Genomic DNA, 115,343 nt, shown 5'->3' with positions numbered 1-115,343 from the left:
ATAACCTGCCTCTAATAATGCCTCGGCTTCCTTTATTAGCCGGGGGTTTGTAGCGATATGACCAGGGGTAATTAGGCAAATTCTTATATTCCCGTTTTCCCGATTATACATGATGGCTTTTTAAAAAAGAGGTAGTTCGCTCTAAATTATAGTGAATTGACAAAATGCGCAAGTTTTTCGCCATATTGGTCCCATGTAAATAATGCAGATCTGACGATGGCATTCTCGGCCATTGCATTTAGCAAAGGTTTATCAAGGTAAAGGTTTTCAATTTTGCTGGCCATTGCCTGCGCATTTTTTATCGGAACGATAAAACCTTCCTTTCCATCTTCTATAATAGCATCAGCACCTGCATTAGGAGTACTGATAATGGGAAGGCCACAGGCCATTGCTTCTAATTGTACCAAAGCTAGGCCTTCGTCTAAACTGGGCAATACAAACACAGAGGCTTTATTATAATAGTTTATTAACTCTTGATGAGGAATGTAATCATAATGCGTAAATAAATGTTTGTACTGATTATAATAAGGCAAAAATTGATCTTCGACTTTACCCACTAAAATACACTTAATTTTATACTGTTTTTCTAATAGTTGCAGTGCCTCAAACAAATAAAACTGACCTTTTCTCACCCCGACAGTTCCCACACAGATTACAATAAATTCATCTTTATTTAGGTACTGTGGTGTAAATAAGCCCTTATTCACTCCATATGGAATGAGGATACATTTTGATTCGTCGATCCCATTTTTAACAAAAGATCGGATTACATGTGCAGAGGGACAGAGCAGATAATCAGCTATTTCTGCTTCAGCAAGCTGTCTTTTAACGATGAAATCGGGGGTAGGGTTCTTAAAGCTTAAACCCAGGTTTCTGTATTCTTCCTCTAACAGTTTGTTTTGATACTTATTACAGGAACCACATTCTTCTACCAGGGCTATTCCACCATTTTTTTTTATGGTTTTAATAGACTCAAGTGCAGACCAGGCCCACGCTAAAATGATGCTGCTTTTTTTAAGATTTTTTGCCGCAAGCTTATCGAACAAGAGCGGCATATGGTTATCTAGCCATTTAACTAGGAAATTGGAACCAGAAAAAATCCTTGATAGGAAATATGCAGGGACAAAAATAGGTGCTAAAAATTTAATCCTGCTTTTTTGAATAGCAACCCTGTTAAGATATTTTTTACTTGGGTGGGATGTAATAACCCTTTCTAATAAATGATGTTTCTGTAGCTGAAAGGCAGTATAATCAGAATGAAATTTAGTGCCGCAGGTAACAGTAACTTTTTTATTTACTTGCTTATTCATTTTGGTTGATCCGATCTGTATATAGGTTAATATATTGCTGGATAATTACTTCTGATGAAAACCTTTGCTCTGCATCTTTTCTCACATCCTTTCTACTAATCTCATGTATTTTTTTTACGTAATCGATCATTTGGTCACAATTGGTACACTGATAACCATTTTTTCCGTTTATGATGATTTCGGGCACTGACCCACGGTTGAAACCAATTACAGGTGTCCCACAAGCCATTGCTTCTGCCATCACTATCCCAAAAGGCTCATTCCATTCTATGGGCATTAGGAATGCAGATGCCTTGCCTAGTAAATCATTTTTTTGAGTGTCATTTACAGGGCCTATATAGGTAATCTGCTCACTTAATTCAGGTTTAATCTGTGTATCGAAATAACCTTGATACTTTGACGGGATATTTCCAGCAATTATCAGTTTTTTACCTGTTCTTTTAGCTACTTCAATTGCAATATGAGTACCTTTTATAGGTTCAATTCTTCCTAAAAAAACTAATGGAGCATCTGTTGGCGCAGCCTCTTTAAAATTATAAATACTTAGATCTACGCCATTAAAAATAGGGTAGGCGGGGGCATGTGGTGTAATTTGATTGCTAATGTAAGCACTGCAACCGGTAAATGCTAGGGTATTTTTTTTAGCTATTTTTGCTGCTTTTTTAATTTGAGAAATGCTAGGCTCTCTCTGGTAGCTCATTAATTTAGGGATTTTTAATGGTAACTGAGGTAATAGGTACAAAAGCCTACCAAAGCTATGCACAATATCATAATTTCCGTTATATAACTCTTTGTTAATGAGAAAGGCATTTTTAACGATATCCGTTTTACGATGGCTAGTTTTGCCACGATAAGGAAACAATTTAGCTTTTGTTTTAGAATCTGAATGTGCAAATAAACTAACCTCATGCCCTAAGTTAACGTACCCTTCAATTAACATATCGATAATACGTTCTATTCCACCATAAAGTAGAGGAGGAACAGGTAATTCGGGATCGGCTATTAATGCTATTTTTAAAGGTTTCATTAAGTTAAATTTCTATACTATCTATTTTTCCTTATTTACCCATTTAAAAGAAACGTTTCAACATAGGCAATCTTCGGAGTACGCCTTGGAAAATTCTATTTTCTTTTACTAATCTCTCATAATCATACGGGCCATGAATAGTCCATTGCCTATCATGGTCAGTTTGCCATAACGCTTTAATTGTAGGGACTTCATTGTATGTTTTAGCATCAGGATGGACCTTTGCAATAGATAAGTATGCATTCAAATATTTTTTCGTACACCTCTTGCAATCCGCATACAAAGTTCGAAATCTAAAGTGCAATTCAGTTCTTCCCACAATGGTTGGTGTATTTCTTTCCGCCAAAAAACTGAAGGTTGGGGAAGACCAGGCAAGGGTAGGAAGCGGTCAACAATTATAGACGTCATAAATGATGAGAATTCACTGCTTTTAAATTTAAACTATTGCCATAAACAAATTGAGCATTGGATTTAATAAATGTCATGGCAATCTTTTTAAGAGAGCCATTCGTAAAGGTATCATCGCTATTTAGCCAGCAATAAATCTCGCCACTAGCTAGGCTAAATCCGTTATTTATTGCATGACTCTGGCCACCATCTTTTTTTGATTCCCAGTAGCTTAACCATTTATTATATTTGTTAATGATCTTTTGAGTTGTCGCTGCTGAATCCATCCATCACAATATATTCTAAATTAGGATAGTTTTGCAACAGCACACTTCTAAGTGTTTCTTCAAGATAAATACTCTGATTATATGACGGACTTACTACGGTTATCTTTGGCCATGATACTCTTGCGTCATAAGCTTTTGGATTTACTTCAACATCCCATGGCCATCCAGTGAGATTGGTTGTATTTGGAAGGTCGATTAACAAACCATTTTTCGAAGTAGATATTGGTGTTAGGGTATATGTTGTTCCTTGCTGAAGAAATAGCATCCGATATTCATGATAGGATGGAAGAGGTGGTTGTTTCATAACTTATTTTGAGAGGTTAGCCTATATTCTTTAAACGTTTGGTAAGTTTCCAACCCACAATAGAAGCGAGTATTCTACTTTTCCCACCTGCTGGGAATCTTAAATTTGAACCTCCCAATGCTTGAATTAATTGCTCAGTCTGTTTAATTAATTTAGGCTCGTAAGGATAAGTTTCATAAATAAAGTTTTGTAGTAAGTTAGCGTAACAAATATTAAGTTCTTTAGATATTTTAAGTTTAGATTGAGCTGATGTGATAGATCGAACTAGAGAATTATATAAGGATTGATAAGCAAGACTTCCTTTCGTTGAGGAAAGACCACTAATACCCGACCGATAATAAAATACACTTCTTGGATTATAACGAATTATGCTGCAGTTGGAAAAAATGCGAGTATAAAATGTAAAATCGTCATTTAAATTTAAGTCTTCATCCCATAAACCTGATTGGTCGATCAAATGCCTTGGCATTAATACTCTTCCTGGACAGGTCATATGTGAATTATTTATCCAATAATGCAAAATCCATTGTTCAAAACTTAAATCTGTTTTAACCTGTGAATCATCTATGGTAATCGTAGATAGATTATTGTGATAAAATCTACCCCAAGTACACACTACTACTTCTTGATCTGTTTTTAAAGTTTGGAGTTGTGTTTCTATAAAATTTTCTGGAATCCAATCATCAGCGTCGAAAAAACCAACAAAATTTCCTTTACTTAATTCGCATGCTTGATTTCTTGCTGCTGCTGCGCCTTTACTTTTTGCAGTTTCGAAACGAATGCGTTGGTCTTTTTCTGCAAATTCTTGAATAATTTTTACACTCTCATCTTTTGAATGATCATCAACAACAATAATTTCTAAATTTTTATGACTTTGATTAATTAAACAGCTCAAAGTCTCAGCTAAATAAGGCTGAGCATTATGACAAGGAATACAGATTGAAACTAACATAAGTTTGGGAGAGAATTATAAGAAGGCCTTCCAGTCATTTTCAAAATAATGCCTCTTCGATAGATCCACATAATGATGTAATTTACTCCTATTGAAAGTACTTCCCCGTTCATGGGGATTTACTATATATTCCTCTTTGTTTAAAATGGTTTTTTTTTGATTTGCGACTACCATTACAGAAAGAGCTTGCTCCAGAAAATATGAGGCCCCTTGTTTTTCTTCTAATGATTTCGCCCAGTTTTCGATATTATTCCAATTAATACTATTAGAATTTACACCAAATGTGCCAACATTCATTAAGTTTGGAATTGTAAAACCGCATAAGGTTTCCATTAATGCTTTGTCGTAGCCATAAGACTCCTCACTATCTAACATATAAATGCATCCATTAGGGTTTTTTAACCAATCAATTAATTCAGTTGGTTCATTCCAAAAAAGCATATCAGAATCCAACACCAATTTAAAAGGGTTATCATCAATGGTATGAATGTCTGTCAACTTTTTGATATGTGGATATATCTTTCGTTTTTGATGTAAAAACGGATACGCACTTGTAGGTAATTTAAGTTCTAGATTATTCTCTATTTCATTTTTCAAGATCAATTTCACATTTGGCATTTGTTGTTTTACCTGATTAATTAAATCTTGATCAAAGCTTCCATCATCAATTAAAATGAACCGGAAGGTTTCTTTGCAAGATTTAGTCAACGATAAAGCACAGAAAAGGGTTTGATACAAATACTTCTTGCCGGTTAAAAAGTAAATAGGAAAGCCGTTATGATTTGAAATAATTGGCGGTAAATTCTCGCTGGCTTTTTGCATTTGTTTTTTCGAAGCCAACATTCGCCAATAACTTAAATACCCCCCAAAACGCTGAATAGTTTTCCAATTTGACTTTGGATATCGATAAAGGTGATTAACTAGCTTTTGAAACATGGGGTGATATTAATGAAGTAGGTGTAGGCTTAAGGCTATGGATTAATTTTCTTCCAATTTTTTGAAATGGTTTTTCTATTGTTAAATAGAAGAAGTATGCAATTAGTAATGTAGTAATTGCAAAAAGAATAAAATTATAGATAAAATTAGCGTAAGAATTAGTGAATATATTATTGAGATGTAAATCTCTTAACAAAAATATAACCCCGTATTGGCATAAATACGCACTGTAGCTTACTTTACCAATGAATAGGAATAATTTATTTTCCACCCAAGTCTCACGCTCTAGTTTTGCTAATATGGCAATTGATAGGGCAAATACAGCGGCAACAATAATATGATTACTAAAGAGAGGATTTTTTGTAAATAGTGCAAATAATACTATTGCAATAAGGATATACAAACTTTTATAAACATGTTTTAAATCTTTCGAACCGTTTTGCAAATAAAAATATAGGACAAAACCTATTGCAAAAATGGGTAGTTGGTTAGGAAACCAAAAGTAAATAAATGAACCATCAGCAGCTATGTCTGAAAGCATGGGTAGTTTTAGTAGATAAAAGCAGAAAGCCTTAAACAAAAATGAGAAGGACAGAAATAAAATCGACTTATTTAACGTATTGATGTACTTGAACAAGAAAGGCACCATTAGGTAGAAAAACATTTCAATACCAATAGACCAACCTCCCGGCACAATGCTGTTGATACTTTTTGGCGCAAAACCATGTAAGAAAACAAAATTTAAGACTGTTCCACTACCCCAGTAGCCGCTATAGAATGAATAGAAAAGAATAGCAAAATAATATGCCGGTGCAATTCTGAAGAACCTACGTAAAAAGAAATCAGTTTTTGTCTTTTTTTCAAGGCTAAGCGTGTAAAATAGTGTAAAGGCACTGATAATGAAAAATAGTTGTACACCAAATACGCCCGAGGAAATGAAATGGGTTAACATAGCGGGAAAGCCAGAGGTATTAATTAGATCTGTGGAATGAACCATCATGACCAGTAACACTGCAACGCCTCTCAATGCATCTAAATAGCGTAATCGATTTAAATTATTAGACATCAATTACAGTTCGGATAATCCTTTAAATCTTCCACATGCGCCTCTCCATTTGATATAATTTTTGGCATCTCTCCAAGCTTGATAAGTGAAAAATGCTTTGGCTTGCCTTAGTAAGACAGTATTGCTTTTAATTTTTTGCCATGGATTTATATCATGGTTAGTTAACATCTTCACCCAAGATCTATTGCTTTCATAAGCCATTTTGGCTAAATATTTTTTTGTAGTTCTAAATGGAGGGATTATATGTTCAAACTTTAAATCGGGAAAATAGCCAATCTTGTATCCCTTGGCATATATAAACATATTGATATCATTGTCTTCACCTGATGCTAAACTAGTTCCCTTTCTACCCAAAGATTTACTAATCAAACTATTTTCGAAGAAGGAAATGTATTCTTCCATACATTTTTTCCTGGGGGCAATTAGTATTGGAGAAATTGTAGGGTATTCTGTAGGTCTTTCTTGGTTAAGTTGTTGAACAATTTCTATTTCCCCCAAATCGCGAATAGCTAGTAAACTATTAAATTGAGAAATCCATTTTGGTGGTTCTTCAAGATAAATAGGGGTTGATCTACCTCCAATTATTCCCAAAGTAGGGTCAGAACTGTATATTTTTTGTACTAGCTCTAGATAATTATCGCATAAGAGAGTGTCGTCATCTACACTAATTATATAGTCGTACTGAGCTTCAATAGTGCCTCGATTTCTGGCGTTAATTAGACCTGGTTTAGCCTCTGAGATAATCCGAGCTTGAGGATGCCAATTGATAGTTAACCAATCTGAGATCGGAAAGGAGCTATTATTGTCAATAATTAACAGTTCCCAATATTCTAATTCAAGAGTTTGATTTTGTAATGAATTAATTACCCTTTCAAATATTGCCTTATTTGGATTATATGCACATATGACTACAGAAATTTTTTCCATTAGTGAGCTGCTATCGTTTTGTCATAAAAACCCTCAATAATTTTACCCAATGTGTCTCCATTATAATTTTCTAAAATATGTTTGTGGCCATTTACTGCTATTTCTTCACGTAGCTTGTAATCCCGTTTCAACTTAATAATGGCTTGGGTAATTTCTGTAGGCGAATTTTGGTGGATTAAGACTCCTGTTTTATCATTCTCTATAATATCTGCCATCCCCCCGTTGCTAGTGCCTATTACTGGGATTCCAGCAGACATTGCTTCAAGACATACCGTAGGGAAATTTTCCCAAAGACTTGGTAAAATACAGATGTCGGTTTCCTTAAAAACCTTATCCATATCCTGATATGGCACAAAGCCCTTAAATTTTATATGGTTTAGCTGTTTTTTAAGTTTTAAATTTATATACTCATCCATCTTTAAACCTTTAATGGGAGATCCCAAAGGAGCACCTACAAACATAAACTGTATTTCCTGCTCTTCCTTTAAAATCATAGGTATAGCCTTTATCAGGTCTAATATGCCCTTTCTTCTTTCTAATTTGCCTATAAAGGTAACGGTAAGGGGGGCATCATTTTTTTTAATCCCAGGGGTTAGTTCAATTGATGGTATAAATAAATTTGGTATTACTGATATGGCTCTATTTCCCCAGGTTCCATTAACAATTTTTTTCAAACTATTTGAAGGGCTACAAACTGAATTTGCTAATATAAATAATTGATATTCAGGATCATTTTCTTTGTTGTAAATCCAATAGGGCCTTACAAGTTTTCCCCTTATTAACCCACCAATAATGAATCTAAGTTTTTTTAGAAACGTTCCATTATAATTATTCAACAGTGAAACCAAAAAGCTAGGTGTATGCAGCTTAACAGCTAGCGGTAGACTGGGAAATTTTTTCTTTATTAGCAAAGCATCCGCGCCATATTCCGGACTTTCTATAACTTCAAATAATTTTGCTTCGTGTCTATCAATAAACTTAGCTAAAACATTTTCCCTAAACTCCGAACTATTACCAGATTTAATTAAATGCAAGATGTAACCGTCTATGTTTAAGGTTTGATTTTCATCAATATGACCACTAAACACTTCTATTTCATGCCCTCTACTTGCCATTAGCCTTGAAATCTGTCCAATGTAGGTGCCAATTCCACCTCCAGCAATACCTAAAGGATGTTCGTAAGAAATGTAGGCTATTCTCATGAGTTAATTTGACTGATGAAATAGTTGGCCACACTTTCAGGATGAAGGTATTTATCGTAAACCTTCTGATTATGTTTTTTTATGTTCTCCCACTCGAGTGGATCAAGATCGTTTAACAGATCTTTAACAAGAAGCCAGTTTTCATCTTCTGTTTCATGAATTATAAATTCATTGATGTCAAAGTAAGCTTCTGTTAATAATCTATCTGTTACCACGGGAATTCCGACGAATAGGGCTAAGGTTAAAATATTCCTCCATCCCCAATGAAAACCGCACGCAAAAACACCAAGCTTTGAAGAGGCTAGCATTCGCTCATAGTTTAATATTTCCCCAATTTTCATGGGAAAGTCTTTATAGTCTAAACTTAGTGAAATACTATTATCACACACAGATGGCTCTGCAAGTTTTAATATAGAATGTATGTTAAATCCTTCTTTCGAAAGTTCCTTCAATTGATGGTGTAGTTTAATCCGATGTGCTGGCCATCCCCAAGAGGTATCACTTAGTGTAATATCAAAGCTTAGTTTTCCATTTCTCAGGCCCACTAGATCACTATATCTTGATAGAAAACATTCATGAACTGTTTGATATTGATTAGATAGTCCAAATATTTTTCTAAAGCGATGTTGAATATTTAACCCCAGGCGTTTTCTCCTTCCAATTGGAATGTTTTTCCATAGATTGGGTCCAATGGGAATAAATTTTCTTACTTTATGAAATTGATCTCCAAAGTGTAGAATTTTTTTTGAAAGTAGATCAGTATACCAAGCCACATCTGCTGCGGTTTGCCAGTTGTAGAATTTAGGTAGCGATTTCTGCTCAAATACATCGCTATTATACCCTGCGCAAAAATAAACATCCGCATAGATGATGAGCTCTGAAAATAGCGCAAAAGAATCTTCGTTGTCTATAATGCATTTTACTTTTCGATTTCCATCATCAACTACAAGAAACGATAAATGGCGATGGCTCGGCTTGGATAGAATTTCCTGAGAAAAACCATATACGGTCATCTGTTTTAAATCCCATTCTGAGTAGCGAATTTCCTTTTTTTTTGCAAGCTCCATTAGGCCGAAACGGAGCCAATCATTTCGCTCTTCAGGTGCGTCTCTAAACCAGTGAACTTTAATCATTAATTAACTTTCACTATTTAGGAATTTATAGAAACTAGTTGTATCCCCGGTTTTGATAAAATCTTCGCTTATGTTTAGTGCCTCATCAATTACATGATGCATGTCCATATATCTATATGTTCCTAGGCGACCTATAAAGGTTATATTATTCTCGTTTTCAGCCAAATGTCTATAACTTCTTAAAAGCTCTTTATCGGTAGCTAAACGTTTGGGATAGTATGGAATATCGCTATCTTCTGTTTCTTTACTATATTCTTTGAAATAGATACTTTTCTCATGTTTCTCCCATGGTGTAAAATGTTTATGTTCATGGATACGAGTATAAGGGACCGATTCGGAGCAATAATTTATTACGGGATTACCCTGATAGTCTTCTCCATCAAATACTTCTTTTTCAAAATAGATACTTCTATAGGCCAGTTTACCTAATGAAAAATTGAAATAACCATCTAGTGGCCCAGCATAAAAAATGTGGTCGAAGTTATTGTTCTGTTCTTTTGTATATTTTGTGTTTAAAATTACTTTAATATTCTCGTGTTTCAAGAGGTTATACACAACCTCAGTATAACCATTTCGGGGAATTCCTTGGAATTTAGAATTGTAATAATTATCATCATAGTTGAACCTTATTGGCAATCTGCTTAGAATGCTCGCCGGTAGTTCTTTTGGGTCACATCCCCACTGTTTTATGGTGTAACCTTTAAAGAAATTTTCATAAAGCTCTTTCCCAATTAACTTTAATGCTTGTTCTTCAAAATTTTTAGCTTCAATTATAGTGTGGCCGCCTTTTGACGCAATAAAGTCAGCAGCTTCTCTGGGATTAAAGCTCTTGTTAAAAAACTGATTAATTGTTAACAGATTTATTGGCATTGAGAAAACACCATTTTCAGTCACTGCTTTGACTCTGTTAATATTGGGAATGAATTCGCCATATTTTTGGATATAATTCCATACTTTTTCGTTGCTGGTATTAAAAATATGTGGGCCATATACATGCTCCATAATATTAGTTTCAGCATCTCTTTCTGTGTAACAATTACCAGCGATGTGGCCTCTTTCTTCAATTACGGTTATTTGATACTGATTTGTATCAGCAAGCTCTCTAGCTATAACAGCACCCGAAAAACCAGCACCTACAATTAAGATTTTTTTATGCATAGAACTGGGATTTTTTAAGGATGCTTGAATGTGGTATCCAAACCAAAAATGGATTTAAGATAATTCTTGACAATATAAAATGTAAGTCTTTGAAATGGTCTTCTTAATAAGATTTTTCTTGATAACTTTCTAGCCAACTTAGGCATATAGTTGTGATTATACAAAAGTATGATGAACTCATTAAGGTCGTTATTTTCAACCTGATGAATTTGTTTAGCACGATCAATAATTACCGGTAATGATTTTTGCCATTTGTCTGCTATATATATCTGAGCGTCTATCCATTCTTTTTTGTAGGTGCCAAATGATGAATGCTGAATAAGGAGATCGTAAATAACAACGACTTTCCCATTTTTTTGTTGGGCAAGGCTAAAATCTATATCGTATCCATGAAATTTATTTGGATTAGCTTCATCAAACTTATTTTTACTCCAATTACCTTTTGTACACGCCAAAAACATACCGTCAACAGTTGCTACAGGAGAAAATTCTTCATCACGAGGGTTGTAGTAATAGTTTACCATATTACCATCGAATGCTTGAATTTGATGAACACGATTTAGGTTTTCTACTTTAGAATAAACCCCACTAGGGAATTTCGATTTAATCAAACAGCCAAACATTCCAATTAGAGAAATATCGTCATGCTGCAGATAGTTTAATAGAATTTGCCCCCAATTATTAGTATGAAATAAGATGTCTTCATGAATAAAACATAAATGTTCATATTTGGAACTTTCTGCGCCTAAATTATAAGCCTTTGCAATTGAATATTTAGTTTTTGTATTTTCAATTGCGATTATTTCATAGTTGACTCCAATGGTATCAACAATATTGGCTTTTAATTTCTCCAAGAGAATTGGATTAACGGAACAAATGATAATTGAAATCATGCCTTTTAGATGTCATTTGAAAATAGTTTTAAAATATTTTGCGAAATATTTTATACTTGATCTCAAATAATTTTTTTGGTCATTTTCATAAAACTGTTGAATGCAATAGTTTTGTTCAATATAATTAAAGATCTCATCTTTATATTTGGTCAATACATAGTTCTGATTTGCTTCTAATTTTTTTGAAACTATTTGAGTTATCATTGAGTTTTTATCAATGCGATATTCAAATAACTCTTCATCTACAAATTTAAATTTAAAACCTTTAGTATAGCTATTTAACCAGAACTCCCAATCTTCTTGTCCCTGGAAAGGCATTTTCTCATCATATCCTCCCGTATCGATCCAAACAGATTTTCTGAAAATAGCGCAAGCATCTATGTAGTTGTTGGCGAATAATCTATGACCTAAAAATTCGTAGGGTAAAAATTTTCTTTCGGGTATATCTTCTCCGAAAAAAGAGGGCTTTGCATAAACGATATCACAGATCCCTTGATCCAATAATTTTATCCCTTTTCTGATATAATCAGATTTAATCTTATTATCTGCATCTAGCGGTAAAATGTATTTTCCTCTTGCAGCCAAGATCCCTGCATTTCTACTAAATGCTAGCCCTGAATTTTTGTGTTGAATGACATGATGTCCCGCTTTTTTTAACTCATCAATCTTATTAATGGTTGCTAAGTCGGTAGAACCATCATCGACAATTATTATTTCAATAGACTTTTCCTGATACGTTAAAACACTATCAATAGCGTCCTGAACAAATTCGCCATGATTATAACAAGGTATTACAACAGAAAGAATCATTATTGTTTTATTTTTTTGCAATAACTACGTAATTCATTGTATTAGAATGATCAATGGTACCTTGGTTATCCATAAATACAAAAAACTTATTAATTGATTTTATCCCTCCAATGAGTTTGAGCAAAATCCGCAGTAATTTTCCTTTAAAGCCACTTATAGAATAAACTTGGGGATATAATGCGTGAAGCAATGCTTGTCCTGCTACAGCCCACTTGCCTCCATTTGATTTAAGCTCTAAAATTTCAAATCCAGCCTTTTCTAAAATATGCTGAAAACCATATTTCGTAAACCTGAAAAAATCATAAGGTTCTTCATGCAAAGGCCAATACATGGGGCCACTGAGAATAAAGATGCCATTTGGTTTAAGAAGCCTGAATGCCTCATTAACCAATCCCTGATGATCCTCAACATGTTCAATGGTTTGGGTTGAAATAACTGTGTCGTAAAGACTGTTTTTTAAGGGAATTGCATTGGCCTGACATAAGTAGTCTACTTTATTATCACTAGATTGAATGATATCAACACCAGTGTAGCTGGTGATTTTATCTTTGAGCTGTTTTTCATATGGTTTGTTTCCACATCCAATATCTAAAAGATTTCCTGATGCATATTTTTTAAAAGCCCCAAATAAGTCTTCATGATAGGAGTAATAGTGTAAGTAGTTTATATCTTTAATATCAACATTGGCAGAATTTAATCTGTTTAAGTTCTTGACCCTCATTGTTTATTTTTATTACTGCTATTTATAATTTTTGAATAATTATTTGATTAGGCATTATTGATTTTTTCTACAGCATCAATAAAAGGCTGGATATCTTCTTTGATAAAAAAAGGCTGCCATTTCTGTAGTTTCTCATCATCCCAATTCCACCATTTTATTTCTAAAAGTTTATTGATTGTTTCATATCCGAATCGGAATTTAAGGATACGAGCCGGTATGCCGCCAACAATAGCATAGTCTGGAACGTCTTCAATTACAACTGCTCCTGCTGCTATAACTGCGCCATCTCCTATAACAACACCATTTTTTATGTAGCAATTTGCTCCAATCCAAACATCATTTTTTATAGTTACTTTTTTATGATGGTCATAATGTTCCTCTTTTGCAAAAGTCTTATTGAAAATATTTCCAGCATGATAAAACATAGGGCTAGAGCTTATATACTTAGTTGGGTGGTCTCCATAACCTATTATTACGTTTGGACCGATAGAACAGAATTGTCCGATGTAAGACGAGTGTATTAGAGAATTTGGAGAGATATAAGAGTATCTCCCTATTGTTGAATCAGTAACGTTAGTGTCTCCAAAAACTCTAAAATTTTCATCAAGTATTTGTTTATTGTTAGTTGCTCTTTTTAACAAACTAATTATTTTGTAAGCAATTTTTTTAATCATTTATTCCCAGTAAAAATCTTCCAAATATTTGCAAACATCAGGTTGCCAACCCCATTCGATACTTTTTTCGATAATTTGCACCTCAAACTCACATATTTTATCGATTCCTTCAATGTATGTACGGCCTTTTGTTTCAGCCAAATGAACATGCAAGTAGTATCTACCCATATATAATCTACAATTTGGAATTATACATTTTAATTTGTTAATCCCAGTATGCCTTAGAAGAGGTTTATCAACATCAAACCGATAGCAATATACAATTGGTGTTTCCTCTTCATTATATATTTGAAAGGAAACACCCATTCCTTCAGCATAGTATGGCATATTAACATCTATCTCTATCGTTAATGGTTGACCTTGATTATGTACACTATTTGTTTCTGAAGTTAAAACCTCTACCCTAGTTATACTAATCTTTTGGTTTGGAACAGATAAATATGTCTTACTGGGTTTTGTATTCGATAAATAGTGCTTCACAGCCTCATCGGTCTTGCCATTAAATTCAATAATGCCATTCTTTAAATAAAAACTTATGTTTGTTAGTGTGTTGACAGCGTTCATATTATGGCTCACAAACAACACCGTTCTTCCTTCACCTTTACTCACTTCGCCCATTTTACCCAGGCACTTTTTCTGAAATTCAGCATCGCCTACAGCTAATACCTCATCAACAATCAAAATCTCTGATTCTAAATGAGCCGCAACAGCAAAGGCTAAACGTACATACATTCCGGATGAGTATCGTTTAACAGGGGTGTCTAAATAGCGTTCGATTCCCGCAAAATCTACAATTTCTTCCAGTTTGCGTTGGATCTCTTTTTTACGCATACCCAAAATGGCACCGTTCAGAAAGATATTTTCTCGTCCTGATAGTTCAGGATGAAAACCGGTACCTACTTCCAATAAGCTTGCAATCCTACCTTTACCACTTATTTTGCCGGTTGTTGGCGCAGTAACCTTACTTAAAATTTTAAGAAGTGTACTTTTACCAGCGCCGTTTCTTCCGATAATGCCTACTGCATCTCCCTGCTCAATTTCGAAGTTAATATCTTTTAAACTCCAAACTACATCGCTTTCACTTTTGGTATTTTGATTGTTGCTTTCGCCGATGCGTAAAAATGGATCTTCTTTTCCACGAATACGGGCATACCAACGCTCCAGGTCGCGACTAATTGTACCTGTGCCGATCTGGCCCAATTGATAAGCTTTGGAAAGGTTTTCTACTTTTATAGCAATATTTTTTGACAATGTTTAGGGTTTAGGGGGCAAGGTGGTTATTTGGTAAGCTGTTCTAAACAGCTCTGTTAAATTGAGCTTTATGTAATGCATTAATCTTATTAGTAATTTCTTCCAGTTTAATTCTTAGCGTTAAATACTCCTCTTCTTTGATGTAGGCCAAGTCCCATGATCCTATAAGATGGTTTACTGTTTCTATAGCGCTTGAATATGCTATGACGAGAAAATGTGCCCGATCTTTAGCTGTGAGCCTCGCTGATCCCTCAGCAATATTATCTCCGATACTGCTTGCTGAACGTTTTATTTGACTGGTCAATCCGAATTGTTCTTCTCTGGGGAATTGATTAACTAAACCATAAATTTCTTTCCTGAATTTTCTGGCCAATTGCCATACTTCTAATTTTTCAAATGGATAGGTATACATAATCTTTATTTAGTTTATAATTCAAATAAATAAAGGATGATCATTTAAAGATAATATAATCTCACCACCTCTCCAAAAACCAACTTACCAAAACCTACACCGTATCTACAAAATTTCGTTCTACTTTATTAAAAATCACTATTCCAAAAAGCAGCAGGGCAGTTGTAATACCGCTTGCATAGCCCAGGCTACTCCAGCTAAAGCTCCCCTCACCCAAAAATCCATATCTAAAGGTTTCAATAATTGGTGTCATCGGGTTATATTCTATAATCCAGGCGTAAGCCGGGTATTTTTTTAATGCTTCTGATAAAGGATAGATTACCGTGGTTGCATACATTAACAACTGAACCCCAAAGCCTACCAAAAAAGCTAAATCGCGGTATTTGGTTGTCATAGCAGAGATGATCATGCCAGTGCCTAAGCCTAATAAAGCCATTAATATTACTACAACAGGGAATAGGCAAATGGCCCAGCTAATGTTAAAATTCGCTCCAGTAAAGTAATAATAACCCATCATGATCAGGAACAAGATCATTTGCACACCAAACCTAACTAGATTGCTCACAACGATACTCAAAGGCATAATCAACCTGGGGAAATAGACCTTTCCAAATATCCCTGCGTTATCCCTAAATACTGTTGAGGTTTTGGTCAAACAATCAGCAAAGTAATTCCAGGCAGTGATACCGGCCAGGTAAAATAATGGTTTAGGTAGGCCATCAGTAGAGATACCTGCCAGGTTACCGAAAATAAAGGTAAAGATGATGGTGGTAAATAATGGCTGGATAAAAAACCACAATGGCCCCAGTATCGTCTGTTTATAAAAAGAAACAAAATCTCTTCTAACCAACAGCCATAGTAAATCACGATAAGCCCAAATTTCGTTAAGCTTTAAATCGAATAAAGAAGCTTTTGCCTCAATGGTCCAGCTGTGCTCTTCGTTATACATACTTATCTATTTTCACAGCTTTTAATTAAATAATAAGTCTGATACTTTTTCCAGGTATTGCTTGTATGCAAATATTTCAAAACATAGCTCCTGGGTTGCTTGGGTTTGATGTCTTTCTTTTTGCAACGAAGTGATAATTGCTTCACCAATCGCGGCTACATCATTAGGGTTTAGAAGAGTGCCCAGTTTGCCATCCATTAGGGCATCTCTACTGCCATCGGTATTACCACCGAGTACAGTACAGCCATAAGCAGCAGCTTCAATAAAAACGAGTCCAAATCCTTCTGCTTTGCTCGGCATTACAAATACATCCGCCAATTGATAATGTAAAACAAGTTCATCATCTGGTACAAAGCCTGTAAGTATGACGTTTTTTTGCAGGCTAGATTGGGCAATGAGCTTATTAATCCGCACTAATTCTGCCCGGTCTGCTTTTCCTACCAATAAGTAAACCAAATCTGGATAAATTTTAATTACCTGCGCTAAACATTCGATAACCAGATCGTATCCTTTATACTGTTCTAATGAAGATAAGCGGCAAATGGTTAGCAACACTTTTTGGTTATTGTTAATTCTATATTTTGTGAGGAGTGAAGCCGGCTTTGAAATAGATTTGTCTAATTTAAAATAGGGGTCTAAACAATTATTCAATACTTTAATCTGTCTTTCAGCTATTCCATGATGCTGTATAATCTGATCAGCCGTATACCGGCTTACTGCCCAGATTTCTATTCTGTTCAGCATCTGTTTTTTCCAACGCGCCAAGGCATTCCAGATTTCTATGCCATGAGCAAAAAGAACAATACGGACACCTGGCTTTAATGTTTTGATGATCTGTGCAAAGAGTAATAAATGTACATGACTTAAAATAATTACATCTGCTTTTAGGCCCGCTTTAATAGCTGTTAAACCAAAAGCTGTTTTTTTGCCATGATATCCCTTAAATGAACCTTTTGCCACGTAGGCCAGATCGGGTTGATCATCATACATTGATATTACCTGGTAAGACTGGATTTGCGCACTTGCTTTCAGGTCATCAAGCGCCTTCGCAAAAGTTTTACTTACCTTTTCTATTCCCCCAGTTAAACTGAAAGTATGTAAGCTAAGAAATAGAAGTTTTTTGCTTTTCAATCTGTTTTCCCTAAACGCTAAACGCCTGATAAAGCGCCATCACTTTGCTCCAGTGTAAATTACCCTGTCTAAAATCGTTAACCATTTTTGTTGCAAATTGGTTTCCTTCGGTTTTTATTGAACTTAGAAACTGCTCATCTTTTTTTAACCAAAGTTGGAAGGGGAATGTAAAGCCCATTTTTTTTCGGTTCCATATTGCGTTTGGCAGTATAGCAGAAAATGCATCAATCAAAAGTGATTTTGGCCGATCAGCCCCAAATTTTAGTTTGGGTTTAATGGATTTAACGGTATCAAGTAGGTCCTGATCTAAAAAAGGAACACGCACTTCTAAGCCATGCTGCATGCTCATGGTATCGGTATCCTTAAGCAACTGATTTTGCATGTATAAATTACATTCCAACCAGCTGGCCTTTTCTCCGTTAGCTAAATGATTTGGAGCGGAGGTAATGTTTATGCTTTTTAATACGCGATCTACTTTTTCTATGGAGAAATTTAACAAAGCTGCAATTTCGTCGGGGGTAAATATTCCCCTTAAAAAAAGGTATTCGCCAGCTGTATTTTGATAACTTAAATAATAGGAGCGTTTTAATCCGGAGTTATTAAAGGCAAGACTTTTTTTAAGGACGGGTTTTGGTAATTTTTTCAGCTGCTTAAGTAAGCCCATCCGTTTAAAGGAAGGGTAGCCGCCAAAGAGCTCATCGGCACCAATACCTGATAAAACAGCTTTTAAGCCGTTCTTTTTGGCAAAATAATTAACAAACCATGAGTTGATACCATCTGCAGTGGGCTGATCCATAGCTTTTAATGCAGCAGGGAAATATGTTGAAAAAATAGCAGGGGTAACGGTATATTCTGAGTGCTTTCCTTTAATTTTTTCGGTTATTATATCCTGAAAGGCCTTTTCTGAATAGGCTGTTTCTTCAAAATTGATAGAAATGGTATTCAGGGTACTTGAATCCCGGTTTGTAATTTCATCGGCCAGTAACGTTAAGATACTACTATCAATACCACCACTTAAAAAAACACCTATTTTAGCATCAGATAAGAGGTGTCTTTTTACCGATGCCCGTAAATTTTGTTCTAAAGCTGATTTGGCAGTCTCTTTGCCCAAAATTTCCTCAATATGCCGAGGTTGGATATAATTTTTAATTTCGAAGGTAGCTGATTGGTGCTGCCAGATCAGATAATGCCCTTTTGCCAACATCAAAACTTCATTTAAAGTGGTATATGGTTCTGGTATATGTCCAAAAGCGAGGAAATAGATTTTCCAATCAGGTTGTTCGGTATAATGATAAGAGGTTTCTGCAAAAGCCTTAACTTCTGAAGAGAAAACTAAACTTAGCGCTGTAGCGCAATAATACAAGGGTTTAATACCTGAGAGATCACGGACCAGATAACTACATTTAAGCTCGGCATCGAATAGATAAAAGGCAAACATGCCTTTAAGCCTTGCAAAACTGGCTACACCCCAGGCTGCATAGGCAACTAAAATAACTTCGGTATCACTTTCGGTATGGAATAGAAAGCCTAAGTTTTGTAGTTCTTTTTTGAGCTCCTGGTAGTTGTAGATTTCTCCATTGAATGAAATTATAAGTTCGCCTGCCCTATATTTCATTGGTTGATGACCATTAGGAGAGAGGTCTATCAAGGCCAAACGCCTATGGCCGATCACAAAGCCCTCGTTGGTATTGGTATAAAAGCCCTCATCATCGGGCCCGCCATGCGCCATTACATTACACATGCCTTTAACCTCCTGTTTGATCTGCTCTATTGGTCTGTTTTTATCAATTATACCTGCAATCCGACACATTTATAATTCCCGTTTTTCCACTTATCACAACCATCTTCCATCTTGTCCGGACACAGCTTCGCCCGCTCAGTCACATTTTTTTTAAAAAAATAAACTGATTATTTTTATATATTTTGTTGAACGCTACCTCAGCGCTCAAGTCTCAAATCACCCTAGAGCGGTTCTATAAACGCAATAGAGGTGTTAATTTCAATAGCGTAACCCATATTTTGTAAACGCAAAATAATACGCTGTTTATTGTGTACAGAAGCCAGTTCGGCAATAATCCCCTTAAATGGGCCTGCCTTGATCAATACCCGCGCTCCAGGTTTTATATCATAATCAAAAACCTCCAGATCTGCATCCGTGGCCAGTAAAAGTTTAAGATCTTGAATTTGTTGTTCGGGTATAACGGCTATTTGACCAGAGAAATAGAGAAACCTGGCAATACCATTGGTCATCAAAACTTCAGCATGTTCTTTGGCCGAAATATACACAAACAGGTAAGACTTAATTAATGCCTCCTCAACTATTTTTTTGCGATCGCTCCATTGTTTAAGCGTCTTTTTTAGAGGTAGATAGGAGATGATGCCCTTTCTCGTAAGTTCCTCATATGCCTTTTTCTCCGCCCTCGAACGTGTATAAACCGGATACCATCTGTAACTCTGATCAATCATTAAACTTAATCTATTTCAAAATTATCCATCCTAAGCAATTAGCCATGACCTATTGACTAATGAACTAATGACAAATGCAACTACTTCTTCTTCCAAAACATCCACCACTTCCGGTTCTCATCGTCATAATAACCGGATCCTGAGTATCCTGAATAATCAGAATAATAATAAGTACTGTTGCCTCCACCACGACTATAGTCGGTAGTATAATAATTAGCATAAAGTGCATCATCACCAAATGCATTTAATACAATGGCCATATTGCTTAATCCATACTCCCGTGATAACCGCTCTGGAATAGCTGCTGCCCGTGTTTGCGATACGCCTGAACGGATCACAAAAAGATTTACATCCGAGTTCCTGATCAACGGTATAGCATCCGAAACCAGGCCTACGGGAGCAGTATCGACCAAAACATAATCATATTCTTTTTCTAAGGCCTTTAATAAATCGCGCATGGCGGCAGTATGCAAAAGCTCTGAAGGGTTAGGTGGTACGGGGCCTGATGGAATAAAGTCGATATGATGTATCTCATCATGGATGAGGACATCTGCTAAACTATGCTGTCCGGACAAGACAGAGCTCAGGCCTTTACGGTTATCACTTCCAAAAACTTTGTGTAGTCTTGATTTACGTAAATCGGCAGCAATTAAGATTACTTTTTTCTCAATTAGCGCAAGCGTACCAGCCAGATTTACGGTAACAAATGATTTCCCTTCACCCGATATCTCAGAGGTAATACAGATCACCTTACTTTTTTTATGGCTGGCTAAAAAGCTCAGATTGGTCCGTACGGACCTAACCGATTCGGCAAAAACTGATTTAGGTTTAGCGATCGATAAGGCCTGTCGGTTATCCTGATCAATGTAATCGGGGAATTTGCGGATTACCCCGATGATAGGCGTATTCGTTAACCCTTCTACGGTTTCCTTATCGTAGATGTATGGGTTTAAAAAACGTACCAGCAAGATCAGGCCCATACCTGCACCTAAACCAAATAAAACGGCAAAAGTGTAAACCTTATTCGAATTCGCAGAAATAGAATAATAAGATGGATAAGCTAAATTTACAATGGCCGCGCCAGATACCGTGGCCGCAGCATTCATTTCGGCTTCTAATTTTTTCTCTGATAAATAAGAACGTACTTTGTTGTTTACCTCGAAGTTGGTACTGAGTTTAACAAAGTTTTGTTCTTTGGCCGGAATGGTGCTTATATTTTGGTTTACCGCAGAAATTTGGCTGTTGATATAACGGATGGTCTGTTCATTATTGTTGCGCATGGCCTGCACACTGCTCCTGATGCTTGCTTTTACATTGGCAATCTGCTGGTCGATTTGTTTAACAGGTTGCGAATCTGCATTAAACTGATTGAGTTTGAGTATTCTACTTGCAAGTAAGGTGTTGAGTTGAGTAACTAAAGTTCCCAATCCGCTATTTAAATCACCTTCTATATCTAAGCCAATCTCTACCTTCGAACGGTTATTGTTCACCTGGTCTTCCAGTTGTTTAATAGCCAGTTGTTTAATATTCAGTTCTGTTTTTTGTTTCTCAAAATCTGATAATTTACCGATCGTTGTAGAGGTGGCAGATCCAAGATCGACCATTTTGTTCTGGGTTTTGTAGTTCGCCAGCGTGTTGCCAGATTTACCCGCCTCTGTGTTAATAAAGCCCAATTGCGTATCAATAAATTGGACCGTCTGTTTAGCCGAACGTTGCCTTTGGATCAAATCGTAACGCACATATTCCTTCATAATGGCATTGAGCATGTCGGCAGCAAAAACAGGATTGCCATCTGTTAAACTTAAACTCATGACATTGGTAAAGCGCGCGGCCTCTGCTACATTTAAACCCATTGCCCGCCCTATAAAATCTTCTTTGGTATTAAATTTAAAGCTATAATCGCCTTTTGGAACAATAGATTTAATGCGGAATTGCATATTGCCCATATTTAATACCTCTCCATAACGATGAACGGTTTGTTTGGATTTTTCGTTATTCGGATCGCTAATGCTAAAGCTTTTACTGTCAATCGCTTCTATATTATATAAACCCCGATTAAAATTTACCGAATCCTGTTGTATAATTTCGATCTGAAAAGGAATATTTGGGTATAGTTCTGTTGTCCTGATCCTGCCTTTTAAATAGTAAGAAATTTTGTAATCCAGGTTAGCGATGGCATTGAGTACAACATCATTACTGCGGATCACAAAACTTTCTGCCTGAATTTTATCGGTATAATTATAAACCTGTGTGGGCATCTGGTTGTTTGTGCTCACACTTGGGTTACTGTCCTGTAGTTTAAGCGATGCTCCGGTTTGATAAATCGGTAATGTATAAAGTACCTTTATTTTAGCTACAACCAGTGCAATAGCAATGCAGCCAGCAATCCAATACCACCTGCTCCAAAATACCCTGAATATTTTATAAAAATCAATTTGTTGGCTAACAGCTTTAACCTCTAAATCTTCTGCTTTTTCCATATTAGCGTGTCACAGTAAAAATTAATACAGCAAGGTTAACCACCACAAGTAGTGGCTGTACAATATTGTTAAAACTCTGAAGTTTCTCGCTCAGTGCAGCACCCTTAGTAGGTTGCAATACAATGATGTCGTTATTCTGCAAGATCAGTTTTTTACTTGCCAAACTATTAATATCGGTTAGGTTTACATAAATAATTTCGGGATGGCTTCGGTCTCCGCGGATAATTTTTAAGGTTTTAGGATCTGCAGTTTTTGTAATCCCGCCGGCCTCACCAATGATTTCGATGAGGCTGGTATTGTCTTTCTCAAGCAGAAAGTTACCTTGCTTACTAAATTCACCCAATAAAGTTACTTTTAAGTTAACAACGGTCAGCTCTATAATCGGATCTTTTAATAATTTTTGTTTATAAAGATCCTGAATTTTGATCGTGGCCTCACGCCTGGTTAAGCCCGCAACGTCTACTTTTCCAATGGCAGGCAAATTCACCATTCCATCAGGTTCTACAGGATAGGAAAGTACATTCTGAGCCGTGCCTGATGTTGATGTAACATTCGATTGGGTACTGGAACTACCAGATGCTGTAGCGCCAAATTCGGGGTTCTGCACGTTTCTTATGGCCAATTGATCGCTAATCTTGATTTTATAATAAGCATCGCTGATTCCCTGATCATTCACTACATAGACCCGTTTAATGGTATCTGTAACGATATCGCTAGGCGCATTGAATAAGCTATGTTGCTTACGAACAGAGCAGCTAAGCAGTATAATCGATATAAATAAAAAAAGAATAAATTGAAAAATGGAATGTTTTTGAATCATAATTATTAGAAAGATATACTAACTAAATGGGATGTGTAGGTCAATGCAAAAATACTGTTTAAAGATGCTTAAAAAAAATAGTAATCAGAAAAGCATAGCCTACTCTTGACTTTAAAAGCATTGATCAAAATCAGTCTTATTGGATAATGACGGTATAGATGATCTTTTGCTTTAGTATTTTTTGATAATTAATTTGCTGTATGTTAGGTGTTTGCTAAATATGTCGCTCCTTTTTTGTTAGAATCAATAGATACGATTTAACTTGATTAATATCAACATAATAAAGGTGTTTGTATTATTAAGATTACGGATATTAGTTACTTTTGTTTAAGTCGTTTATTGTATGAGAAGAATATATACCTTAGGGTTAATAGCCCTATTTACAGGCATTTTATGTAAAAGCTATGCTGCTGATGGTTGTTATAGCTTATCTACCGGAAGGTTTTATTATGTTTCAATAGGGTCAAACAATTATAGTGGATTTAGTTACGCGACCTCAAGTTCAACCGCAACATGCTCAACATTTTCAAGTGGAACATACACTAGTTCATTATGCAATATAGAAGGCACAAGTAGTCCAAATTACAGGCAGGCAACAACGAATTTAATTTATCCTTGCCCTATTGATGAATATATTCCATTTTTGATGTTACTACTAATCGGCTTAGGATTTGTTACTTTAAAAAATAGCAAATCGGTATACTTGAATTTTTCTAAATATTGATGTGCTTGACTGTGTATGCTCATTATTAAGTAGGTGAAACTCTTTTTTTTGTATGATTATGTAGCTTAATAAGTAGATTAAAGCAATGATTTTGTAGTTTTGCGTTGCGGAAGCCTTCCCGCCGCCATTTTTATGAATAAGTTATTTACCTTATTAATAATTATCGTTCTCTTGCCTTTTTCGTCTAAAGCATTTACAGGATGTTATGTGCCCGATGGCAGTGTATATCGCGTTTTTCCGGATGTTCCTGTTCCAGGATTCTCAAATTTTATTGTTTTAAATCCATCCGATTGTGCTCAAAGTGCATATCGTACCTCTACATATGTAAGAAGGTCTGAGATTATTTTTACCGGTGCAGTGGGTTCATGTACTGCTATCTCTACTCAAGGGCAAACAGTCTCATATCCTGCCACCTATCTTTGCCCCTTAGATACTGAAGTTTGGTTGCTAATTTTTATTTCCGGTTGTCTTGGATGTTTTGTTCTGAAGACGAAATTGTCTTTTAATTCAAGAGCTGCAGTCTAACCTGTTCATTTTGTTCATGACAATTGTCAACAATAGTTGAACGGACTTTTCATGTAAAAATCATAAGCCAAAATGGATTCAATTTATCATATCTGCTTTTTAAGCCGCGTAAAAGCATTTTAAATTTTGGAAAGTTTGATTTTGATCAATAAAACTGCCTTTACGATACTCCTCAGCCCAGTCTACATCTTCGTCATAGAAAAAACAAAATCAACGAGCCATCTTAAATAGCATTATTTATTTTACGATTTTTGCGAAAAATGTAGTTTTTGTACTACGTTTTTTAGTGAAAAAAGTTTAAAATTTAGATGAATATAAATGTTGCTAGGGTGCTAATCCTATTCTGTTTTTCCTTATTTGTAAATACAGCATTTTGTGCGAATAAAAGAGGGTGTCTATTGAACGATAACATATATAATGTTCAGCTTGCTGACGTTGGAATATATAGAAATCCATATTACACTCAATATTATGAAAATTTTTCATCTAGCGTAGAACCAGTAAAAGATTCAGAGGTTGCGTATTACCAAGATCCATCGAAATGTTATATGTGGGGCTATAAGCAAGATTTGCGGGTAACAGATGCACAAAAAAATGGCTGTATAATTAATGGAAACGAGAGTTTAGGCATTGGTCGGCCGCTAGAGTATGAATTAATTAATTATTGTAATCTCCCTTTGGATGACTATAATGGATTGATTATCGTTTTCTCCAGTATTATTGGTGTCGGTTTTCTGCGTAAGAATTTATTTAATCCTACTGAAGAATCAACTGCTATTTAATTTTAATTAGAGAAATCTGTGCATTATTTGATTTTTAAGTGATTAGTCTCTGGTAATATTATTATGTTTAGTACTATGGGAATGGCTATTTACAATGGTGATGTTAGCCAACTTGTAAGAGTTTACAGATCCAGTTAGTGACTGAAGAATTACTGCGACCTATAGTATTAGAGGGCACTACAGCAGTTATATTCATAGCGATTCTTCATACTTCCTGATTTTATTCCAATTATCCATGTTCAAGCCTACTAAATAATTAGCTCCCTGCACTAATATTGGTTCTGATAAGTGTTTCATTTTTTGATGGTCGTTAAATAAAAACCGATTTGGTCTTTCTCATTTATACAAAATAGTATAACCAATTGAAAATACTTGAGGTAATGATTGAACAAAACGAACAACTGTTTTATTAGTCTATCCTGTTAATTTTGATCAGGATGAAAAAGATATTTCTGTATATTTTTATTGTTTTAATATTCGATTTCACTAGGAGCTACGCACAGTCGGGATGCCTGATTCCAGCAAACAATACTGTTTATACCGTTCAAGATAATCAAGGTATTATTAACGCGGTTTTGGCTATTGTTTTTGGCGGCAATCCTGTCTATCAAGCCAACCCTAACGAACCAAGCATATCAACCTGTATCGCAAATTCACAGAAAGTTTGGGTGGCAACAGCTCAAAATTGTACAGTTTGTCCCTTAGGGTATAGTTTTAATATACTTGGTGTTGTAACTGGATGTCAAACAACTACTTATGTTGGAAATGTTGCGAATGCAACAATTGTTCAATGTAACATAGACGATCACACGTGGATTTTTGGTGCTGCTGCGGGCCTTTTTGGAATATTCATCATTCGAAAAAGGAATAAACCGTAAATTTCTGTTTTCAATTAAATTAACCTGCTTAGATTAATGTGTTATTGTTTTATATTTACGGCCTGCTTCAATTCCTAACTGAAAAATTAGGGAAGCTCATGCTGTAAATGAAAATATCCCTCATCACAGTCGTTTACAATGGAGAAACATTTTTACAGGAATGTTTCAATTCGGTAATTGCCCAAACTTATACTGATATAGAGTACATTGTAATTGATGGAGGATCAACAGACAGAACCTTGAGTATTATTCAAGAAAACCGATCTGCCATCGATTATTTTGTTTCAGAAAAAGATAATGGTTTGTACGATGCTATTAATAAGGGAATTGAAAGGGCAACAGGAGAGGTGATCGGGATTTTAAATGCAGATGACCTATTTGCGCACCCTGATGTGCTGGCATCGGTAGCTAAAACTTTTATCGATCGACCGGAAATAAATGGCGTTTATGGTGATCTCAATTATATACATCCTACATCACATAAAATTATCAGGAAATGGAAATCACGGCAAAACACCTTTCGGGATCTTAAAAATGGCTGGATGCCGGCACATCCCACGCTGTACCTGAAAAGATCGTTGTTTGAAAAAAACGGTGCCTATGCCTTAGATCTGGGTACTGCCGCTGACTATGAATTAATATTACGTTATTTTTATACCCATAAAATGGAAGCGTCTTATTTACCTGTTTTAATGGTGAATATGCGCACAGGGGGGCTAAGTAATCAATCTCTGATGAGTAGGGTTTCTGCCTTTGTTAATGATTATAAAGCCTTAAAAAGAAACAATATACCATATCCAATTTTTGTAGTGATCAGGAAAAAGCTGAGTAAACTCAGCCAGTTTTAGCGTTGTTAATCAGTTTTTTAGTGATATTTATTGGATATCGACCTAACATCTGGAATGTTTTTTGTCTGTTTAGTGCTACTTAAGTCGATTATTTTGATAAATGTCATGTTAAACTTTTTACATCGCAATTTTGTTTATCTTAGTATAATTATATTTGCTTGCAAGTCCCTATAAGTTTTGCTAAAAGATATTCTGAATACCCATCCAAACTATTTCTGCATGGCCATATTTGTTTTGGCCTTTTCCATTGTGGTGATCAGTATTCCCAGTATAATTTATACTTCCTTAAAATACGGTCTTTTTGATAAGAACGATCTGTACCGTAAAAATCATAAGCGTAATATTTCACGTTTAGGTGGCTTGGCCATAGTAGGTAGTTTTACCGTAAGTATCTTGCTTTTTTCTTCCATTATTAATTTTAAAGAAGCTAATTTTTTAATTGCATCGTGTATCATTCTTTCAGCACTTGGTCTAAAAGATGACGTTTACGGTACCAATACCAGTACAAAATTTATTTTACAGATCGTTGTGGCCTTTATCCTGGTTTTTTTCGGTGCTTTCCGTTTAACAAGTTTGTATGGGGTACTGGGTATAGGAGATATGGCACCTTTATGGGGAAGTCTTTTCTCAATTGCATTGATTATTTTCCTGAACAATGCATTTAATTTAATAGATGGCATAGATGGATTGGCAGGTGGGATAGGTGCACTATCGAGCCTGGCTTTCGGTATTTTGTTTTCTTTAATGGGGCAGGTACCCTATGCATTTATTGCCTTCGCCCTGGCAGGTGCCATTGCTGGCTTTTTAAAGTATAATTGGTTTCCGGCTAAAATATTTATGGGCGATACGGGTGCACTGATTATCGGGCTTATCGCTGCCGCGCTAGCGATTAAATTTATAGAGCTCAATAAGTTTACCGGTGAAAATAAACCTGCTTTTTATTCTGCTCCGGCAATAGCGGTAGCCATACTGATTGTGCCTATATTCGACTCTTTAAGGGTGTTTACCATCCGCATTTTAAAGGGCCGCTCTCCCTTTAAAGGAGATCGTAACCATATTCATCACCGTTTAGAACGTTTAAACTTTAAGCCCAGTTTAATCGTAATTTCTACTGCCGGGTTTAATCTGGCTACAGTAGCTGCCACCATTTTCCTTCAGCATCTTGGAAATTTTGTGCTGATTTTGCTCATTATTGGACTCTGTATTGTGTTTAATACCCTGCTTACCTTAAGCCTGCTTAAAAGGAAAGGCAGGTAAACTTTTAATGGTAGCAGTTGCCTCTGCACACTCCAGAAATTAATTTACTTTTTTGTAAAGCAAATGCAGCGGCTATCAGTTCCCTTCCAGGTTAGAAGTACCTAGCCCCGGGCACCGCGGCGTCCCTAATGTTATTAAGTTAAGCATAAGGGTTGTCAGTCTGAGCTTGTCGAAGACCTTTACTAGTCGAAAACAAAAAAAACATTTGTCTTTCGACAGGTTCAGTATGACAATGCTTTTTTGTTTTCTGCTTAACTTGATAACATTGAGCAGACATTTCTGACGCAGCGTAAGGATATAGCTAAGAACGGGAGCAGGCATTAATAGTTGAAAAGACTTTGCGCCTCTAAAAAAGAACTTTATTGATTATGCTGGTGACTTTGACCACAGTATCCAGAATATTTTAATAACATGAAATATGAAAGTTCCCGAAATAAATTCAGCATAACCATCGCCTCAGGCAAAGAATTAAAATAGATTTTACAACAAAAATATAACGTTTCAATAAGCTTTCATCATCTCTTTTCCATCTTATATAATCAGGTCATTGCTTTGATAAATTAATACTAATTTTGCGCTCTAATTTTTTAATACGATGAGGCTGGCAATAAATGGTTTTGGTAGAATAGGAAGAACATTTTTACGCTTAGCATTGGCTGAGGGATTTGAAGTGGTGGCCATTAACGACTTGGCAGATGCCAAAACGATGGCTCATTTATTTAAGTACGATACGGTTCATGGTGTTTTCGCAGGGAGTGTTTCTGCAAAACCAGATGCACTGGTGATTGATGCGCTTTCGATTCCGGTTTTTGCAATTACAGCAGCTGATGAGTTGCCCTGGTCGGCATTGCACGTTGATTTAGTTATTGATTGTACAGGTAAAAACCTAACCAGGGAAGCAGCCGAAAAACACATTACCTCGGGTGCAAAACAGGTGCTTATTTCTGCTCCCGCAGCCGATGATATTCCTATGGTGGTTTTAGGGGTAAACGAAGATCATATTGATTTAACTAGTGCCATACTATCGAATGCGAGTTGTACAACCAATAATATTGCCCCAATGATTAAGATTTTGAACGATAACTGGGGTGTTGAGGAAGGTTATATTACCACTATACACTCTATGACGGGTGATCAGAACCTGCATGATGCTAACCATAAAGATTTACGCAGGGCAAGGGCAGCCTCATCATCCATTATTCCAACTACAACGGGGGCTGCAAAAGCCATTACCCATATTTTTCCAGAACTGGATGGCCGTTTAGGTGGAGCAGGAATCAGGGTTCCGGTTTTAAACGGATCTTTAACCGATTTTACCTGTCTGTTAAAAAAGAAAACCACCATCAAAGAAATTAATACTGCCTTTAAACGCGCCGCAGATCATGAGTTGAAAGGCTTGGTACAATACACCGAAGACCCGATTGTGTCAATTGATATTATTGATAACCCGCATTCCTGCATATTCGATTCGCTATTGACTTCTATTGTAGGCGATATGGTTAAAGTGGTAGGCTGGTATGATAACGAATATGGTTACAGCAGCCGTTTAATCGATGTGGTAAGGAAAATTGATCGGCTTGGTAAAAGCTGATATTTTCCTCCTTTGTTGAATCTTAGTGCCCAATACATTTGCATAGGCAGAAATAGGGTGCTTTAAAATAAATATGGTGTTTTTTGCAGCGCAGCGTCTGTACAGTTATTAAAGTTTGTTCCTGTTCTTCGCTATAATCCTTACGCTGCGCTTCAGGGATGCCGCTTCGCCCAGGGCTAGGTAATTCTTATCTACCAGGGAACCAATACCAAGCAGTCCATTTTTATTCGTTAATATACACCCTGGTTTGGTTCTGCAGCTACAGGCCTTGGTTAAATAAACCTTATTGTAGCGGCTATCCTTTTTGCCCCACTAACCCACAATATGCTGCTAACCATCGCAAAAAGATAGGAGCGGAAAGAAGGACTGCTGTAACCTATGGGCACTACATGTGTTTTACAAAAAATAGATTAATTTCTGAAGCGCAGCGCCTGTACAGTTGTTAAAGTTTGTTCCTGTTCTTCGCTATCCTTACGCTGCGCTTCAGGGATGCCACTTCGCCCAGGGCTAGGCACTTCTTATCTACCAGGGAACCAATACCAAGCTGTCTATTGTTATGTAGTTGATATACTGTGTTTTGTTGTATAGCTACAAACTTTGGTTAAATAAAACTTATTGTAGCGGGCGTAACTGACCGGCACTACACTTGCTTTTCTTGAAAATGGCACATTCTGTATTTGTTTTGATCGTCATCAATCGGAGCTAAATGTTGAAAATTGTGGCCGATATTATTATTGGGTTTCAATTGCTTTATTAACTTTGCAAACGTTTGCGGTGCATCCTATAGCAATGTCTTTAGATATAAGCTAACGATAAAAATATGGTCAAATTTATTCTTCCGGAAGAAGTACTGCCTTTAAGAAGCCTGGTTTTACGTAATGGCAAACCATTCGAGGCATGTGTTTTTGAAGGCGATCTTGCCTACGATACCTTTCACTTGGGTTTTTTAAAAGATGGAGAAATAAAATCAATTGCTAGTTTTATGCGGAACGACTTTTTTCAGCAAGAGGGGGAGGGCTATCAGCTTAGAGGAATGGCTACACACCCTGATGCCGTTGGAAATGGTTATGGTGCAGCATTGGTTACTTTTGCCATCGAATACTTAAAAGAATATAAAACCGATTATTTATGGTGTAATGCCCGCTCAACAGCGGCAGCTTTTTACAAGAAAATCGGCTTCACTACCGAATCGCCTGAATTTGATATCCCTGGCATCGGTTTCCATTACGAAATGAAATTAAACTTAAATCAAAAATAATTAAACATGAACACCATTGACCAGTTTGACTTTAAAGATAAAAAAGCATTAATCAGGGTAGATTTTAACGTACCATTGGATGACGAATTTAAAATTACAGATGATAAAAGAATCAGAGCTGCTTTACCAACCATTTCTAAGATTTTAAAAGATGGCGGAGCTGTTATTTTAATGTCGCACCTGGGCCGCCCGAAAGATGGGCCAACAGATAAATATTCTTTAAAACACATCTTATCTGATTTATCTGCTCTTGTTGGTGTTGAAGTTAAGTTTGCTGACGATTGTATTGGCGAAAGTGCCGTAAAACAGGCCGCTGATTTAAAATCAGGTGAAGTTTTATTGTTAGAAAACCTTCGTTTTTACAAAGAAGAAGAAAAGGGTGATGTGGCCTTTGCAGAGAAATTATCAAAATTAGGTGATGTTTATGTAAACGATGCCTTTGGTACAGCCCACCGTGCACATGCTTCTACTTCAATTATTGCCCAGTTTTTCCCAAATGCAAAATACTTTGGTTATTTAATGGCCGCTGAAGTAGAAAATGCAGAGAAAATTTTAAACCACGCAGAAAGACCTTTTACCGCAATTATGGGTGGTGCTAAAGTATCCGATAAGATTCTTCTGATCGAGAAATTGTTAGATAAGGTAGATAACCTGATTATTGGTGGTGGTATGGCATACACTTTTGCTAAGGCACAAGGTGGAGAAATCGGTACCTCGTTATTAGAAGCTGATAAACAAGAACTTTCTTTAGAACTGATTGAAAAAGCAAAAGCAAAAGGCGTAAACCTGATTTTACCTGTGGATACAGTAATTGCTGATAAATTTGCAAATGATGCAGCTAAAAAGGATGTAGATTCAGGTCATATTCCTGCAGATTGGATGGGACTGGATATCGGCCCGAAATCAGTTGCATTATTTCAGGATATCATTAAAAACTCTAAAACTTTATTGTGGAATGGTCCAATGGGCGTTTTCGAAATGGAAAGTTTCCAGGTAGGTACTAAAGCTGTTGCAGAAGCAGTTGTTGCAGCTACTAAAGATAATGGTGCATTCTCATTAATCGGTGGTGGCGACTCGGCTGCGGCGATAGCCAAATTTGGTATGGAAGATGAGGTAAGTTATGTTTCTACTGGTGGTGGTGCTTTACTCGAATATATGGAAGGCAAAGAGTTGCCAGGTGTTAAAGCCATTAACGGATAATCAGTGATTGAATTGACAAGAATGCCTCTCGACTGAAATTGAGAGGCATTTTTATTTGATCAATAACTTTATGAAGTTTAACGATCTGAGCTTTTCCCGTTATCTTTTCCCATTTTATTTTCTGTGCGGAAAGCGGGGGCTTTATAATCTTTAGGAAGATAGTCTTCTGGAATAGCAGTTGCATTGCCATCTCTGATTGCCTTGTAGTGTGGCGACATAATTTCTACGCCAGCCTGGTTAAACTGATCCTGGATATTGGCATGTAATCCCGAATAAATAAGCGCCTGTTTGTTTGCCGATTTGGTGAAGGCATTGAGGCGGTAACTTACATAATAATCGTCGAGGCTGGTTTGTAGCACATAAGGTTCTGGTTCGGCTTCAATGAGATCGGTAGCGCGTGCCGCATCGATGAGTAGCTGGTGTACCTGCCTCCACGGCACGTCATATCCTATCGTTACGGTAGTGTTAACGATGAGTCCCTTTTCGGCAGCCTCTATACTGAAGTTTACCGTATGATTGTTCATTACTGTGGAGTTTGGGATAGATACGATCTCATTCTGAATCGTGCGTACCCTTGTTACCAGTAGGGTTTTTTCCGTAATATCCCCTGTTACATCACCAATTTTTACCCGATCGCCTATTTTAAAGGCACGCATATAAGTTAACACCAGTCCGGCTACAACATTGCCCAATGCCCCTGCAGATCCAAAGGTGAACAGTACACCCATAAATACGGATACGCCCTTAAAAACACCAGAGTCGGAGCCCGGTAGGTAGGGAAAGATTACAATCAGCATAAAAGCCAGAATCAGTACCCTGATAATCTGATAGGTGGGGTTAGCCCAATCCTTGTAAAAGCCCGGAATGGTAAGTTTTCCACGTTCAATTTCCGTTTTGATAAAGCGAACCAAACGGAGTACATAACGAAACACGACCAGCAATACAAGTATAGTCATGAGGTCGGGGATATAATTCCATATTGATAATCCGATTTTCTTTAAAGGGCTGAGAATATAGCTCAGCAGGTTAACCGAAAGATCACGTGTAAAAGGGAAAATGCCAAATAATACAGGGAAAGCGAGATAAATTACTAAAATGATAACTCCGTAACGGATAACTTTTAATATAATGGTAATGGCATTCTGTTGATGTGCAGCATCTAATAACTCGTAATTTTTTATCCTGATTCCCTCTTTGAGGCGACCATCTACCGAAATAATTTTTTTAGACAGTTTTTTGAAAAGTGTATTAATCAGGTAGATGAGAAGTATAACTACAGCAACGACCAGTAGGGTTAGGAGGATCTCTTCAAGGATAACCTGCCAGCTGTTATCCTTTCTGTACTGTTCGAGTGCTGTTAATATTTTTTTCTTGATACTTTCGGTATAACCTTTACGGTCTTTTTTCGCCCAGAGGGCATCCTGATCGGTGATAGACAATAGCAGACTGCTGCCATATAGCAAGTCTGTAGATTGTTCTGCCGTGCTAATCTTGAGCGAGTCTGCCGAATATCCAGGAGTATCACCAATCCGCTCAAGCCTTTCGGTAACTGCCCGGGCACGGTCATTGGCGCTAAAACTTCCCAATTTGGCATAGATATAATAGAGTGTATCAGAACCGAAGACTACAGGAGCGCCCTTGACGATAGTTCGAAGAGAATCAATCTGATGACGTTGACTGGATAGATGTATCGAATCCCTTTTCTTAAGAGAAGAAAGTTCTGCTATCAGCGATTCTCTTTGCGATTTGTCTGCTGCGCCGAGTATGCTCACGCGTCTTTCAAGCTCCGACCTTTTAAGCGAGTCGGAAAACCGTTCTGCAGATAGTTGGTTAACCCGGTCAAGATCGCTTTCCAATCTTTTTATGGCCGCGCTATCGGGCTTTTTATTTGTACTGTCCTGCCTGGCAATACAACTAAAAATCGAAACACAAAAGAAGAAAGTAAGGAAGGTTAAAAATCTGATCATATTTTCGAAGGCTTTACCTAAAGTAATAAAATTAAATTATAACCGAACAAACCGTTTTAGTTGATTCTGCCATTTAAAATGTAATCATTTGGATTTTACGCCACAATCAGTTTTTTATATTCAAGATTGTCTAATTATTTAATGCGGCAGCTTTGTAATGGCACGGTATCGCGGATTTAATAATAGGTGTTTGCGCCTAAAATAAATAAGTCCTACCTTAGGTTCTAGCCGGCAATGGCTTTAGTATAAATGTAAAACACTTAATAAATTAATTATATTGATGAGAAAAAAAATCTTTTTGTTTGGTCTGGGTTACCTGCTCCTCTCAGGTTTGCCTCAAAAAACATTTGCTGCAACAATAGCCATATCTGATAACATCAAACTTGCTATTGAGCCTGCTGCATTGATTGGCCGTTGGGACATTACAGTTGATGTAAACGGAAAATTGGCACCGGCGTGGTTGGAAGTAAAGCTATCAGGTTATAAAACTTTAGTGGGGTACTTTGTATCTACCGCAGGTAGCGCACGCCCGGTATCGGAAGTAAAATTTGCTGATGGCAAGTTTAAATTTGAAATCCCGCCACAATGGGAAAGTGGTACATCGAATCTGGTTATCGATGGCACGGTGAGCGATGCAGGCATTCAGGGGATAATGACTGATTGCAATGGTAAACAATATAGCTGGAAAGGTGTTAAAGCACCCTACCTTAAAAGAACTGCTGCACCAGCATGGGGTAAGCCTATCAATTTATTCAATGGTAAAGATCTATCGGGGTGGAAAGCCAACGGACCAAACCAATGGATAGTGAAAAATGGTATTTTAACCAGTCCAAAAGCAGGTTCAAATCTCATTACTGAACAGAAATACAATGATTTTAAGCTCCATGTCGAATTCAGGTATTCAAAAGGCGGAAATAGCGGTGTTTACTTAAGAGGCCGTTATGAAGTGCAGATTGAAGACAGCAAAAAAGATGCGCATCCTAACAGCGTATTGTTTGGTGGGGTTTATGGATTTTTAGCTCCCAATGAAATGGCTACTCTTGGTCCTGGCGAATGGCAAAGTTACGACATCACCCTTGTTGGTCGTTTGGTAACCGTTGTAGCTAATGGGAAAACCATCATTAGTAACCAGGAAATTCCGGGAATTACCGGGGGAGCACTAGATAGCAATGAGGGTGAACCTGGCCCTATTTATTTACAGGGAGATCATGAACCGATTGAATACAGAAAAATAGTGATTACACCGGCGAAATAATTGCATTGATAAGGAGGGTGTATTGTAAATAATTTCTGGTATCGAATTTTAAAAAACCGCTAAACCGGTATTCAGTAATACCATATAAACAGCCAGGTAACAAACAAAAAATGCAGTCGACAAGGCAAAATAGCGCGTTACCCTATGACTTCCCCTTTTAAAAGGAAGCAGGAAAAGGATATTGAATATTTCTGACAACAATGCGCATATAAAATTCAGGCACACCATCACACAGCTAAATGCCATTACAAAAATGGCTGGCTGTATGATAATTCCAGAGGGTAGGCCATAAAGAGCCCCCATCATAAAACTGATCGGAATAATAATTAAAACGTATTTCAAGCCCAATTTAAACTGGATGAGGAAATATCTGCCCAATTTTGGAAGTTGCGTTTTGATCTTTGCTGGCTTTGGTTCTTTTTCAACTTTAGGAATTTCTGATACCTCATCCAAAGCTGCCTCGTTTGTTTTTCGTTTACCTTTCTTTTGTTTTTTATAACGCGGCCACCAGATAATAAAGCCGGTAATGAAGAGTGCCAGTGGTATTAAACCTGCAATAATAGCGATTACCTGGGTGGGTCTGCCTCCAAAACTACCATAGTGGATGGGCGTTAACCAACTGAGGTAGGCGTTACCAACATTAGGGAAGTCTTTTCTGCTGTTCAATAACACTTGGGCGGTATACTGATCAATAATGAGCATTTCTCTTTTTCCAACTTTAGGCAGGTTTCCACTCACCATATCCAGACGATAAGCCCCTGTTTTGTCTGCTGGAAAAGCAATTCCGCCAATGTAACCGTTGGGCATTTTTTCTTTCGATGCGGCAACAATTTCTTTAAGTGGAAGAGGAACTGCCTGTGCATGCCAGGCCGATTTTGCCCCTAGCAATTTTGCAACTCCTTGCGGCGATTTCCCGCTAAGTACGAATAACAGCGGAATAACAAGCGTAGAAAAAGTAATAGAAAAACCGGTAAGACTTAGTATTGCCACAATGGGAGAAGAGTAAAAACCGAGTGAATTGTGCCAATCGTAATTTTGCCGTTTAAATGATCCGCTAAACCTTACCGTAAGTACCGATTTTAACTGTTTCCATTTTTTTGGAAGCCATAAGCGTAAACCGGAAATGGTTAAAATTAAAAGGCAAAGTGATGCTAAGCCGCAAATATAACGGCCTGCAACAGGGATGAGCAGCGTACGATGCAGTTCAGTAACGATATGGATAAATGAACTGGTGTGTATTCTTTTACCACCTATTTTTCCGGTATATGGATTGATAAAGGTTTCTTCGCCAGTTTTTAAGTTCATCACGCTGTAAGCTTCATTAGGATTTTTGAAGTTATTCAGCATCAGGTAGTCTATTTTTAGCTTAGGATAATTCTTTTTAACGAGTGGTACAATCTCCTCAACGGGCATCTTTTGTTTGTGCGCAATTACCTCGAACAGATTCGGGTTCAGTGCGCGATCGATCTCATCCTGAAAAACCAGGATACTACCTGTAACGCCTACAAAGGCTACAATTGCTCCGGCAATAATACCCAGATAAAGATGCCATTTGCCAAACCACCTTTTTTGATGTTTTGCCCAATTTAAACTTTTACGATTGTGTTCTGATTTCATTCTTGAACGTAGCATCTCCGTTATGCAACATGTTTTTTTACACCTACAAAGAAATCGTTTTAAATGTTTTTATCCAAATTATTTTTAATGAGTCTAAATAAGTTTTTAATATGGGCTGGTTAATGAGAATAGTGATTAGCAGGAAAATAACGTGTTCAAAACATAGCCGTACGTAATTGGTGCCATTTAAAAGTACTTTCTGGCTAAAATATAGTGGGAGTTTAGGTTAATTCTTGTAAAATAATTCAGACGATTTATAGTATAGTGGGAAAAAATATCTAAAATTGATTGATACAATTTGATAACCAGGTATTAATGAGCGAAGCCCGTGATTTTAGTGATGCCGAATTAACTGAACTGCTTAGAAAAGGAGACCGGGGTGCTTTTACCATTATTTATAATAGCTATTGGAAATTACTTTTCCAAACTGCGCACCGCATTCTCAATAATGCTATCGCTGCGGAAGACATTGTACAGGATATTTTTGTGAGTTTATGGAACCGGAAAAATGAGGCGGTTATCCTCAATCTTAAAGCCTACCTACAACAAGCTACACGTTTTGCTGTGTATGAGGCCATAAGGCAAAAGAAACATGATAGTAACTTTTACAACCGTTTGGCCTTGATAACCGCTGACATCATTACCGATAATCCACTGCTGTTTAAAGAACAGCAGGAATTACTCTCAGAGATTATAAACGCTCTTCCTGAAGACTGTAAGGAGAGCTTCCGACTAAGCAGGGAAGAGGGTATGACCTACAAACAGATTGCTGCTGTGTTAGGCATTTCAGAAAAAACAGTAGAAAAACGCATTACAAAGTCGCTAAAGCATATCCGTAAGGGTTTATCTTTAAGTGGGTGTTTATCTGTGCTCACCACCGTATTTTTCTAATAACCCGAGTTCGATTAGTCATTTTTAACTGCTTAAATTAACCCCATCGTCATACTGAACTTGTTTTACAAGTAGAATTAAGTATTACCCCGATTTAAGAATGGTTTCATATATAGGTTCCTTTTTATCGGGATTAAGCAAAGGCCGAAGCCGCATAAGCATTGCTTTCCTTAAAAAAAATCAAAGCGGTATTAACAACCTATTTGCTCTAAGTGGTCAAAAAACATTAGCAGATTACTCCATTTCGTTGCCGATTTAGATTAATGACACTGGTTTTGCCAGAAGAAACGGACCTAATGTTGTTATTTCTATAATCTGAAAAAAATATTTTCATTTAACCGTAGGGTATAGGTATCATTTTTACACTAGTAATAAAATGGTATCATGGAAAGACAGCGCTATTTAAATTTGTTGGAAAAATATCTTGCGGGTAAATCAACCTGGAATGAAGAGGTACTATTGGATGAGTATTACAAAAGACTGGAGGCAAAGTCTGATGTGAGCTTATCCGATGAGCAGGAACATGCCCTGGAAGCCTCAATCCTGGAAAAGATCAACTCCAGGATTAATATGCCTGAAGAGCAACCCAAACCGATACTAAAACGTTCTTACCGGATATGGTATGCTGCAGCATCTATACTGATTATGATTGCTGTTGGCAGTTTTTTTATCACGGGAGATAAAAAGACCGAGATAGTAAAACAGGTACCAAGCGCTGCAAAACAAGACATCAGGCCAGGATCGAACAAAGCTGTGCTGACCTTAAGTAGCGGAGAGCAGATTGTGCTGACAGATCCGCACGCGGGGGTTTTGGCCAAAGAAGGTGCTGCAAAAATTATCAAAAAAGAAAATGGCGAGCTGGTGTACAACCTTGAGGATAAAGCCTCAGGACAAAGCGCTAAACCCATTTACAATACCATAACCGTTCCTAGAGGCGGGCAATACCAACTTGTTTTATCCGATGGCAGTAAGGTTCTGTTAAATGCAGCCTCTTCGCTTACCTATCCAGCCGAATTCAATGGTAGGTACAGAAATGTAGCGCTTAAAGGCGAGGGTTATTTTGAGGTTGCCAAAAATACATCCAGGCCGTTCATTGTAAAAGCTAATGATGTTGAGGTACGTGTTCTGGGTACCCACTTTAATATTTCTGCTTACGGGGATGATGCCGATATTACCACCACTTTGATAGAAGGGGCTGTTAGCATGAATAAGGGCAAACAGACCAAACTTCTTGCACCTGGCCAACAAGGCATTTCACCTTATACCAACAGCGAAATTTCGGTCCAGCGCGCCAATATCGAACAAGCGATGGGCTGGGTAAAGGGCAACTTTGTATTTAAAGATCTGAACATCAAAGAAGTGATGAAAATAGCCGGCAGATGGTACGATATCGAAGTAGAATACCGGGGTAACGTACAATCGAAAAAATTTGGCGGAACAACCTCCAGGTTCAGCAATATCACTGAACTGCTGGATTATATGAAAATTACGGGGGGGGTAAATTATAAAATAGAAGGAAGGAGGGTTATTCTGATGAACTAATACACACAGTTTAAAGGAATAACGAAGCCGGAAGTGTACCACCACTCCCGGCTATACAGCCGATAAGACTGTAGTTAGGTATTCCTATATGATCACTTTCTATTAACCAAATATTCAAAAACCTAACAACCAAATGTATAAAAATTCTACTGCAATTAGATGCGGGAGGCATTCCTATATTCATTCCAAAATATTGCTGATTATGAGATTATCTTATTTTTTATGTCTGCTCTCTTTTATGCAGGTTAGTGCGGCTAGCCTTGCGCAAAAGATAAGTCTGGATAAAAAAAATGCTTCTATAAAGGAAACACTTGAGGATATCCGCCGCCAAAGTGGGTACAGTATTTTTTATGATGTAGACCTGCTTGCAAATGCCAGGGAAATTAATGTCCGCATAAAAGATGCCACCCTGACCGAAGCTTTGGACAAGTGTTTTTTTAATCAGCCGTTTAGTTATAAGATAGATAAAAAGGCAATTTTGATCACGCCAAAAAAACTGTCTTCCGTGGCTACCAGGCTAATTTCGATAACGGGCAAAATCAAAGACGAAGATAACCAGCCGCTGTATGGGGCAACGGTGAGGGTAAAAGACTCGCAAACAATAGCGCTTAGCGATAAAGATGGCAATTACAAAATTGCCATTACAGGACCAAGTGCCGTGCTGGTTTTTTCCATGATCGGATTCGAAACGCTACAGATTCTTGTAGAATCAAAAACGGTAATAAACGTAACACTAAAGGCCCAGAACACGGGACTGAACGACGTGGTTATTGTTGGATACGGCGCAGTAAAAAGAACAGATCTTACCGGATCGGTAGCCGAAGTAAATATGAGCGATTTCAATAAAGCATCAGTCAAATCCTTCGATGAGGCCCTGGCCGGAAGAGTTGCCGGCGTTAGCGTTTCGGGAAACGATGGACAGCCCGGTTCGGTCAACAATATTGTGATCAGGGGATACGGATCTATCACCCAAGATAACTCGCCGTTATACGTAGTGGATGGCTTTCCGATGGAAGACGGGATGAACAACTCCATCAATCCTGCTGATATTGAATCCATCAATGTACTTAAGGATGCTTCTTCAACCGCCATATACGGCGCAAGGGGTGCAAATGGGGTAATCATTATCACCACAAAGAAAGGAAAGATCGGCCTGCCCATAATTAACTTTAACGCTTACTACGGGGTACAGAATGTTGCAAAAAAAATGGATCTTTTAAGCCCTTATGAATTTGTGAAATACCAGTTGGAACTCAATCCCACCATAGCACCAACAACATATCTAAGTGGCGGGAAAACTTTAGAATCTTACCGGGATGTTCAGGGGATCGATCTGCAGGATTATATCTATCAGACTGCTCCGATGCAGAACTACTCCCTTTCACTCAGAGGTGGGAGCGATAAAACCAGGTATGCCGTTTCCGGAAATATATTCGATCAGAAGGGCATTGTAATCAATTCTGGCTTTACGCGTTACCAGGGGCGAATGAACCTGGATCAGACCATTAATAAAAACCTGAAAGCAAGTGTAAATGTCAATTATAGCAATAGCCGCTCTTCTGGAGTAAGCCCATCAGAACCTGGATCAAATACTTCATATAGCAACAATCTTTTTTATGCCGTTTGGGGATATCGCCCGGTTACCGGCGGTGATAATGATTCGGGTTTGCTGGATGAACTGATAGATCCGGCTCTCTCGGGAAATCTTTTTGGCGATTACCGGGTAAACCCAGTGATTTCCACACAAAACCAGATACAGAATACCATTACCGATAATCTGATTGCGAATGCTTTTTTAGATTATACCATATTGCCCGGCCTTAGCCTACGGATATCAGGCGGTATTACACGCAATAATGTAAAACTGGAAGGCTTTTATAATTCGAAGACCAGCAGGGGAAGTATCTACAACACCTTTGGGGTTAACGGCTCTATTTATACCGTTCCGACAAACTCATGGCTGAACGAAAATACGTTAACCTACAAAAAATCGTTCAAAGGCGGGCATAATTTCAATGCAATGGGAGGATACACAATGCAGGCACTCAATTCCGGTCGTTATGGTTTCAGCGCAACGCAAGTACCTAACGAATCATTGGGACTTGATGGGCTCGATCAATCATCATTGCTCTCTTCGGTATCTCAGAGTTCGAGATGGGGCCTATCTTCATTTCTGGCCAGGGTTAATTACGATTACAAATCAAGATACCTGTTAACCGCATCAATCCGTGCAGACGGATCTTCTAAGTTTGCCCCGGGCCACCGTTGGGGAACATTCCCGTCGGGCTCTTTTGCCTGGAATATGGCTAAAGAAGACTTCCTGTCAAACCTCCAATTCATCTCTGAATCAAAGCTGCGGATCAGCTATGGTTTAACGGGAAATAACCGGATAGGAGACTTTAGTTACCTCTCGCAAATTCTTCTTGGGCCACTCCCGGCTTATTCCTACAACAATGGTGCGGCCTCAACAGGCGCTCAGCTATCATCTTTGGGAAACCCCGATCTGAAATGGGAAACTACCGCCCAAACCAATATTGGTTACGATCTAAGCCTGTTCAATAACCGAATAAACTTTACCGTTGATGCCTATAGAAAAACAACCAGGGATCTTTTATTGCTGGCCAACCTTCCCTATACGCTCGGAATCGGTTCAGCCTATAAAAATGTAGGAAAAGTGAAAAACGAAGGACTGGAACTCTCGCTCAATACGGTAAATATCAACACTAAATATTTTACCTGGAAAACAGGGTTCAATATCAGTTTCAACAGAAACAAAGTGCTGGAACTGGCTGAGAATCAAAAGGAGATCTTGAGCCCGGTCTTTTTTGATTTTTCTTATAACTCACTGTTTGCCTATACTGCGCAGGTAGGTAAGCCCATTGCCCAGATGAGGGGCTATGAGTGGGATGGTGTTTATCAATACAGTGATTTTGACCAGCCCACGGCAGGTACCTACGTATTAAAGAGTACCGTGCCAACTAATGGTACGGCAAGGGCAAATATTAAACCCGGCGACATTAAATATAAAGATCTGAACGGTGATTTAGTGGTGAATGCTGATGATATTACAACCATTGGTAGGGGCATTCCTATTCATACCGGCGGTTTTGTAAACGATTTTAGGTACAAAGGTTTCGATCTGAATGTTTTTTTTCAATGGTCTTATGGCAACGATCTGATCAACGCCAACCGTTTGGTATTTGAAGGTAACGGAAAAAATACCCTCACTTTAAACCAGTTTGCGGCCTGGAGCGACCGTTGGCAGCCAGATAATCCTTCAAATACGCTTTTTAGAACGGGAGGGCAGGGGCCTTTTGCCTATTCGAGCAGGATTATAGAAGATGGTTCTTACTTAAGGCTTAAAACGGTAACCCTGGGCTATAGCTTGAGTGAGCAGTTTACCAAACGCTTAAAAATAAAATCGCTCCGTGTATTTGCCTCTGCGCAGAATCTCATCACCTGGACAAACTATTCGGGTCCCGATCCGGAAGTCTCTATCCGCAATTCGGCCCTGACCCCAGGTTTTGATTATTCTGCCTACCCACGCCCAAGAACATTAACTTTTGGATTAAACCTCGTTTTTTAATTTATAGATGATGAAGAAGATATTTTTTATACTGGCCCTGGTATTACTGGTAAGCAGTTCTTGCCAAAAAATACTCAACACCAAACCAACAGATTTTATTACCCCCGAATCTTTTTATGCCACTGCTGCAGATCTGCAGATTGCCCTCAACGGCGTTTATTCTCAGCTGATAGATGCCGATTGTTATGGTAATAACTACCTTTATATGTTCAATACCAATACAGATGAATCTTATGGTTTCACCGTCGATCTGGTAACTTCCTATCAGTATGTACCTACTGATGCGAAGGTAAACTTGCTCTGGAACAGCAGTTATATTGGGATCGAACGTGCCAATATGTTATTGGCCAATATCAACAAACCTGTAATGGATGAAACCAAAAGGGGCATTATCAAAGGTGAGGCACTGTTTTTAAGAGCTTATTTTTATTTCCTGCTGGTGAGTAACTATGGCGATGTACCCCTAAAACTCAATCCAACTTCATCAGTAAAAGATGTAGATCTGGCCAGAACACCTGCTAAGGATGTATACGATCAGATTGTTAAAGATATGACCACTGCAGAATCACTTCTTCAAACCCAAACGGCTACTTCATTAGGCTATGGTGGCAAAGTAACAAAAACAGCCGTAGAAGGAATATTGGCAAGAGTATGTTTGTATATGGCAGGTTTTCCACTGAATCAGACCGCTAAATATCAGGAAGCACTGTATTGGGCAAAAAAGGTAATCGACTCTAAAGAACATGCGCTCAATCCAGATTACAGCCAGATCTTTTTAAACTATGCCACCAATAAGTACGACGTGAAGGAAAGCATCTGGGAGCTGGAATTTTTCCGCGATAATAACGGTTTCGCAAATAAAGGAGGAACCTATGCGGGCCGCTTCTGCGGTATCCGCTGTAACGATGTTTCGGTGGGCTATAGCACTGGCAGTATTGTGGCCACAAGGAAACTTTTCGACCTCTACCAGATTAATCCGGCCAGCACCACTACACCTAATAAAGCATCATTTGACCTGCGTAGGGACTGGAACTGTGCAAATTATACCTGGGGAACTGCGACAGTTGCGAAAAAAACAGCTGTAACCAATGTATGGTTAATGTGTGCAGGAAAATGGAGAAGGGAATATGAAGAGGTTATACCGAAAAATTCAAATTATACCCCTCAAAATTTTCCGATGCTGCGGTATAGCGATGTGCTGCTGATGTTTGCCGAAGCTGAAAATGAAGTGAATGGGCCAACCGCACTTGCTTACGATGCAATTAACCAGGTAAGAAGAAGGGCCTACGGCCTGTTGTTGCCAAGCCCTCCATCGCCTGCGGTAAATGCTGCGTTAACTCCGGGACTTAATAAAACACAGTTTTTGGATGCCATTAAACTGGAGCGCTCGAGAGAGCTTTGCTTTGAGGCATTAAGAAGGCCTGATCTGATCCGCTGGGGCAATTTTATAAGCGATATGAAAGCTTTCCTGGCTTATGCTATCGCCAATGGTGGCAACAATACCACCATCACTACAGCTTCGAGGGTAATTACAGACAGAAACCTGCTGTTGCCGATCCCAAGTTATGATCTTTCTTTAAACAAACTTTTAACACAGAATCCTGGATATTAATAATGAAGGTAAATTACACTAGGGGTAGAAAGATGGTTCTTTCTATCTCCCTATTTCTGATAGGCTGTTTATTGGCCCCTTTCCCGCTTTTTGCACAACAAGCTTCTATTACAATTGAACAAAAGGTAGTTGGTAATATTTTTTATCAAAGCGATCAAAAGGAATTTGTGATCCATGTAGCTGCCGACTCTGTTGAATGGGATTGTTATAATTTTTGGGGCCAAAAAGTACTTTCTGGTAAAAAGGCAGTCGCGGCAGATACAGCGTTGCTAAATGTTGAACCCGGTAAACTTGGCTGGTTTAAACTTTTAATTAGGTCTAAGCAGAATAGTGCAGTTACTGGGTCAAAAGAGACCTCTTTTGCTATTGTTTCCAATTTTGACCTGAGCACCGTTAGTCAATCTGCTTTTACCGGGCAAACACATGCCTGGCAATCAACCGATACCCTCATTCCAATTGCAAGGAAAATGGGCGTAAAGTACGTGCGTGATGCCATACGCTGGGATGCGGTAGAAAAACAGAAACAGGTATATACCTTTGGTGCCAAGGAAGACAATTTTATTGCCCAGCTTGCTGCAAACAACCTTAAACCTTATCTGGTCTGTGCCTTATACAATCCGCTTTACGATAACGGCAAGGCGCCTGTAAGTGCAGAAGCTAAGCTGGCATTTGCCAATTACGTAAAACAGTTGCTAACGAAATACCCCAGCATTGAAAATGTAGAAATCTGGAATGAACCCGATATTGCTACGTTTTCGCAGGGGTTAACTACAGAAGATCAGAAAACTACTTTTTATTATAACCTCTTAAAAGCCTCTTACGATGAGGTTCATCCTTCTTTTCCAAATGTGAAAATTGTAGGTATGGTAGTGAGCGATCTGGCAACAGAGAGCTTTTTAAACAAGATTTTACAGAAAGGTGCACTCAGTTCAATGAACGAATACGCTTTCCATTCCTATATACCTGTTTCGGAAGCCATTGTTACTGATATCAATAAGCATAAAAATGTGATAAAAGCGCATAACAACAATAATCTGATTCCGATGAACCTTTCTGAAACGGGTTTTACAACTTTTACCTTTACCGAAAAGGAGCAGGCCAATAATGTACCAAGGAGGATTGTGACCGCTTTAGCAAACGGAGTGCAAAAAATCGGTATCTATAACTTGCAGAATAAATCAACAGTAAACGATTCTGAAGGGGCTTTCGGACTAATTAGGCATCCAGACGATACTTTAGGTGCCTATACTCCAAAACCAGGTTTTGCTACTTATGCAGCCTTAACTCGTCAATTATCGGGCGCAACTTTTGCCACAGAAGAGCAGATTTCGCCAGGGCTGATCAATGCTTATAAATTTACAAAGGGCAGCGAAGAAATAAGGGTAATGTATTCGCTTTCAGGTACGGGCGTGCGGCTTTTTACCGATGCAGCATCGCTCGAAGTTGTAGATATTATGGGAAACAGCACCATCTATAACGCAGTAAACGATACCGTTTCCATCACTTTGGATGCCAATCCAGTATATATTAAAGGGGTGTTGAAAGCGCCTTTTGCCGAGGAAAAAATCTTGCCTGCAACCGCTCCTTTTAGTTTAAAATACGGGTTTTATTTTGGTGGATATACCGAGGTGACCCAAGACAGTATCGCGGCTGCCAAATGGATTTCTGCCATTGCCGAAATTAAAGGCCATGATGGAAAAAGAACCAGGGTAGTGGCCAAACCTGCTGTGCAGAGCAAAGCTACCTGGAAGGCAGCCATTACCAAGGCCGGGCTCTATAACATTTCGGTTTATATTCCTGCCAATGCAGCACTAAATGCTTATTCTACCACAAAAGCAAAATACGCCATTTTTGCCGGTGGAACAGAAGTGGCTGCGGTAATTGTTGATCAATTTAAGGATCAGGGAAAATGGATTGACCTGGGCAGCTACCAGTTAACAAGGGGAACGAATAACTATGTTGAACTAACCGATACACTTCCGGCTCACGACCGTCCATTACGTGCCGATGCTTTAAAATTTACCTTAATACCTTAACTATGAAAAATATGATGCTTAAACGACTTATGATCGCTTTTATATACTTATTAATAAATATTTATCCTGCCCTTGCTCAAAACCTTGATTCCCATCGGGTTGATGTGTGTATTTATGGTGGAAATTCAGCAGGGGTAATTGCGGCCTATAGTGCTAAGAAGATGGGTAAAACCGTACTGTTAATCGAACCTGGTAAAAACCTTGGTGGCCTCTCTTCGGGCGGCCTCGGTTTTACTGATATCGGAAACAAATACGTGGTAACAGGCCTTTCGAAAGATTTTTACCGCAGGATAGGTACCCATTATGGCAAACTCGAACAGTGGGTGTTTGAGCCTCATGTGGCCGAAGATATCTTTAAAAGTTATATAGACCGTGCCAAGGTAGATGTGATTTACGGATACAGACTTTCTACAGTGGAAAAAGTAGGGAAATCTATTAAAACCATTACCATCGAACCATCTGCAGGTCAAGCGAAAAATAAAACAGTCAGCGCTAAGGTATTTATAGATTGCAGTTATGAAGGAGACCTGATGGCAAAAGCCGATGTTACTTATACTGTGGGACGCGAGGCGAATGTTAAATATAAGGAAACCTACAACGGTGTTCAATTACTGGAAGGTCATCAATTTCCAGATCATATCGATCCATACCGGATTAAAGGCGATGCTAGCAGTGGTTTACTTTGGGGAATCAATAAAGGCAATCTGATGCCGCGTGGTTCGGGCGACAGTAAAGTGCAGTCTTATAATTACAGGGTTTGTTTAACAGATGATCCTCAGAACCGTATGGCTATTACCAGGCCGCAGGGATATGACAGTACCCGCTACGAGCTGCTTTTGAGACTGATGGAAAAACAGAAAAACAGTTTAAGCCTCAACGATTATTTTATCTGGAGTGAGATGCCAAACCGCAAAACCGATATCAACAACAAAAATGGGTTTTCAACGGATATGATAGGCACCAATCATGGTTATCCTGATGGAAATTATGCCGCAAGAAAGAAATATATTGAGGATTTGACCTCGTATACTAAGGGATTGTTTTATTTTTTCGGACATGACCCGAGGGTACCGCAGGCACTCAGAAGCCAGATGCTGCAATGGGGGTATCCGAAAGACGAGTACAAGGACAATAAAAACTGGTCTCATCAGGCCTATATCAGAGAAGCGCGAAGAATGGTAAGCGATTATGTGATGACCGAGCACAACTGTACCGGAAAGGTTATAGTAACTGATGGAATTGCTTTAGCTGCATACAACATGGATTCTCACAATACTGATCGTTTGGTTGTCGATCATATGGTTAAAAATGAAGGAAATGTCGAAATTCCAGGCATTTCGCCTTACCCGATCAGTTATAAGGCCATCGTGCCCAGAGAGCAAGAGTGTGATAACCTGATCGTACCGGTTTGTTTGTCGGCCAGTCACATCGCCTATGGTTCCATCCGTATGGAACCTGTATTTATGGTGCTTTCGCAGGTTGCCGCAGTTGCAGCCAGCTTTTCGATAGATCAGGGCATAGCCGTACAGCAACTGGATTACAAAAAGATAAACGAAAGGCTCACAATTGATCCCTTACTGGATGGAAGTACACCAGATCTTATTATCGATAACCTTTCGCCAAAGGTTAAAATAGAGGGCAAATGGGATTTAAAACCCGGGCATATTTATGGCCCTAATGCACTTTTTTACAACAAAGAAGATAAGTTGCCGGCAAGCATCACCTTTAACGCAGATGGTTTAAAAGCCGGACAATATGAGATTTTTAGCTATTATCCCTTAACAGATAAAGGTTCGAATATTACCGCTATCGAGGTTTTTGATGGAGAAAATAGCCATAACCGCGATATTTTGAAAGCGGAGATCAAAGTGGTCGGTCAAACATCGGGCGAATGGGTTTCTTTGGGTAAATACAATATTAAAAATAATACTAAACCTTATGTACGGATTAGCAACCTTAAGGCTGATGGAGTTGTGGTTGCCGATGCCGTATTATTTAAACCTTTGTCAGATAAAAAATAAACAGGTTAAGTAGGGTACTGGCGCTATTTACTGATATGGGTAAAAAAAATATCTGAGGTTGTATCATAAATATAGATTTGTCTTCCTGAGCCTGTCGAAAGGCTGGTTTAAATACTTTTTATGGTGTTTCGACGGGCTCAACATGACAGCAGCTGAGGTGAAATTGTCTTTATGATACACCCTCTTCAAAGATCAAATGTTATTTTGGTCCAACAGCATTCAACCGATTAAAAGGGCTCAGGTTGTAGTGAAATTCCTTTTGCTGTCCATTCCTTTCACCTATGCTCTCAACAAGTACTTTACTTTTGGTTTATAATGTTCCAGTTGTAAATGATGTAAAAAGGATTTTACCTTATGTGTCCCTCTGCTAAATAGATCTGCTGTTCGGATATGCTCATCCTGAGCTACAACTTTAACTGTTCCTGGTTATACAACGCTTAGTGACCGTATTTTTTCTAAAAGAGATAAAATTTGGCCTTAAAGTGGGAGGTTCTCCCACATTTTAAATGCTATAATAACGTGCGTTTAGAGAAAAAACCAATCAGTATGGGTGGAATTGGGCGAGCGTGACACTTTTTGATATTTTATTTTAATAGGCTTATTACCAGTTATTAAGGCTTTTTGTCTTGTGCTTGTATACTTATTCTAAGTATATTGCTAGGCCATAATTGTAACAAAAACAATGTGGAAAACTTTTTTGTGGTAAAAAGTGGTAAAAAGTGGTAGAACTCTTTACTTTTACACTAGATATAAAGTGTAGATACCACTATGACCCAACTTTTAGGAGAATTTGATTGTAAACTTGACGCAAAGGGCCGCCTTATGGTGCCTGCTGCGCTTAAGAAACAATTGCCTAATGCCGAGAATGATGGGCTCATTATTAACCGTGGTTTTGAGAAAAACCTGGTGATCTATCCTAAAAATGTATGGGATGCCGTTGTGGCCGACCTTGCTAAGCTTAATATTTACGATCAGGAAAACCGTGCATTTGTTAGAGCGTTTACACGCGGGGCAACCGAGCTTTCGCTTGATGCTGCCGGTCGTGTGCTTTTACCGAAATCTTTAGTAGAATATGCGGGTATCGGTAGTGATCTCGTTCTGGCTTGTCAGTTAGATCGTATCGAGGTGTGGGATAAAAAATCATACGAAGATATTTTTGATGATGTTCCGGCTAATTTTGCAAGTCTTGCTCAAAAAGTAATGGGTGATAAGAAAGGAGGGGCAGATGGCGAATAATTACCATGTTCCTGTAATGCTGCAGCCTTGCATTGATGGTTTGAATATTAAACCTGATGGTGTTTATGTTGATGTAACCTTTGGTGGTGGTGGTCATTCAAAAGAGATTTTGAAACACCTTGGCCCGAAAGGAAGATTAATTGCCTTCGATCAGGATCCTGATGCGCAGGCAAATGTTCCTGCTGATGAGCGTTTCGTGTTTATCGATCAGAATTTTGGTTTTTTAAAAAATAACCTCCGTTTAAAAGGGTTTAGGCAGGTGGATGGTATTTTGGCTGATCTGGGTGTTTCTTCGCATCAGTTTGATGTGCCAGAGCGTGGTTTTTCAATCCGTCATAATGCCGATTTGGATATGCGCATGGATCAGCACCGCGATTTAACGGCTGCTGAAATATTGAATACCTATACCGAAGATAAGCTTCATAAAATATTTGGAATTTATGGAGAGGTAAAAAATGCGAAATCTTTAGCGCGTGCTATTGTGACTTCGCGTTTGGAAAAGCCTTTTGCTGATATCGATAGTTTAAAATCAGCTATTGCTGGTTATATCCCGAAAGGAAAAGAGAATAAATATCTGGCGCAGGTGTTTCAGGCGCTGCGTATAGAAGTGAATGCTGAAATCCAGGTGCTCGAAGATTTTTTGATGCAGGCTGCTGATGTATTGAAGCCTGGTGGTCATTTAGTGGTGATGTCTTATCATTCTTTAGAAGATAGACCGGTTAAAAACTTTATGGCGAAAGGTAAATTCCAGGGCGAGGTAGAAAAAGATTTCTTCGGGAACCAGCAAAAGCCATTTAATGTTATTACGCGTAAAGCGATAACGGCCTCTGATGAAGAGATTGCGCAAAACAATCGGGCCCGCAGTGCGAAACTAAGAATTGCAGAAAAGATATGAACAGGTTTAGGGAAGAGATAGAAGAAGAAGAGGTTGGGCCCGAACCGGAGCTGAAAGCTATGCCTAAAAGGCCAAAAACTGCTGAAGAAAAAATGGATAGTAATTCATTCATCAGCAAGCTTTTTAATGACGGATTAGTAAGTAAAGAGGCGGCAACTGATGCTTTGCCTTATTTGTGTTTTCTGGCCCTTTTGGGGATGGTTTACATTGCCAATAGCCACTTTGCGGTAAACAATGTACGTCGTATTGATAAATTAAATAAAGAAGTAAAAGAATTAAGATGGGAGTATAAGTCTTTAAAGGCTGACCTGATGTTTAAAAGTAAATTGACGGAGGTTGCCAAAAAGGTAGATACCCTTGGTATAAAAGAACTGATTGAACCACCAAAAAAAATAATTGTTAAAAGCGATGAATATTAGAGCAAACATCTTGCTTCGTGTATATCTGGCATTTGGCTTAATTGTGCTTTTTGCTTTCGCGGTGTTTTTACGCCTCGGTCAGGTGCAGTTTGTACAAGGAAAAAAGTGGAAAGCTATGGCTGATAGTCTTTCTACACGATATGTAAATGTGGAGGCTACCCGTGGGAATATTTATTCTAATGATGGTAGTTTACTGGCTACTTCGATACCTGAATACGAACTGCGTATGGATATGTTTGCCGGTGGTATTGCTGATGAGAAAATTTTTAATGAAAAAGTAGATTCATTGGGTTATAAGCTTTCACAGTTTTTTAAAGATAAGACCGCAAAAGAATATTCTAGGATGCTTCGAAAAGGTCGTCAAGATAGTTCTAAATATTTATTAATCCATCGGAAGGTAAGTTATTCGGATCTTAAAATCATCCGGACTTTCCCGCTATATAATATTGGAAAGAGTACTGGTGGTTTAATTGCTGTACAGCGAAATAAACGTATTCTTCCTTTTCAGGCTTTAGCTGCCCGTACAATTGGTTATAAAAATGAAAATGTGGCCAATGGGGTAGGTTTAGAAGGTGCTTATAAAGAATATATCAACGGTGAAACCGGAAAAAGATTGATGCAGCGCATCGCCGGAGGTGTTTATATCCCCGTGAATGAAGAGGCAGAGGTTGCGCCAAAAGATGGAGCGGATATTATCTCGACCATCGATGTGAATATGCAGGATTTGGCACAAAGTGCCTTAGAAAAGCAGTTGATCAAATCGCAGGCTGATCACGGTGCGGTAATCTTGATGGAAGTTGCAACCGGTGAGATCCGTGCGGTAGCTAATTTTTCTAAAGTGGAAGAGGGTGTTTATAAAGAAAAATTTAACTACGCTATCGCGGGTAATCAGGATCCGGGATCGACCTTTAAACTGGCTTCTTATATGGCGCTTTTAGAAGACAAGTTGGTAGATACCAATACTATGGTTGGAACGGGTACTTATAAAATTCCGGGGCATATCATTAAAGATTCTCACGGAAGCATTGGTGTAGTAACAGTTAAAAAAGCCTTCGAACAATCCTCAAACGCAGCGATCGCATATTTGATCAATAGTAAATATGGTGCTAACCCTAAAAAATTTACTGATCATCTATATGATTGGCATTTAAATGAAAAAATGGGTTTACAAATTCCTGGAGAAGCTACGCCGGCAGTAAAGAATCCAGTAACAAACAAAAGCTGGAACAAAAACATGACCCTTCCTCAAATGGCTTACGGTTATGAAATGCAGCTGACGCCATTAAAAATGCTTACACTATATAATGCGGTGGCTAACAATGGTAAAATGGTGGCGCCAATTTTTGTAAAAGAGATCAGAAGGTTGGGTAATCCGATCGAGCAGTTTAAAGTTAGGGTGATTAAGGATAAAATATGTTCGGATGTGACCTTGAGCAAAATTAAAAAAATGCTTGAAGGAGTAGTGACTGAGGGTAGCGGAAAGCAGATTGTTTACAATCCCCTATATCCAATTGCAGGTAAAACCGGAACAGCACAGGTCGCTGACGCAAATAGGGGATACAAAGCAAATAAGCAATATCAGGCCTCTTTTGTGGGTTATTTCCCAGCTGATAAACCGAAGTATTCTCTAATTGTGGTTATTAACGATCCAAAGGGTGCTTATTATGGTGCATTGGTTTCGGGGCCAGTTTTCAGAGAAATTGCCGATCGTATTTATGCCAGCGATATGCAGATGTATAACGATGTGCCTAATCGTTTGGTAGGTAATACGGGTAATCCGCCTACAAAAGCAGGACAAAGTAAGGCGACTCAGAAGGTGTATAAAGCATTTGGTTTTAAACCGCTTTTTGCTTCAAAATCTGAGTATTACAACATTATAGATACCAGTGCAGGGACAGTTTTTCAAGAAAATAACGAGCGTAAAGGTGTGATGCCAAATGTAGCAGGAATGGGACTGAAAGATGCATTGTATCTTTTAGGAAATGCCGGTTTGAAAACCAAAGTTTTCGGGTCGGGAAAAGTAATCAGCCAATCTATAGCGGCCGGGACAAAAGTAGGCAAGGGATTGGGTGTACAGATAGAGTTGAATTAAGGTGTAAGGTAAAAGGTGTAAGGTCTTGCTACTTGATACTAAATAAAGGTAGAAGGTAGAAAGGTTTAAGATCTTGCTACTCGATACTAAATACCTGATACTAAAAAAATAAAAAAATGCAATTACAAGATTTACTTTACGGCGTAACGATTAAAGAATTAGTTGGTAAAACCGATAGGGAAATCAATGCGCTGAATTTCGATTCGCGTAAAGTAGGTAAAGATGATATCTTTTTTGCGGTAATAGGCACTGTTGCTGATGGACACCAGTTTATTGAGCAGACCATTCAGCAAGGGGCGGGCGTAATTATATGCCAGAATTTGCCAGAAATCCATGATTTTACGGTTACCTATATTAAAGTAGAAAATACATCGGTTGCTTTAGGCATCATTGCCGGCAATTATTTTGGTAATCCATCCGCAGATTTAAAACTGATTGGTATTACAGGAACAAATGGAAAAACTACCATTGCCACCATTCTTTTTAAATTATTTAAAGATTTAGGTTATAAAACCGGGCTTTTATCAACAGTCGAGAACTATATTAATGATACGGTAGTAGCGGCAACACATACTACACCGAATCCGATTGTTTTAAACCAGCTTTTAAGGGATATGGTAAGTGCGGGCTGCGATTATTGTTTTATGGAAGTGAGTTCGCATGCAGTATCACAACACCGGATCGAAGGATTGACCTTCTCTGGCGGAGTATTTTCGAATTTAACACATGATCATTTAGATTTTCATAAAACTTTTGACGCCTACCTGAAAGCCAAAAAAGCATTTTTTGATATGCTGCCTAAATCGGCATTTGCGTTGACCAATATCGACGATAAAAACGGTGTGGTGATGCTACAGAATACCAAAGCGCATAAAAAGACTTATGCCCTTAAGCAACTGGCCGATTTTAAAGCGAAAATTGTTGAAAACCAGTTCAGTGGCTTGCATTTAGATATCGATAACGAAGATGTTTACTTCAAGCTTGTAGGTTCTTTTAATGCATATAACTTACTGGCTGTTTACGGAACCGCAATTTTATTGGAGCAGGATAAATTAAAGGTGCTGACTTTGTTGAGCCGTTTATCAGGTGCTGAAGGAAGATTTGATTATATCACTTCTGCTGATAAGATTATTGGCATTGTAGATTATGCGCATACGCCAGATGCTGTTCAAAATGTGTTGAGTACCATTGCCAACATCCGCAAAGGAACCGAACAGGTAATTACGGTAATTGGATGTGGGGGTGATCGTGACAAAACCAAACGACCAATTATGGCCCAGGTAGCCTGCGATTGGAGCGATAAAGTGATCCTAACTTCCGACAATCCCAGAACGGAAGATCCACAGACGATTATCAGCGATATGGAAGCTGGGGTTTCGCCAACAAATAAGCGTAAAACCTTATCCATTTTAGATAGAAGAGAAGCTATAAAAACAGCCTGTCATTTAGCGCAACCTGGAGATATTATTCTTGTTGCAGGTAAAGGGCATGAGAAATACCAGGAGATTAATGGCGTAAGGAACCATTTTGATGATAAAGAAATTTTACTTGAACAATTAAAACCAATCAGCTAATGTTATATTTATTATTTGAATACCTGCATAAGCATTATGATATACCTGGGTTAAGGTTGTTTCAGTACATCACTTTCCGTGCTTCTATATCCATTATTTTATCATTGATTATTACCACCGTTTATGGTCGTAGGTTGATTGATTACCTACATAAAAAACAGGTTGGAGAAACAGTAAGGAATTTAGGTTTAGAAGGCCAGATGCAAAAACAAGGCACGCCAACAATGGGTGGTATTATTATTTTGCTGGGTATTCTTATTCCAACCTTGTTATTTGCCAATATTTCCAATATCTACGTCATCCTGATGATTATTACGACCATTTGGATGGGGGCAATCGGGTTTTTGGATGATTATATTAAGGTATTTAAGAAAAACAAGGAAGGTTTAGCCGGTCGCTTTAAAGTAGTTGGTCAAGTAGGTTTAGGTTTAATTGTAGGTACTACCATGTATTTCCACCCTAACATTGTGGTAAGAGAAACCGTTCAGGATAATGTTAAAAGCACCTCTACAGTTCCGATGGTATTGCGCCAGAAAGGCGAAACTTTTTACTATACGCAAGATGTAAAATCAACCAAAACCAACATGCCTTTTTATAAGAACAATGAGTTCGATTATGCCAAGGTATTGAAATTTTTAGGAGGCGATTATCAGAAATATGCATTTATTATATTCCTCATTTTTACCGTATTCATCATTACTGCGGTTTCAAATGGGGCCAATATTACGGATGGTATTGATGGGCTTGCTACCGGTACCTCTGCTGTAATTGGTATTACACTAGGGATTCTGGCTTATGTATCGGGTAATACAATCATGGCCGATTATCTCAATATCATGTACATTCCCAACTCGGCAGAGCTGATGATTTTTGCAGGTGCTTTTGTTGGGGCATGCGTAGGTTTTCTTTGGTACAACTCTTACCCTGCTCAGATTTTTATGGGTGATACCGGAAGTTTGGCCATCGGTGGTATTATTGCCGCATTTGCACTCATGATCCGTAAAGAACTTTTGATCCCGATTTTGTGTGGAATATTCCTGGTAGAACTGGTGTCGGTAATTATGCAGGTATCTTATTTTAAATATACCAAAAAGAAATTTGGAGAAGGCAGGAGGATTTTCCTGATGTCGCCTTTACATCACCACTATCAGAAAAAAGGATATCACGAAGCCAAAATTGTAACCCGCTTCTGGATTATCGGAATCATGTTGGCGATTATGACCATTGTAACACTGAAATTAAGGTAGAAGGTTTAAAGGTTAGAGGAAAGGCTTAACCAGAAGTAAAATAAAACTAAGATGCATGCAGATATCTTAGGTAGTGAATAAAATATAATTTTAAATACCTAGTAGTAAATAAAAATAAGTAAAAAGTTAAAGTTTGACGGTATTCCTGTCTTGATACTCGATACCCATTACCTGATACTCACCACTTGATACTAAAAAAATAAAAAATGAGCACGAATAATATCACATCAAGCAATACTAAGTCAGCAATGACCGGGCAGGGCCGTGTGGTTATTCTTGGTGCCGGAGAAAGCGGGGTAGGCGCTGCAAAATTGGCTCAGGCAAAAGGCTTCGAGGTTTTTGTTTCCGATTATGGTGTAATTACCGATAAATATAAAGCTGCATTAGAAAAACTTGGCGTACCGTTCGAATCTGAAAAGCATACTGAAGAATTGATTCTGAATGCAGGTGAAGTAATTAAGAGTCCGGGTATTCCGCCAACAGCGCCAATCATTAAAAAACTGGTAGCCAAAGGGATTTCAGTGGTTTCTGAAATTGAGTTTGCTAAAAGATATACCCAGGCAAAAACCATTTGCATCACGGGTTCCAATGGTAAATCTACTACCAGTTTGTTAACCTATCATATCTTAAAAAATGCCGGGTTAAACGTAGGCTTGGCGGGTAACATCGGGCAGAGTTTTGCAGCACAGGTTGCTACAGAAGATTACGAATATTATGTGCTGGAAATCTCGAGCTTTATGCTTGATGATATGTTCAAGTTCAGGGCCGATATCGCTGTTTTACTGAACATCACACCAGATCATTTAGATCGTTACGACTATAAACTAGAGAATTATGCAGCATCTAAAATGCGTATAGTTCAAAACCAAACTGCAGAAGATGTTTTCATCTATTGTGCAGACGACGAAGAGAGCCTAAAAGCTATCGCGTTGATTAAACCTATTGCGAAAGCCTTTCCATTTTCAATTACTAAAAAAGTTGAACTGGGCGCTTATTTAGAAGAAACTACTATACATATCCTTACAGAACCTAATAACCAACTAACCATGTCTATTTCAGATTTAGCCTTACAGGGCAAGCACAACATTTATAATTCTATGGCCTCGGGCATTGTGTCTAAAGTTTTAGAGTTAAGGAATGAGTCCATTCGCGAGAGCATGGGTAATTTCAAGAATATTGAGCACAGGTTAGAGCATGTGGCCAAAATTTCGGGGATCGATTTTATCAACGATAGTAAAGCCACCAATGTGAACTCTACCTGGTATGCTTTAGAAAGTATGACCAGCGACGTAGTGTTGATTATGGGCGGCGTTGATAAAGGGAATGATTATAACATGCTTAAGGATTTGGTTAAAAGTAAGGTAAAGGCTATTGTTTGCTTAGGTAAAGACAATAAACGTATCCACGATGCTTTTGAGGATGATGTAGAAGTAATCGTAAATACTTTTTCGGCTGAAGAGGCTGCACAGATTGCTTTTCACCTGGCTAAACGTGGCGATACTGTTTTGCTTTCGCCAGCATGTGCAAGTTTCGATTTGTTTAAAAATTATGAAGACCGCGGTAACCAGTTTAAAGCGGCTGTTAGAGAACTATAATAGGAGGCTCAATATATGTTGCAGGCACTACTTAATAAAACAAAAGGCGATAGATGGATCTGGTTGATCATCATTCTGCTTTCGCTTATATCTGTAATGGCAGTATACAGTGCAACAGGTACCCTGGCGTATAAAAAAGGAGAAACTGTAGAAAAGCTTTTGCTTACCAAACACTTAATTTTTGTATTGATGGGTATCGGAATGATCTATATCGCCCACCTGCTCGATTACCGCTATTACGCCGGTATTTCTAAAGTGCTGATGATCGTAACCATTCCTTTGCTTTTTTATACCTTGATATTTGGAACCAACTTAAACGATGCTTCTAGATGGGTTAAAATTCCGGTAATCGGATTAACCTTTCAAACTTCCGATCTGGCCAAGCTGGCATTGATTACCTTTTTGGCCCGGATGTTGACTAAAAAGCAAGAAAATATTAAAAACGTTAAAGAGTCATTTATACCAATTATGGGTTCGGTTTGTGTGGTGTTTGTTTTAATTGCACTGGCCAATCTATCTACAGCGTTAATGCTGTTTGGTGTAAGTATATTGCTGTTAATTATCGGTAGGATCAGTATTAAACAGATCGCAATTGTTTGTGCAGGTGGTTTTGTGCTCCTGTTGTTCGTTTTCTTTTTGGGGCCAAGAAGAAAAACCTACATGTCGCGTATCAATACGTTTATACATCCCGAAATGCAGCATTCAGATAAAACTTTCCAGGCAGATCAGGCAAAAATTGCCTTGGCTACTGGTGGTGTTTTTGGTAAAGGACCAGGTAATAGTACACAACGTAATTTCCTACCGCACCCCTATTCCGATTTTATTTTCGCCATTATTATTGAAGAATGGGGAACCGTGGGAGGAATTGTAATCATGATACTATACCTGGTGCTTTTATACCGATGTATTAAGATCGTAACCCGGGCGCCTAAGGCCTTTGGTGCGCTCCTGGCGGCCGGACTAAGTTTCAGTCTAACCATTCAGGCCTTCGCAAATATGGCAGTAGCTGTCGGACTGGGCCCGGTAACAGGCGTTCCACTTCCATTAGTAAGTATGGGCGGTACATCAATGATCTTTACTAGTGTGGCCTTCGGGATTATTTTGAGCGTAAGCCGCGATGTAGAAGAAAATGCAAGTACATCAACAAAGGAAGAAAAAGAGAAAGTTAAAAATAAGGTAATTGTTGGAGAGATTCCGGCGATAGCTTAAGGATTGGCCGTCATTGCGAGGAAGCATGACGAAGCAATCCATTTAAAAATAATAAAGTAAAAAGATTGCTTCGTACCTCGTAATGACAGATACAGGTAATCAATAATTAAATATAAAATGAATAATTCCCCAAAAATTATCATATCAGGTGGTGGCACCGGCGGGCATATATTTCCCGCCGTGGCCATAGCCAATGCGCTAAAACGCATGGTGCCAGCCTGTGAAATCTTATTTGTGGGTGCAATAGGCCGAATGGAAATGGAAAAAGTTCCTGCAGCCGGATATAAAATTATAGGATTGAACATTAGTGGGATGCAACGCGGCTCGATTGTTAAAAATCTGGCTCTCCCATTCAAAGTAATCGGTAGTGTGCGTAAAGCCATGCAGATTATTAATGACTTTAAGCCCGATGCTGTAGTTGGCGTTGGTGGTTATGCCTCAGGGCCGTTATTGTATGCCGCTTCTTTAAAAGGAATTCCTTATCTCATCCAGGAACAGAATTCTTATGCAGGAGTAACCAATAAGTGGTTAGGTAAAAAAGCTTCGAAAATCTGTGTCGCCTTTGATGATATGGATCAGTTTTTTCCTGCAGACAAGATTTTGAAAACAGGCAATCCTGTCCGCCAGGAAGTAGTTGATATTAAAGGTAAACACCATGCTGGTGCCGAACTATTGAAGCTAGATCCACTCAAAAAGACCATTATGGTTACCGGTGGAAGTTTAGGTGCAGGCACACTGAATAAGGCGATTGAAAAACATTTGCCCGAGATTATAGCACAGGATGTGCAGGTGATCTGGCAAACAGGTAAGTATTACTACAAAGGGATTATAGAAAGATTGGGCTTAGAATACCATCCTAATGTTCGCATCCTCGAGTTTTTAAATAAAATGGATCTGGCCTATGCAGCAGCAGATGTGATTGTGAGCAGGGCAGGAGCCGGAACCATAGCAGAACTTTGTTTAATTAAAAAACCTGTGATATTGGTGCCTTCGCCAAATGTAGCAGAAGACCATCAAACTAAAAATGCGATGGCTTTGGTGAAAAACGGAGCAGCGATATTAATTAACGATCGCTCTGCAGAAGATAGCCTGGTTAAAGAAGCGCTGGCATTATTAGCAAATAAAGAACAGTGCGAAAAACTAGCCGAAAATGTGGCTAAGATGGCATTGCCCGAAGCAGATGAAATTATTGCGAACGAAGTATTGAAATTGATTAAATAAGCTTAAAGGTAAAAGTCTAAGGACTAAAGCTGAAAGACCAAAGTAAAGACAGGCCGTCATTGCGAGGTATAAAGTAATCTTAAAGCGATAGAAAATGAAAAAAAACGGTAGAAAGGCAGCTTTAAGCTTTGGTCTTTCTGCTTTTAGCTAGAAAAAATGGAATTAAGTAAAATAAATAGGGTTTTCTTTGTAGGTATCGGTGGTATCGGCATGAGTGCGCTTGCCCGTTATTTTGCTAAACGCGGTCAGGTGGTTTGCGGTTACGACAAAACCAGAACTAAACTGACGGAAACCTTAGAGCAGGAAGGTATTCTCATTACATATCTTGATGAAGCCTCTTCATTGCCTTGTGCATTTTTGGATAATCATGATGATACCCTGGTGGTTTACACACCAGCAATTCCAAAAGACGCTAAAATTTTAAATCATTTTATAAATAATGGTTTTGCGCTCAAAAAACGATCTGAGGTTTTAGGAATTATCAGTAAAGGGATGTTCTGTATTGCAGTTGCGGGTACGCATGGCAAAACCACAACATCATCTGTTGTTGCGCATATTTTAAAAGATACCGGCTACGATTGCACTGCTTTTTTAGGTGGCATAACCAGTAACTATAACAGTAATGTGCTTTTTGGTAAAAACAATGTAGTAGTTGTTGAGGCCGATGAATATGATCGTTCGTTTTTAACCTTGCACCCAGATGTAGCGGTGGTTACTTCTATGGATGCCGATCATTTGGATATTTATGGAGATAAGAGCCATCTCGAAGAATCTTTCCGTTTGTTTGCCGGCCAACTTAAAGCCGAGGGGGTGCTTTATGCACATGAAGGATTGCCGTTGGAAAAAAGTATCAGCTATGCGGCAAGTTCAACAGCAACGGCAAGAGCAGAGCATTTAAGGGTAGAAGGGGCGAAATTTGTTTTTGATTATACAGATAGCACTCAAAGCATTAAAGACATTAGTTTAATGCTCCCTGGTAAACACAATGTAGAAAATACAACAGTTGCCATTGCCATTGCCTTACAATTGGGTATAGATGCAGAAAAAGTGAAACAGGCAGTTGCAAATTTTAAGGGGGTTAAACGCCGCTTCGAATATATTGTAAATAATGGCAGTCAGATTTATATAGATGATTATGCACATCATCCTGAAGAACTGAGGGCTTGTTTTGATGCAGTGAGGCAGTTGTATCCAGGTAAAAAGCTGACAGTAATTTTTCAGCCGCACTTATTCACGAGGACAAGAGATTTTGCAGATGAATTTGCAAAAGTTTTAAGCACTGTTGACGAACTGATACTGCTAGAGATTTATCCAGCAAGGGAATTACCGCTAGAGGGGGTAAATGCACAGTTTTTATTAGATAAAGTCACTTTGGAAGATAAAAAAATATGTGGAAAAGATTTTGTGGTTCAGTACGTTAAGGATACTAAACCTGAATTAATTTTAACCGTAGGTGCCGGTGATATTGATACCATTATCGAACCTTTAAAAAATACTTTGAACAATGCTTAAACGGATAAACTGGAGCACAATTTTTACTGGCTTTGCCTGGCTGATCAGCTTGGCAGGGGTGGTGGTGCTTTTAAGTTTTATCAATGTGAAGAAACAGACTGTTAAATGTACCGATGTTAAGATTCTGATTCCCGGAGCTGATAATTTTATTGAGCGCGAAGAAATCGATGCTATTTTAAAAGAAGATCAAGGTGTGCTTTTAGGTCGCAATCTCGAAAATATCAATATTCATAAGATCGAGAAAAAACTGCAATCTAACCCTTACATCGGTTTTGCTAAAGTATATGTAGATATGGATGGGGTGTTGCATATTGAAGTAAAACAACGCCAGCCTATTCTTCGCATATTGAACGAAAACGGGCAGGATTTTTATATTGATAATGATGGACTAAAAATGCCTATCTCATCAAATTTTACTGCTGATGTGTTGGTGGCAACAGGGCATATTACAGAGGTTTTTGGTAGCAGAGTTGATACCTTGCATACACAATTGGCAAGAGATTTATATAAAACGGCACAGTACATTAAAAAAGATACCCTTTGGGATTCGCAGATCGAACAGATTGTGGTAGATCAGAAAAACGACATCGAACTGATACCAAGGGTAGGCAATCAGCGGATCATTTTAGGTAATGCCGATTCGCTTGAAAAGAAAATGAAAAACCTGTTGCTGTTTTATAAAAAAGCAATGCCACAGGTAGGGTGGGATACCTATAAAACCATAAACATTAAATATACCAATCAGATTGTTTGTGAAAAAAGAGATTCGACAGGTCTTGGGAAAAAAGCAAAAACAATTTCTGCAGCCGATAGTTTGAGGATACAGCGAAACGTGACCGACTCATTAATCAAAAGCACAATTGTTGCAACAATGGACGATCGGCCAGAGGCTGATCAACAAGAAAAAGTGGAGCCTAAAAAAAATGAAGTTCCAAAGGTTGAACCCAAAAAAGTTGAACCAAAGAAGATTGAAGTAAAAAAAGCCGAACCTAAAAAGGTAGAGCCGAAAAAAACAACGTCAGTTAAAACAGAAGTAAAAAAGCTAACGATTACGTCAGCTACAAAACCAAAGGAAACGAAACCTGCGGATAAAAAAGAGAAACCGAAGCAAACGGTAACAACACAGCCAAAGCCGGCAAAATCTGAGGCTCAATTAAAAAAAGAGAGAGAAGCAAGAGAGAAAGAAATCAGAGCCCTGGAAAAACAGTATAAAACTCAGCAAAATTAACGAATATGGACAAGGCAAAATTTACCAGTCAGTCGCCCATCGTAGTAGGATTGGATATCGGTACTACAAAAATTTGTGTTATCGTTGGTCGTAGAACACAACACGGTAAGATAGAAATCTTAGGAATAGGCAAGGCAGAATCGGCGGGAGTAACACGCGGAGTGGTTTCTAACATTCAAAAAACAGTGCAGGGTATTGCTCAAGCAGTTGAAGTAGCAAGCGGACAATCCAATGTAGAAATACAGGTGGTAAATGTGGGTATTGCTGGTCAGCACATTAAGAGCTTACAGCACAGAGGAATTTTAACAAGAAGAGAATTAAACAACGAAATCGGCAAAAAAGATATCGATAAATTGATTGATGATATGTTTAAACTGGTAATGCCGCCGGGTGAGGAGATCATCCATGTATTACCACAAGAATTTACCATCGATAACGAACCCGGAATCAAAGATCCGATAGGTATGGCAGGAGTTCGCCTTGAAGCTAACTTCCATATCATCTCCGGTCAGGTTACGGCTGTGAAAAACATTATTAAATGCGTAAACAATGCAGGACTGCAAACTCAGGACTTAATTCTTGAGCCATTGGCTTCTTCTGAATCGGTGTTGAGCGAGGAAGAAAAAGAAGCTGGTATTGCATTGGTCGATATTGGTGGTGGTACCACAGATATAGCCATTTTCCATGAAGGTATTATTCGTCATACTGCAGTTATTCCTTTTGGTGGCAATAGTGTAACCGAAGATATCAGAGAGGGCTGCTCTGTAATGCGCAACCAGGCTGAGTTGTTAAAAACACGTTTCGGTTCGGCGTTGGCAGAGGAAAATAAAGAAAACGAAATTATTTGCGTTCCTGGCTTACGTGGCCGCGAACCAAAAGAAATTTCGGTTAAAAACCTGGCCTATGTTATTCAGGCACGCATGGAAGAAATTATTGAACACGTATATTACGAGATCAAATCTTCCGGATATGAGAAAAAACTGATCGGTGGTATTGTAATTACAGGTGGTGGTGCTTTATTGAAACATTTATCGCAAGCGGTTGAATATGTTACTGGTTTAGATTGCCGTATCGGTTACCCGAACGAGCACCTATCTAAATACGAAGATATGCCTAAAGCCATTTACGATGATCTGAAAAGCCCGATGTATGCAACCAGCGTTGGCTTGTTGATTAAAGGGATACAGAAAGCAGAAGAATTAATTGAAGAAATGAAACAACCAGGTGTTTTTGTTGAAAAACCAAAAACAGCAAAAGAAAAAGAGAAACGTGGACCAGGTTTGTTTGATAAATTACTGGCAAAAACAAGAACTTTCATTCAGGATGATATGAATGTAAGCGATGAAGATTACTTGAAAAGTTAATTTTTTTTCCACAAAAGATGAGTTTTCCACATTATTAACAGTTGTGGAAAACGTCTGTTGAAAAAGTGTTAATATTACATGGAGTAATGAACAGAATTTAAAATTTTTAAACAACTGATTCATAAAGATATGCAGTTCGAAATGTTAAAAGATAAGTCTTCAATCATCAAGGTAATTGGTGTTGGAGGCGGTGGCGGCAACGCAGTGAACCATATGTACCTGTCTGGTATTACTGGTGTGGATTTTATTATTTGTAATACAGATGCCCAGGCTTTGGAATCTAGTCCGATACCGAACAAGGTACAATTAGGAGCTAGTTTAACTGAAGGTATGGGAGCTGGTTCTATCCCTGAGGTTGGTAAAAACTCAGCTATAGAAAATATAGATGATATTAAGGCAATGTTAGGTAGTACAACCAAAATGCTTTTTATTACAGCAGGAATGGGTGGTGGTACCGGAACAGGCGCCTCTCCGATCATTGCGAAAGCAGCCAAAGAACTTGATATCTTAACTGTGGCCATCATTACTACACCATTTTCTTTCGAAGGAAAAAGACGTAGACTACAGGCCGACGAGGGAATGGAAGAGTTGAAAAAATACGTAGATTCTTACCTGGTTATCTCTAACGATCGCCTGCGAGAAATCTTCGGAAACCTAACCCTGGGTTCTGCCTTCGGTCAGGCCGATGATATTTTAACAACAGCTGCAAAAGGTATCGCAGAAATCATTACAGTTCCGGGTTATATCAACGTGGATTTTAAGGATGTGCGTACAGTAATGAAAGATAGTGGTGTAGCCATTATGGGTAGTTTTGCCGCTGAGGGCGATGACCGTGCATTACAGGCTGTAGAGGGTGCTTTGGCCTCCCCACTTTTAAAAGATAATGAAATCGAAGGTGCCCGTTATATTTTATTGAACATCAGCTCAGGCTTACGTGAGGTAACTATGGATGAGGTTTCGATCATTACTGATTATATTCAGGAGAAAGCCGGTCTGTCAGCTGATTTAATATGGGGTAACTGTACAGACGAATCTTTAAGCGATAAGCTTTCTGTAACCATTATTGCAACCGGCTTCCAAACATCAGAAGAACGCGTAAACGAAGAAAAAAATAAAAAGAAAATATCACTTTTAACACCTGAAGAAGCGCCGCTAGTTCGTCCCGTTGAACCTGTAAACTCTTTCATTCAGCCTAAAACAACGCCATCTTACGAGCCTGTTTTAAAAACCAAGGAAGAGGTTTCGCAAGCAGATCTTTTTGGTGGTATGTTCAATAAATCTGAACCTCAAAAAGTTCAGGAGCCAGAAAATAACGTGGTTCGCCATACTTTAATTGAAGAAGAACCTCAGGTAGAAGAAGCAAAGGAAACCGGATTTGAATTCGAAGTTAAATTAGCAGAAACTAATTTCGTGTTCGAAACACCAGTTGCCCAAATGCCACCAATGCCTGAGCCGGAGCCAGAAATCGAAATGCCGGTTGTTGGTTTAGATGACGACAAAAGTGATGAATCAATGGAAGAGCAATTGAAAAAATCTAAAGAACGTATCTTACGTTTAAAAGATTTAAGCATGAAATTGCGTACAACCAATGGTTTACAGGAATTGGAAAACGAACCTGCCTACAAACGCAAGCAAATGCAGTTGCAACAAGTTCAGCATTCTTCTGAATCGCAGGTAAGTAGGTTTACACTGAGTAATGATCAGGATGGCGGTACAGAGATCAGACCTAATAATTCTTTCTTGCACGATAACGTTGATTAAACGAACCAAATATAACTTTAAAGCCCCGTTGTAAAATCGGGGCTTTTTTGGCATAAAATTGGAGTGTTAAAAAATCTTAATTAACACCTAAAAGATCATTAGGTTGATTTTAAGACGAATAAAGCTTAAATTCGCAAAATTTTATTATAAAAAACACATAATACATTGGATATATTTGATAAGATAGCAAAGCACATGGGGCCACTTGGTCAACACCAGAAATGGTCTCATGGGTATTTCTCGTTTCCAAAATTAGAGGGAGAAATTGCACCCCATATGCAGTTTCGCGGAAAAGAGCATTTGGTTTGGAGTTTAAACAACTACTTAGGCTTAGCCAATCATCCGGAAGTTAGAAAAGCAGATGAGGAAGCTGCTGCAAAATTCGGTATGGCTTATCCTATGGGTGCCCGTATGATGAGTGGTAACTCAAACTATCACGAACAGTTGGAGCAAGAACTTGCAGAATTTGTAGGCAAACCCGATGCATTTTTATTAAACTACGGCTATCAGGGTATGGTATCCATTATCGATACTTTGGTTGATAGAAATGATGTGGTGGTATATGACGCAGAATCGCATGCCTGTATTGTAGATGGATTACGCTTGCATATGGGTAAACGTTTTGTTTACAAACATAACGATATTGAAAGTGCCCGTAAGCAATTAGAACGTGCTACCAAGTTGGTCGAAGAAACTGGAGGTGGTATTCTTTTAATTACTGAAGGTGTTTTCGGAATGAGCGGCGCTCAGGGCAAATTAAAGGAAATCGTTGATCTTAAAAAAGATTTCAACTTCCGTATCCTGGTTGATGATGCGCATGGTTTCGGTACAATGGGTAAAACCGGTGCTGGTACGCACGAAGCACAAGACTGTATTGAAGGAATTGACGTTTATTTCGGAACCTTTGCCAAATCAATGGCAGGTATTGGAGCCTTTGTTGCTTCAACAGAGCAAATTACCAATTTCTTAAGGTATAACATGCGTTCTCAGACTTTTGCTAAGGCATTACCTATGCCAATGGTAATCGGTTTATTAAAACGCTTAGAATTGCTAAAAAGCAAACCTGAGTTGAAAGATAAACTTTGGGAAATTGCAATGACCCTTCAAAAAGGATTACGCGAACGCGGATTCGATTTGGGTGTTACCGATTCTGTAGTTACGCCGGTTTTCTTAAAAGGTGAACTTTCAGATGCCACTGCAATTACTTACGATTTACGCGAGAATTATAGTATCTTTTGTTCAATCGTAGTTTATCCAGTAATTCCAAAAGGTATGATCGAACTGCGTTTGATTCCTACAGCCGTACACACGCTGGAAGATGTACAACGTACTTTAGATGCTTTTAGCGAAGTTGCCGAAAAATTGGAGAACGGATATTATAAAGAGAATCTTTTCGCTACCGTTTAAGATCTATAAAAAATTTACAGAGCCCTTTAAATACGTTTAAAGGGCTTTTTATGAAGCTTATTTTTGTAAAAACCTGTATTTCAGCTACTTTTGTGTGTGTTTTTTAATGTAACATGTTTATAAATGGATAGAATGTGGAAAAAAATGGCTTAGAAGGTTGTTTTTTATTGTTCTAAAAATTTTTTTATTTCATCAAACCCTTTAAATTAGAGTAGATAATTAAAAACTAAAACCTTAAAGAACCATAGGAGTAATTAAAAATGAAAAAATTCGAAGAAGTAAAGAGTTTAGTGGCAGCTTTGGAAGCTGATGCAGACAAATTTTATAATAAAGGTAACAGTGCGGCTGGAACCCGTATACGTAAAGGTATGCAGGATTTGAAAAACTTAGCTCAGGCCATCCGTTTAGAGGTTCAGGAAACCAAAAACAAAGCTTAAGCGATCAAAATATGAATATTGAAAAGCCTCAGAAATTTTCTGAGGCTTTTTTGTGTCAACTATATTTCTCTTGTTGTTATTGTTTATCACCAAATGTCATTTTTACTGTAAAATATATAAGACAAATTAGCTGTCATTGCGTAAGTTTTCTTAGCTTTCTTTTTATTTACTCCAAGTAGTCTTTTAGGTTACAAACATTAAGCGGAAATTTTGATTTTACGATATATTGCAAGCTTTGTGTTAAAGCAAAGTAAGTAGAATACTGAAGTACGCCAATTATTTGGTATGAAGTGATAACATTATTAACAGTATAAGGTGTCAAAACATTTGCAATACAATAAAGCAGACAGTAAAGATGTAGAGTATGTGCTAAGCATACTGAGTAGGGTATATCCTGTAGATATTAAATTGAAAAAAGAATTTGAGCAACATCTCTTAAGGCTCAGGATTAAAAAAGACCAAATATTGTTCAATGAGAACGAAGTGTGCGAATACATCTATTTCATTGTTAAAGGAGCTTTAATGGGTTGCACCACTCATAATAAACAAAAAATAACCACCTATATCTCAGTTGAAAATGATTTTGTAAGTTCTATATCCGGTCTTCATGGATCGGGTTATTCACAGGAATATGTGGTAGCTGTAGAAGATACGGATCTGCTTGCCATCCATAATAATGAACTCAATCGTCTTTTTGCACACCATTTCGACCTCAATTATATCTTTAGGGTTATTTTGGAGAAATATTATAAAGATGCACAGCAAAGGGCACATATTATCCGTGTGGGAAATGCGAAGGAAAGGTATCTGTATTTTGCTAAAACTAACCCAGGCTATTTAGACCGATTGCCCCTAGCGCTCGTAGCTTCATTATTGAATGTTAAAGCATCAACACTATTATCCATCAAGAAAAGTTTTTCGAAACCAAAAGAGGGCACCAGAGATCTGGCAGAATGCGGGCAGAAATTGGAGCTCTATGTTAACAAACATCAGCTGTTCAGGCAAAAGGATATCAGGCTCCATTCTCTCGCTCAAAGGATAGGCATAAGCAGCCATGAACTTTCTGTAGTACTAAACAGCCATTTCAATAAAAGCTTTATTGATTATATTAATCAGTATCGGATAAACTGGATCAAAGATAGCATCCGCAACCCAGAGATTATGCAAAATTTCACACTAGAGGCATTGGCTTATAGTGCAGGTTTTTCTTCCAGGAGCGCTTTCTATAATTCTTTTAAAAAATCGGTGGGAATGAGCCCTGTTGAGTATTCGAAAGGCATTGTGAAGGAAAAACATTAGCTTAACGTTTTTGTTACGGAAAGGGCGCTTTAAGCTGCTTTTTGCAGGCGAATTGTATTGATTTATAATACAGGACAAACTTGCCCCTGTTATCTTCGCCAGAAGAGGTCTTATTGGCTAATTTCGCTCAATTAATATTAATAATATAGCTTTCACAGGCTTTTTAGCCACAATTGATTAAAACTATGATAAGAATAATGCGTGCTGCAGACTGGAGCGAGGTAAGTGCCATTTATCAGGAAGGAATCGATACAGGTACTGCAAGTTTTAGAACTCCCGATATTTCTTGGGAAAATTGGGATTCATCACACCTTAAAGCTTGTAGGTTTGTGGCCTGCAAAAGTAAAGAAATTATAGGTTGGAGTGCGCTTTTGCCAGTATCGGCGAATTATGATACTGGTAGGGTGGGTGAGATAGAAGTGTATGTTAAACATGGTTATAAAGGCCAGGGGATAGGTTCTTTATTATTAGATGCCTTGGTTAAAGAAAGTGAAAATAAAGGCATTTGGATGCTTCAGGCCGGGATATTTTTGCAAAATTCGGCCATATTAAAAATCCATGAAAAAGCAGGTTTCAGGGTAGTCGGCTATCGTGAAAAAATAGGAAAGTCCAAAGGCGTTTGGCAGGATAACCTGCTAATGGAAAGAAGAAATAAATTGATTGCGTAAAATGCATTCATCCTATTATTTATTATAAATCCTTCCATTTTTTAGGAAATGAAAGAGCCGCATTTCGTAGGTAATATTGTCTGGCCTTCCACTTTACTGCACAAGGGTTTGTTTTGAAGGTGCAAAACCTTGTATATGAGCCCGATAGAAACGGATGCCAATTTCCTTCAAGTTGGCAGGAGGGAAAGCGGGACTGAAGCCACCAAATGCACGGAAACATTCATTTCCTATCCATTATAAAACTTCTATTTTTTTGGAAATGAATGTAGGTGTTTTATAGGTGCTGTAGGCCCTGCCATCCGCTTTATCCCGATGAAGAATCGTGATGCCCGCTACTGCCAGGTTTATTGAACAATGGTTTGCTTTCAAGGCACAAAACGTAACGTTGTACATAAAACGAAGGGATTGGAACGGATGCCAATTTTCTGGCGCTTTTTATCATAATCTGTCATTGGTATAGCTGCCTCTTTTTACACAAAAAAACAGATTGCCTTCATTTACTTTTCAGCAAAATCAAACAATCTGTTTTAAAAAATATTAACAGGTCGGCGTTTAAGCCAACGCGCTCAGTTTTTCTATCTCTGCTATAATTGACTTTTCTAAAGATGCAGATGCTTTAACCAATGGCAACCGTACGGTATCACCACAAACACCTAAATGTTTTAATGCTGCCTTTATTCCTGCCGGATTGCCCTCAGCAAAAGCCAAACGTGTAAACTCTATTAAGCTTAAATGAGCAGGCAAGGCCGCTTTATAATCGCCAGCTAAACAAAGTTTCACCATATCAGAAAACTGTTTCGGTAAAGCATTTCCAATTACTGAAATAATGCCTGCAGCACCTAAAGCGATCATTGGCAAGGTAACCGGGTCATCACCAGAGATTAAAAGGAAATCTGCAGGTTTATCCCTCATAATCTGGTTAAACTGATCAAAACTTCCTGATGCTTCTTTCGTAGCAATGATGTTTTTAAAATCATGTGCTAGCCTGCAGGTTGTTTCCGGACTCATATTGCTTCCTGTACGACCTGGTACATTGTATAAAATCAAATCTAAGGGAGAAATTTCAGCCAAATACTTATAGTGCTGATAAATTCCTTCCTGAGTAGGTTTGTTGTAATAAGGACTAACGGATAAAATTGCACTATACCCGGCTGCATCGAAAGATTTAATGTCTTCAGCCACAGCTAGCGTATTATTGCCACCAATTCCGGCAACTAATGGTAATCTATTGTTATTAATTTCAGCAGTATAGGCCCACACCTTCTTCTTCTCGTCCTTGGTCATTGTAGCGGTTTCGCCGGTTGTACCTAAAGAAACGAGGTAATCTATCCCTCCCTCTATCAAATGATTAATCAGGTTTTTTAAACCATTATAATCAACTGATCCATCTGTGTTGAAAGGCGTAACTAATGCTACACCAGTACCCTGAAATTTGTTCATTATATATTTAATTATTATTCTCTAACCACGAAGCCACAAAGGCACGAAGTTTTTTTCTTATTTTGGGTTATAAATGGCCATTTATAACCCGCTTAATTCCATCTTTTATTTTAGCAACATTGGAGTTTATCAGTAAACCAAGCTTACAATCAGCTAATTTTAAATAAGTAATGGTTTGTGCCAGATGTATCTCATTTAAAAAGCTAACTGCTTTAATCTCTACAATAACTTTTTGTTCTACCAAAATGTCTATCCTGTAGTTACAATTGAGTTTAATGCCTCTGTAAATCACAGGTAGTTTTAACTGTGATTTAACCTGCAATCCTGCATTTTCCAATTCATAAATCAAACACGTTTCATATGCCGATTCTAGCAAACCTGGTCCTAATTCTATATGTACCCGGTAAGCTGCATTGACAATCGCTTTTGCAATCTGTTCTTCATTCATCCCTATCTTTTTAATCATAAATCCTAATAATGTAGGATTCTAAATAATTAATAATTGCAGGGATGTTGCCAACAAAAACTAAAAACTTTGTGGTCTTAGTGCCTTTGTGGTCAATTTTTATTTTATCATTTCTAAAAGTTCGGCATCGCTGATGATCGGAACGTTTAGTTTATTCGCTTTTTCCAGTTTCGATGGTCCCATATTATCACCTGCTACCAGGTAATTCAATTTCCCCGAAATACCGCTCAGCATCTTTCCTCCATTGGCCTCAATCATATCTTTTAACTCATCACGGCTAAAGTTTTCAAAAACGCCCGAAATTACGAATGTTTTTCCAATAAGCCTATCACTATTCAGCGTTATTACTTTTTCTTCAATTTCAAACTGTAATCCTGCTAATTTTAATAATTCTACCTGCTGTAAATGCTCTGATTTTCCAAAATACTCAACAATACTTTCCGCAATGCGCTGCCCGATCTCATCTATGGCGATTAATTCCTCTACGGTAGCCTTAGAAAGATTGTCGATATTTTTTACGCCAGCGGCAGTTTTTTTTGCAACAGTTTCGCCAACATAACGGATACCTAAGCCAAAAAGCACTTTTTCGAAGGGCATTTCCTTCGATTTTTCAATTCCGGTGAGCATGTTTTCTATTGAACGTTCTCCAAAACGCTCTAAGGTTTTGAGCTGATCCGATTTCTGATATAAGGTGTACAAATCGCTGATGTGCCTTACAAGGCCATGTTTGTAAAAGGTTTCGATAGTTTCGTTGCCAAGTCCATCAATATTCATCGCTTTCCGCGAAATAAAATGCTGGATTTTTCCAACAATCTGCGGCGGACAACCTTCATCATTAGGACAGTAGTGTACCGCTTCACCTTCTTTTCTGATTAGTTCGGTTCCACATTCAGGGCAATGATGAAGATAGTGCACTTTGATGGCTCCGGGTAGCCGTTTCTCAAGATTTACTTTAATGATCTTCGGGATAATCTCACCACCTTTTTCCACATAAACGGTATCACCTTCATGTAAATCTAAACGATCTATCTCGTTTGCATTGTGAAGGGTGGCACGTTTAACGGTGGTGCCGGCCAATAAAACAGGTTTCAAATTGGCAACAGGAGTAACTGCCCCTGTTCTACCTACCTGGTAGGTTACCTTTTCTAGAACAGTTTCAACTTCAGCAGCTTTGTATTTGTATGATATGGCCCAACGTGGAGATTTGGAAGTGAAACCCAATTCTTGTTGTTGTGCATAACTATTCACCTTAATTACAATGCCATCAATATCGTAACTCAATTTAAAACGTTCGCCTTCCCAGTAGCGGATAAATTCGAGGACGGCATCTATACCTGAAACCAATTTTGTGTGTTCGCAAACGTGGAATCCCCACTCTTTTACGGCATTTAAGCTATCCCAATGGGTTTTAAATTCATTTCTATCCGTATACAAGAAATAAATAAAACCATCTAAAGGCCGTTTTGCTACTTCCCTGCTGTCTTGCATTTTTATGGTGCCCGATGCAAAGTTTCGGGGATTTGCATAAGGGATTTCACCAAGTTCTTCACGGGCAGCGTTTAAGCGTAAAAAGGCCGCTTTATGCATAAAAATCTCCCCACGGATTTCGAAATGTTCAGGGGCAACAGCAGATTTGATCTGGTGAGGGATGGTATGGATGGTTTTTACATTGTTAGTTACATCATCACCTTTGGTGCCATCACCACGGGTAACCGCACGTAAAAGTTTGCCATTTTCGTAAGTAAGACTGATTGATAGGCCATCAAATTTTAATTCGCAAACATATTCGAAATTATCGCCAATAGCTTTACGGATGCGTTCGTCAAAATCGCGGAGATCTTGTTCATTATAAGTATTCCCCAGCGATAACATGGGGTATTTATGGTTTATGGTAACAAAATTCTTGGTGATATCGCCACCAACGCGCTGCGTAGGCGAATTCGGATCGGCCAAATCAGGATTTGCTTTTTCAAGCTCGGCGAGGTGTTTTAATTTTTTATCAAACTCATAATCGCCAATGGTAGGCATAGCCAGCACATAATAATTGTAATTGTGCTGATTTAATTCGGCCACCAGGGCATCCATTTCTTCTTTTATTGCAGTTAGCGACATAAGACAAATATAGAAAAAGGAGCAGCGTGATTAATATTTTAGTTGTAAAAGCTGTAAATCTACCTTCTTGCTAAAAATGCCCATACGCTCTACGAATGGAATAACAAAGCTGCCATTTAGCCAGCTGATCGATTCTGTATTGGCATAATAAGAATTTTTGATGTCATCTTTAGATATCATATTAATTTTGTTTATCGTGCCCGATTCCAGGTTCATTTCGGCATATATGGTTGCAACTGCAGTAAGACCATCTTTTTGGTTAGCTAAGATCCGAAGGGTTTTCTCTGACTGTTTGAACGAAACTTCTGATCCTTCTCCTGCTATGCTACTTGTATAATCACGGGGCAAAAATTGGTGATAAAGCGGTTTCATTTGAGCATCATAAGCATTCATCAGAACCGATCCCTCGGATGTAATAGAACCATGGCTGCTCGTAACGGAGAACCTTGGGGAAATAGTAACCAAAAGTGTGTTGTTGTATTCTGCAATATGTCTGATATTCATGTACTTAATATCTGAAAAAGTCAGATCGTTGAATTTTTTGTTAACCGGTACAAAAGACTTTTGTAGTTCCTTAACATGTACCTTATCAAATACTTCCTTGGTAGAGGTAAAGGTTCCATTATTAAAATCAATTCTTGCAATCAAAGTAGAGCGTTCTTTATTCGCATTTTTGTAGAATATGCCAATGTAACTTACCAGTGGTTTTTTACTGCTTGCAAAAGTAATTGATGAAATATCATCTTGACTAAAAGCATCGACAGGAATACTCACTGTTTTGAGTGGGCTTGGGTTGCTGCTTAAATAAATGGCCACATTACACTTTCCTTTTGAAGCATCTACAGTGCTGATGATAAAGCTACCATCATCACCACAGGATGCCTTCCAGGTATCTCCATCTGGCATTTCAGGCTCCATTCTTTGTATTTGTTCCAGCTTATCATTAAAATCGATTACCGTATAACTTTGAGATTCGTTAAAGTCTTTGTCCATTTTAAGTGCGGTGAAAAAGCCCACCACTTGTAAGCCTATGTGTACTTTACGCTTTAATGCTGTTAGTCTTGTAGCCATTTTAAAATAAGCGCCATCTTCAGAAAAAAAGAATTCTGGTGTTTCCACAAAATCCTTACTTCCATCATAAATTATCTTTTCAGAGATCAATTTGCCAGTTTTTTCTTCTAAAAGATAGGCTTTGAACTGATTGGAAAAACTTTTGAAATAACTGCGATCTGAGGCGGCAATAACCACAATGTTATTTTTGAATTTTCCAATTGCCATTGGAAAGCCCGAAAGCTCGGTAAGCCACTTCTGGCTTAACTTATCATCAATGGTAACTACAGCGAAATCAGCTTTGGGAACATCTACAATCATGGCAATGGCATTATCTGATAAATCTACCTTCGAGCCGTACCTACTATCGTAAGATGCTCTGATATTCCATGTTGGTTTTTTAATAACATTAATCTGCTGTTGAGCAAAGGTATTAAACTGCAAAATAATTAGCAGTAGGGAGAACATTAGTTTAATTTTCATTTAGTTGTTTGGTTTTTTGCCAAATATATCAAAATAATTAAACCAGTTTTTTCTCAATTTCTCTAAAAATATCCATGTAATCTTTCTCTAAAATAGCTTTGAAAATACCCAGCTCTAAGGTAAGTTGCTGCATTTGTTTCTCGCTTAATGTTTCTGGCCACAAACGCATACATATCCTGTTAAAGGCATTTCAAATATAAAAAAGGATGAGAGAGTTTTATGAATACTTTATTTAATGTCTAGACAATTAATTAAATCATGGTTCTAGTACATAAAGCCAAAAAGCCAAACAGGAATGATATTTCCAAAACCGATTTCAATGCTGTCTTTCGCAACATAAGCATTGTCCACGCCCACAATTTGTTCTTTTGTTTTGTTTTTTCCTCCGATCTCAAACGTATAAGTTTTGTCAATTATAAAGTCGGCAACTTTCGAATGGTTTATTTCGTGTAAACCTCTGAATTGGTTTAGGAAAAATGTTTCTCGTATATTTCCAATATTAATATTTTCTTTTGCCAAGGCGTACATCAAATTGCTATTGTTAAGATAGAGTTTTTCTGGTTTAGTTAACACACCAATACCCGATGCATCTTTGTATAGTTCATTAACTAATCCGGCACGTTCCAGGATTTTTATACCCTGAACCAGGGTGTTACGTGAAATCCCTATTTTTTCGCTCAATTTAGTGATGTTAGGCGTAAATGGGGCGCTTGAAGCTACGCTGATAAGCAATTTTTTTAGTTTTACCAAGGTTTCATAATTCAAATCTTCAACTGCATTAATGTCTATTTCGATGATGAGATTTATTGTGTTTTGGAGCTTCTGGATGTAAAGATTCTCATTTTCTTTGTAATACGGGTATACGCCTATTTTTAGATATTTTTCAAATAAAGGCAATGGCTTTATATTCTTTAAAAGTTCTGCTGCAATGGTATTATGGTTTTTTAAAATTTCAGGAAATGAGTAAGTCGGAAGTGTTATTTTGGATTCAAAAGTGATAAATTCTCTAAAAGACAATTCTTTCAGATAATAAGTTATTGCTCTTCTGCTTAAATCAGATTCTGATTTATAGATTTCCAGCATTGAAGACGAAGTGAAGATGATATTAAGTTCAGGAAAATTGTCGTAAATCAATTTTATCTCTCTCGACCAATTGGGATATTTGTGAACTTCATCAAGCAGTAAGTTCGTCCCTCCAAATTGGACAAATTGTTTGGCCAAATTATAAAGTTTATGATCAAAAAAATAAATATGATCTAAACTTACATAAAGTGTTGATTTTTGAGGCAAATACAATTTCGCAATCTGCAAAAGCAAGGTCGTTTTTCCAGCTCCTCTTGCACCTTTAATTGCAATTAAGCGGTTATTTAAATCGACTTTACCAATAAGATAACGTTGCAAATCTAAAGATACACGTGTTAAATTTGCTTGAAATTCTAGTAGTAAGTCTTCCATTTTTGCTTTTTTTAATAAGCAAAAATAGCTTTTTTTGTTAAATTAAAAAAGCAATTTGTATTGTTTTTTGCTTTCTGTAAAAAGCATTTTTTTTTGATGGTCGTGACAATTAAAGAATGATGTAGCGGATTAAAATCATATTTTTTTCTCAATTTCCCTAAAAATATCCATGTAATCTTTCTCTAAAATAGCTTTGAAAATACCCAACTCTAAGGTAAGTTGCTGCATTTGTTTCTCGCTTAATGTTTCTGGCCACAAACGCATACAGATCCTGTTAAGGGCATAACTGATATTTTCGAGTTTCTGATAACTCAGCAGATACTTGCTACTGATAAACTTTTCCAAAAAAGTAAAAAATACCTCAGGATTTTTAAGATTACAGTGTTCAAGAAAATCACTTAACGATTCTTTTTTTACCGCACTCAGTTTTTCATAAAAATGGTTTACCTGGATTAAGTTATGCTCAACCAGTAAATGATCTAACAACAACTCCAGGCCAATATGGGCAAGAAAAGATGGACGAACCACTGTATTTTCTATAATGGGCTTAATGAGCTGTTTAAGTTCGGTTGTTTTCTCCAGAAAGAAGTTTGAGGAGTGAAAAAACAGATCGACGGCTAAATGTCTTTTCCAGCCAAGCAATAGATTTTCTTCGTCTGGGTTTCCTTTAAACAGGAATTCATTTTTCTGTGGGTATAAATTTGCCTCTTTTACAGCATTTTTAATCAGATCTGGCAAAACCGTTCCCATTACCACATTGGCATCATTATTTGCCCGGTCGAAATAATAATGGGATAAAAAGTTCATCTTGCAAGGTAATGTTTTCTTGTATGGTTGTAAAGAACCATTAGTAAATATTATTAAGGATACGTGGCTGCAAAAGCACAATTGCGATAAACATTTACAAAACCAACTAATTTGCTTTAAACTAAGCTAAAATTTTATCTTTGCACGCACATTATTAAAGTGTTTGTACAATGACGAATTTTGTTGAAGAGTTAAGATGGCGTGGCATGCTGCATGATATTATGCCGAATACTGAGGAAAAGTTAAACGAGGGTATGACTTCCGGTTATATCGGTTTCGACCCGACTGCAGATTCGTTGCACGTTGGCCACTTAACGCAGATCATGACACTGATTCATTTTCAAAATGCCGGGCACAAACCATATGCTTTGGTTGGTGGTGCTACAGGTATGGTGGGCGATCCATCGGGGAAATCTGATGAACGTAATCTTCAGACACCTGAAATGATTGAGCATAACCTGAAAGGGATGAAAAAGCAATTGGCTAAATTCTTAAAATTTGAAGAAGGTGGAAATGGCGCAGTAATGGTTAACAATGCCGATTGGTTTAAAGATATGAACCTTTTTACCTTTATCAGGGATGTAGGTAAACACATTACCGTAAACTACATGATGGCAAAGGATAGCGTTAAAAGACGTTTGGAAGGTGATTCTGGTTTATCTTTCACCGAATTTTGTTATCAATTGATTCAGGGGTACGATTTCTATCATTTATGGAAAAACGAAAACTGCCTGGTACAGATGGGTGGATCAGATCAATGGGGCAATATTGTAACCGGCACAGAACTGATCAGAAGAAAAGACGCCGGTACAGCTTATGCCATTACCACACAATTAATTAAAAAGGCAGATGGAACCAAATTCGGTAAAACCGAGAGCGGCGCGGTTTGGCTAGATCCAGAGAAAACTTCTCCATATAAATTCTACCAATTTTGGTTAAATGCTTCAGATGAAGATGTGAAAAAATGGATTCGTATTTTTACTTTAAAGAATAAAGAAGAAATAGAAGCCTTAGAAAAGGAACACGATGCTGCACCGCATTTGCGCATCCTTCAAAAAGCTTTAGCTGAAGATATCACTATAAAAACCCACTCGGAGGAAGCTTTAGAAGCGGCTATTAAAACTTCAGAATTCTTGTTCGGAAACGGATCATTAGAATTTTTGAAAAGCTTGTCAGAAAGCCAGGTACTAGAAATGTTCGAGGGTATCCCACAGTTTAACATTTCGAAATCTGAGCTAACAGAGGGTATTGATGCGGCTACCTTACTCGCAGAAAAAGCCACTGTTTTTTCATCTAAAGGCGAAACCAAGAAACTGATCCAAGGTGGAGGTGTTTCTGTCAATAAGGAAAAAATTGTAGATGTAATGCAGGTTTTCAATTCTGAACATCTCATCAATGATAAGTTTATTGTGGTTCAAAAAGGTAGAAGAAACTACTTTCTTTTGATTGCCGAATAATATTTTCGGGCCCAATGAAATTAAATATCTGTTTATTGGGCCCGAATTTAAGATTGAATATTAAAACGCCACATGGTATTTCGATGGGATTAATATTACACAGCTTAAGCTACCTATATTAAATTAAATTCTTTTGTAGCTACTCTTGGTCTGGTAGGCGATCTTTCTCATCTTTTTTTCGGTTAAAGCGGTAAACCAATGTTGCGGTGGTTAATCTTCCGATCCCTTTAAAATTCGATTCTAAATAGTAGGTATCTGTTGTGGTAGCCTGCTTATCAATAAACGAATCGAACATATTGTTTACGGCTAAGGTAACGGAAACTTTATCTTTAAACAGATCTTTACTGAGGGCAATATTGGCACGGTACTGCGCTTTATTAACCGATTGGATATCGGTGTTTTTAGCTCTATAGTTAAAGCTGTATTCTATTGAAAAACTTTTCGGAAACTTCATTCGCGAATTGATACGGGTAAACCAGGTATGGTCTTCAGATCCATACGCTTTATTTTCGAAGGTGCCTTGTTGCTTAAAAGCATAATAATTAAAATCCCAGGATAACCGCCACCAGGATAACGGATTGTAGGTGGTTGAAATTTCTAATCCGTAACGGTCTTCGTAATCGAGGTTAACAGGGGTATTCACAAAACCACTAGCAGATTGCTTGAGTATAAATTCAAAATAATTGGTGGCATGTTTGTAATAAACCGATGGGTTGAAAGTGAGTTTTCCCCATCTTTGTAATACACCAAGTTCAAACGAGTTGGTGTACATCGGGTTCAGATCAGGGTTGCCCACCGTTAAGTTTCTGGTATCAGATAAACCTGAAAATGGATTTAACTGCCAAAACTGTGGCCGGTTTATCCTCCTGCTATAACTTAATCTTAAATCGGTATTCTTTTGCAGTTTATAGGTAATATTTGCGGTAGGGAATAGATCGATATAATCTTTTGAAGCCTGAAAAGAGCCCTGTCGGTCTGAAATACCGATATCCGACAGTTCAGCCCTTAAACCCAACAGGTAATTAAATTTTTTGAATTTGTTCTCATACTGAAAATAAGCACCATAAATGTTCTCATTGTACTTGAGCTTATTGTCATAGGCTGGGAGCAGTACATCGTCTGCTTTGGCCCAATAATCACTTCTAATGGACCTGATATTTGCCCTTATCCCAGCTTCGAACTTCGAATCTCCAGAGAAAGTGCTTACAAAATCGCTTTGAATAAATAGTGCATCACTGCTTTCAATATCCCTTGATGTTAAACGGCTGGCGTTATTTAGGGCTGGGAAAGTTTTTTGTTGGGCGATGTCCTGGTTTTCATCATCTTTCCAGAAAACATATTGTAAACTCGTATTCCACTTTTGATCTTTGTTATCAAAGGTTTTTGCATAATTCAGTTCGAGCTGATTGTATTTTTGTGGTTCTTTGTAATGCTCAAAACGGTTAATCGTACTATCGAGCACATTGTTTTTATTGTAATAGTTGTAACGGTAATTGGTGGTATCCTTATTTACCAGTAAATCATGATAAAAACTTCCGGTTAAGGTGTTTTTAGCGTTGATGTAATAATCCATTCCCAAATAAACATTATAGAGGTCATCATTTCTTCCCTGCTCGTTATTTTGCCTTAATATGGTCTGTACCTCATTGTTTAAAACGCTTTGGTATCGTTGCTCAGATCCATAAAGGTTCCGGTAGCGATAACCGATGTTGCTAAAGAGATTGATTTTTTCGGTTTTATAACTCAGGTTTAAATTACCGTTATAATTTGCCGGATCGCCAATACCAAGTTGCACGGAGCCATTAAAGCCACTTAACATATTCTTTTTTAATACGATATTAATAATACCTCCACCGCCCTGTGCTTCATACCTTGATGATGGATTGGTAATTACCTCTACTTTTTCGATATTGCTGGCGGGTATCTGTTCTAAACCGTTGTTATTGGTCAGCATAGATGGCTTTCCATTAATTAATACCTGTACGCTTGCATTTCCACGCAGGCTTATGGCGCCATTGGCATCTACATTTACTGAAGGTACATTGTTTAAAATATCATTCGCAGAGCCACCTTTTGAAATTAGATCTTTGCCTACATTAAATACTTTTTTATCTAAGCTTAATTCTACCGTGGTTTTTTCTGCGGTTACATCAACTGATTTTAACAGCTGAACATCTTCTTTTAGTATGATATCTTCAAGCCTAAAGCTTTGCTTTATTTCTTTATTTGCTAATAGTTGCGTTTTGTAAGCAATAAACTCAATTTTAATATCAAACCTGCCCGGCAGTGCAGATAATACAAATTCGCCCTTGTTATTGGTGAGGGTAGCTTTTAAAATTTTCTGGTCATTTACCGATAAAAGCTTAACTCCTGCATTTTCCAGCGGTTTTAAAGTTTTTTCATCTATAACCCGTCCGGTAATAATTACTTCAGTTTGTTGTGCAAAACCGGGCAGGGCCAATAATAACAGGAATAAAAGGTAAAATTGTTTAATCTGATTCATAGTGGGTTTAAATTTCATCCGAATATGAATATTATAGCAAAGCCAAAATCTAATTATGGTTATATGCCCAGGACTTAGCGCTAAAGAGGTTTATTTTAGTTCTGAAACCTTTTCGTAGCCATTTAAGCTGCATCCATGTGCATTTTTATGGTGTTCGTCGATAGCGTAAATTCAGATAGCTAAGAATCGTATATTTGTGTTGATGCCATTAATTGAGAGGATAGCCAAATTCAGTTCCGCACACCGGTTTCTTAGCCATATTATTTTTTGGCTGGTTACCTCAATTGTATTTCTTAACCGTTACGATATTGATGAATACAAAGATTTTCATAAAATCCTGATCCGGCATGCCTATTATATTTCTTTCACCATTATTGCTTCTTATTTTCTAACCTATTTAATCATTCCGAGACTGATTACGGCAAGAACTTATTATGTGGTAGCCGTTTACTTCCTGGTAGGAAGCTATATCATATGTGTTTGCTCAAGAATAGTGGTGGTACATCTGCTTGAACCCTTTTTGAGAACACCACCATTTGGCCAGGAAACTATTCTGGAAATCGCAACAGATGTACCTAAGCTTATTACACACTATTTTCCCTTAACTTTTTCTGCAGCCTGGATTTTTGCTTTTATAAAATTAATTAAAGAACAATATACGGTACAGCAACATCAACTTTCGTTAGAAAAGCAAAGAGCAGAAACAGAATTAAAGGCCTTAAAGGCACAGTTAAACCCACACTTTCTTTTTAATACGCTGAACAATATTTATTCGCTTTCCTTGGTTAATTCGCCCATTACCTCAAAATCAATTGCAGGATTATCTGAAATACTAGACCACGTATTGTATCGCTGCAATGGTACCTATGTGCCGTTATCGGCAGAAATTACGCTGATTAAAAATTATATAGAACTCGAAAAATTAAGGTATGGTGGCCGTTTAAAAGTCAATTTTACACATACAATAGATCATGATACCATTATTGCCCCTTTGATTTTACTTTCATTGGTCGAAAATGCTTTTAAACATGGTGCTGGTGAAGATATCGGTGACCCTATCATTAATATAGATTTAAAGCTAATTGATAACCGCTTCCGTTTTATGGTTTCAAATAGTTTTACACCAGGGAAAGAGAAAGAAGAAAATAGGATCGGGATAAATAATATAACCAAGCAGCTTCAGCTACTTTATCCTAAACAATACGATTTGAGCATTAGTACTCATGATCATATATTTGTAGTTTTGCTGCACATTAACCTAAAAAACAACATCATTAAAGAACAAAATAGCTATGAAAGTAAAATGTCTTTTAGTTGATGATGAGCCACTGGCTATTCAATTGATACAAAATCATATTAACCAGCTGGATACTTTTGAGGTTGTGGGTACCTGCTCAAACGCGATTAAAGCATTGGAGATGCTCAGGACAATACCGGTTGACCTGTTGTTCCTGGATATTAAAATGCCTCAGATTACGGGGATTGATTTTCTTAAAACCTTAAAAAATCCACCTGCTGTAATTATTACAACGGCTTACCGCGAATACGCAATAGAAGGTTACGATCTCGATCTGATCGATTATTTACTCAAACCCATTACTTTTGACCGTTTTTTTAAGGCTGTTGACCGTTATTTGAGGTTAAGAGGCCCCATTGTTAAACCTGAGGCAATACCTGTTACTGCCCATCAGTTTATTTACATCAAAACAGGGGGCAAGTTTCACAATCTGAATGAGGACGAAGTATTGTATGTAGAGAGTTTAAAAGATTATATTGTAATTCACTGTACCGATAGGAAGGTAACGGCTAAATACAAAATTAGTGAGCTGGAAACAGAACTTCAGAACAGCTCTTTTTTACGCATTCACCGCTCTTTTATAGTTAATTTGAAAAAGGTGACTGCTTTTACTGCTTACGATATTGAAATTGGTACCAAAGAATTACCAATAGGAGCAAGTTATAAAGAATATGTATTTAAAAAACTGCAACATGCCACACTTAAATAATGCGAATTGCTTTTCGTGAATTATTTCATCCTGAAATGAAAAAAGCCACTAAAGTGGCTTAAATGAGATGTTAACTTTAGATGTTAATTAAATACGTAAAACTTATTAAAACACTTATAACATTTGTATCTCTTAACTGAAATCCATGGCATAAGTGTTTTAAAGAGAAAACCCCTTGGCACCCTATAGGTTTCGAAATTTTTACACTTCGGGCATGATAAGCGGGTTTTAACTAAAGTTAATTCTTCTGAGGGTTTCATAATAAGCGTAAGTTTGGTTGGGTAAATCAAATTTACACAAAATAAAACCCAAGAATATCATCGAAAAACTACCATTTTGTTCATTTCATCGACTATTATTTTATTTTATGACAAAATACGCTCAAAAGGGTTCTTAAAGCTGTTTTTTGTTGCGTAATTTTTTACTTCTGTATCAGTTAATAGACAGTATTCAAGCGATTTTTTTAGCGCATCGTTGTTCATTTCCTGTCCGATAAAAACAAGCTCATTTTTACGGTCTCCAAAGTCATCATCCCAATCTGCATCAATTTCACTTCTGTTTTCAAGGTAGTCCACATATTGTTCCCGTTCGTGCTGCGGCATACTGGCCCACCAAACCCCTGCCAAATCGATGCGTAGAGAACCGCCCGCTTGCGAGAAATTAATAGCCTGCTCGGGCATTGCAGCTAAATAGAAGATGCCTTTTGAACGGATAATGTTCTGTGGAAATTCCTTATTGATGTAATGCCATAATCTTTCAGGGTGAAAAGGTTTTTTGGAACGGAATACCATTGAACTTATTCCATATTCTTCAGTTTCTGGCTGATGAACTTCTTCCAGCTCTTTTTTCCATCCGGCACCATCTGATGCTGATTCAAAATCAAATAGACCTGTATTTAAGAGTAAGACCGGATCTATTTCTCCAAAAAGTGTCTGATAAATTTTAGCAGTTGGGTTAAGTTTTGCAATTAACGCCTTTAGTACTTTAAGATCGTTATCACTTACCAGGTCTGTTTTGTTCAATAAAATTACATTTGCAAATTCGATCTGATCGGTAAGTAGGTTAACAATAGTACGTTTATCTGCGGCATTATCAACCATGTTACGGTCTACAAGCTTATCTGCCGAGCCAAAGTCCTTGTAAAAATTATAAGCATCTACAACAGTTACCATTGTATCTAAGCGGCTAAACCTGCTCAAATCAATACCCAACGCCTCATCAATAAAAGAAAATGTTTGGGCTACAGGGATGGGTTCGGATATTCCGGTGCTTTCAATCAGCAGGTAGTCGAACCGATCTTCTTTTGCCAATCTTTCTACTTCAATCATCAGATCTTCACGTAGGGTACAGCAGATGCAGCCATTGCTCATTTCTACCAGCTTTTCGTCAGTTTTAGATAAGATATGTTGGTTTTTAACCATGGCAGCATCAATATTTACCTCGCTCATATCGTTTACAATAACAGCCACTTTTAAATCTTGCTTATTCCTTAATATGGCGTTGAGCAGCGTAGTTTTGCCGCTCCCTAAAAAACCGCTTAATACAGTTACCGGTAATTTCTTTATCATTTTAATGCAATTTAGTTGCAAATATAAGGCTGATTATTTTAAATGCAACTAAATTGCTTTTATATTTGTCGACTAAATTTATTTTAATGAAACTACGAAGCTACAGAATCAACCTCGATCGGATCGGTATTACAGCCTCCACACTTTGCGCTATACATTGCGCCGCATTGCCATTTTTAATTACCGTTTTACCCTTGTGGGGGATGGGTTTTCTGGCTAATGAAGCGGTTGAAGTTACGATGATTACAGTTTCATTGATCGTAGGTATTTGGAGTTTAAGTGCGGCATACCGCAAACAGCACCGCCGCATGATACCAATCCTGGTACTTATTGCTGGCTTTGCATGTATTGCATTGGGACATTTTTCAGGCATCGAACCATTGGAGCCCATCTTGATCCCAATTGGCGGCTTTACCATTGCTGCAGCCCATTATATCAATTTACGAATGCTTAAATCTTGTCCATTGGGTCATCAATAGTCAATTATGTCAATGAACCATAAAATCTTATTTATCCCTGCATTGCTATTTATTATGATGTTAAATCCTGCCTGTAAGCATGGCACAAATGATGGAATAGCACTTTACAGGCGTTATGCCATTAAAAATCTGGTTGTTAAAAAAATGCAAAAGGCAGTACATCATGATTAAAATCAGCTCATTAGCACATGTTTATGATAAGGGGCGAAACTTAAAATTTCCATGCTGGGAAATTGCCGACATGGAGCAATGGCTTCTGCTAGGTGCATCAGGCAGTGGCAAGAGCACGCTTCTTAATATTATTTCCGGTCTTTTAAAGCCAAGCCAAGGTGAAGTTTTAATTAACGGAACCGATTTATATACTTTGTCTGCAAAGGAGCGGGATAGATTTAGGGGAAGGCATATCGGCATCATTTTTCAAAGGCCGCATCTTATTCGTTCTCTTGATGTGCTCGATAACTTAGAACTTGCTGCAGTAATGGCTGGTTTGCCTATAGATCACGAGCGAAACCTGTCACTTTTAGCTGATCTGGGTATTGCCGAGCTGGCTAAAAATTATCCCGATGAATTAAGTCAAGGGCAGTTGCAAAGAGTTTCGGTAGCACGCGCATTGGTAAATAAACCCGATCTGTTAATTGCAGATGAACCTACCTCTAGCTTAGATGATGAAAATGCTAATCAGGTAATCCAGATGCTGACTACCCAGGCTAAAGATAATGGTGCAGCACTGATTATTGCTACGCATGACGGAAGAGTCCGGGATCACATTACTAAAACCTATCTACTCTAATGAATATCTTTAAAATCAGTACTAAAAACCTCATCAGAAATAAGCTCACAACAATTTTGAATATTATTTTGGTTGCCTTTGGTGTGGGTATCCTGTCTATTCTCTTTTTGGCTTCTACACAGATTAGCAACAAACTGGAGAAAAATGCCAAGGATATCGATCTGGTTGTGGGCGCAAAAGGAAGCCCCTTACAGTTGATATTAAGTAGTGTTTATCATATCGATTACCCAACAGGAAATATCCCGGCTAAAGATGCCTACAAATTAATGCAGAACCCGATGGTTAAAAGGGCCGTTCCATTGGCATTGGGCGATAATTATAATGGGTACCGCATTGTTGGCACCGATAGCAATTTCTCTAATCTTTATGGTTTATCTATTCAAAATGGAAGTTTTTGGCATAAAGATCTGGAAGTAACTTTGGGTAGTACGGTAGCTTTAACAACCAAGCTTAAGATTGGCGATTCCTTTTTCGGTGCACATGGCTTAACCGGGAATGGAGATGTGCATAAACAACATGCTTACCAGGTAAAAGGGATCTTAAAACCACAGGGAAATATCACTGATAATTTGATTCTCACTAATATTGGCAGTGTGTATAAAATGCATGAAGGGAAGCATACCGAGGGCCATATCCACGCTGCTGCGGAAGAAGCCAAAGAAATTAATGATAAACAGATTACAGCCTTGCTAATCCAGTACAAATCGCCAATGTCGGTTATTCTTTTCCCGCGGATGGTTAACCAGAGCACTAACATGCAGGCCGCATCTCCGGCCATGGAAAGTGCAAGGCTGTTTTCGCTCATTGGAGTTGGAATAGATACCCTACAATGGTTTGCCATATTTATTATGGGGATTGCCGCCCTGAGTATTTTTATCAGTCTTTACAACGCGATGAAAGAGCGGAAATACGATTTGGCCATTATGCGTTGCCTGGGTGCATCAAAATCGAAATTGTTTTTCCTGGTCATGTTTGAAGGGGTTTTGGTTACGTTTATCGGTACCTGTTTGGGTTTATTGGTCGGCCATACTGCGCTTGAGGTAATCGGGATTTATCAGGAATCTTCGCAGGCAAAATTAACCGGGCTTACGGCAATTCCGCAGGAAATTTATTTAATCTGGATCGGGCTGTTTATAGGTACTTTGGCTTCACTTATTCCTGCTATGCAGATTTACAAAGTTGATATTGCCCAAACCTTAATCAAAGACAGATAACCTTAAAGGTTTTATGTAATGAAGAAATTGGTTTTATTGGTTGTTTCATGTTTAGTTATCCACGTAGTAGCGGCGCAGGTTAAGGTACATACCGACATGCGCACGCCTACCTGGAACCTGATCGGTTTAAGGTACGATGCCGAAATTGCACCAAAGAAATGGGGAAGTGTTTTTCCACCGGCATTAAAGGCATTACACAATAAGGTTATCGAGCTGCCCGGTTACATCATTCCCACAAAGGTGGGGTCGAAATTTAGCGAATTTATGCTCTCCATTGTACCCATTGCTTCCTGTCCGTACTGTGGCTCAGGCGATATACCATCAATGGTGCAGGTGAAAATGGTAACGGCTATCCCTATTACCGAAAAACCGATCAAACTGAAAGGAATATTCATCATTAACGATTCGGGTGATGATAGAGGCGAATTTTTTCTTTTAAACGCAAAACAGTTATGATGAAAAAATATATAACAGTTTTATTTATAGTGATCTCTTTTACGGCTACTGCCCAGGTAAATGTACATACCGAGATGCGGACCGCTACTTGGAATCTGATCGGCTTAAAATACGACAAGCAAGTAAAACCTCTTGTTTGGCAGGCCATTTTTCCACCCGCATTAAAGGCAATCCACAATAAAGTAATTGAACTTCCCGGGTATATTATTCCTATCAAAGTTGGTAATAGCTTCAGCGAATTTATGTTTTCAATCGTGCCCATTGCCTCTTGTCCGTATTGTGGCACTGGAGATATCCCTTCGATGATAGAAGTGAAGACTTTAAAACCGATTACCTGGACCGATGAGCCCATTACACTTCGGGGGAAATTTATAATCAATGATTCTGGCGATAGCCGGTCTACTTTTTTTCTATTAGATGCTGTGAAACGATGAGATCTTTATATTTTATTTTCTGTCTGTTTTCGGTTTGCTCAGTTGCCGCTGCACAAACGCAAAAGCACAACCCTAAAGATCAGTTGCGATCTTTAAACTGGGATGTAATCGGCTCGGTGAAATTTGAACTTACCGAAAAGAATGAACTTTTGCCCCTATTTACTGAATCGATCAGACGTTTTGAAAATAGAGAGTTCGATTTAACAGGTTATCTGATTCCGATAAAAAGCGGACAAAAGCAACAAAAATTCTTATTGGCCACGCTGCCGATCAACCAGTGTTATTTTTGTGGACAGAACGGTATTCCGGTGATGATCATGATCGAAATGGAAAGTGCTACAGTTTATAGCGAAAAACCGATCCATGTGAAAGGGATTTTAAAACTGGAACAGAAGGATGCGAGTTATGCCCCACCAATCAGTATCAAAAATGCCAAACTCATTAATTAATTGCTTATTTTTGTATTGTTATGGAAAATAATACAGCGCGTTTCGAAAAACTTTTGGTTAAGAATGGACTAAAAAGAACTGCTCCACGTTTGCAGGTGCTGGAGATTTTGAGCGGAAGAGATTCTGCAACCTCGCAGCCTTATTTAGAGCAGGTAATGGGGAAAGATGCAGATCGTGTTACCTTGTACCGTGTTTTGCAGGCTTTTGAAGAAAAAGGGATTATCCACAAGGTTTTAGATCAACAGGGCACGGCCAACTATGCCATCTGCTCTGATAGTTGCAGTGCGCACGAGCACCATGATGAGCATGTGCATTTTAACTGTGATAACTGCCATAAAATTTACTGTTTAGATACCGTTAAAATTCCGGCGTTAAAAGTTCCGGCAGGTTTTAAGGTAGATCATCTTAATCTGATTGCTACCGGTATATGTGCCAGTTGCTCGGATAAGATAAATTAATTACTGCACTAAAAGATTACAGCCCCTTATATCGGCATTGTCAAACCTGCCCAACACTTCAAAACTCTGATCGGGATTGATCCTGCCCAGATCTTGTGTGGCAATAAACGAGCAGGAATTGATATTGGCCAAATCGATTACGTTAATGCCACCGGTTCTGCCATTTTCGATTAAACTTAAAGGATCATTGGTATCGCGGATTAAAATGTGCATCCAGCTTGGGCAGTTAAAAATACCTTCACCCAAAGAATAAGCCTGAGAAAGTAGTTCTGTCATTCCGTATTCGCTATGGATAGCTTTTACGCCAAACCCTTTGGTTAACTGTTCATGTAGCTCCTCGCGCACCATTTCTTTACGTTTTCCTTTCATTCCTCCGGTTTCCATTACAATCAAATCAGGGAAATCGATATCGAAATTTTCGATAAAATCAAGCAGGGCATAAGTAACCCCGATTAAAACGGTTTTTTGATTTTTTGATTTTAAATCGAGCAGGGTTTGCAATAACTCATCGTGATTGTATAAAAAATAACCGCTTTGTGGATGTTTACTTTTTTCGATCAGATCGTTCACCATGTAAATTAACGACGAACCTGAGCGCTGTTGGTAGGAGGGTAATAATGCTAAAAAACAATAATCGGTAACATCACCATAAAATTCGGTAAAAGCCTGCAGGTAACTCTGCTCATAAAGTTTTGCATCAGTTACATGGTGGCTGCTCTGTGCCATGCCCGTAGTGCCCGAACTGCTAAAAGTAACCTCAATAGGGGCGGTACTGCTTAAAACCGAATGGGTTTTAAAAAAGCTGATCGGCAGAAAAGGGATCTGAGCTACTTCGGTTATTTCATCGGCATCAATACCCAAATGAAAAATATATTCGCGGTATACGTTACAGTTTTGAGCCTGTAACTTAAAAATATTTAAAGCAATGGAGTTAAACTCATCTGCGTTTTTGATAGAAAATATATCCTCAGCTGTTAAATTCACGCTGCAAAAGTACAAAGCATTATGCTATTTTCTCGTCAGTTTTTTTAGCTAACATCGCCATACGGAACTGATAACCACAATAACCGCTAATTCCGGCAACCAAACCGCTTAAAAATCCCGTAACCAATAATAGTGCCCACCACAGCGTTATACCTGTCATTACAGCCACCCGGCCTGCAAGCAGGTTATCGTTAGGTAAGCTTTTAAACAGGGCATAACCGATCCATAATAAGAAAATGGCAAAGAACGATTGCCAGAAAGCAATTTTGCCCGTTTTGCCTATAATGCCGCAGGTAGCAAAAGAAATGACAATGATAACCCACCAAGGGGCAATCATTTGCAGAAAAAAACAGATTATTGCGATGACGATGAAAACCATTTTAACTTATTTAGAAATTTTTAAACGAGAAATAATTGTGCCCGATTTATCATCAGGGCTTTGCATATAAAATAGATCGTACAATTTACCATTTGCCCAGGTATCGAGCATGTTATCGTAAAATTTACTTCCAGGGTTGCCCGATTGCCCGCCAGGATAAACGCCATGTCCTTTTGGTATTTTACCCAATTCGATTACCATTCTCCATGATGGTCCGTTACTTTCGCCAAGGGCGTTAATGGTCGATTTTGCGCCACCGATCTGTAAAATCTTCGATCCAAATCCAGGTATTTTAGCCAGATGGGGTACATTGCTCTGTTTTACATTTGCCCAGTCCCAATCTTTGTTGATCGGCCCAAAACGCCTTTCCAAACTATCGCAGCTATATTTAAACGATTCGTTTACCAGGTCGGCAAGTGTTTCTTTTTTGTCTGTATGAATGTTGTCATACCATGGTGCATTCGGCTCTTTCAATATCATCTCCACCGTGCGGTCGCGGGATGGATAACGCATCGGGATTCCTTTTACCTCAAATTCATCCGCCCAGATATCATACGATAAACGTTTGGTCCATATTTCGAATACGCTGGCCGCAATTTCATGCGCATCATAACGCTTATTCCATTTACTGAGGTAAGATAATGCTTCCTTTTGGGTAGCATTTAACTGCTCATTATTTAATAAAGGTAACAGAGCCGGAACAAGGTTTTGTGCTAAAATGCTGTAATTATCTGTCTGCATTAAGCGGATGCTATCCAAGGTGGCTTTGCTCATTGCAGTTAATCTGTCGTTAATCCTTTTTCCGCGTTCGTAAGGTGCAAATTCCCAGTTAATGTAATATGGATAAGTGGTGTCTGTAGAAGATTGGTTGGCCGAGCTCACAAAACCGCGAGGCGGATTTTTAACCGTTGGATTCTGTGCATTTGGGATCCATCCTTGCCAATCGTACGCAGGGTCTGTTCCATCCAGTATAAATTTGCCCTGATCTTTCCATTTTAATGGGAATTTTCCATTTGGTGTAATGGCGATATCATTATCTACACTTGCAAAAACGAAGTTCTGTGCGGGTGCCGTGTAAAAAGTTAAGGCTTTGCGATAGTCGTTATAATTTTTACCCCGGTTGAGATAATAAAAAGTCATGAGTTCGTTCGATTCATCATGTGCAATCCATCTTAAGGCATCACCAACAGGTACATTGTCGGCTCTACCGTATTTTGGTTTCTGGAAATATACCACCGGGCCATGGTGAGTGTAATAAACCGTATCTACTTCATCTTTCCCTCCACGTATTTTAATTGTTTCCAGCCTTTTTGTTGTGGCTTTCCATTTATTGTTATACCAATATTCATTATGGGTAGAATCTTTAAACTTGATCTGATAAAAATCGAGCACATCAGCAGCAACATTAGTTACGCCCCATGCTATTTTCTGGTTAAAGCCAATAATTACACCTGGGGCACCAGGTAAGGAAACACCGTAGGTATTTACACCAGGTGCATGTAGTTGAATCTGGTACCAGATTGATGGAAGCGTTAAATCTAAATGCGGATCGTTGGCTAAGATCGGGTATCCTGATGCGGTTTTGGCGCCAGATAATGCCCAGTTATTACTGCCAATACCCTCTACTTTTTCGGTTGTTTTAACATCGCCGGTTTGAGCCTGAGTGAAGCTTTCTGGCGGTTTAGGTGTTGCTAAGGGAGAAAAGTTCCATTTTGTGCCAACGGGGATGATCGGGTCTTCGCGAAATGGGTAATCCGGAAAAAGATTTTTGGTCACCTCGGGGCCAAATTTTTTCAGGATATTGGTCATGTAAAATTCATCAGAACCCATAGCCAGCACTGCCGACATCTGTTTTAAGAGCAAAGCACATTTTACAGGCGTCCAGTTTTCTGGTTTAAAATCGAGTATTTTGTATTCTAGTGGATAATTGGCTTTAGAAAGTGTTTTAATATAAGCATTAATCCCTTCGGTATAGGCTAAGATCATTTCTTTTGCTTTGGGATCGGCCATCATACCCTTTAAAGAGTTTTCTGCACCATAAACCATGCCCATCCGGCGCTGATAGCGGTCTACCTCAATGGCTTTATCGCCCACAACTTCACTAATTCTTCCAGCGGCAAAACGGGTCTGGAAATCCATTTGCCAAAGACGGTGCATGGCGGTAACATAACCTTGTGCCAGATACAGATCGTGATCATTCTGAGCAAAAATATGTGGGATCATGCGGTCGTCAAAAACGATTTCGATTTTATCTATTGCTCCTTTAATCTTCGTTTTATGGTTAAACATAAAATGATTGTTTTCTGCATTTTGCCAGAAACCCATAAAAGGATTTAGGAATTTTAACAGTGGAGGTGTATTACCTAATTTGGTGTTAAATAAAAAAGCTAATGCTATCGGAATGATGATGCAGAACAGGGCTTTAATTTTATTCATAATGGTTAGCTAACAAGTCTTTTGCTAAGATAGGGCAAAATGACGGTTTATGTTTAATGCAAAATACAACAAACTGTATATCAATCAAAATTATAATTTGGAATTGAAATTATTATGCTAACATAATTTGTTTAATTCAAAAAAAGAATTTAAGTTTATATAACTAATAATACAAACAACCAAATTAACAATCGTTTATGAGCAGAATTTTTACACAGATCTTCTATGTGTTATTATTTGTGTACGCAGGCAATATCGCGGCACAGGCACAGAGTATTACGGTAAGCGGTACCGTAAAAGATAAGCAATCGAAAGAAGGGCTAGCAGGAGTTAGTTTAACCATCAAAGGTCAATCTGGCGGTACAGCCTCCACAAGTAACGGTAGTTTTACTTTTACCACAGCAGCAAAAGTTCCTTTTACGCTGGTGGCGTCTTACGTAGGCTATGGTACAGTAGAACAACAGATTACCGGGAATGCTACGGGAATTAATCTGGAACTCGAAACAGCAGTGGTTTTGGGAGGGGATGTGGTTGTTTCGGCATCACGTACACCCGAGCGTATATTAGAATCACCGGTTTCTATCGAACGGATGAGTGCCGCTACCATCAGGGAAATCGCTGCACCATCATTTTACGATGCCCTGAACAATATGAAAGGTGTAGAAAGCAGTATGCAGAGTTTAACTTTCAAATCGATTAATACCCGTGGTTTCAATTCAAACGGTAATACCCGTTTTAACCAATATATTGATGGAATGGATAACCAGGCGCCAGGACTGAATTTCTCGGTTGGTAATATAGTAGGGATTACCGAGCTAGATGTAGACAATGTAGAGCTTTTACCGGGTGCTTCATCTGCTCTTTATGGCGCGGGTGGTATTAATGGTACCTTATTAATGACCTCGAAAGATCCTTTTAAATATCCTGGAGCAAGTTTTCAGTATAAAACAGGGATAAACCACGTTAACGATGATAATAGCAGTGTACAGCCTTTCAACCAGTTGGATGTGCGTATGGCAAAATCATGGAACAATAAATTTGGTGTAAAAGCTGCATTTTCATTTCTTCAGGCCAAAGATTGGATCGGGAATAACTATTCGAATTTCGATCGGGTCTCCAGAAGCGTAAAAGGTGGTGATAGAAACAGTGATCCAAATTATGATGGGATAAATAGCTACGGTGACGAAGTGAGCCAGAATATGCGGAACGTAGCTTTAAGTGTTCAAAATGCAACTATTGCAGGTATAAATGCAGGTTCAGGCGGCGCAATACCAAATATTAAAACCTTAATGGATGGCGCTTTTGGTGCTGCTATTCCAAATGCAGCACAACAGGCAGGCTTTTTAGCTGGCTTACCATCCGCATTGCGTGCTCCGGTACAAAATTATTTTCCTTTTTACGTGGGCTTGAAAGCAGGTTTAATTCCTGATCAGAATATTTCCAGAACAGGCTATAATGAAGAAAATCTGGTTGATTATAACACAAAATCGTTAAAAGCATCAGGTGCATTATATTACAATATTAGTAATACCGTTCAGGCTGTAGCATTGGCCAATTGGGGTACCGGAACTTCAGTTTATACTGGTTCTGACCGTTATTCTTTGCGTAACTTTAATATTGGCCAGTATAAATTAGAGATAAAGGGTGAAGATTTTTTTGTAAAAGCTTATACTACCCAGGAGCGTTCGGGCGATTCTTATATTTCTTCTATTTTGGGTAGTTATATTAACGAAATATCTAAACCTTCAACAAGCTGGTTTCCGCAGTATATTGGCAACTATGTTGGTGCAAGAGCCGCTGGGCAGAGTGATGCTGCCGCACATGCATTTGCAAGAGGAGTTGCCAATCAAGGCCGTTTTGAGCCTGGTAGTCCACAATTTGAAGTTGCAAAAGATAAAGTGATGAATACCACGATCAGTGCAACAAGTATTAATTCTGTTGATCCTTCAAAAAGTGTTTACGGCGCAAAATTCGATGATAAGTCAAATCTATATCACTACGAAGGTATGTACAACTTTACCAACCTTTTCGATAAAGTGGTCGAATTTCAGGTGGGCGCATCTTATCGTTTATATGATCTAAATTCTGCTGGAACAATTTTTAATGATTTAAACGAATCTATCAACATTAAAGAATATGGTGCATTTGCACAAATAGGTAAAAAACTCTTTAACGATAAAGTTAAATTTACTTTTGCTGGCCGTTATGATAAGAGCCAGAATTTCGAAGGTCGGTTTACACCAAGGGTAACCGGGGTATTCACTGTTGCCAAAAACAACAACATCAGGGTTTCATATCAAACAGGTTACCGTAACCCAACTACGCAAAATCAATATATCGACCTTTCAGTTGGGGGAGGTTCTCAAAGATTAATCGGTGGTTTGCCAGAAATTATGTTCGATAAATATCATCTTGATAACAATAAAGCGTTTACTGATGTAAGTTACCGGGCATTTTTAGCATCTGCAGCTGCAACAGGTACGCCTAACCCGGCGTTGTTGCAACAATACACTTTTGATACAAAAGGTGTTCGCCCAGAGAGCGTTCAATCTTACGAGTTAGGTTATAAAGGATTGCTTCTTCCTAATTTATTGGTTGATGTTTATGGTTACTATAACATTTACAAAGACTTTATTACCGCAGTTGATGTTTATCAAAATGTGGGTGGAAGCTTTGTGAAATTCGGTGTTCCGGTTAATGCAGAAGGTAAAGTAACCTCTTACGGTGCAGCTTTAGGTTTAGATTATTTAGTAGGTAAATACACCATAAGTGGTAACGTATCTTATAATAAAATAGGCGATTTGCCGGTTAACTACATCAACGATTTCAATACTCCAAAAATCCGTTACAATCTGGGTTTTGGCAATAAAGAAATTATTAAAAACTTTGGTTTTAATTTAGCCTACCGTTGGCAAGATCAATTCTACTGGAATTCTTCTTTTGCCTCAGGCCAGGTACCTGCATATAGCTCTTTAGATGCACAGTTAAGTTTAAGAATACCTTCGGTACAATCAATTGTTAAACTTGGCGGTTCTAACGTACTAAATAAATATTATTTCACTTCTTATGGTAACCCATCGGCTGGGGCAATCTACTATATTGGATTAACTTTTAACCCATAGTAAAATATTGAGTTTTGAGTGGCCCTCTGTATCATGTACAGGGGGCTTTTTTGTGCTGTTTAAACGATCGATTTATTGTTGCTACTATCAACCGCTTCTGTTAAATCTTCTTTAACGAACTCCCATATTTTTCCTTTTAAACATATTGGATCGAAGTCGTTATCTGCTAGAAGAAAGTTAGTAAAGTTTCTTCTGATCGTTTCTTCATTATGAGTCCATTCAAAACGTTTTTTATGAAGTTCAATCATATCATTTATACTATAATCATTTAGCAATTCATGTAAGTCCCAAAAGTCTTTCTTTCTGCCGCCTCTTTGTACAATATCTATTTTCATTGCAATGATTTCAGGTATGGTAGCCATACGCACGCCGTCATGATCTGCAAAATCTTCAAAAAAGGGATCCATGCTGTAAAAGAGATCTAGCTTAATAATATTATCCTTATGTGTGCCGATAATATAAGACTTTCCTAAACCTGCAAATTGACCAAAATCACCTTGAACGAAGGCGAACTTATTTCTTAGTAACTTTTCAATTCGATCAAAGTCAATTGATCCATATTTTGCATCAGTAAAAAGATCAATGTCGACTGATAAACGATGACCAAGATAAAGGCTCAGCGCTGTTCCGCCAACCAATCGAAATTCAGATAGCTCTTTTGCTTGCATAAGCTCAAGCAAGCAGCTTTTTAAGGTTTCATTTACAGTATTCCAATGCATCATTTTATTTTTAGATATCCCGAACGATTCGGTTAGTACTATTGGCGGCTACTTTATTCACCAAATCTTGTCCGTAATATCTAATTAGTTCATTTTTTTCATCACTATTTCCTCGCTCCAATACTCTTTGAATAACAGATTGGTATTGACTTTTCCAGTTTATTTTATCAAAATCGGTATCCCAAAAAAGAATCTTTCTGAGAATTGATAAATTGGGTTTATCGGATGCATTCCGTTTATCTTTTTCTTTCTGTATCTCATAGTAAGCCTGGAGTATTAGCATGCTGCCCTCTTCTAAACCCAAAATTTGATCTAATTTAATGGAAAGTGAAGCGGTTACTCCTCTTTTACCTTTTGTAATATCACTTAGGGTTTGAGGATATTCGTTTAAAGAAAGCGCCAACGGGCCTTTTTTAAGTCTCCTTTTTTTTAGCTCCCGTTCCAGTATAAGGCCAGGGTGAATGCCTTTAAACTTACTGATCAAATTTTCCATATTCAAAAATAAGCAAAAATTTATAAACATTTTTGTTTATTTTTTTGGGTTTTTATATCAACCCATTTGTGTGTCTTAGTGTAAATAATACACTTTAATCAACAGGCCTTGAAAAAAAGCTTGATTCCTTTTAATAAAATATTTGTATTATAGTACTTTCTTAAGCACATCCCGGTTTAAGAGCTATGAATTTAAAATTTGAATAAATAAGGATGGAAGCGCAAAACGACAAACCTAATGAGGCAAGCGATCTGGTCGAAAAGGAGCAAGAAATACAGCATTTAAACAATCCAGTTGATATATCGGTAAAACCAATTGTTAAACAATACCTTGGTGCAGTTAAAAAAGTAAAAAAGGAAGGTAACCGTTTTTATTTTTCTGATGGAGATGCAAGAGTAGAGGTTCGGGTGGTAAGCGATGATATTATTAGGGTAAGATTAGCACCACATGGCGTTTTCTTGGATGATTTCTCTTATGCAGTACCTGAGGTAGACCAGAAAGTTTCTGTTTTTAAAATGCAGGAACACGACGATCATTTCACCATTTCTACTCATGCGGTAACCTGTAAAATAGAAAAAGCAAATTTCCATATTTCCTTTTCTGATAATATTACCAACGTGGTAATGGTTGATGAGGCCAATTCTATGCACTGGGAAGAAAATGTAGATTTTGGTGGTTATTATATTTACGCAACCAAAAAATGCCATCCTGAAGAAAATTTCTTCGGTTTGGGTGATAAATCTGGCAATTTTAATCTGCGCGGCAGGCGCTTCGAAAACTGGAATACCGATGCTTACTCTTTCGGTTGGAATCAAGACCCACTTTACCGTACTATACCTTTCTATATTGGTTTGCATAATCAGGCTGCCTACGGTATCTTTTTCGATAATACCTTTAAATCGTATTTCGATTTCGGTTCTGAAGATGTAAATAAAACCAGTTTCTGGGCCGATGGCGGAGAACTGCAGTACTATTATATCCACGGGCCACATATTATGGACGTGGTTAAACGTTATGCAACTTTAACGGGAACACACCCGATGCCTCCAAAATGGACTTTGGGCTATCAGCAATGCCGTTGGAGTTATTATCCTGAAACAAAAGTTAAAGAAATAGCCAAACAGTTCAGGGAACGTAAAATTCCTTGCGATGCCATTTATCTGGACATTGATTACATGGATGGCTACCGCTGTTTTACCTGGAATAAAAAGTACTTTCCAGACCCGCGGAGAATGATTAAAGAGCTTTCTGATGATGGCTTTAAAACAGTGGTCATGATCGATCCGGGAATTAAGGTAGATGACGATTACTGGGTTTTTAAAGAAGGTAAGGAGAAAAGATTTTTCTGTCGCCGTAGCGACGATTATTATATGGAAGGACATGTTTGGCCAGGCCGTTGTCAGTTTCCCGATTTTACCAATCCAAAAGTACGGAGCTGGTGGGGTAATTTATATAAAGAATTGGTTGATATGGGGGTTGCAGGTTTTTGGAACGATATGAATGAACCAGCTGTGTTCGGTTCAGGAACCTTCCCTAACGATGTTCGTCATAATTATGATGGTTACCGCGGCTCGCACCGTAAAGCACATAATATTTATGGTATGCAGATGGTGCGTTCAACCTACGAGGGATTAAAAAAACTAATGCGCAATAAACGTCCGTTTACCATTACAAGAGCTGGGTATTCGGGCATGCAGCGTTACGCAAGTGTTTGGACGGGGGATAATATTGCAACCTGGGAGCATTTAAAAATTGGAAATATCCAGTGTCAGCGCTTATCCGTTTCTGGCGTGCCTTTCTGTGGAACAGATATTGGTGGGTTTAGCGGTGAGCCTGATGGCGAATTGTTTACCCGTTGGATCCAGCTCGGTACATTTTCTCCTTTTATGCGTGCACACTCTGCCGGCGATACTGCCGAACGCGAACCCTGGAGCTTTGGCCAGTTTTTTGAAGATATTAACCGTAAGTTTATCGAATTAAGGTACCGCTTAATGCCGTATCTGTATTCGGTTTTCTGGGAGCATCATCGTTATGGTTTCCCTATTTTAAGGCCGCTGGTGATGCTTGAGCAGGAAAATATCAGCAACAGTTTTCGTCAGGATGAATTTTGCTATGGTGATAAACTATTGATATGCCCGGTTTTAGAGCAGGGTGCAATTTCTAGAAAAGTTTACCTTCCGAAAGGAACCTGGTATAATTTCTGGACCAACGAAATCCTCGACGGTGGTAACGAATACACAGTTGATGCCAAGATAGACAGTATGCCGATGTTTGTGAGGGCAGGTAGCGTTTTGCCAGAATATCCGGTAATGCAGTATGTTGATGAAAAATCGATTACTGAAGTGATATTGAATATCTATCATAGTGATTATGAGGTGAATTCATATATGTACGAAGATCATGGCGATACATTTGCCTACGAACAGGATATTTATCTGGAAAAGAAATTTACTGTAAAAGGCGATACCCAGACCATTAAAGTGAACCAGCGTAACGAAGGTTTGTACACGCCTAATTACGAGTTTTATGTTTGTAACGTTATCGGCGTAAAATTTCAGGTGAAAAAGATCATTATCGATAATAAAGAGGTGAAAGATTTTTATACAGATGATCAGAATATCCTGCATTTTAAATGCAATAAAAACTTTACCGATATACAGATTTTAAGTCTGTAAATCTTTTAGCCCCAAATGCTGTTTAGTATTTGGGGCTTCATTTATCTAGCCAAAATATCTATGCCAGCAGCAAAAAAAGTTTCTGTAAAAAAATCATCCCAACCAAAAACAGATCAACAGAAATCCGTTTGGATACACAGTTTATTTACCGATTACGATATCGATCTCTTTCTTGTCGGAAAGCATTTTAGGCTTTACGAGAAAATGGGCTCACATTTAATTACTGTTGATGGGACCGCCGGAACTTATTTTTCGGTTTGGGCCCCAAATGCCATTCGTGTTAGTGTAGTGGGTAATTTTAACGATTGGAACAATAGTTCGCACCCGTTGAGCGTACGCTGGGATAAATCTGGTATTTGGGAAGGTTTTATTCCTGGTATTGTAAAAGGCGAAGTTTATAAATATTTTGTTAAAGGTTTTGATGAATCTGAACATCTAAAAGGCGATCCTTATGCCAGAAGATGGGAACATCCTCCACAAACCGCTTGTATTGTTTGGGATACCGATTACACCTGGAAAGATAAAACCTGGCTCAAAAAAAGAGCAAAAATAAATGCTTTAAATCAGCCCATCTCAGTATATGAAATACACCTGGGTTCCTGGGAGCGCGATCCGGATAATCCAGACCGTGTTTTAACCTGTAGGGAAGTAGCAGGCAGGTTAGTGCCATATGTAAAGGAAATGGGTTTTACGCATGTAGAACTGATGCCTGTAATGGAGTTTCCGTATTTTCCGAGCTGGGGTTATCAGATTACAGGTTATTTTGGGGCCAGTTCACGCTATGGTTCTCCACAGGATTTAATGTATCTGATTAATGAGCTCCATAAAGCAGATATTGCAGTAATATTGGATTGGGTTCCTTCCCATTTTCCTGGTGATAGGCATGGTTTATATGAGTTTGATGGAACGCATCTGTACGAACATGCCGATATGCGCAAAGGCTTTCACCCCGACTGGAAGTCATATATTTTCAATTATGATAGAAATGAGGTGCGTTCTTTTCTCATCAGTAATGCTTTATTCTGGTTGGATCAGTATCATGCTGATGGATTGAGGGTAGATGCTGTAGCATCGATGTTATATTTCAATTTCTCCAGAGAAGGTGGAGATGCTGCAACAAACGAATATGGCGGGAGTGAAAACTTTGGAGCCATACAGTTTTTGCAGGACCTTAATATTGCTGTTTATGGAAATTTTGAGGGCGTACAAACCATTGCGGAAGAAAGCAGCACTTACCCTGGGGTAACTCACCCAGTTCATGCTGGAGGCTTAGGGTTTGGGATGAAGTGGATGATGGGCTGGATGAACGATACTTTAAAGTATTTTAAGGTAGATACATTGGGTAGAAAGCATCACCATAACCAGTTGAGTTTTAGCATGACTTATGCTTTTACCGAAAATTTTATGCTTCCTTTTTCGCATGATGAGGTAGTGCATGGTAAATCGCCAATGCTGTATAAGATGCCGGGCGATGACTGGCAGAAATTTGCTAACCTAAGGGCTTTGTACGGTTATATGTTTACCCACCCGGGCGCAAAACTGCTTTTTATGGGGAACGAATTTGGCCAAACCAATGAGTGGAACTTTACCCAATCGCTGGATTGGCACTTACTACAATACCCCCCGCACAAAGGCATGCAGGAAACAGTTAAAGCCTTAAATTTTCTATATCGCAGAGAACCAGCATTGTATCATTTCAATTTTAGTTATGAAGGTTTTCAATGGATTGATGCAGATAATGCGAACGAATCTGTATTTGTGTATATGCGAAAGGGACCAAAGGCAAAAGATACTTTGGTTATTGCTATAAACTTAACGCCTGTGGTTAGGGAGAATTATAGAATAGGAGTACCTTTTAAAACCAAATGGACAGAAATTTTTAATACCGATGATATTGTTTATTATGGAGGCGGTATTAACAACAGGGGGGATATTATCCCTGATCTGGAAAATTATAATGGACAGGAATATTCAATAGTTGTTGATCTGCCACCTTTAGCGGTAACAATTTTTAAGAGTAAGTAAAATATTGTTGGTTCACTATATTATGCCAAAACTATGTACGAAAACATGGTTTTGGCGTATTATAGTATTTTATATTACGCCAAAATAGTATTTAAAAACATAGTTTTGGCGTGTTATATTATTTTATATTACGCCAAAAATAAATATTTGGTTATGTTTGTTGCTGTAAATTAAATGTTTATGGAGCAGGTTGTAGGAAGAGCCGAAGAAAAATTGCTACTCAACAAAATTGAAAAATCTGGCGAAAGTGAGCTAATTGCTGTGTATGGGCGTAGACGGGTAGGGAAGACATATTTAATCAGAAACGGATTTACTAAAGAAATAGCATTTGAATTTTCTGGTATCCATCATGCAACATTAAATCAGCAGCTAGAAAACTTTAGTCTGGCACTTACAAAAGTAACCGGGGGTTTTACTTTAGCCAAACCAGAAAGTTGGATCGCTGCTTTTGAAATGCTGATCCAATACCTCAAGCCCTTAGTAAAAAAAGAAAGAACAGTCATTTTTATTGATGAATTTCCCTGGATTAACACACCCCGATCAGGATTTTTACCTGCATTTGAAAACTTTTGGAACAGTTGGGCTTCGAGGGAAAAAAAACTCATTGTCGTGATCTGTGGTTCGGCAGCTTCTTGGATGATTAATAAAGTAATTAATAACCGTGGAGGATTGCATAACCGTGTAACCAGAAGAATAAGACTCCTTCCTTTTACTGTAGGTGAAACTGCAGCATACCTTAAACACAGAAAAATAAAACTCGATAAGTACCAGCTCTTACAAGTATATATGGCTATGGGTGGGATACCACAGTACCTTAAAGAAATAGAGCAAGGAGAAAGTGTCGCTCAGATTATAGACAGACTTTTTTTTACCAAAGATGGTTTGCTCCGGGAAGAATTTAAGAATCTTTATTATTCATTATTCGACAAAGCAGAAAATCATATTGATATTGTTAGGGCATTGGCAAAAAAAAGCAAAGGATTAACACGTACCGAAATTATTAATGCCTGTAAGCTAAGCAGTGGTGGTTACGCTACGCAGGTACTTGCAGAACTTACAGAATCTGGTTTTATTACGCCTTATATTCCCTTTGGAAAAAATAGTAAAGACTCTTTATATAAACTAACCGATGAGTACTCGATATTTTACCTCAAATTTATAGACGGCAATAAAGCAACGGGCGCTGGAAGCTGGTTAAAATTTTATTCGGGTGCATCATGGAAAAGTTGGAGCGGATACGCCTTTGAAAGTATCTGCATGAAACATACTCCCCAGATTAAAAAAGCAATAGGGATAGATAATGTTTATACCGAAATATCTGTTTGGCGTTATTTGCCTCGAAATAAAGAAGAGCAAGGCGTGCAGATTGATCTGCTTATTGATCGAAATGATTCCTGTATCAATATATGTGAAGTTAAATTCTCTGTTGTACCTTTTGAAATTACTAAATCCTATGAAAAGGAATTAGCCAACAAACTAAAAGTATTTCAATATCAAACCAGGACAAGAAAAGCATTATTCCTGACTATGATTACAACTTATGGAGTTGCAAATAGTGACCGTTATCCGGGTTTGGTACAAAAAGATATTACGATGGATGTGCTGTTTGATAATTAACCAGGCTGATCAACCAATTTAAATAAGAAAAGCCTCCCATTGCTGGAAGGCTTTCTTAAACTCTGGAGTGGAAGCTTCCAGAGAGGGTGCAAAGATACAATAACCATTGTTTCCTGCAAGTATTTTTTGCTAAATATTTATAGTATTCCAGTTGCCATCGATTGTTCTTATCGATGGGTATTTCAATTGCTTCTTTATGTAATAATCATAAGTGCCATTCTAGAGACACGGTTGGTTTAGGTTAATCGTCCAGATAGATGCTTTAATCTTTGAGGTTTCCTTGTTTGTTGATAAATATCAATAAAACAGGCTTTTATGGCGTTGTGAGCAAGGTAATGAATGAAGTGAACGGATAATCTGCTTCTGTACCTCCGTACTTTTGTATCAACGAGCAAACGAACTGATTTTTTACGTCCACATCCCAAACTTACATTGAAAAGGCGCTCTTGTCTATCTTTCTTGATGTTTGTGCTTTTTCTTATGCCCACGTATTTGCGTGCGCAGGTTGTAGCACAGTGTGAAAATACAAAGCGTACTTACGCAGATTTTCAAGGATCAATCCAATACGGATTTAAGGTATTGGGAGGGTCTTTAATTATGGGTACCATTTCAGATGCAGCAAACGCTGTTAATGGACAGGTTAAAGATGCATCAACATTAGGTGTAGGACTTGGCCTGCTAGGATTGGCATCTTCTACACAATTCTTACAGTTTAGTACTACTGGCGGTTCACCCAGATCAATTCCTGCCAATACTCCGGTTACAGTTAAAATTTCACTCCCCACCGAAGTATTAAGCGTTCTAAGCGGTGTAGAGATAGGAACATTTACAGATTTGCACACTGTTGCTGCTGATTGGCCGCTATTGGGATTGCTTGGTCCGGGGCATGACGCGGGATATGAAGCAACTACTGTTCCGATTTATAACGCTACCAATATAGCCGGTGTAATTAGCGGTTCGGGAGAGGTTGAGATTACACTCACACCCAACCAGATATATAACGGGATTTATGTAAAGGTATCTGGCAATTTACTCTCGGTAGCCTTATCGACCAAACTATTTCACGCTTATATTATGGAAACCACTATTGATAAAATAGACTGTGATGAGGTAATTGATGTGCTGTCGGGTGTGCAACCAACTGTAATAGGGGGGTATTAAATGCAACCGGCAAGGTAACTAACCCTTTCAATTCAATAGATAACGATAAAGATAGCTATGCGCTGATGGATGTTGGGATCTCGGTATTAAACAAAATATACCTTACCGCGATATTTAATAAGCCTTCTCAACCGAAAGATTCTGTGAGCATTATAATAGGTAAGCCAGGAGGCGGATTACTTAATCTGAGTTTACTTACGGGATTTATCATTCAACCTTATTTAAATGGGGTTAAAGCGGGAAATGCCTTTGATAATACAGGAACTTTTCTAAACCTTAGGCTTTTTCCTGGTTCAACAGATAAATATGTATTAACTTTTCCGATTACCGATGTTTACGATCGTTTAGAAATCACTACCGGTGGATTGGCCGGTGTGCTGGGCTCACTTCAGGTTTACGATATTAAAAGAAAATTGGCTAAACCACGCACATTGATTGATCCTATTGCCGAAGATGCCAGGGCTATCTGTCAGGGAGAAACCACCACCTTTTCCGTTAACAATCCACAGGCCTGTACAGAATATAAATGGTATGATGCTGAAACAGGAGGCAATTTGTTGCATACCGGAGAAAATTATACTCCTCCATCCTCCCTACTTGCCGGAGATTATAGTTATTATGTACAAGGTAGCAGAACTTACTGCGTAACAGGGATTTCTGAAAGGCTTCGTGTAAAATTAAAGGTTAATCCATTACCTCCACTCGATGTTCCAGGCATAACAATCTGTAGTGGAGCAACAGCCGCGTTAGCGGTCAGCAATTCCGATATCGCCCAATATACCTACAATTGGTACACCACTGCCAATGGAGTTACCCCGGTTAATACAGGAGCAACCTATGCAACACCTGCCCTTAATACAAATACTACCTACTACGTAGAAGCCATTAATACATTAACAGGCTGTAAGAATGCCGGGGGGCGTAAAGCAGTATTGGTAAATGTTAAATCTATTGCTGTTGTAAATCCGATTATTGGCGTAAATACCATCTGTGCAGGAACTACCACAACTTTATCTAATGATAATCCTTTGGGTATTTGGAGCACTAGCAATGCAGCTATTGCAACAATAGATGCTACAGGTAAAGTTACCACAGTGGCTGCTGGTAATACGGTAATTAGCTATACAGTGGCTGATGACGCTACTTATTGCGGTAAAAAAGTAGATTTTAATTTAACTGTAAATCCACAGCCCGATTTAACATTAGGGCCTGATGCAAGCATTTGTGAAGGATTAACCACAACCAGAATTACTTACACTAATCCTGTTTTTAATCCAATAACCTATAGTATTTCCTGGGTAGGAAATTTATTGCCCGCTGTTCTAAATCAGGCTTTACCTGCAAATGAAATTACCATTACTATACCATCAACTACTCCTGTTGCAGTGTATCAAGGAGCTTTAACCATTAAAAACGCAAATGGCTGCGAGCGTACCATCCCTTTCAATTTTAGGGTAAAGCTTGTGCCGCACAAACCAACAGTATCAATTAATTAAAAAGAAATCAATCATTCACCCCTAACAAATTAAAGCCATGACAAAAAAAACTACAAAAAACTATTTAAGGATCTTTGCATTCTTGATGTTCTTATTACCGATTAGTGCATTTGCGCAAACCCCAAATGTATACCTGTGCGGAACGGGTACGGTAAAACTTACGCCAGCATTTACGGGATATACCCCAGTGGCTGGTGATAAAATTATTTGGACTGTTGATGGTAGCGCTCAGAGTCCTGTAACTTATGCCACCGCAGCAGACGCGATTTTTAACGTGCCTGCAACATTATCAGCCGGAACGCATACTTATTCTGTACAAGTGCAACCCGCCGATGCAAATCTCTGCCCTAGTGACGCCTCTGATAATACTGTCGTAGAAAAATTACCTACTCCTATAATCGCTGTTGCAGCTCCAGGAAGCGTTTATTGTACCGATCAAACAGCAACTACCGTGATTACAGCGAGTAAGGATGCTTCAATAACACTACCAGCGGGGGTAACCATGACTTATGCATGGTCTGCAACGCTTGGTGGTACTGCTGTGACTGATATTACAACTTTAGGTACAGCGTCTAGTTCTGGAGATACTTTTACGCTTAAAGCTGGTGTAGCTCCTGGTGCTTATGTTTTTGCAGCTGTTGGAGGTTATGCTACTGGTGCTGTTCCGATTGTACCTGCAACAACATGTACCGCAACTGCTTCAAAGGCGATTACCGTTACAGTTAAGCCAGGTAAAGCAACTATCTCTGTTGCACCATAAAACTTTATTGTAAAGTTTAACCGTTATGATGTTTAACAGGCTAGGGATAATTGTGTTGAGCGTGCTGCTGCTTCTTGCAGCGGCATGTTTTGCGCAATCTAACAATCCCAATACGCTTAATCTTAAACCAGGCGTTACTGTTAAACTTAGGGCCAACGGTACAGGCGCTACGTCTTATCAATGGTTCAGGAATGGCGAGCCTATTGCGGGTGCCACTGCACAAGATTATGTAGTTAATTCAGCCGGAAAATATACTGTCATTACTTTTAGTTTAGGTGGTTGTAGCTCTGATTTATCAGAAGAAATGGAAGTGGTGATGGAAACAGCCATATCAGCAGATGTTTCTATTGTTAAAAGGTCAGAAAGCAGGCAGGTAATGAATACGGAGGTATTCAAATACAATTTATTGGTTCGCAATAACGGGCTGGGTATGGCCACCAACCTGCAGGTAAAAGACGATCTTCCAGAAAATCTGACCTTTGTAAGTGTCGATCCTACTGTTGTTGGTACGGCAAGTTACAACGAACAAACCAAAACTGTTTCCTGGGCTATACCATCACTTGCTAATGGTAGTTTCGTTGAACTGATCATTAATGTAAGGTCAATGAAACCTGGTAATGTTGTAAATAGTGCCACTGTTAAGATTGATGAGATAGATCCCGATCCATCAAACAACATTTCTGTGGATACCAAGGAAATTACGGGGCTTAAAATTCCAAATGTGTTTACGCCAAATGGTGATGGAAAGAATGAAACATTTTTTATCGAGCGATTAGACCTTTACAGCGAAAATCAGCTTACCATTATTAACCGCTGGGGAAGTACGGTTTATGAAAAGAAAGGCTATTTAAATGATTGGACAGCGAACGGTTTGGTAGACGGAACTTATTTCTATGTGATTAAGGTGAAAACTACCAGCGCTCAATGGCAGGAATTTAAAGGCTATGTAACTGTAATGAGATAAATGAAAGTTAAAATGTGAGGATATGAAAAAGATAGTTTTAACGGCATTATTTAATTTATTCTGTCTCTGTTTGTTTGCCCAGCAGAATGCCCAGTTTGGACAATACATGTTCAATGGTTTATATATCAATCCAGCTTATGCCGGCTACAAGGAAGAGCTCTATATGCAGGCTTTTGTCAGGGCCCAATGGACGGGTATTCAGGGCGCTCCCCAAACGCTTTCCATATCAGTAGATGAAGCGGTTAAGGAAGAAAGTTTAGGTTTGGGTTTGTTGGTATCTAAAGATAAAATTGGTGCACAAAACTCGTTAAACTTATCAGGAAATTTTGCTTACCGCATTAAACTAGACCGTACCGAAACCAATGTACTTGCCTTTGGTGTTGGAATAGGCATGATGCAGATGGGACTTAACGGAAATCTGCTAGATCCGAATGAAAGCGGCGATAATAAGATTCCGGCAGGTTATGAAAGCCGTACTGTACCTGATATTAGGGCTGGTGTACATTATTCGAACGAGAAATTTTTTATCGGTTTCTCTGCCAATAACCTGCTTACACAGTATCTCCCTGTTTTTAGGGATAATAATCTCCTCAGTATTACTTCCAAGCCGCATTTTTATTTAACGGCTGGTATGATATTTCCAATCGACAATGATTTTATGTTCAAGCCTACTTTTTTGATTAAAGACGATTTGAATGGGCCAACCTCATTAGATCTTAATGCTTTTTTAATGATCAAAGAGAAACTATGGCTAGGTGCTGCATATAGGACCTCTATCAAACTTTATCCTAAGTCGGCATTACAAAGCGATTTAAGGGCAAGAAGTGCCATCGGACTAGTTACTGAGTTCTTTATTCGCGAAAATCTTCGGATTGGCTATGGTTACGATTATAGTTTAAATAAATTGGGTAACTATGACTATGGCTCACACGAAATATCTATTGGCTATTACTTGCAGACCGCAAAAAGCCGCAGGCCAAAGTGCTATTTTTAACAACAATCCTATTATTATTCTTTTGCTTTACTGCTAGCAGTACTCTTTATGATTAGTTGTTGGTCTGTAGTTTTGTTTATACAGATAAATGAATAAAATGAACATTTTAAGCCTCTTGACCTATCTTGTATTGGCTCCGAGATGTTGTGCTCCAAAAACAAATTTAAGAGAATTATGATCAATTATACCGCAATGCATTAGGAAAATCGCTTTACAACAGCTTTTTAACTGCAAAAGTGTCTCGATAATCTACTTTATTTTTATGTTTCAATAGAATTTGCTATTATTAAGGGTCTAAAGTCTATCCCTATTTGTATATGCTCGAATCTCGCAAGGCATTTTTGATAAACACTGTATTAAATTATTTCAGTAGTTTATGCCCAATAACCCCTGGGTTTATCCAGGAAATAGAAAAAAATGTAGAACCGCTTTTGGTCAAGAAGAATAAATACATTTTATCGCCTATTGACAATAATGATTATGTTTTTTTTGTTGTATCGGGCTTAGTAAGAGGTTTTATTAAAGATGGTAATAAAGAGATTACCACTTGGATCAGTTTAGGGGAGGAATTTATTGGAGCCATTCAACATCCAGACGAAGATATTCAGCCTTCTATTGAATATCTGCAGGCACTGGAAAATTCGGAATTGGTTGCGATTCCGCACTTATTGATTGATAAACTTTATGCCAATTACCAGGAAACGAATGTTATTGGCCGCAAAATTTTAGCGCTCCAGTATCACGCCGCCTCAGAGCGCGCTATAATCGCGCGGATCCCTTCGGCAGAAAGGCGTTATGAAAAATTCTTGGAACTAAATTCTTTAGATATATCCAGAGTACCTTTAAGGTGCATAGCCAGTTATTTGGGGATGCGTTTAGAAACACTTAGCCGCATACGCAGTAAGCTGGTGAAAGAGCCGATGCAGTGAATAAAAATCTCAGTTAGTTACGTGCTTATAACAGCTTATCGATTCATGTGAAAGAATACTCATTCGAAAAGCTATGTTTACATAGTATTATACACTTTTTTACATATGCTGTACAATATTAAATTTAGCATGCCAAACACTGTTTTTATGTTTAAATTTGGTTAAGTAAGAATTAAATCAACGGGACGATTTAGATTACATTTATAAGCCGCTCTGCTAAGGGAGGCTTATTTTGTTTCAGGCTACAGTCAAACTTCTCTGTCATCAAATGGATTTTGTTAAAGTTTTATTAAATACTATATTTAGATATGGAAATAGTAGTCGGATTATTATTTATTTTGCTTTCCAGCCAATGGAAGAAGATGGGCAAGCTGCTGAAGTTTGAGAAATAACCTAAGCTTGTATGAAGGTAACGCTATGGAATGAAGTACAACAATTTGATTTCGATCATTCATCAGGTGAGTATAACTTTTCGATCAGATTGGCTAGTGAAAATCGATGGACCAAAGACTTTACCGAAAAGGCTATTGTTGAATATAAAAGGTTTATGTATCTGGCGGCCATTTCGGATGTTATGGTTTCTCCTTCTGTCATTGTTGATGTGGTTTGGCATCAGCACCTCATTTTCTCTCAATCTTATCAGGATTTTTGTAAGTTACTTGGCAAAACAATTCAGCATGTTCCCTCTACTCACCATAAGGCACAATTCGAACAGTTTAAACAGGCGACAGAACAGACAAAAAAGCTTTATTTAGATCACTTTGGTCAACAACCCAAATGCATCTGGGAATATAATAGTATGCTGGCCAGCTTAAAACTCAAACCTGTTAAGCTTAAAACTGGACTTTTTGCAATATTTGGTGTATTGATGTTTATTCTGCTCATAATTCCCTTTTATTATTTACTTAAACCGCTTTATGTGCAAATCGACAATCCAATTTTTATATTGGGTTTTCTTGGTGTGGCACTTCCGACTTATGTAATCTTAAACTTGTATAACAAGAATAAAATTAAACGGATATTGCATTCTTTTGATCAGGATTCATTTGTTTATCACCTTAGGCCTTTTGAGCTGGTTTACCTCAAAACGCAACGATTATCTAACGTGATTAGTGGTTCTGTAAATGAACTGATTGATAATGGTACAATAAAGATAATTGATCAAATGATTTCGGTTTCAAATACTGTTGTAGTTCAGTCTGTCGAACAAGCGCAGATTGTTGCTACTTTACAGGATTCTGGAAGGATGTATTATCCAAAATTGCTAAGAATACTAGAATCAAAGCCGATATTCAGAAATGTAGGTAATAGTTTAGATAATTTTAAATATCATTTTAATCAATCTCTGGCATTCGGAAAACTATTTTATAAAAGCTTTCTTGTTTTTGCCTTATTATTAATGTTTCCATTTATAAGAGTAATCACTGGGATTGTAAGAGATAAGCCTGTAACACAGATTGTTATTGTGCTTGTAGTTTTGCTTTTTTTTATTTTTTTCTACCTGCGTAAACTGTCATTGATGTTATGTGCAAAGGTCATCCCCAATTTTTACGAAGATAATATACAACATAAGCAGAAAGCAGAAAAGGACTGGCAATGGGATTACTTTATGTATGGTACAGCTGCACTAAATGCTTCTTTTTTTATGGCGATAAACAATAACAACAAAAATAGGTGGGATGGGACTGATGGTGGAAATTCTTCATGTGGTTCATCTTGTGGGAGTTCGTGTGGAACTTGTGGCGGTTGTGGTGGAGACTAAGTGTTTTTAATTTGTTAATATTCAAATCTTCATCAAATCTTAATCTTTCTGTGGTAATATTGCAGACATAAGGGGTGAGAGCCTTATATCAACTTCATAGTTGAGAGCGTTAATTTAGATAGAGGGTGTGGCCAGTGGCTACACCCTTTTTTGTTTATGCTATTTTTCATTAAGCCAGCATGAGGTCTGTTTCTTCCAGTTGTTTCAATAAAGCCGGTACTTCATTCCAGTGGTTAATTCGCTGATGATGGTCTTTCTCTACATTATGGAATGCGGTAAACATTAAAGGTTTGCCTTTGCAGAAATCGAGGTTTTTGCAATGATCATCAATTAAATAGTGGGTATCAATGATGCTTTTATCGCCGCAAAAGATAATGTTTTTCCAGCTGATGAATGGGAAATGCTCTGCGAGCCATTCGTGTTTTTCGAAAAGGGATAAAGGAAATTCCATGGCTGCCGGAACAATATAGATCTCATAATCTTTCATGAGTTTTCTTACTGTTTCAACTGCGCCTTCCATCACTGGCAGATTCCTGAAAAAATCTTTCCTGTTACAGATTTTCATTACTATGGCCCTATCTGGGAAAAGTTCTTCTTCCGATTTGCCCCTAATGTCTGCCCGCCTAAGCGAAATGCCTGTTTCAGTCTGATAGGCCTGTAATATATGATCTTCGATATCGGCCAGTACGCCGTCCATATCTATACCAATGGTCTTTTTCATTTTTGCTATATTTTGCAACAAAAATATTTAATATTGCAATATATTGCAAATTTTATTCTTTTAGAATTTCTATATTTGCAATATATTGCAGTAATATGGTAAAAGAAGAGCGCTTACAGATTATTATTAATACCCTTGATAAAGACAGTAAAGTGAGGCTTGATGCCTTAAGTGCTTTGCTGAATGTATCAGAAGATACCGTGCGCCGCGACATTAAAGAGCTTGATTCGCAGGGGTTGCTCCGAGCCGTTCGGGGTGGTGCAATTTCCCGTTCTCCTATACCCCAACACTATAGAGATAGGGAAAAATACAATCAGCAACATAAGCAAACCATTGCCAGCAAAGCCTTGCAGTTTTTAAAAGATGGTCAGGTGGTTTTTTTTGATGGTGGTACTTCGGTAGTTGCACTCGCGGCGGTATTGCCCAAAGATTTAAAGATTACCATCATTACCAATAGTTTTCCTGTAGCCAATATCTTGGAAGATCATCCTAGTGCCGAGGTGATATTTGCTGGAGGAAGATTGCAAAAAACTGCATTTGTTACTATAGGACAAGAAACCATCGATACCTTTAAGAAGGTAAGGGCCGATATCTGTATGCTGGGTATCTGCAGCTTGCACCATAGCATGGGCATTACTTCCATTATTTATGAAGATGCACAGTTGAACAATATTATGATTAACCAGGCGCAGAAAACTATTGCGCTGTCTGCACTCGAAAAAATAAATACTGTAGAACCTTACTATGTTTGCCCGGTTAACGATGTAGATGTGATTATCACTGAAGCAGATCCTGATAATGCCATTCTGCTACCTTATAAAAATTTGGGGATTGAGGTGGTTTAAACACTTGCTTATTAGTCTGTATCAAATAAATGACTTAATTTGTGCGGTCTAAATTTAAGCCTCATTAATGATCGATTCAATTTTTCCGCGCTATATTTTGCAAGAACAAATATTTATTTATGCTTGCTGGAGTATTGTGATATTCTTTTTAAGGAAAACTGAATTTATCAGCATACTTGATATTCCCATTATTTGGTTGACCAGAATTGTAGGTATTGTATATTTATTAGAAGTTCCTGTAATTGTATTATCTGACTGGTTTAGCGAAGATTATATTCAGTACGCATTCGTAAACCGCTTTACCGGTCCATATTGGTTTCCTGCGGTGTTTCTGTTATTGGTGTATTGGTTTTCCACACAAAGCCTTTGGTTCGCCTATTTTCAGAAAGCCAGATACTGGCGTTTAACTTTTGGGTTATTGGTATTGTTGGCAACCTTCTTTAGTGATATTTTCACCATCTTAAACACTTGGGGTTATTCATTCTCTTCGTGGACAATGCAGTACCAGGCGCCTTTTTTGCATATTCAATCCATTGCAGCATTTTGTTTAATAACAGGAGCCGGCTATTTTATCATTAGGAAAAAATGCTTAGGCAGTTCTTAGCTTAATTTGATGTAATGTTTGATCGGCTTTAGGCTGCAGCATACAAACTAAGGTTCTTTTTGCGTAAAAAGAAAAAGCTCAATCCACCTAAACATAAAACCAATAGAAAAAGAGAATTGTCTAGGGGACAATCCAGTATGGTGAAAGTTTTTATGGTTCCTGCCGTGGGGTTACCACTACCTGGTGGGCAATTACCTCCATTATTAAGTCCGTTCATGCAAATGGTGCAGGGCGTTCCGGCAGTAGAACTAGAGTAGCACTGCCCTGACAAATCTACGGAAGGTGATCCATTAAATAATGTCACGTCGCCATTTCTACTTGTTTGGGTATAAACCAGTTGTCCGAGTGGTACCACACAGCCAGTAATAGTAGGTTGCGCCATTAATTTTTGCACAGGACAACATAATAAGCAAATACAAAATAATAAAAGTGCCTTCTTTATTTTGACAAAAATAAATTAAAATGCAGTATAAATACTACGTAATTTTACTGTTTTTGATAGTTGTCAACGTGAAAATTTGATTGATTTTATCATTAATCTTGCTGATTTTTAGTGTGTTACTATAAGATAGCTGTTTGGGGTTGTGCTATTTTGTTTCGTTAATAGATAAGCTGATAATTTTTACGAATGAATTTGATTCTGCCGATTGCTCTTTTCTATTGTGTTTTTATCAATAAATAGTTTCTGGCGAGCGCCTGTAAGTAATTGATGATGGTGCCTTGTTTAGTGAGTGATGGAATGTTAAAGTTTACAGCTAATTCTTTCGGGATTTTATTGTTGGCAGATTTTATTTCTGTTTCAGTAAAAAAAATCGGTGTTGAAAGTATAATATTGGTTTGTGAATATGCTTTTTAAGGATCAAGCGGAAAAGTTGGGGGGGGATGTTTTAAGCATATATTTTCGACAATCTGAATAAGAAGAATTTAATATCCCTTACACCTCTTGAGGTTGCCCTAAAAGCTTTGATCTTGGCATTGAA

Annotated in this window: 95 protein-coding genes and 1 pseudogene (1 of these 96 running past the window's edge); 56 read left to right on the top strand and 40 right to left on the bottom strand. The window is 38.1% G+C overall.

The window, feature by feature from the left end:
* From HDC90_RS00480 to HDC90_RS00370, 23 genes and pseudogenes are all read right to left on the bottom strand, one after another.
* Window positions 1-111, bottom strand: partial view of a hypothetical protein gene (locus HDC90_RS00480; RefSeq protein ID WP_184462756.1) — the 5' end (the start) only. 1,131 nt of this gene lie to the left of the window's left edge; the window shows 111 of its 1,242 coding nt (coding positions 1-111); it begins with the start codon at window positions 109-111; the stop codon falls past the left edge of the window.
* Window positions 112-146: 35 nt separating this feature from the next.
* Window positions 147-1,310, bottom strand: coding sequence for a glycosyltransferase family 4 protein (locus HDC90_RS00475; protein WP_184462754.1), 1,164 nt, complete (start codon window positions 1,308-1,310; stop codon window positions 147-149).
* Entirely contained in the window at window positions 1,303-2,337 is a 1,035-nt protein-coding gene (locus HDC90_RS00470) for a glycosyltransferase family 4 protein (RefSeq protein WP_184462752.1), read from the bottom strand. Before HDC90_RS00470 ends, HDC90_RS00475 begins: the two co-directional genes overlap by 8 nt.
* 404 nt (window positions 2,338-2,741) lie before the next feature.
* A pseudogene (locus HDC90_RS25630) lies at window positions 2,742-3,276 on the bottom strand (glycosyltransferase).
* Between the two features lie 55 nt (window positions 3,277-3,331).
* On the bottom strand, window positions 3,332-4,267 hold the full coding sequence (locus HDC90_RS00460) for a glycosyltransferase family 2 protein (protein WP_184462750.1): 936 nt from the start codon (window positions 4,265-4,267) through the stop codon (window positions 3,332-3,334).
* A 15-nt stretch (window positions 4,268-4,282) separates the two neighbouring features.
* A complete protein-coding gene (locus tag HDC90_RS00455) occupies window positions 4,283-5,203 on the bottom strand; it encodes a glycosyl transferase (protein ID WP_184462748.1) in 921 nt (306 codons plus the stop codon).
* Entirely contained in the window at window positions 5,184-6,269 is a 1,086-nt protein-coding gene (locus HDC90_RS00450) for an acyltransferase (protein WP_184462746.1), read from the bottom strand. The genes HDC90_RS00455 and HDC90_RS00450 overlap by 20 nt, the downstream gene beginning before the upstream one ends.
* Before the next feature lie 3 nt (window positions 6,270-6,272).
* Window positions 6,273-7,196 (bottom strand): glycosyltransferase, encoded by a 924-nt coding sequence (locus HDC90_RS00445; RefSeq protein WP_184462744.1) that lies wholly within the window; start codon window positions 7,194-7,196, stop codon window positions 6,273-6,275.
* A complete protein-coding gene (locus HDC90_RS00440) occupies window positions 7,196-8,398 on the bottom strand; it encodes a glycosyltransferase family 4 protein (RefSeq protein WP_184462742.1) in 1,203 nt (400 codons plus the stop codon). The genes HDC90_RS00445 and HDC90_RS00440 overlap by 1 nt, the downstream gene beginning before the upstream one ends.
* Entirely contained in the window at window positions 8,395-9,531 is a 1,137-nt protein-coding gene (locus tag HDC90_RS00435) for a hypothetical protein (RefSeq protein ID WP_184462740.1), read from the bottom strand. The genes HDC90_RS00440 and HDC90_RS00435 overlap by 4 nt, the downstream gene beginning before the upstream one ends.
* 3 nt (window positions 9,532-9,534) lie before the next feature.
* A complete protein-coding gene (glf, locus tag HDC90_RS00430; protein WP_184462738.1) occupies window positions 9,535-10,689 on the bottom strand; it encodes a UDP-galactopyranose mutase in 1,155 nt (384 codons plus the stop codon).
* 14 nt (window positions 10,690-10,703) lie between these two features.
* Complete coding sequence (locus HDC90_RS00425; protein ID WP_255497420.1) at window positions 10,704-11,582, bottom strand: glycosyltransferase; 879 nt, start codon at window positions 11,580-11,582, stop codon at window positions 10,704-10,706.
* 12 nt (window positions 11,583-11,594) lie between these two features.
* Entirely contained in the window at window positions 11,595-12,413 is an 819-nt protein-coding gene (locus tag HDC90_RS00420; RefSeq protein ID WP_184462734.1) for a glycosyltransferase family A protein, read from the bottom strand.
* Window positions 12,400-13,113: a class I SAM-dependent methyltransferase gene (locus HDC90_RS00415; RefSeq protein ID WP_184462732.1), complete on the bottom strand. Its 714-nt coding sequence runs from the start codon at window positions 13,111-13,113 to the stop codon at window positions 12,400-12,402. The genes HDC90_RS00420 and HDC90_RS00415 overlap by 14 nt, the downstream gene beginning before the upstream one ends.
* Before the next feature lie 47 nt (window positions 13,114-13,160).
* Window positions 13,161-13,787 (bottom strand): CatB-related O-acetyltransferase, encoded by a 627-nt coding sequence (locus tag HDC90_RS00410; RefSeq protein ID WP_221451762.1) that lies wholly within the window; start codon window positions 13,785-13,787, stop codon window positions 13,161-13,163.
* Window positions 13,788-15,038 (bottom strand): ABC transporter ATP-binding protein, encoded by a 1,251-nt coding sequence (locus HDC90_RS00405; protein ID WP_184462730.1) that lies wholly within the window; start codon window positions 15,036-15,038, stop codon window positions 13,788-13,790.
* A 43-nt stretch (window positions 15,039-15,081) separates the two neighbouring features.
* Window positions 15,082-15,450: a four helix bundle protein gene (locus tag HDC90_RS00400; RefSeq protein WP_184462728.1), complete on the bottom strand. Its 369-nt coding sequence runs from the start codon at window positions 15,448-15,450 to the stop codon at window positions 15,082-15,084.
* A 94-nt stretch (window positions 15,451-15,544) separates the two neighbouring features.
* A complete protein-coding gene (locus HDC90_RS00395; protein WP_184462726.1) occupies window positions 15,545-16,399 on the bottom strand; it encodes an ABC transporter permease in 855 nt (284 codons plus the stop codon).
* A gap of 21 nt (window positions 16,400-16,420) precedes the next feature.
* Window positions 16,421-17,530: a glycosyltransferase family 4 protein gene (locus tag HDC90_RS00390; protein WP_184462724.1), complete on the bottom strand. Its 1,110-nt coding sequence runs from the start codon at window positions 17,528-17,530 to the stop codon at window positions 16,421-16,423.
* A gap of 10 nt (window positions 17,531-17,540) precedes the next feature.
* Window positions 17,541-19,340 carry an asparagine synthase (glutamine-hydrolyzing) gene (gene asnB / locus HDC90_RS00385; protein WP_184462722.1) on the bottom strand — a complete coding sequence of 600 codons (1,800 nt, stop codon included), beginning with the start codon at window positions 19,338-19,340 and terminating at the stop codon, window positions 17,541-17,543.
* A gap of 152 nt (window positions 19,341-19,492) precedes the next feature.
* A complete protein-coding gene (locus HDC90_RS00380) occupies window positions 19,493-19,996 on the bottom strand; it encodes a UpxY family transcription antiterminator (RefSeq protein ID WP_184462720.1) in 504 nt (167 codons plus the stop codon).
* An 80-nt stretch (window positions 19,997-20,076) separates the two neighbouring features.
* Window positions 20,077-22,476, bottom strand: a complete 2,400-nt coding sequence (locus HDC90_RS00375; protein WP_184462718.1) for a tyrosine-protein kinase — start codon at window positions 22,474-22,476, stop codon at window positions 20,077-20,079.
* Between the two features lies 1 nt (window position 22,477).
* Window positions 22,478-23,296: a polysaccharide biosynthesis/export family protein gene (locus tag HDC90_RS00370; protein ID WP_184462716.1), complete on the bottom strand. Its 819-nt coding sequence runs from the start codon at window positions 23,294-23,296 to the stop codon at window positions 22,478-22,480.
* Window positions 23,297-24,152: 856 nt separating this feature from the next.
* Between HDC90_RS00370 and HDC90_RS00365 the strand changes: the two genes are divergently transcribed.
* The 8 genes from HDC90_RS00365 to pgk all read left to right on the top strand — a co-directional run bounded on the left by HDC90_RS00365 (window position 24,153) and on the right by pgk (window position 32,359).
* A complete protein-coding gene (locus tag HDC90_RS00365; protein ID WP_184462714.1) occupies window positions 24,153-24,545 on the top strand; it encodes a hypothetical protein in 393 nt (130 codons plus the stop codon).
* Window positions 24,546-24,943: 398 nt separating this feature from the next.
* Complete coding sequence (locus HDC90_RS00360; RefSeq protein ID WP_184462712.1) at window positions 24,944-25,327, top strand: hypothetical protein; 384 nt, start codon at window positions 24,944-24,946, stop codon at window positions 25,325-25,327.
* Between the two features lie 437 nt (window positions 25,328-25,764).
* The gene (locus HDC90_RS00355) at window positions 25,765-26,205 is read left to right on the top strand and encodes a hypothetical protein (protein WP_184462710.1); all 441 of its coding nucleotides are present in this window, start codon (window positions 25,765-25,767) and stop codon (window positions 26,203-26,205) included.
* Between the two features lie 107 nt (window positions 26,206-26,312).
* On the top strand, window positions 26,313-27,053 hold the full coding sequence (locus HDC90_RS00350; protein ID WP_184462708.1) for a glycosyltransferase family 2 protein: 741 nt from the start codon (window positions 26,313-26,315) through the stop codon (window positions 27,051-27,053).
* Between the two features lie 219 nt (window positions 27,054-27,272).
* Complete coding sequence (locus HDC90_RS00345) at window positions 27,273-28,310, top strand: MraY family glycosyltransferase (protein WP_184462706.1); 1,038 nt, start codon at window positions 27,273-27,275, stop codon at window positions 28,308-28,310.
* 595 nt (window positions 28,311-28,905) lie between these two features.
* The gene (gene gap / locus HDC90_RS00340; RefSeq protein ID WP_184462704.1) at window positions 28,906-29,901 is read left to right on the top strand and encodes a type I glyceraldehyde-3-phosphate dehydrogenase; all 996 of its coding nucleotides are present in this window, start codon (window positions 28,906-28,908) and stop codon (window positions 29,899-29,901) included.
* 820 nt (window positions 29,902-30,721) lie between these two features.
* A complete protein-coding gene (locus HDC90_RS00335) occupies window positions 30,722-31,159 on the top strand; it encodes a GNAT family N-acetyltransferase (RefSeq protein WP_184462702.1) in 438 nt (145 codons plus the stop codon).
* Window positions 31,160-31,165: 6 nt separating this feature from the next.
* Window positions 31,166-32,359 (top strand): phosphoglycerate kinase, encoded by a 1,194-nt coding sequence (pgk, locus tag HDC90_RS00330; RefSeq protein WP_184462700.1) that lies wholly within the window; start codon window positions 31,166-31,168, stop codon window positions 32,357-32,359.
* Window positions 32,360-32,436: 77 nt separating this feature from the next.
* Here pgk and HDC90_RS00325 read toward each other — a convergent pair whose 3' ends face one another.
* Window positions 32,437-34,326, bottom strand: a complete 1,890-nt coding sequence (locus HDC90_RS00325; protein ID WP_221451761.1) for a mechanosensitive ion channel family protein — start codon at window positions 34,324-34,326, stop codon at window positions 32,437-32,439.
* A gap of 280 nt (window positions 34,327-34,606) precedes the next feature.
* Here HDC90_RS00325 and HDC90_RS00320 point away from each other — a divergent pair, with 280 nt between their 5' ends.
* Window positions 34,607-35,581 (top strand): DUF1080 domain-containing protein, encoded by a 975-nt coding sequence (locus HDC90_RS00320; RefSeq protein ID WP_184462698.1) that lies wholly within the window; start codon window positions 34,607-34,609, stop codon window positions 35,579-35,581.
* A 48-nt stretch (window positions 35,582-35,629) separates the two neighbouring features.
* Here the strand turns inward: HDC90_RS00320 and HDC90_RS00315 are convergent, their stop codons facing one another.
* Window positions 35,630-37,198, bottom strand: coding sequence for a PepSY domain-containing protein (locus tag HDC90_RS00315; protein WP_184462696.1), 1,569 nt, complete (start codon window positions 37,196-37,198; stop codon window positions 35,630-35,632).
* A 315-nt stretch (window positions 37,199-37,513) separates the two neighbouring features.
* Between HDC90_RS00315 and HDC90_RS00310 the strand changes: the two genes are divergently transcribed.
* The 23 genes from HDC90_RS00310 (at window position 37,514) to HDC90_RS00200 (ending at window position 70,050) form a co-directional block, all read left to right on the top strand.
* Window positions 37,514-38,089 carry an RNA polymerase sigma factor gene (locus HDC90_RS00310; protein WP_184462694.1) on the top strand — a complete coding sequence of 192 codons (576 nt, stop codon included), beginning with the start codon at window positions 37,514-37,516 and terminating at the stop codon, window positions 38,087-38,089.
* A gap of 384 nt (window positions 38,090-38,473) precedes the next feature.
* Window positions 38,474-39,631, top strand: coding sequence for a FecR family protein (locus tag HDC90_RS00305; RefSeq protein ID WP_184462692.1), 1,158 nt, complete (start codon window positions 38,474-38,476; stop codon window positions 39,629-39,631).
* A 202-nt stretch (window positions 39,632-39,833) separates the two neighbouring features.
* A complete protein-coding gene (locus HDC90_RS00300) occupies window positions 39,834-43,217 on the top strand; it encodes a TonB-dependent receptor (protein WP_184462690.1) in 3,384 nt (1,127 codons plus the stop codon).
* 10 nt (window positions 43,218-43,227) lie between these two features.
* On the top strand, window positions 43,228-44,829 hold the full coding sequence (locus tag HDC90_RS00295; protein WP_184462688.1) for a RagB/SusD family nutrient uptake outer membrane protein: 1,602 nt from the start codon (window positions 43,228-43,230) through the stop codon (window positions 44,827-44,829).
* Between the two features lie 2 nt (window positions 44,830-44,831).
* A complete protein-coding gene (locus HDC90_RS00290; protein WP_184462686.1) occupies window positions 44,832-46,865 on the top strand; it encodes a hypothetical protein in 2,034 nt (677 codons plus the stop codon).
* Between the two features lie 29 nt (window positions 46,866-46,894).
* On the top strand, window positions 46,895-48,886 hold the full coding sequence (locus HDC90_RS00285) for an FAD-dependent oxidoreductase (protein ID WP_221451760.1): 1,992 nt from the start codon (window positions 46,895-46,897) through the stop codon (window positions 48,884-48,886).
* A 768-nt stretch (window positions 48,887-49,654) separates the two neighbouring features.
* The gene (mraZ, locus tag HDC90_RS00280) at window positions 49,655-50,122 is read left to right on the top strand and encodes a division/cell wall cluster transcriptional repressor MraZ (protein WP_124560861.1); all 468 of its coding nucleotides are present in this window, start codon (window positions 49,655-49,657) and stop codon (window positions 50,120-50,122) included.
* Window positions 50,112-51,017 (top strand): 16S rRNA (cytosine(1402)-N(4))-methyltransferase RsmH, encoded by a 906-nt coding sequence (gene rsmH, locus HDC90_RS00275; RefSeq protein ID WP_184462682.1) that lies wholly within the window; start codon window positions 50,112-50,114, stop codon window positions 51,015-51,017. Before mraZ ends, rsmH begins: the two co-directional genes overlap by 11 nt.
* Window positions 51,014-51,436 carry an FtsL-like putative cell division protein gene (locus tag HDC90_RS00270; RefSeq protein WP_184462680.1) on the top strand — a complete coding sequence of 141 codons (423 nt, stop codon included), beginning with the start codon at window positions 51,014-51,016 and terminating at the stop codon, window positions 51,434-51,436. Before rsmH ends, HDC90_RS00270 begins: the two co-directional genes overlap by 4 nt.
* Entirely contained in the window at window positions 51,426-53,528 is a 2,103-nt protein-coding gene (locus HDC90_RS00265) for a penicillin-binding protein (protein ID WP_184462679.1), read from the top strand. The genes HDC90_RS00270 and HDC90_RS00265 overlap by 11 nt, the downstream gene beginning before the upstream one ends.
* Window positions 53,529-53,644: 116 nt before the next feature.
* Complete coding sequence (locus HDC90_RS00260) at window positions 53,645-55,102, top strand: UDP-N-acetylmuramoyl-L-alanyl-D-glutamate--2,6-diaminopimelate ligase (protein WP_184462677.1); 1,458 nt, start codon at window positions 53,645-53,647, stop codon at window positions 55,100-55,102.
* Complete coding sequence (gene mraY, locus HDC90_RS00255; protein ID WP_086545002.1) at window positions 55,102-56,349, top strand: phospho-N-acetylmuramoyl-pentapeptide-transferase; 1,248 nt, start codon at window positions 55,102-55,104, stop codon at window positions 56,347-56,349. The genes HDC90_RS00260 and mraY overlap by 1 nt, the downstream gene beginning before the upstream one ends.
* 206 nt (window positions 56,350-56,555) lie before the next feature.
* Complete coding sequence (gene murD, locus HDC90_RS00250; RefSeq protein ID WP_255497418.1) at window positions 56,556-57,944, top strand: UDP-N-acetylmuramoyl-L-alanine--D-glutamate ligase; 1,389 nt, start codon at window positions 56,556-56,558, stop codon at window positions 57,942-57,944.
* Window positions 57,945-57,959: 15 nt separating this feature from the next.
* Window positions 57,960-59,153, top strand: a complete 1,194-nt coding sequence (locus HDC90_RS00245) for an FtsW/RodA/SpoVE family cell cycle protein (protein ID WP_184462675.1) — start codon at window positions 57,960-57,962, stop codon at window positions 59,151-59,153.
* Window positions 59,154-59,270: 117 nt separating this feature from the next.
* Window positions 59,271-60,374 (top strand): undecaprenyldiphospho-muramoylpentapeptide beta-N-acetylglucosaminyltransferase, encoded by a 1,104-nt coding sequence (gene murG, locus HDC90_RS00240; RefSeq protein WP_184462673.1) that lies wholly within the window; start codon window positions 59,271-59,273, stop codon window positions 60,372-60,374.
* Window positions 60,375-60,530: 156 nt separating this feature from the next.
* Window positions 60,531-61,886: a UDP-N-acetylmuramate--L-alanine ligase gene (gene murC, locus HDC90_RS00235; protein WP_184462671.1), complete on the top strand. Its 1,356-nt coding sequence runs from the start codon at window positions 60,531-60,533 to the stop codon at window positions 61,884-61,886.
* Window positions 61,879-63,114, top strand: coding sequence for a cell division protein FtsQ (locus tag HDC90_RS00230; RefSeq protein WP_184462669.1), 1,236 nt, complete (start codon window positions 61,879-61,881; stop codon window positions 63,112-63,114). The genes murC and HDC90_RS00230 overlap by 8 nt, the downstream gene beginning before the upstream one ends.
* A gap of 5 nt (window positions 63,115-63,119) precedes the next feature.
* Window positions 63,120-64,478: a cell division protein FtsA gene (ftsA, locus tag HDC90_RS00225; RefSeq protein ID WP_086545007.1), complete on the top strand. Its 1,359-nt coding sequence runs from the start codon at window positions 63,120-63,122 to the stop codon at window positions 64,476-64,478.
* Window positions 64,479-64,607: 129 nt separating this feature from the next.
* On the top strand, window positions 64,608-66,239 hold the full coding sequence (gene ftsZ, locus HDC90_RS00220) for a cell division protein FtsZ (protein ID WP_167293140.1): 1,632 nt from the start codon (window positions 64,608-64,610) through the stop codon (window positions 66,237-66,239).
* Between the two features lie 165 nt (window positions 66,240-66,404).
* Complete coding sequence (locus HDC90_RS00215) at window positions 66,405-67,646, top strand: aminotransferase class I/II-fold pyridoxal phosphate-dependent enzyme (protein WP_086545008.1); 1,242 nt, start codon at window positions 66,405-66,407, stop codon at window positions 67,644-67,646.
* 260 nt (window positions 67,647-67,906) lie between these two features.
* Window positions 67,907-68,083, top strand: coding sequence for a hypothetical protein (locus HDC90_RS00210; RefSeq protein ID WP_029278061.1), 177 nt, complete (start codon window positions 67,907-67,909; stop codon window positions 68,081-68,083).
* Between the two features lie 315 nt (window positions 68,084-68,398).
* Window positions 68,399-69,382: a helix-turn-helix domain-containing protein gene (locus HDC90_RS00205; RefSeq protein ID WP_184462667.1), complete on the top strand. Its 984-nt coding sequence runs from the start codon at window positions 68,399-68,401 to the stop codon at window positions 69,380-69,382.
* Between the two features lie 185 nt (window positions 69,383-69,567).
* Window positions 69,568-70,050 (top strand): GNAT family N-acetyltransferase, encoded by a 483-nt coding sequence (locus tag HDC90_RS00200; protein WP_184462665.1) that lies wholly within the window; start codon window positions 69,568-69,570, stop codon window positions 70,048-70,050.
* Window positions 70,051-70,602: 552 nt separating this feature from the next.
* Here the strand turns inward: HDC90_RS00200 and dapA are convergent.
* From dapA to HDC90_RS00170, 6 genes are all read right to left on the bottom strand, one after another.
* Window positions 70,603-71,490, bottom strand: coding sequence for a 4-hydroxy-tetrahydrodipicolinate synthase (gene dapA, locus HDC90_RS00195; RefSeq protein WP_184462663.1), 888 nt, complete (start codon window positions 71,488-71,490; stop codon window positions 70,603-70,605).
* 67 nt (window positions 71,491-71,557) lie between these two features.
* Entirely contained in the window at window positions 71,558-71,938 is a 381-nt protein-coding gene (locus HDC90_RS00190; protein WP_184462661.1) for a GxxExxY protein, read from the bottom strand.
* Window positions 71,939-72,055: 117 nt separating this feature from the next.
* Entirely contained in the window at window positions 72,056-74,068 is a 2,013-nt protein-coding gene (ligA, locus tag HDC90_RS00185; protein ID WP_184462659.1) for an NAD-dependent DNA ligase LigA, read from the bottom strand.
* 30 nt (window positions 74,069-74,098) lie between these two features.
* A complete protein-coding gene (locus HDC90_RS00180) occupies window positions 74,099-75,601 on the bottom strand; it encodes a hypothetical protein (RefSeq protein WP_184462657.1) in 1,503 nt (500 codons plus the stop codon).
* A gap of 264 nt (window positions 75,602-75,865) precedes the next feature.
* A complete protein-coding gene (locus HDC90_RS00175; RefSeq protein ID WP_184462655.1) occupies window positions 75,866-77,056 on the bottom strand; it encodes an ATP-binding protein in 1,191 nt (396 codons plus the stop codon).
* Window positions 77,057-77,191: 135 nt separating this feature from the next.
* Window positions 77,192-77,863, bottom strand: coding sequence for an ACP phosphodiesterase (locus HDC90_RS00170; RefSeq protein WP_184462653.1), 672 nt, complete (start codon window positions 77,861-77,863; stop codon window positions 77,192-77,194).
* Between the two features lie 170 nt (window positions 77,864-78,033).
* Here HDC90_RS00170 and tyrS point away from each other — a divergent pair, with 170 nt between their 5' ends.
* A complete protein-coding gene (gene tyrS / locus HDC90_RS00165; protein WP_184462651.1) occupies window positions 78,034-79,320 on the top strand; it encodes a tyrosine--tRNA ligase in 1,287 nt (428 codons plus the stop codon).
* A 139-nt stretch (window positions 79,321-79,459) separates the two neighbouring features.
* Here the strand turns inward: tyrS and HDC90_RS00160 are convergent, their stop codons facing one another.
* Complete coding sequence (locus HDC90_RS00160; protein WP_184462649.1) at window positions 79,460-81,823, bottom strand: outer membrane beta-barrel family protein; 2,364 nt, start codon at window positions 81,821-81,823, stop codon at window positions 79,460-79,462.
* Between the two features lie 202 nt (window positions 81,824-82,025).
* On the opposite strand from HDC90_RS00160, the gene HDC90_RS00155 reads away from it, so the two are divergent.
* Together HDC90_RS00155 and HDC90_RS00150 are read left to right on the top strand one after the other, a co-directional pair.
* Window positions 82,026-83,141, top strand: a complete 1,116-nt coding sequence (locus HDC90_RS00155; RefSeq protein WP_184462647.1) for a sensor histidine kinase — start codon at window positions 82,026-82,028, stop codon at window positions 83,139-83,141.
* Window positions 83,116-83,829: a LytTR family DNA-binding domain-containing protein gene (locus HDC90_RS00150; RefSeq protein ID WP_184462644.1), complete on the top strand. Its 714-nt coding sequence runs from the start codon at window positions 83,116-83,118 to the stop codon at window positions 83,827-83,829. Before HDC90_RS00155 ends, HDC90_RS00150 begins: the two co-directional genes overlap by 26 nt.
* A 365-nt stretch (window positions 83,830-84,194) precedes the next feature.
* Here the strand turns inward: HDC90_RS00150 and HDC90_RS00145 are convergent, their stop codons facing one another.
* Window positions 84,195-85,397 (bottom strand): GTP-binding protein, encoded by a 1,203-nt coding sequence (locus tag HDC90_RS00145; RefSeq protein ID WP_221451759.1) that lies wholly within the window; start codon window positions 85,395-85,397, stop codon window positions 84,195-84,197.
* Between the two features lie 86 nt (window positions 85,398-85,483).
* Here HDC90_RS00145 and HDC90_RS00140 point away from each other — a divergent pair, with 86 nt between their 5' ends.
* From HDC90_RS00140 to HDC90_RS00105, 8 genes are read left to right on the top strand one after another with little or no spacing between them, the layout of a single operon-like run.
* Window positions 85,484-85,876, top strand: coding sequence for a MerC domain-containing protein (locus tag HDC90_RS00140; RefSeq protein ID WP_184462642.1), 393 nt, complete (start codon window positions 85,484-85,486; stop codon window positions 85,874-85,876).
* Between the two features lie 12 nt (window positions 85,877-85,888).
* Complete coding sequence (locus HDC90_RS00135; protein WP_184462640.1) at window positions 85,889-86,047, top strand: hypothetical protein; 159 nt, start codon at window positions 85,889-85,891, stop codon at window positions 86,045-86,047.
* Window positions 86,040-86,666 (top strand): ABC transporter ATP-binding protein, encoded by a 627-nt coding sequence (locus tag HDC90_RS00130; protein ID WP_184462638.1) that lies wholly within the window; start codon window positions 86,040-86,042, stop codon window positions 86,664-86,666. The genes HDC90_RS00135 and HDC90_RS00130 overlap by 8 nt, the downstream gene beginning before the upstream one ends.
* Complete coding sequence (locus HDC90_RS00125; protein ID WP_184462635.1) at window positions 86,666-87,880, top strand: FtsX-like permease family protein; 1,215 nt, start codon at window positions 86,666-86,668, stop codon at window positions 87,878-87,880. The genes HDC90_RS00130 and HDC90_RS00125 overlap by 1 nt, the downstream gene beginning before the upstream one ends.
* 18 nt (window positions 87,881-87,898) lie before the next feature.
* Window positions 87,899-88,336: a hypothetical protein gene (locus HDC90_RS00120; protein ID WP_184462633.1), complete on the top strand. Its 438-nt coding sequence runs from the start codon at window positions 87,899-87,901 to the stop codon at window positions 88,334-88,336.
* Window positions 88,333-88,770 (top strand): hypothetical protein, encoded by a 438-nt coding sequence (locus HDC90_RS00115; protein WP_184462631.1) that lies wholly within the window; start codon window positions 88,333-88,335, stop codon window positions 88,768-88,770. The genes HDC90_RS00120 and HDC90_RS00115 overlap by 4 nt, the downstream gene beginning before the upstream one ends.
* Window positions 88,767-89,219 carry a hypothetical protein gene (locus HDC90_RS00110; RefSeq protein WP_184462629.1) on the top strand — a complete coding sequence of 151 codons (453 nt, stop codon included), beginning with the start codon at window positions 88,767-88,769 and terminating at the stop codon, window positions 89,217-89,219. The genes HDC90_RS00115 and HDC90_RS00110 overlap by 4 nt, the downstream gene beginning before the upstream one ends.
* Before the next feature lie 20 nt (window positions 89,220-89,239).
* On the top strand, window positions 89,240-89,677 hold the full coding sequence (locus HDC90_RS00105; protein WP_184462627.1) for a Fur family transcriptional regulator: 438 nt from the start codon (window positions 89,240-89,242) through the stop codon (window positions 89,675-89,677).
* Here the strand turns inward: HDC90_RS00105 and HDC90_RS00100 are convergent, their stop codons facing one another.
* From HDC90_RS00100 to HDC90_RS00090, 3 genes are read right to left on the bottom strand one after another with little or no spacing between them, the layout of a single operon-like run.
* The gene (locus HDC90_RS00100; protein ID WP_184462625.1) at window positions 89,678-90,661 is read right to left on the bottom strand and encodes an acyl transferase; all 984 of its coding nucleotides are present in this window, start codon (window positions 90,659-90,661) and stop codon (window positions 89,678-89,680) included.
* Window positions 90,662-90,680: 19 nt separating this feature from the next.
* On the bottom strand, window positions 90,681-91,040 hold the full coding sequence (locus HDC90_RS00095) for a hypothetical protein (protein WP_184462623.1): 360 nt from the start codon (window positions 91,038-91,040) through the stop codon (window positions 90,681-90,683).
* 6 nt (window positions 91,041-91,046) lie between these two features.
* Window positions 91,047-93,476, bottom strand: coding sequence for a penicillin acylase family protein (locus HDC90_RS00090; protein ID WP_184462621.1), 2,430 nt, complete (start codon window positions 93,474-93,476; stop codon window positions 91,047-91,049).
* Between the two features lie 197 nt (window positions 93,477-93,673).
* Between HDC90_RS00090 and HDC90_RS00085 the strand changes: the two genes are divergently transcribed.
* Window positions 93,674-96,598: a TonB-dependent receptor gene (locus HDC90_RS00085; RefSeq protein ID WP_184462619.1), complete on the top strand. Its 2,925-nt coding sequence runs from the start codon at window positions 93,674-93,676 to the stop codon at window positions 96,596-96,598.
* Window positions 96,599-96,657: 59 nt separating this feature from the next.
* On the opposite strand, the gene HDC90_RS00080 is transcribed toward HDC90_RS00085, so the two are convergent.
* Together HDC90_RS00080 and HDC90_RS00075 are read right to left on the bottom strand one after the other, a co-directional pair.
* Window positions 96,658-97,317, bottom strand: a complete 660-nt coding sequence (locus HDC90_RS00080; RefSeq protein ID WP_255497415.1) for a nucleotidyl transferase AbiEii/AbiGii toxin family protein — start codon at window positions 97,315-97,317, stop codon at window positions 96,658-96,660.
* Between the two features lie 10 nt (window positions 97,318-97,327).
* Complete coding sequence (locus tag HDC90_RS00075) at window positions 97,328-97,810, bottom strand: plasmid maintenance system antidote protein (RefSeq protein WP_184462616.1); 483 nt, start codon at window positions 97,808-97,810, stop codon at window positions 97,328-97,330.
* A 212-nt stretch (window positions 97,811-98,022) separates the two neighbouring features.
* Between HDC90_RS00075 and HDC90_RS00070 the strand changes: the two genes are divergently transcribed.
* The 10 genes from HDC90_RS00070 to HDC90_RS00025 all read left to right on the top strand — a co-directional run bounded on the left by HDC90_RS00070 (window position 98,023) and on the right by HDC90_RS00025 (window position 112,193).
* The gene (locus HDC90_RS00070; protein ID WP_184462615.1) at window positions 98,023-100,485 is read left to right on the top strand and encodes a glycoside hydrolase family 31 protein; all 2,463 of its coding nucleotides are present in this window, start codon (window positions 98,023-98,025) and stop codon (window positions 100,483-100,485) included.
* Between the two features lie 60 nt (window positions 100,486-100,545).
* Window positions 100,546-102,510 carry a 1,4-alpha-glucan branching protein GlgB gene (glgB, locus tag HDC90_RS00065; RefSeq protein ID WP_255497414.1) on the top strand — a complete coding sequence of 655 codons (1,965 nt, stop codon included), beginning with the start codon at window positions 100,546-100,548 and terminating at the stop codon, window positions 102,508-102,510.
* 180 nt (window positions 102,511-102,690) lie between these two features.
* Window positions 102,691-104,127: an ATP-binding protein gene (locus tag HDC90_RS00060; RefSeq protein ID WP_184462613.1), complete on the top strand. Its 1,437-nt coding sequence runs from the start codon at window positions 102,691-102,693 to the stop codon at window positions 104,125-104,127.
* A 480-nt stretch (window positions 104,128-104,607) separates the two neighbouring features.
* On the top strand, window positions 104,608-105,288 hold the full coding sequence (locus tag HDC90_RS00055; RefSeq protein WP_184462612.1) for a hypothetical protein: 681 nt from the start codon (window positions 104,608-104,610) through the stop codon (window positions 105,286-105,288).
* A 143-nt stretch (window positions 105,289-105,431) separates the two neighbouring features.
* Window positions 105,432-106,784 carry an Ig-like domain-containing protein gene (locus HDC90_RS00050; RefSeq protein ID WP_184462611.1) on the top strand — a complete coding sequence of 451 codons (1,353 nt, stop codon included), beginning with the start codon at window positions 105,432-105,434 and terminating at the stop codon, window positions 106,782-106,784.
* 37 nt (window positions 106,785-106,821) lie between these two features.
* Entirely contained in the window at window positions 106,822-107,544 is a 723-nt protein-coding gene (locus HDC90_RS00045; RefSeq protein ID WP_184462610.1) for a hypothetical protein, read from the top strand.
* A gap of 25 nt (window positions 107,545-107,569) precedes the next feature.
* Complete coding sequence (locus tag HDC90_RS00040; RefSeq protein WP_184462609.1) at window positions 107,570-108,508, top strand: gliding motility-associated C-terminal domain-containing protein; 939 nt, start codon at window positions 107,570-107,572, stop codon at window positions 108,506-108,508.
* Between the two features lie 22 nt (window positions 108,509-108,530).
* Entirely contained in the window at window positions 108,531-109,502 is a 972-nt protein-coding gene (locus tag HDC90_RS00035; protein ID WP_184462607.1) for a type IX secretion system membrane protein PorP/SprF, read from the top strand.
* 317 nt (window positions 109,503-109,819) lie between these two features.
* Window positions 109,820-110,431: a Crp/Fnr family transcriptional regulator gene (locus tag HDC90_RS00030; RefSeq protein WP_184462605.1), complete on the top strand. Its 612-nt coding sequence runs from the start codon at window positions 109,820-109,822 to the stop codon at window positions 110,429-110,431.
* Between the two features lie 403 nt (window positions 110,432-110,834).
* A complete protein-coding gene (locus tag HDC90_RS00025; RefSeq protein ID WP_184462603.1) occupies window positions 110,835-112,193 on the top strand; it encodes a hypothetical protein in 1,359 nt (452 codons plus the stop codon).
* A 169-nt stretch (window positions 112,194-112,362) separates the two neighbouring features.
* Here HDC90_RS00025 and HDC90_RS00020 read toward each other — a convergent pair whose 3' ends face one another.
* A complete protein-coding gene (locus HDC90_RS00020; RefSeq protein ID WP_184462601.1) occupies window positions 112,363-112,914 on the bottom strand; it encodes a 5'(3')-deoxyribonucleotidase in 552 nt (183 codons plus the stop codon).
* Between the two features lie 95 nt (window positions 112,915-113,009).
* Here HDC90_RS00020 and HDC90_RS00015 point away from each other — a divergent pair, with 95 nt between their 5' ends.
* Entirely contained in the window at window positions 113,010-113,759 is a 750-nt protein-coding gene (locus HDC90_RS00015; protein WP_184462599.1) for a DeoR/GlpR family DNA-binding transcription regulator, read from the top strand.
* 67 nt (window positions 113,760-113,826) lie between these two features.
* Window positions 113,827-114,363 (top strand): hypothetical protein, encoded by a 537-nt coding sequence (locus HDC90_RS00010; protein ID WP_184462597.1) that lies wholly within the window; start codon window positions 113,827-113,829, stop codon window positions 114,361-114,363.
* A 28-nt stretch (window positions 114,364-114,391) separates the two neighbouring features.
* On the opposite strand, the gene HDC90_RS00005 is transcribed toward HDC90_RS00010, so the two are convergent.
* Entirely contained in the window at window positions 114,392-114,745 is a 354-nt protein-coding gene (locus HDC90_RS00005) for a hypothetical protein (protein WP_184462595.1), read from the bottom strand.
* Window positions 114,746-115,343 lie beyond the last annotated feature (598 nt).

The sequence above is a fragment of the Pedobacter sp. AK013 genome (assembly GCF_014205835.1).
Classification (GTDB): domain Bacteria; phylum Bacteroidota; class Bacteroidia; order Sphingobacteriales; family Sphingobacteriaceae; genus Pedobacter.
The sequence above is the reverse complement of the archived record's forward strand: the minus strand, read 5'-3'. Positions and strand labels throughout refer to the sequence as shown.

Coding starts and splice junctions, on each gene's coding strand:
- HDC90_RS00285 (WP_221451760.1), top strand. CDS start 46,895: ATGATCGCTTTTATATACTTATTAATAAATATTTATCCTGCCCTTGCT.
- HDC90_RS00130 (WP_184462638.1), top strand. CDS start 86,040: ATGATTAAAATCAGCTCATTAGCACATGTTTATGATAAGGGGCGAAAC.
- HDC90_RS00325 (WP_221451761.1), bottom strand. CDS start 34,326: ATGATCAGATTTTTAACCTTCCTTACTTTCTTCTTTTGTGTTTCGATT.
- HDC90_RS00470 (WP_184462752.1), bottom strand. CDS start 2,337: ATGAAACCTTTAAAAATAGCATTAATAGCCGATCCCGAATTACCTGTT.
- asnB (WP_184462722.1), bottom strand. CDS start 19,340: ATGTGTCGGATTGCAGGTATAATTGATAAAAACAGACCAATAGAGCAG.
- HDC90_RS00425 (WP_255497420.1), bottom strand. CDS start 11,582: ATGATTTCAATTATCATTTGTTCCGTTAATCCAATTCTCTTGGAGAAA.
- HDC90_RS00230 (WP_184462669.1), top strand. CDS start 61,879: ATGCTTAAACGGATAAACTGGAGCACAATTTTTACTGGCTTTGCCTGG.
- HDC90_RS00210 (WP_029278061.1), top strand. CDS start 67,907: ATGAAAAAATTCGAAGAAGTAAAGAGTTTAGTGGCAGCTTTGGAAGCT.
- HDC90_RS00410 (WP_221451762.1), bottom strand. CDS start 13,787: ATGATTAAAAAAATTGCTTACAAAATAATTAGTTTGTTAAAAAGAGCA.
- HDC90_RS00035 (WP_184462607.1), top strand. CDS start 108,531: ATGAAAAAGATAGTTTTAACGGCATTATTTAATTTATTCTGTCTCTGT.
- HDC90_RS00085 (WP_184462619.1), top strand. CDS start 93,674: ATGAGCAGAATTTTTACACAGATCTTCTATGTGTTATTATTTGTGTAC.
- HDC90_RS00305 (WP_184462692.1), top strand. CDS start 38,474: ATGGAAAGACAGCGCTATTTAAATTTGTTGGAAAAATATCTTGCGGGT.
- HDC90_RS00265 (WP_184462679.1), top strand. CDS start 51,426: ATGAATATTAGAGCAAACATCTTGCTTCGTGTATATCTGGCATTTGGC.
- HDC90_RS00370 (WP_184462716.1), bottom strand. CDS start 23,296: ATGATTCAAAAACATTCCATTTTTCAATTTATTCTTTTTTTATTTATA.
- HDC90_RS00090 (WP_184462621.1), bottom strand. CDS start 93,476: ATGAATAAAATTAAAGCCCTGTTCTGCATCATCATTCCGATAGCATTA.
- HDC90_RS00315 (WP_184462696.1), bottom strand. CDS start 37,198: ATGAAATCAGAACACAATCGTAAAAGTTTAAATTGGGCAAAACATCAA.
- HDC90_RS00125 (WP_184462635.1), top strand. CDS start 86,666: ATGAATATCTTTAAAATCAGTACTAAAAACCTCATCAGAAATAAGCTC.
- HDC90_RS00170 (WP_184462653.1), bottom strand. CDS start 77,863: ATGAACTTTTTATCCCATTATTATTTCGACCGGGCAAATAATGATGCC.
- HDC90_RS00475 (WP_184462754.1), bottom strand. CDS start 1,310: ATGAATAAGCAAGTAAATAAAAAAGTTACTGTTACCTGCGGCACTAAA.
- HDC90_RS00045 (WP_184462610.1), top strand. CDS start 106,822: ATGACAAAAAAAACTACAAAAAACTATTTAAGGATCTTTGCATTCTTG.
- HDC90_RS00355 (WP_184462710.1), top strand. CDS start 25,765: ATGAAAAAGATATTTCTGTATATTTTTATTGTTTTAATATTCGATTTC.
- HDC90_RS00455 (WP_184462748.1), bottom strand. CDS start 5,203: ATGTTTCAAAAGCTAGTTAATCACCTTTATCGATATCCAAAGTCAAAT.
- HDC90_RS00310 (WP_184462694.1), top strand. CDS start 37,514: ATGAGCGAAGCCCGTGATTTTAGTGATGCCGAATTAACTGAACTGCTT.
- rsmH (WP_184462682.1), top strand. CDS start 50,112: ATGGCGAATAATTACCATGTTCCTGTAATGCTGCAGCCTTGCATTGAT.
- HDC90_RS00040 (WP_184462609.1), top strand. CDS start 107,570: ATGATGTTTAACAGGCTAGGGATAATTGTGTTGAGCGTGCTGCTGCTT.
- HDC90_RS00135 (WP_184462640.1), top strand. CDS start 85,889: ATGAACCATAAAATCTTATTTATCCCTGCATTGCTATTTATTATGATG.
- HDC90_RS00145 (WP_221451759.1), bottom strand. CDS start 85,397: ATGATAAAGAAATTACCGGTAACTGTATTAAGCGGTTTTTTAGGGAGC.
- HDC90_RS00415 (WP_184462732.1), bottom strand. CDS start 13,113: ATGAGGGTCAAGAACTTAAACAGATTAAATTCTGCCAATGTTGATATT.
- HDC90_RS00365 (WP_184462714.1), top strand. CDS start 24,153: ATGAATAAGTTATTTACCTTATTAATAATTATCGTTCTCTTGCCTTTT.
- HDC90_RS00140 (WP_184462642.1), top strand. CDS start 85,484: ATGAAACTACGAAGCTACAGAATCAACCTCGATCGGATCGGTATTACA.
- HDC90_RS00060 (WP_184462613.1), top strand. CDS start 102,691: ATGGAGCAGGTTGTAGGAAGAGCCGAAGAAAAATTGCTACTCAACAAA.
- pgk (WP_184462700.1), top strand. CDS start 31,166: ATGAACACCATTGACCAGTTTGACTTTAAAGATAAAAAAGCATTAATC.
- HDC90_RS00010 (WP_184462597.1), top strand. CDS start 113,827: ATGATCGATTCAATTTTTCCGCGCTATATTTTGCAAGAACAAATATTT.
- HDC90_RS00295 (WP_184462688.1), top strand. CDS start 43,228: ATGAAGAAGATATTTTTTATACTGGCCCTGGTATTACTGGTAAGCAGT.
- mraZ (WP_124560861.1), top strand. CDS start 49,655: ATGACCCAACTTTTAGGAGAATTTGATTGTAAACTTGACGCAAAGGGC.
- ligA (WP_184462659.1), bottom strand. CDS start 74,068: ATGTCGCTAACTGCAATAAAAGAAGAAATGGATGCCCTGGTGGCCGAA.
- HDC90_RS00260 (WP_184462677.1), top strand. CDS start 53,645: ATGCAATTACAAGATTTACTTTACGGCGTAACGATTAAAGAATTAGTT.
- ftsZ (WP_167293140.1), top strand. CDS start 64,608: ATGCAGTTCGAAATGTTAAAAGATAAGTCTTCAATCATCAAGGTAATT.
- HDC90_RS00300 (WP_184462690.1), top strand. CDS start 39,834: ATGAGATTATCTTATTTTTTATGTCTGCTCTCTTTTATGCAGGTTAGT.
- HDC90_RS00025 (WP_184462603.1), top strand. CDS start 110,835: ATGAAGGTAACGCTATGGAATGAAGTACAACAATTTGATTTCGATCAT.
- HDC90_RS00110 (WP_184462629.1), top strand. CDS start 88,767: ATGAGATCTTTATATTTTATTTTCTGTCTGTTTTCGGTTTGCTCAGTT.
- tyrS (WP_184462651.1), top strand. CDS start 78,034: ATGACGAATTTTGTTGAAGAGTTAAGATGGCGTGGCATGCTGCATGAT.
- HDC90_RS00120 (WP_184462633.1), top strand. CDS start 87,899: ATGAAGAAATTGGTTTTATTGGTTGTTTCATGTTTAGTTATCCACGTA.
- HDC90_RS00095 (WP_184462623.1), bottom strand. CDS start 91,040: ATGGTTTTCATCGTCATCGCAATAATCTGTTTTTTTCTGCAAATGATT.
- HDC90_RS00320 (WP_184462698.1), top strand. CDS start 34,607: ATGAGAAAAAAAATCTTTTTGTTTGGTCTGGGTTACCTGCTCCTCTCA.
- HDC90_RS00015 (WP_184462599.1), top strand. CDS start 113,010: ATGGTAAAAGAAGAGCGCTTACAGATTATTATTAATACCCTTGATAAA.
- HDC90_RS00375 (WP_184462718.1), bottom strand. CDS start 22,476: ATGGAAAAAGCAGAAGATTTAGAGGTTAAAGCTGTTAGCCAACAAATT.
- HDC90_RS00435 (WP_184462740.1), bottom strand. CDS start 9,531: ATGATTAAAGTTCACTGGTTTAGAGACGCACCTGAAGAGCGAAATGAT.
- HDC90_RS00180 (WP_184462657.1), bottom strand. CDS start 75,601: ATGAAAATTAAACTAATGTTCTCCCTACTGCTAATTATTTTGCAGTTT.
- HDC90_RS00020 (WP_184462601.1), bottom strand. CDS start 112,914: ATGAAAAAGACCATTGGTATAGATATGGACGGCGTACTGGCCGATATC.
- murD (WP_255497418.1), top strand. CDS start 56,556: ATGAGCACGAATAATATCACATCAAGCAATACTAAGTCAGCAATGACC.
- HDC90_RS00150 (WP_184462644.1), top strand. CDS start 83,116: ATGAAAGTAAAATGTCTTTTAGTTGATGATGAGCCACTGGCTATTCAA.
- HDC90_RS00200 (WP_184462665.1), top strand. CDS start 69,568: ATGATAAGAATAATGCGTGCTGCAGACTGGAGCGAGGTAAGTGCCATT.
- HDC90_RS00105 (WP_184462627.1), top strand. CDS start 89,240: ATGGAAAATAATACAGCGCGTTTCGAAAAACTTTTGGTTAAGAATGGA.
- gap (WP_184462704.1), top strand. CDS start 28,906: ATGAGGCTGGCAATAAATGGTTTTGGTAGAATAGGAAGAACATTTTTA.
- HDC90_RS00380 (WP_184462720.1), bottom strand. CDS start 19,996: ATGATTGATCAGAGTTACAGATGGTATCCGGTTTATACACGTTCGAGG.
- murC (WP_184462671.1), top strand. CDS start 60,531: ATGGAATTAAGTAAAATAAATAGGGTTTTCTTTGTAGGTATCGGTGGT.
- HDC90_RS00075 (WP_184462616.1), bottom strand. CDS start 97,810: ATGGAAAATTTGATCAGTAAGTTTAAAGGCATTCACCCTGGCCTTATA.
- HDC90_RS00290 (WP_184462686.1), top strand. CDS start 44,832: ATGAAGGTAAATTACACTAGGGGTAGAAAGATGGTTCTTTCTATCTCC.
- glgB (WP_255497414.1), top strand. CDS start 100,546: ATGCCAGCAGCAAAAAAAGTTTCTGTAAAAAAATCATCCCAACCAAAA.
- dapA (WP_184462663.1), bottom strand. CDS start 71,490: ATGAACAAATTTCAGGGTACTGGTGTAGCATTAGTTACGCCTTTCAAC.
- murG (WP_184462673.1), top strand. CDS start 59,271: ATGAATAATTCCCCAAAAATTATCATATCAGGTGGTGGCACCGGCGGG.
- mraY (WP_086545002.1), top strand. CDS start 55,102: ATGTTATATTTATTATTTGAATACCTGCATAAGCATTATGATATACCT.
- HDC90_RS00270 (WP_184462680.1), top strand. CDS start 51,014: ATGAACAGGTTTAGGGAAGAGATAGAAGAAGAAGAGGTTGGGCCCGAA.
- HDC90_RS00245 (WP_184462675.1), top strand. CDS start 57,960: ATGTTGCAGGCACTACTTAATAAAACAAAAGGCGATAGATGGATCTGG.
- HDC90_RS00080 (WP_255497415.1), bottom strand. CDS start 97,317: ATGCATTGGAATACTGTAAATGAAACCTTAAAAAGCTGCTTGCTTGAG.
- HDC90_RS00155 (WP_184462647.1), top strand. CDS start 82,026: ATGCCATTAATTGAGAGGATAGCCAAATTCAGTTCCGCACACCGGTTT.
- HDC90_RS00460 (WP_184462750.1), bottom strand. CDS start 4,267: ATGTTAGTTTCAATCTGTATTCCTTGTCATAATGCTCAGCCTTATTTA.
- HDC90_RS00005 (WP_184462595.1), bottom strand. CDS start 114,745: ATGGCGCAACCTACTATTACTGGCTGTGTGGTACCACTCGGACAACTG.
- glf (WP_184462738.1), bottom strand. CDS start 10,689: ATGCATAAAAAAATCTTAATTGTAGGTGCTGGTTTTTCGGGTGCTGTT.
- HDC90_RS00345 (WP_184462706.1), top strand. CDS start 27,273: ATGGCCATATTTGTTTTGGCCTTTTCCATTGTGGTGATCAGTATTCCC.
- HDC90_RS00400 (WP_184462728.1), bottom strand. CDS start 15,450: ATGTATACCTATCCATTTGAAAAATTAGAAGTATGGCAATTGGCCAGA.
- HDC90_RS00350 (WP_184462708.1), top strand. CDS start 26,313: ATGAAAATATCCCTCATCACAGTCGTTTACAATGGAGAAACATTTTTA.
- HDC90_RS00175 (WP_184462655.1), bottom strand. CDS start 77,056: ATGGAAGACTTACTACTAGAATTTCAAGCAAATTTAACACGTGTATCT.
- ftsA (WP_086545007.1), top strand. CDS start 63,120: ATGGACAAGGCAAAATTTACCAGTCAGTCGCCCATCGTAGTAGGATTG.
- HDC90_RS00395 (WP_184462726.1), bottom strand. CDS start 16,399: ATGTATAACGAAGAGCACAGCTGGACCATTGAGGCAAAAGCTTCTTTA.
- HDC90_RS00450 (WP_184462746.1), bottom strand. CDS start 6,269: ATGTCTAATAATTTAAATCGATTACGCTATTTAGATGCATTGAGAGGC.
- HDC90_RS00030 (WP_184462605.1), top strand. CDS start 109,820: ATGCTCGAATCTCGCAAGGCATTTTTGATAAACACTGTATTAAATTAT.
- HDC90_RS00190 (WP_184462661.1), bottom strand. CDS start 71,938: ATGAATGAAGAACAGATTGCAAAAGCGATTGTCAATGCAGCTTACCGG.
- HDC90_RS00335 (WP_184462702.1), top strand. CDS start 30,722: ATGGTCAAATTTATTCTTCCGGAAGAAGTACTGCCTTTAAGAAGCCTG.
- HDC90_RS00440 (WP_184462742.1), bottom strand. CDS start 8,398: ATGAGAATAGCCTACATTTCTTACGAACATCCTTTAGGTATTGCTGGA.
- HDC90_RS00070 (WP_184462615.1), top strand. CDS start 98,023: ATGGAAGCGCAAAACGACAAACCTAATGAGGCAAGCGATCTGGTCGAA.
- HDC90_RS00055 (WP_184462612.1), top strand. CDS start 104,608: ATGCCCACGTATTTGCGTGCGCAGGTTGTAGCACAGTGTGAAAATACA.
- HDC90_RS00445 (WP_184462744.1), bottom strand. CDS start 7,196: ATGGAAAAAATTTCTGTAGTCATATGTGCATATAATCCAAATAAGGCA.
- HDC90_RS00160 (WP_184462649.1), bottom strand. CDS start 81,823: ATGAATCAGATTAAACAATTTTACCTTTTATTCCTGTTATTATTGGCC.
- HDC90_RS00115 (WP_184462631.1), top strand. CDS start 88,333: ATGATGAAAAAATATATAACAGTTTTATTTATAGTGATCTCTTTTACG.